The sequence below is a fragment of the Methylobacter sp. genome (genome assembly GCF_030680395.1).
Lineage (GTDB): Bacteria > Pseudomonadota > Gammaproteobacteria > Methylococcales > Methylomonadaceae > Methylobacter_A.
In genome coordinates this window covers 57,672-173,014 of sequence record NZ_JAUXVR010000009.1, presented here as the reverse complement: position 1 = coordinate 173,014, position 115,343 = coordinate 57,672, and the positions used below count along the sequence as shown (strand labels likewise).

The following is a 115,343-nucleotide window of genomic DNA, read 5'->3' as shown; positions in this document are numbered from 1 at the left end:
GGATGCAGATGTACACAATACCCGTAGCGTCGGCAGCTGCTCCGCTACCGGGCCGAATACTCGTACGAGATGTGGCTCGCTAAGCAATACCCGGGTATCCGAATCACGCAGGATGAATGCCAGCTTATCGTGCTTGGTTTGGACATTGACGACGACAAAAACTCCACCGGCCAACAACACGCCATAGATTGACGAAGCGCATTGCCAAGTGTTGTCCATGAAAATCGCCACACGGTCACCACGACGTATCCCGCTCGCGCGCAAAGCATGGGCTAGTCGACAGGCGTAATCAGCCACCTCGCTGTAGCTCATTCTCACATCATCGACGATCAAGGCTGTATGATCAGGATAGTGCGCGACTGTAGTGAGTAATGTATCTTGTAAGAGTCGGGATGTAACGATCGTCATTTTTCAGGCAGCAACCGCTTGGGCTTGTTTACGCTGAATAAAATCAGCCAGCTTATCTACGGAATCAAGATTGGCCGGAAGCATTTCGCTGTCGTTTATTTTGATCCCAAAGGTTTCTTCGATGAAAAGTATGATCTCCATAACGCCGGTAGAATCTATAATGCCTCCGTCAAGAAAGGAATCGCTATCCTGTAAAACTGATTCATCTTCGGTGAAGAGGAGATTTTCCATAATGTATTGCCGAATAATTTTTTTCATATTCATGGCTATAGCCTATTGTGAGGTTAAAGAAGGGTAAGATGCACCCGTTTCGCGAGCAGTTTGAGAAAATTGTTCGATAAAAAAATAATGGCATAATTGAGTGGAAAGAACGCCAACTAACGCCATATTGTCTTTGTAGGCAATCGAATTACCCCGTCTCGCCTTTTTCAGCAAAAAACCGACTTTTTGAGCGTCGAAATAACCGTAGCGCTTGAGCTTTTCTTCACTTAGCAAATCATCCACATAGGCTGGAGGATGAGCAGAGAAGAAGCCAGGTATGTCCGGAGCACGATACGGCTGTTTGTGACGCTCAAGAATCTGTCGGGGTAACTGGTCTTTCATGGCTCGCTTAAATAGATATTTCTCGTTGAGCGCACGCATCTTCAGTCGTGGATTCATGCGATTGGCAAACTCAATGACACGATGGTCCAAAAAGGGGAAACGCCCCTCCACTGAATTGGCCATCAGCATACGGTCTCCCTGAGAACATAATAAATAATCGCCCATCAGCGTTTTAGCTTCCAGATATTGTGCGCGGTTGAACGAATGCCAGTGGTTGAACGCTGCCGGTAATTGCTCGGTTAGCCGGTCGACAGCATTTTCGCTCAACCTGGCGTTAAGTTCCTGCGAGAAAAAAATCTTGCATTGGGACGTGGTGAACCATCGTGTAAGATGACTGAACCCCGGCTGATCAGGCTTGTCCAAACCGATGCTGTAGTAATTGTGCAAGTAAGTTTTAGCCTGGGCGCCGGAGGTTTCCAGGTAGGGATACAGGGCTTTAAGCAGTAGAGGCCGCCATTCGGACTGAGGGTGGCGAGCCCAGAACTGGCGGATCTTGGCTTCCTTGAATAGGTCATAGCCGCCCAATACTTCATCGGCACCTTCGCCGGTGAGAACTACCTTGTAACCCGAAGCGCGCACCAAGCCGGACAGCTCCCGCATAGGCGTGGGGGCAGTGCGGAGAATAGCTGTTTCGGCGTGAAAAATAGTGGCGGGAAAGTTTTCGGCAATATCGCGGTTTTGGCAGAATATTCGGTTGTTTTCAACGCCAAGATGTTCGATCATCTGCTTTTGGAAAACCGATTCGTCAAGCGACTGTTCTTCGAAGCCAATAGAGAAAGTTCTGAGCGGTGCGTTTGAGTGGCGACGGATCAGGGCGACCAGTGCGGAGGAATCGAGTCCCCCTGAGAGATAGGCGCCGACCGGTACATCGGCGCGTAAACGAATGGACGTTGCATCGGCTAAGATAGCGTACAACTGCTCGGCCAGATCGCTGTCCGAACCTTGGTGATAGTCGCCTTGTTCGGGAAAGTGCCAGTCCCAATAAATTGACTCGCGCAAACGGCCGTTTTCCAACACCAGCATGTGTCCGGGCGATACTTCGAAGATGTCTTCAAACAGGGTATTAGGGCTGCGTGCCGCCCAGAAAGTGAATATTTGGTCCAGTGCGGTCGGGGATATACGCGGCGCTTCCGATAACTGAGGTAATAAGGCCTTGATTTCTGAGGCGAACAGCAGTCGATCGCCTTGGCTTGTATAGAAAAGCGGTAAAATACCGACTCGATCGCGCACTAACAGTAAGCGTTGGCGGCTGTCATCCCAAAGAGCGATGGCAAATTGGCCGTTCAGGTGTTGCGCAAAATCGTCGCCATACTGCTCGTAGGCATGAACGATGACCTCGGTATCGCTGTGGGTATGAAAGCGATGTCCCTCTTTGAGCAAGGTCTTGCGTAACTCGACGTAATTGAATATCTCGCCGTTGAATGTGACCCATACCGTTTTATCTTCATTGTGCATTGGCTGAGCGCCTCCGGCAAGGTCGATGATGCTGAGGCGAGTGTGGCCCAATCCAACGCGCTGGCCGGGATCAAGGTAGACACCGCCACCATCCGGGCCTCGGTGGTACAGGGGGGGCAGCATGCTGCGGACATCCTGCTCACTAACTTTGGTCTGTACCGAGAGAGCTGCGATACCATTAATTCCACACATGTAAATTCCTTAGTATCTTGTTATGTCTAAATATTACCCTTTGAGTATCATGTTGAAACCAATCACCTTAAAATCATTCTAATGAGAAAAAATGAGAAAAAACATAGGTGCAAATACTAGGCGTTGTGAGATTTAACAAGAAATTAATTTCATCGTAGTAAGTCTATACCTGCGTTAAATACAGCAGGCATCAGGACAAATCCCCTTAAGAGTGATGATGAAAGTAGGCTTTGAGCAGGCCTAAATCTGTTACAATATTTATCTAATAAGGTGTGCAAATACGATAACGGCAAGCATCATAGAGGTGTTGCCTATGCGGGTTTAGGTCAGGGGCAGAAGCTTGCACGGAGCGTCTCTATTTATACTTAGTATATTGGCAATGTTTGGCACAATGCATTAACACTATCATAACAAGTTGAAATATAAGTGGATTTAAAACATATAAGAAATTTTTCCATTATCGCGCATATCGATCATGGTAAATCGACGCTTGCGGATCGTTTTATTCAAATCTGCGGCGGTTTAAGCGCCAGGGAAATGTCCGCGCAAGTACTTGATTCGATGGATATTGAGAAAGAACGCGGCATCACTATTAAAGCCCAGAGCGTCACGCTGGATTTTAAGGCAAAAGATGGCGAGACTTATCAGCTTAATTTCATCGATACCCCTGGGCATGTGGATTTTTCTTATGAGGTTTCCAGGTCTTTAGCGGCTTGCGAAGGCGCGCTGCTGGTTGTCGATGCAGCTCAGGGTGTCGAGGCGCAAAGCGTTGCCAACTGCTATACGGCGATAGAGCAGGGACTGGAAGTGGTGCCGGTGCTGAACAAAATCGATTTGCCTTCTGCCGAGCCTGAGCGGGTGCAGGCTGAAATCGAAGAGGTGATCGGCATTCCTGCCGACGAGGCGCTGATGATCAGCGCTAAAACCGGTTTGGGCGTTGAGGATGTGCTGGAACAACTGGTGCTTAAAGTTCCGCCGCCTGAAGGTAACACTGCAGGTCCGTTACAGGCGTTGATTATCGATTCCTGGTTTGACAGTTATCTGGGCGTGGTGTCGCTGGTCAGGATCATGCATGGCAGCATACGCAGAAAGCAAAAGATCACTATCATGTCCACCGGCAAGTCGTTTATCGCCGAAAAAGTCGGTGTTTTTACTCCCAAACGGCTGGAAAAAGAAATTTTAAATACCGGCGAAGTCGGCTATGTCGTGGCCGGTATCAAAGATATTTTTGGTGCGCCGGTCGGCGATACCATTACCTGGACCGATAATCCGGCTGCTGAACAGCTTACCGGATTCCAGAAGGTGCAGCCGCGCGTTTTTGCCGGGTTGTATCCGGTCAGTTCGGATCATTACGAAGATTTGCGCGAGGCGCTGAACAAGTTGAATCTCAATGATGCTTCGTTGCACTTTGAGCCGGAAACGTCGCAGGCTTTAGGCTTCGGTTTTCGCTGCGGTTTTCTCGGTATGCTACACATGGAGATCGTGCAGGAGCGATTGGAAAGGGAATACGATGTTGACCTGATTACCACAGCACCTACCGTTATCTATGAAGTCATTACCCATAACGATCAGGTTCTGATGATCGATAACCCGGCCAAACTGCCGGATATGGGCACCATCAAGGAAATCAGGGAACCTATTATTCGGGCGAATATTCTGGTTCCCCAAGCTTATCTGGGCGGCGTCATCACATTGTGTATAGAAAAGCGCGGTGTGCAGAAAGACATGCAATATGTCGGCAGACAGGTGTCGCTACATTATGAAATGCCTTTGAGTGAAGTGGTGCTGGATTTCTTCGACCGTTTAAAGTCGGTGAGTCGAGGCTTTGCTTCATTTGACTACGAGTTTTTGCGTTTCCAGCCGGCCGAGTTGGTCAAGCTGGATGTATTGATCAATGCTGAAAAGGTCGATGCCCTGTCTATCATCGTACATCGCGACCTGAGTCATAATCGTGGACGGGACCTGGTTGAAAAGATGAAAGACCTGATTCCGCGGCAAATGTATGAGGTTGCGATCCAGGCAGCCATCGGTTCCAAGGTTATTGCCCGATCCACCGTTAAAGCGATGCGGAAAAATGTAATTGCCAAATGTTACGGCGGCGATATTAGCCGTAAGAAAAAATTGCTGGAAAAACAAAAAGCCGGTAAAAAACGAATGAAGCAGGTCGGTAATATTGAGATTCCTCAAGAAGCGTTCCTGGCAGTTTTGCAGCTAAACAAAGAATGAAGATCAGGCGAACGGCAAAAGGCGAAAAACCAAACTTCAATTACATCGCCCGTAGCCATTTGCCCTTCTCCTTTAGCCTTAAACCTTTTATCTGAAATATATAAACATGGATTACGATTTTTCCTTTTTTCTTGTCGTCGCTACGCTGGTTACCGGTGTAATTTGGGGCGGATATTTGCTGGTGCTCAAATCAAGAGGGGAGGTTTTCGATGAAGAAAACGAACCTTGGCTGGTAGAGTATGCGCGTTCTTTTTTTCCGGTTGTGCTGATTGTGTTATTGCTGCGTTCATTCATAGCCGAGCCTTTTCGCATACCTTCCGCATCCATGATGCCGACTTTGCTGATAGGCGATTTTATTCTGGTCAATAAATTTGCCTACGGAATACGGTTGCCGGTTATCAATAAAAAAGTCATTGAGTTGGATGACCCCATGCGCGGGGATATTGTCGTTTTTCGTTATCCTAAAGACCCGACTGTTGATTATATCAAGCGAGTGGTTGGTTTGCCGGGCGACCGAGTCGCTTATTATGATAAAAAGCTGCATATTAATGGCGTTCCTGTCAATCAAGTTTCTTTGGGGCGCTATCAGGGCGTAGGTCAAGGCGAGGATATGACCGGGAATGAGCATTTGTTAGAAGATTTGACAGGCGTTGAGCACAGTATTCTGATCAGAAATGGCGCGGCTTCTGCCGAAGGCGTTTATGTGGTGCCGAAAGGGAGCTATTTTGTGATGGGCGATAACCGTGATAACAGTAACGATAGTCGTTACTGGGGTACGGTTCCTGAAGAAAATCTGGTTGGAAAAGCTTTTTTTATCTGGATGAGTTGGGATTGGCAAAATGAAGGTGTAGGCCTTGATCGTATTGGCACCGTGTTGAAATAAACTGACTATACTTATTTCTTTTAATAAATCATCTGGAGAAAAAAATGAATTTATCGCCTAACCGTCAGCGAGGTTTAACCTTGATTTCGCTTGTTTTTATTCTGGGGCTCATCGGGTTTTTTGTCTTGTTGACACTTAAGATAGTTCCGATTTATCTGGATCACGGCAAAGTAAAGAGTGCGTTGGAAGCGTTAAAAGCAACCCCTGATCTTGCAACAAAAGGCGAATTTGAAATCAGGGACAGCTTAAACAAGCGCTTTAATATCAATTATGTTTACGATGTCAAACAAGATGATATTAAAGTTGTCAAACATGGCAATTATGTGAAAGTGGACATTGAATATGAGACTGTCGTGAAACTGGTCGGTAACCTGAGTGCATTAGCCGAGTTCCATGATACTATCGAGGCTGGTCAGGAGTGATAAAAAAGCCTGAAGAGTTGTGTAAAAAGTTGGGTTTGACGTTTAATAATCCTCAGCTTTTTACCACGGCTTTAACGCATCGAAGCGCAAGTTCGAACAACAATGAACGCTTGGAGTTTTTGGGTGATTCAATTTTGGGCTTTGTTATCGCCCAGAAGTTATATGAGTTATTCCCCGGTGCCTGTGAAGGCGTTTTAAGTCGGTTAAGAGCGAGCTTGGTCAACCAGGGTTCGCTGGCGGAGCTTGCCAGAAAACATCAGATCGGCGATTATTTGTTACTGGGTTCGGGGGAGTTGAAGAGCGGCGGCTTTCGTCGTGATTCTATTCTGTCTGATGCAGTGGAAGCTATTATAGGTGGGTTATATAACGATCAAGGCATGGATGCTTGTCAGCAGTGGATCTTGCAGCTGTTTGCGGAAAAACTGAAAAGTTTGTCTCTGGATAATTGGCAGAAAGATCCTAAAACTCAATTACAGGAGTTAATGCAATCCAAGAAAATGGAGTTGCCGGATTACACGTTAATAACCATGTCCGGGCTTGCGCATGAACAGACTTTCAAAGTTAAGTGTACGACATCATTAATCGCGGAGTCTTGCACCGGTACCGGAAATTCCAGAAAAAAAGCCGAGCAGTCGGCGGCAGAGCTTATGCTCGAATTATTAAATAAGGACACTAAATGAATTGTGGTTTCGTCGCCCTGATCGGGCGCCCCAATGTCGGCAAATCAACATTGATGAATCATTTGTTGAAGCAGAAGATCAGCATTACCTCACGTAAGCCGCAAACAACCCGGCATCGAATTCTCGGCATTAACACCACTGACGCGGGACAGGCCATTTATATGGATACACCGGGTATGCATAACAGTGAAAAGCGTGCCTTGAATCGCTATTTAAACCGGACTGCAGAAACGACCTTGCTGGGCGTCGATGTGATAGTCTGGTTGATTGATGGTTTGTCCTGGCATGAGTATGACGAGGTGATCTTCAAAAAACTTGAACAGGCGGGTTTACCGGTTATTCTTGCTGTTAACAAAGTTGATAAGGTAGCGGACAAGGAAGCCATTTTGACTTTCTTTAACGACGCCCAGCATCGTTTTCCGTTCAAGCATTTGGTGCCCATTTCCGCGCTAAAAAGGACGAATCTGGATCAGCTGGAAAGTTTGATCATGGCGCTGTTGCCTGAACGGGATTTGATTTATCCCGAGGACCAGGTGACCGACCGATCCGAGCGGTTTTTAGCCGCTGAAATTGTCAGGGAAAAGCTGACCAGACGGTTAGGCGATGAGTTGCCTTATGCGCTTACAGTAGAGATTGAGCGTTACGAAGAAAAACCCGGTATCACCAAAATATATGCCATTATCTGGGTGGAACGATTGACTCAAAAGAACATTGTGATCGGCAAGGACGGCGATATGCTGAAAAAAGTCGGTACCGACGCCCGTCTGGATATAGAAAAGCTGCTCGGACAGAAAGTTTATTTACAGCTTTGGGTTAAAGTTAAAAAAGGCTGGTCGGATAGTGAACGAGCCTTGCAAAGCTTAGGTTTTAATGACTGAATCCGCAGTTTATCTGCAACCCGCCTTTATCCTGCAGCATCGCAAATATCGGGAAACCAGTCTGATTGTTGATGTGTTGACCCGAGATTTCGGTCGAATTTCCCTGTTGGCCAAAGGTGTAAGAAAAACCAAGTCAAAAACAGCAGGAATGCTGCAACCCTTTATCCCGTTACTCATTTCCTATTTTGGCAAGGCAGAGTTAAAAATGCTGACCGATGTTGAAATGATTCAGCCTATTAGCGAAATAAAAGGGCTTGCGCTTTATTGCGGTTTCTATATTAATGAGCTGGTTGTTTGTTTTTTGCACCAATACGACCCTCATCCTGAAGTGTTTGGCTATTACGGGGAATGTTTATCTTGTCTCTCGGATGGATCTGCCGTGGAAGCTGCATTGCGACAATTCGAGCTTAACCTGATGGAATGTACAGGTTATGGCTTACAGTTGGAATATGATGATAATCAAAGGCCTGTTGAGCCTTTAAAAAAATATGACTTCAATGTAGGTCAGGGTCTAGTTGAAGCGGTGGATGGGCAATTTTCAGGTCAAACTTTATTGGCACTAAGTTCCAGGAAGTTGACCGATCCGCAAGTTTTAAGCGAAGCAAAAATACTGATGAGGACGGTTATTGACGCTTATTTGCAGGGCAGGCAACTTAAAAGTCGAGCAGTAATTAATAAAATCATGAAACACGCCAGCGCCGAACGGGACTTACAGTCCCGATCGTAATGTTTTACCTATCCCCAATCACGATAATCTCTAACGGAGTGGACGAGGCTACAAACTCCTCCATAGTGAAAAATGAATAAAACACATATTTTATTAGGCGTGAATATCGATCACGTCGCGACCTTGAGGCAGGCCAGAGGCACACTTTACCCTGAGCCGGTTCAGGCCGCATTAGTTGCTGAACAGGCCGGCGCTGACGGCATTACTGCGCATTTACGCGAAGATCGTCGCCATATTCAGGATAGAGACATCTTTTTATTAAAAGAGATGCTTCATACCCGGCTGAATATGGAAATGGCAGTAACTGATGAGATGGTCGGTATAGCTGTGGAAGTACAGCCTTATGCCTGCTGTTTAGTGCCGGAGAAACGGGAAGAATTGACCACCGAGGGTGGTCTGGATGTTGTCGGCAACTTGCATCGCTTGCAATGGGCTTGTGATAAATTGGCGAGCGCGGGAGTGGAGGTTTCGCTGTTTATCGACCCTGATGAAATACAGATCGATGCGGCGATAAAAGCCGGTGCGTCGGTAGTTGAATTACATACCGGGTGTTACGCTGAAGCAGGCAATCCGCAACAGCAAGCCGAAGAGTTGGCGCGCATCAGGAAGGCCGCTGTTTATGCCCACAGTGCCGGACTGCAAGTTAATGCCGGGCATGGTCTGAATTTTTATAATGTTGAAGCCATATGTGCGTTACCGCAAATAGTCGAGCTTAATATCGGCCATTCGATTATCGCGCAGGCTGTATTTTCAGGCCTGGCCCAGACAGTCAAGGACTTGAAGCAGATCATGCGTACCAACAGTAGGCGCTTTTAGGCGATGCAAGATTACAGCAGAGCGTTTGAAGATCGATTGATCTGAGGCGAACACGTGGCGCTGGAGTTTTATCAGTTAACCTTGACAGGCGATCGAGAGATCAATCAGGACTTTATTGCGCATATCGTTAATGATAGTTATGCGTTGTTTGTCGTTGCCGATGACTTGGGCGGCCATCATGCCGGAGAGAAAGCCTCCCGTTTTTTCTGTCAGGGCTTGCTCAGGTTTGCAGATACTTACGGTAAACAGGTGCAGCGGAGTCCAGTCGATACTTTTTTGATTTGGATGGCGGCGGCTATTAACGAAATGAAAAGGCTATTTGCTTTCGATAAATCAGGTAATGATGCGCATACTACCTGCGCAATTCTTTACATGGATGAGCAGCGAGTATTGACCGCTCATTGCGGTGATTCGCGGATATACAGGATGAACCCCCAGCAGATTTTGTGGCGAACTCGGGACCATTCAATCCCGCAACAATTAGTGAATGAAGGAAAAATTACCGAACAGGAGATGGCACTGCATCCGGAGCAAAATCAGTTAACACGCAGCATCAATATCTTGAAAGCGCAGGAGGTGGAGATTAATCTGTATCCGGCCATGAAAAAAGGCGAGACTTTTATGCTTTGCAGTGACGGTTTCTGGGAATATGTAAAGCAACCGGAATTTTTACAATTGGCTCAGTCCGCCAGCGGCAAGGATGAGCTTGGCAAATTGGCGCAATTAGCGATATTTCGCGCTCACGGGAAAAGTGACAATGTTACCGCTCAGTGGATAAGAAGGCGTTAAATAATTCAGATTAATGCGGCGTTGCAAAGCCGTGTTTTTGCATACGGTAAAGCAAGGTATCGCGGGAAATGCCTAGTAGTTTTGCGGACTTGCTGCGGTTGCCTTTGGTGCGGTTCAGGGCCTGATGTATTAAATTGGCCTCTAGCGTATCCAATTGCAGACCGTTTTCAGGTAGCGTGAAATCCGTTGTCGCAGGCGTATTGCCGGTATACTTGGTTGTGAATTCAGATGGAAGATTTTCCGGTTCGATGACTCTACCGGCCAATAAAATGCTGAGTCTTTCGCATAGATTACGTAATTCGCGAATATTGCCCGGCCATGGGTAGGCTTTCAGTGTTTTTAACGCCTGCTTGCTGAATTTGGGCGCGGTCAGTGTATGTGCATTTTCAAATAAGGCCAGGAAATGCTTGATCAGCGATTCAATATCTTCTGTGCGTTGCGCCAACGGCGGTAGTTCTAAAGGCACAACATTCAAACGAAAATACAAATCCGATCTGAATTGGCTGGTTTCGATTTGCTTGTGTAGGTCGGCGTTAGTTGCAGAAATAACGCGCACATCGACTTTGTAAGGCTTGACTTCACCGACGGCAAGGCATTCGCCGGATTCAAGAAAGCGTAATAATTTTGCCTGAATCGACAGTGGTAAGGAATTGATCTCATCAAGAAACAGGGTGCCGCCGTCAGCGGCCTGTAAAAGCCCTTGCTTATCGGCTGAGGCTCCCGTAAACGAGCCTTTTTTATGGCCGAACAATTCCGATTCGATCAGGCTTTCAGGTAATGCTGCGCAATTCAAGGTAATAAAGGCCTTATTGGCACGAGCACTGGCTTGCTGAATGGCAGTAGCGAGTACTTCCTTGCCGGTGCCTGTTTCACCCTTAAGCAATACAGTGACATCGGTAGCGGCAACAATTCTGGCGCTACGAATTAAGGAATCCAATGCAGGAGATTGACCGATGATCGCGTTAAAATGATCCATAGATACCTCTTAATGTAGTGCCATATGTGTTGTAATCGCCATGGGATTAAGCCAGGGCAGGGCCGCCAACAGAGCAAGTGCGATCATGAACAGGCCGATAGCCTGTTTGAAGCGTTGCATTCTGGATAACCTTGTTAGAATGCCGGTCATTATACCGACTCCCATGACCGCAGGTAAAGTTCCCAATCCGAAAAACAGCATGGTCAGTGCGCTTTGGCTGATGTTACCTGCGGTTGCTGCAAGCGCCAAAGCCGAATAGACCAAGCCGCACGGCAACCATCCCCAAACCATGCCGAATAGATAAGCTTGGCTGCGGTTTTTTACCGGGATCAATTTACGGCCAAAAGGCTCTATTTTTTTCCAGAAACGCAGGCCGATTTTTTCAATATAGGCAAAGCGGGGGAACCAACCGGCTATATAGAGCCCCGCACCCGTCATGATGGCTGCGGACAGTAATTGCAGCAGTCTATGTCCGCTGATTTCATCCATGGGGAGGGTGATTAATGCTTCAATAACGCCCGCTAATGCGCCGGCTATTGTGTAACTGGTAATGCGACCAATGTTGTAATTAAACACAAAGGGAAACAGCCGGTTTTTTTGGTTCCGTATTTCCGGACTGAGGCTTAAGGTCAAGGTTCCGATAATGGAACCGCACATGCCGATACAGTGCATGCTGCTGAATAATCCCATCGTTAAGGCGACCAGATATGAGGTAGTAAAGGCGAGATCAAATTCCATAGTCGCAAGGCATTATTATAAAAAAGAGTAGGGCGAACGGATGGTCGTCCTTTTTTGATTGGAATCTATTGAAATTGTGAAAGAATTTGTCCCTGAATTTTCTCAGCCATCGCTTTACGGTTTTCAGCGTCACGTATAGGTCTGCCGACAACGATATAATCAGCGCCATTTTGAAAAGCCATTTCCACACTGACAACCCGTTTTTGATCGTCCTCTTCGCGGTTGTCAACAGGCCGGATGCCCGGCGTGATGACGAGCAGTTTATGATCGAGCTCTTCTCTCAGCATGGCGACTTCGAGCCCGGATGAAACAATGCCGTCGCAGCCGATTTGCAAAGCACGCTTGGCGCGGGATAAAACCAACTCGCGTACATCGCAGGCAAAGCCTAAATCATCAAGGTCGCCGCGATCCAAACTGGTTAATGCGGTTACGGCCAGTACTTTAAGATCACCTTTTTCCTTGGCGGCGGCTTCCATAATCGCATCGTTGCCGTGAATGGTGGCAAGATCAACCCCTTTACTGCTCAATGCCTTAATGGCCCGGCCCACAGTAGCGGGAACATCAAAAAACTTCAGGTCGACAAAGATTTTTTTATTTTGCTGTTTTAACCATTCAATAAAACCGAAATAATCGCCGGACATAAACAATTCCATGCCGACTTTGTAAAATATTACCGAATCGCCTAGTTCTTCCACTAAAGCCTGGGCTTCTGGGATGCTGGGGACATCAAGCGCCATAATTAAGCGTTCGCGGACGGGGATGGGCTTGGTTGAGATAAATGATTGAGACATATTTAAAGGTAGAAGTTAAAAATAAAAGATTCTGTAGGATGGGCTGAGGTACGAAGCCCATCATTGTTCGCGATTGAGAGAATGCGGCTTATTCAGTCACCAAGCCTTGTTGATGCCAAGCCTGTATTCCGCCGTTCATTAAGTAAACCTTGGAAAACCCAGCCGCCTTTAATATCAGCTGGGCTTGTGCGGAGCGCAGGCCGGCTTGGCATTGTGTGATGACCGGACGGTTTTTATAAGCTTCAAGTTCCGGTAGCCGTTCATTTAATTGGCTCAACGGAATATGAATGGCACCGTGGATATGGTGTTCATTCCAGTCGCCATTTTCACGCACATCGACAATCACTGCTTTGTTCGTGACGCGCATTGTTGCAGCATCTTTAGGCGAGATAACATCGGTTTCCGCAACGGCAAAAGGGCTGGCGATCAATAAAAAAACACCGAGTCGGCAATACTTTGAAAGTAGACGCACTTAAACGCTCCCAATAATAAGACGATATATATTACCGGAACTTGTTTTAACGGTGAATGTTAAAATTCACTATTGTCACAATAGTCCGGGATTATGAACTCAACATTAATACAAATGACCTTGATAATAGTGTGCGGAGCAGGATGGCGCATTGCAAAACCGGCGGGCTTGTCAGCTGAGCAAACGCGGCGGGTACTGACCACGGTAGTCTATTATTTGCTGCTGCCGGCCATGGTTCTGGAGGTCTTATGGTCTGCTGATATAGGTTTGCATTCGTTTCAGTATGCCTTGCTGGGGATGGGTAGTATCGTTTTTGCGATGCTTTGCCTCTGGACGGTTGGCGCATTGTTCAACTTTGAAGGCCGACGCATGGGAGCTATGATACTGGCGGCAGCATTTCCCAACGTGACGTATCTGGGCTTGCCTGTTTTAGAGCAAACTTTTGGTAATTGGGCCAGATCGGTGGCCATACAGATGGATTTGTTTGCTGCCACGCCGTTATTGTTTACCGCCGGTGTTATAGTGGCGCGGCACTATGGAGAAGATAGCGCGGAAAAGTCCAGATCATTGTGGTTATTTTTTAATGTGCCGCCATTCTGGGCGGCGGCGATTGCCGTTATGCTAAACGTTAACGGCTTCGCTGCCCCTGATTGGCTTTTTGGCGTATTGCAAAGATTATCCGCCGCAGTCGTACCGCTGATGCTGTTTTCTCTGGGGCTGGCCTTAAGTTGGAAGGCGGTAACTGTTCGTAATATCCCTTATGTTATCCTCGTTATAATCATTAAAATGGCGTTGATGCCGTTGTTTGCAATGGTTATGGTCGGGTTTTTGCCTATAAACGGCGAATACAGGGCGGCGGCAGTGCTTGATCTGGCCATGCCGTGCATGGTGCTGGGCCTTGTTTTTTGTGACCGCTACCGGCTGGATAGTTCGTTGTACGCGATGGCGGTCACGGTAACAACGGCAGTAAGCCTGATTACATTGCCGTTCTGGCATAACGTGCTGATGAACTAAAATCTTTATCCTACAACTTATTAAAGCTACCCTTTAACCGAAGAATTTTCCAACATGAATCCAACGCTAGAAATCTTTTCGCAAGGCGAAGAAGTCGTTACCGGACAAACCGTCGATACCAATGCGGCTTGGCTGTCGGAGCAAGTCGTAACCATGGGTTTTACCGTAACGCGGCATACCGCCGTGGGCGACAAGCTTGATGATTTGGCAACCTTGTTGCGGGAAATTTCAGTGCGTGCAGATTGCTGTATTTGCACTGGCGGACTGGGACCTACCAGCGATGATTTGACCGCCGAGGCTGTCGTGAAAGCGTTCGGTCTGTCGCTGGAATTCGACGCCGTTGCTTTTGAGCAGATCAAGCGGTTCTTTACGCTCAGAAACCGGGACATGCCCGAGGCAAACCGCAAACAGGCGCTGTTTCCGAAGGGTGCTGAACGTATTGATAATGACTGGGGCACTGCGCCGGGCTTTTCACTGCAAGCCGGGCGTTGCTGGTTTGCCTTCGTACCCGGCGTACCTTTTGAAATGCGGCATTTGTTTTTGGAAACCATCCGGCCGACGCTGGCAAGCCGGTTTTTATTGCGACCCGGAAAGTTAATCACTATCAAAACGCTAGGTGTAGGCGAATCGGCCATTCAGGAGCGTATCGGTACGATTGAAATCCCGGCTCAAGTACAGCTTGGTTTTCGTGCAAGCCCGGACGATGTACAAACCAAATTGCTGTTTCCGCATGATTATCCTGAAACAGCCATGACCGGGTTGGTGTCTAAAGTTGCAGGAGAGCTTGGCGATCATGTTTTTGCCATTGACGGTTTCGGGTCGGCAAGTGGCGATCTGGTGTCTGTGATTGATCAACTGATGACTGTCGGCAGGCATACTCTGGCCGTAGTCGAAACAGCCAGCCAAGGCTTGTTGGCGGCCAAGTGCATAGGCTTTCAATGGTTGCTGGAAACGCGCTATGAACAATCTCTGGAAAGGTTAGGCCAAAAACTCGCGGTTACGGTTAAGGCCAATGATTTGATCGCAACTGCACAGGCCATCGCCAGCGAAATACAAAAGACCGGTACCGCCGATTTTGTGCTGGTTCAGCTCTATGCCGGAGACAATAAAACATTTCACGATAAAGACCAGTCCATTATTCTATATAATACGCTGCTGACTGGAGATGGATTTCATCAAACCACCCATTCAGTGGCAGGTCCTATCAAGCGCAAGCAAAATCAGGCGGCGTTACTGGCACTGGATTTATTACGACGCTATTTACAACATAAAGAACTTTAAAATGCCCTTATTACGATTGACCAACGTTTCCATCGCTTTTGGAACTCACGCTTTATTGAAAAACTCCGACTTTCAGCTGGATGCCGGGGAACGGGTAGGCTTGTTAGGCCGTAACGGCGAGGGTAAATCAACCTTGATGAAGATCATTGCCGGGAATATTCAGGCCGATCACGGCGACATCTGGCGGCAACCGGAATTAAAACTGGCATGGCTGGAGCAAACGCCTGATTTGCCTGATGATGCGACCATCTATGATGCCGTTGCCGGTGGTTTGGGCGAGCTGGGCGAGTGGATTACCCGTTATCATGCGATGACGCTAACCATGGACTACGATGATGACAAGGCCTTGAATGAGCTGGGCGATTTGCAGCACAAACTCGAAGCCCACAACGGCTGGCATTTTCAGCAACGGGTTGAAAGCACCTTAAGCAAGTTGGATTTGCCCGGCGAATTAAAGATCAGCGGCTTGTCAGGCGGTTGGAAACGGCGCGTAGCTTTGGCCAGAGCCTTGGTGATAGAGCCGGAAGTGTTACTGCTCGATGAGCCGACCAATCATCTGGATTTTGAAAGTATTACCTGGCTGGAAGATCAGCTGCTGAATTTTCAGGGTGCAGTGTTGTTTGTGACCCACGACCGGTCGTTTCTGCAAAAACTGGCAACCCGGATTATCGATCTGGATCGTGGTAATCTGGTGTCCTGGCAGGGCAGTTATGATGATTACCTGACCCGCAAAGCCGCAGCCCTTGAGGACGAAGCCAATCAAAACGCCGAGTTTGACAAGAAGCTGGCCGATGAAGAAGTCTGGATCAGGCAGGGCGTAAAAGCCAGGCGTACCCGCAATGAAGGCCGGGTCAGGGCGCTGGAGAAATTGCGTAATGAACGTTCCCAGCGCCGCAACACCCAGGGCACCAGCAAGATGTCTCTGGAGAGAGGCGACGCCTCCGGTAAAAAAGTAGTCGAAGTTAACGATATTAGCTTTGGTTATGAGGACAGGCCGATTGTTAAGCATTTTTCCACGTTGATTCAGCGCGGCGACAAAATCGGCCTGATTGGCCCTAACGGCGCCGGCAAATCGACCTTGTTAAAATTGCTGTTAAAGCAGTTGGAGCCAAACAGCGGCACGGTTGAACAGGGTACCAAGCTTGAAATAGCCTACTTCGACCAGTTACGCGACCAGCTCGATCCGAACATGACCGTTGCCGAGACCGTCGCCGACGGTAATGATTTTGTCGAAATCGCCGGTAATCAACGGCATGTGATGTCGTATCTGGGTGACTTCCTGTTTGCTCCGGCCAGAGCGCGTTCTCCGGTAAAGAGTTTATCGGGCGGCGAGAAAAACCGCTTGTTGCTGGCGAGGTTGTTTACCAAGCCTTCCAATCTGATCATCATGGATGAGCCGACCAATGACCTGGATTTGGAAACATTGGAACTGCTGGAAGAAAAATTGGTCGACTTCGACGGCACCTTGTTGCTGGTGAGTCATGACCGGGCTTTTCTGGACAATGTGGTAACCAGCGTCTTTGTGCTTGACGGTTCGGGTGAAGTCGATGAGTTTGTCGGCGGCTATACCGACTGGATGAACCATGTCAAGCAGGCGAAACAGGCCGAAAATGTCAAGGTAACCAAGCAGGAAAAACCGGCGACTCAGCCTCCCGCGCGTACCGGAACGAAAAAAAAACTAAGCTTTAAAGAGCAGCAGGAACTGGATAAGTTGCCGGAACTGATCGGTGAGCTGGAAGCCAGGCAAGCGGAATTAAATCAGCAAATCAGTGCGCCTGAGTTCTACAAAAAAGATCAAGCTGTCGTTGCCAAGACCCTGGATGAGCTGAAACGGATCGATGAAAAAGTGGAACAAGTTTACAAACGGTGGGATGAGTTGGAAGCGTTGACCGAAGAGAGTAGTGGTTAACAACATAGACGCTTTCGGTGACTGTTTCGTGCGTTGCTCTGCCTCCCTGTTCGTGGAGTCGTAAGCGAACGGGCATTGCGCTTTAACGCAATATCGATTATTCTAAGCGGCTTCCTGTGATCTAGGGAAGCCGAATATAGGAGAGATGGCCGAGTGGTCGAAGGCGCACGCCTGGAAAGTGTGTATACGGCAACGTATCGAGGGTTCGAACCCCTCTCTCTCCGCCATTTAAATAATTGATTTTAAAGCAAAAAATAAAAAATCAAAAAACAATTTGGCGAAAATTGGCGGTTGAAAGACGTCGCTAATCGCCTTATCAGTTCAAATATCACCATTTCAATTATTTATTTCTACTCGCTATATACTTAACAACTCCGGCACGTCAGCTATACCCACCATTTCGAAATTTATTTCACTGCAAAATTTTTTCGCAAAAACCGCGCGTATAAAGATGAATGATTTTGGGCGGGTATTCGGCTGTTGGTGAGTAAATATTTAACATTAAGATAGCAAGCATATGCGCACAGTTACTGTTCCGGTAACAAGCTTTTACTATAAAGCGGTTAATCGGCTTTTAGGCTTCTAAAGTATTCCGGTATGTTTATCATCCTGACTATGGATGTATATCAAGGCTGATTTTAGATTTGGTTGAGGCAGATGATGTAACGGGGGTGAATTTCGACGGAAGTCGCAGTAATAACTCGGTAGGGCTAAAGCGAAGTGTGCAGTAAAAGAAGCTTAAAAGACTTTCAAGGCCGTTAAGCCTTGAAAGTCTTCAAGTTGCATGATTAAGCAGTCAAGGTAGGTCATTCGCATGACAATTGTCCGGCTTTACCTCTTTTACGGTTCAGGTTAATGTTGCTGGCAATAGCTGAAGTGGCGAATAGTGCGGATGAGATGATGAATTCACCGGAAATAAAGCCCAATAGGCCTGTTATAAATACCGTTCCGGTTAAAATGTCTTTGTAAAAATCGTTCATGAGTAAATCCTCGTATAAAGTTGAAAGTTTTTTAAATTACGACTTAACTATAGTTAAGGACGCTATTGTTGACAATAGCACCGAGAGTAGATGGATTGTTTCCTTATTTGATGCATTAAATTCACAAACCATTCATATAAGTAATGTAAAAGGTTAAAATTTAAAGTGAGAGTTGTCATTCGGCGTTGAATACGTTTATCAGTTAATCGTGTCAATCTTTAATTAAGGATAATCGTCCGGATTGTTTTTAATATTGCTCATAAACTTGGCTTTTTTAAGTTATATGCCATTGGCGCCAAGGCATCGGGAAACTGAAAGAGCAGGCTTGACATTACCAGAGGGTGTCTATAGAATGCGCTCAGCTTGAAATAGTTTTACCGTTATGCTTATCTTTACGAAGTTCTTCATGTAATTGTTCGTCCTGTTATCATTAAGTAATTCTCTAATTTCCCAGCTCCATCAGCCTTTAATAAGGCTTCAATTACTACAAATAGGATTACACTAAATGACTACAGGTACAGTTAAATGGTTTAACGCTGAAAAAGGCTTTGGTTTTATTCAGCAAGAAAATGGCCCGGATGTTTTTGTTCACTTTCGTAACATTAACAGCTCAGGCTTTAAATCTCTTGATGAAGGGCAGAAAGTACAGTTTACTGTCACTCAAGGACAAAAAGGTCCGCAAGCAGAAGAAGTAACACTCATCTAATTGCGTACAAAAAAACCGTAGCTCTTTCGGGAGCTACGGTTTTTTTATGCCTGTCAGTAAGCGAATCAGACAACTTTTGCCGTTATATTTTAAAAGAGGTTATTGATGACGCTCTCGCCAGAACACGTTATCCCGCCACTGAATGGTTCGGGTACTAATGAACAAGCAGGGTATAGAAAACCTCAAGAGAATAGCGCAAGGTATTCTCGATCCTGAAAAAAACCTGGCTGACTTGAGTCCGCGTATTAGTGATTTAAGAGTTTTTCTTGAAAAACGCACGATTTTGAAGCTGGAGTCGGAGGTAAATTTGGGCGAGGGACAATCCTGCTCGATAGCGGCAAGGCGTTTTCGCCCTTGGTGGGCGGCCCTTTGTGCTCCTCGCGAAGTATTCCGTAGCGCCGCTTTTATTAAAGGTGCTGGCAGCAGTGCAGGATGCGTCGCCCGACGATCGTCCGGTACGAGTCCAGTAGCCGGTTGTGGCTCTTTTGCCCCTTGTGGCGGTATTTTCAGCGCAGCAGGTGGTGTTTATGCTGATCGATATTCACCCGGAATCCTTGCGTTGCGCGCAACGTTTACCAGGAAAGCCGGTTTTCGCTGCCGTTCAAACCAGCTTATTCGAGCCTGCAGGACTGTGGGCACCATTCAAGATTAATCAGCATATTCTCGGTAACTGTTCTCCGCTCAGTAAATCCAGAACCCGGCTGATGCCCATTGCCGTTTGCAGGGTAACCGTGCCTCTCGGGTGTGTCGCTTTAACTTTGCCGATTTGACAGGCCTGTTTGCCCAATGGATGTCGGTGTAGTGCACTCAGGGTTTGTGCGGTTTGCGCTTCGGGTACAAACAGCGCAAAACAACCCTCGTTGGCGATGTACAGCGGATCAAAGCCTAAAATTTCACAGGCGCTGCTGACATCCTGATGTATCGGCAATGCCGTTTCGTTGATTTCGATAGCATGGTGCGAAGTGGCGGCCAGTTCTATCAGGCCACTGGCCAAGCCGCCGCGCGTTAAATCGCGCATGCAGTGGATTTCAATGCCGTTTTGAAGCAAATCCAGAACCAGGCCGGACAGGTCGGCGCAGTCGCTGGCTATGCTGCTGTCAAAGTTCATGCCTTCGCGCTCAAGCATGATCGCAATGCCGTGCCGCGCTATATCGCTGTTAATGATAATGCTGTCGCCGACTTGAATGTTGGCGGGTGAAACATTGACGTTTGCGTCGATGATTCCGATGCCCGCGGTATTGATATAAACGCCGTCGCCGCTACCATGATCGACCACTTTGGTGTCGCCGGTCACTATCGACACTCCGGCCTGTTGCGCAGTGTGCTGCATGGATTCGACGATGCGTTGCAGGTCTTTAATTGCGAAACCTTCTTCAATAATCAGTGCGCAACTCAGATATAACGGTAAGGCGCCGCTCATGGCCAAATCGTTCAGCGTCCCGCATACCGCCATCTTGCCGATGTCGCCGCCGGAAAAAAACAGCGGCTTGACCACATAGGAATCGGTGGTGAAGGCCAACTTGGAGCCGTTGATGTTTAACACAGCGCTGTCGTGTTTCTGGTTTAGCAGGGGGTTGCTAAATACCGGTTGGATAATCCTGTCCAGCAATTGCTGCATCAGGCGGCCGCCGCCGCCATGAGCCATGACGATTTGCTCGTATTGCAAGGGCAGGGGACAGTTCAGTTTTAAATCAGACATGTTGATGGCGACGGTAGCGGTAATAAGCGGCGCACGCACCTTCGGAGGAAACCATGGTGGCGCCCAGCGGGTGTTCGGGGGTGCAAGTCGTGCCGAATTCAGCGCATTGCGCGGGTTTGATCAAGCCTTGTAACACTTCCCCGCTACGGCAGGCGGCAGGCTCCTGCGTGTTAATGGCGGTGACTGCAAAGCGCTGCTCGGCATTCCAGTCGTTGTATTCGGCATTGAGTGCCAGACCGCTGGCGGCGATTTCGCCCAAGCCGCGCCAGCTTTGATTGACGATATCAAATACTTGGCTTATCAGCTGTTGCGCGGGCTGATTGCCTTGCTCCTTAACCACGCGGCTGTATTCGTTTTCAACCTGGTAACGCTTTTCTTCCAGTTGTTTGATGCACAGATACAGCCCGTGCAGAATATCGACCGGTTCAAAACCTGTGATAACGATAGGGATTTTATGTTGTGCGGATAGCGGCAGATATTCGTGGTAACCCATAATCGAGCAGACATGGCCTGCGCCCAAAAAACCCTGTACCTGAGTGCCGGGCGAATCGAGCAGCGCCTGTATCACTGGCGGCACGCGGACGTGGCAAATCAGCAGCGAAAAGTTGTTCAGCTTTTGTTGTTTGGCCTGATAAGCGGCTAAGGCCGTGGTCGGGGCGGTGGTTTCAAAGCCTACCCCGAAAAAGACCACCTGTTTGTCGGGATGGGTCTTGGCGAGACTCAGCGCATCCAGCGGCGAATAAACGATACGGATATCGGCGCCTTGTGCTTTCAGGCTGAGTAAATCATGATGCGAACCGGGGACGCGCAGCATGTCACCAAAAGAACAGAAAATCACCTCAGGTTGCGCGGCAATCGCCAGCGCCTTATCGATATAAGCTAGCGGCGTAACGCAAACCGGACAGCCGGGGCCGTGGATCAGGTTGATTTCATCAGGCAGCAACTGATCAATGCCATATTTAATAATGCTATGGGTCTGGCCTCCGCAGACTTCCATGATGTTCCATGGCTGTGTGGTGATGGATTTTATCGCGGCGATTATTTTCTTTGCGGTTGCCGGATCGCGAAATTCGTCCAGATAATTCATGTACGACTCTCCTGTTCAGCGCCTCGTGGTGCTCTGTTGGTTGTTCCGGGCAAATTTGTCATAACGTAGACTCGAAATCCGCTAAATCCTGGAACGCTTGCAGGCTGGCCTTAGCTTCTGTTTCATCCAGAATGGAGAGGGCGAAACCTGCATGAACGATGACATAATCGTTGATTTTGGCTTCAGGCACGTAGGCCAGGCTGATGTCTTTGCTGATGCCGGAAAAGTTAACGCGCCCGGTACGCGCCAGAGAATCGCTGTGGTCAGACAAGCTGATAATTTGTCCGGGTATGGCCAGGCACATAAGTTATCCTATATATTTTGCGGCATACAACTGACCAAGAGCCAGTCCGCCGTCGTTTGGGGGAATCTTTTCATTGCAGTATACCTCAAAGCCCGAGCTCTTTAGTCTCTTGGCTGCGTTTGTCGTGAGATAAGCATTTTGAAAGCAGCCGCCGCTCAGGATAACTGTTTTTTGCCCGGCTCGCCGGGCTATGGCCAATATGATTTCGGCCAAGGTGTTGTGAAACTTGCAGGCGATTAATTCAACCGGGTTGTGCGGTATATCGTCCAAGAGCTGTTTCAGAGTAATTTTCCAGTCGATAACGATGACTGTTTCGTGCTTGAGGTGGAAGTCATAATGTTGGCCGGATGCGCTTGATGCCGCGCTCATTTCCAGTGCCATTGCCGCTTGGCCTTCATAGTGATTGATATGGCATAGTCCCAGCAAGCTGGCGACCGCATCAAATAGGCGCCCGACGCTGGTGGTGCGTGGACAGTTGAGTTGGCGGGTTAAGGCCGATTGTAATAATTTTAATTCCTGCGCGGAAAAGGGCAGGTCTTTGCGATCAAAGACGCTGTCGGCAATTGCTCCATGCATTGCTCTCGATCGCTGTTCCAGACGTGATTCTACTTCGGCAGCCGCTCCCTGCGATGCTCTACCTCCTGCATCCATGCAATCGTCGGCAACGATTTCGTAAAGCAGGCCTAGTGCCGCGCGCCTGGGTTCCTGTATGGCTTTATGTCCGCCGGGCAATGAAAACGGGGCAAAGTGGGCGTAGCGCTCAAAGCCTTGCCGGTTAATAAGCAAAAACTCGCCGCCCCACAGTGTGTTGTCGGTGCCCAGTCCCGAGCCATCCCAGGAAATGCCTAATGCAGGCGGTTCTAGGCCGTGTTCGGCCATGCAGGATAGGGTATGAGCATAGTGATGTTGTACAGGCCCGGTTTGCGTGCCTGAATTGGCTGCAAACCGGCTGCTGACATAGCCGCTATGCAGGTCGTGCATGATGCGTGTCGGGGCGGTTTGATAAAAATCCTGTAAGTCTGTTAGGGTAGATTGGAACTGTTGCTGAGTTGCTTCTGAATCAAGATCCCCCAGATGCTGGCTCAGAATGATATGCGGCCCATGACTGATAGCGATAGTGTTTTTTAACTGACCGCCTACGGCCAGTGTGTCGGGTATTGCTGTTTTTAAGGTAATGGGTAGGGGGGTGTAGCCTCTGGCTCTGCGCAATACGGTGATTTTGCCGTTGATGAACCGGACGACAGAATCATCGAGCGGACGGAGGATGGGTCGGTTATGGGTTAGGAAATAATCGGCAATGCCGGCAAGTCTTGTTAATGCCTGGCGCTCGGTGATGCATATGGGTTCATTCTGGCGGTTGCCGCTGGTTGCGACCAGCATGTAGAGCGGTTTCGCGACGATGTCTTTATTAAGTAAAAGGTGGTGCAGCGGCGAATAAGGCAGCATGATGCCGAGCAGGTTGCTGCCGGGTGCAACCGCAGATGCGGGGGCGAATTTATTGGCCTCGGGGTTAATCAATTCTTCGCCACTATCACGGTGGTTTAACAGCACAATGGGTGCGGCCGCAGAACTCAGTGCTTGTTGTTCAAGTGCGCCGATCATGCAAAGCTGTTGCGCAGTCGCCAGATTGGCGACCATCAGTGCAAAGGGCTTTTGCGGGCGATGCTTGCGCAGTCTAAGGCGTTCGACAGCTTGCTGATTTGTGGCATCGGCCAATAATTGATAGCCGCCTATACCTTTAACGGCAACAATTTTTCCGGCGCGTAACTGACCGATTGCGGCACGCAGTGCGTCGTGTTTTTCGGCTAACAGGTTTCCCGATTCATCAAGCAAGCTTAAGCCGGGGCCGCAGTTTGGGCAGGCGATAGTTTGGGCGTGAAACCGCCGGTTATCTATAGCTTGGTAGTCCTGTCCGCAGTCGCGGCAGATAGTGAATGCCGCCATGCCGGTTCGGCTGCGATCATAAGGTTGCCGGGTCATAATGCTGTAGCGTGGTCCGCAATGGCAACAGCTGGTAAACGGGTAGTGATAATAACGGCTGGTAGGATCGGAAATATCACTGATACAATCAGGGCAGGTGGCTATGTCGGGCAGAACAAAGGCGGATTGTGTGCCGTCAGCCGTGCTGGCTTTAATCCGGAAATCATCAAAGTCGGCTTGAGGCAATTGGATTATGGTTAGTGAGTCGATTTTTGCAAAAGGCGGCAGTTGATTATTCAGGCCGTCAATAAAGTCTTGCTGGTGTTCGGGCAGGCCTTCAATGTCGATAGTTACGCCGCTGTTGGTGTTGGCAATCCAGCCTTTTTGTTGGTGTTGCCGGGCAAGGCGAACAATAAACGGGCGAAAGCCAAGTCCCTGAACGAAACCTTTGATAGTGATTTTTAAGTGCTCTTTGTTAATATTGAAGCCTTTTGTCAAGGGGATAAAGAGTGTTTTTAACTGTCACTAAAACAGTAGACAGTATATAATCTCATGGTTTTATTCAATCATTTACTAAATTCATACCGGAAAAAAACATGCTGGGTAAGTTGGTTAGATTTGTTATAGGGAGCCGTAATGACAGGCTGATAAAGAAGAAAAGATCATTGGTCAAAAAGATCAATGCTCTGGCTTCTGATTACGAGAAATTATCTGATGATGCGTTAAAAGCAAAAACGCAGGAATTTCGTGATCGTCTGGCGCAAGGTGAAAAACTGGACAATCTGCTTCCAGAAGCGTTTGCAACAGTCAGGGAAGCATCGACGCGAGTCTTCGGTATGCGTCATTTTGATGTGCAATTGATCGGCGGCATGATCCTTCATGACGGCAAAATTGCCGAAATGAAAACCGGTGAAGGTAAGACCCTGATGGCAACTCTGGCGGCCTATTTGAACGCCTTGCCAAGGCGCGGCGTGCATGTCGTTACGGTTAATGACTATCTGGCCAAGCGCGACTCCGAATGGATGGGCAGGCTTTACGGTTTCTTGGGTTTGTCGACCGGCGTGATTATCAGTCAGATGGACAGTGAAGCACGGCGCGAAGCTTATGCGTCAGACATTACTTACGGCACCAATAACGAATTCGGGTTTGATTATCTACGCGACAATATGGCTTTTAGCCTGGAGCAGAAAGTCCAGAGGGATTTAAGTTTTGCTATTGTTGATGAGGTTGATTCGATTCTTATCGATGAGGCGAGAACGCCGCTGATTATTTCCGGACCTACCGAAGAAAGCACCGAAATATATATCAAAGTCAATAAGATCATCCCTTTCCTGACCAAACAGGAAAAAGAAGGCGAACCGGGTGACTATTCAGTCGATGAAAAAGTACGCCAGTTGTATCTGACCGAAGAAGGCCACGAACGGGTTGAGCGTTTAATGGTCGAACATGGCTTGATGGCGGAAGGAAGCAGCTTGTATGACGCGACCAATATTCGCTTGATGCATTATCTGACCGCTTCATTGCGGGGTCATGTTTTATTCAAAAAAGATGTCGATTATATCGTTGCCAATAATGAAGTGATTATCGTCGATGAATTTACCGGCCGGGTTATGCCGGGACGGCGCTGGTCTGAAGGATTGCATCAGGCGATTGAAGCGAAAGAGAATGTCGCCATTCAAAATGAAAACCAGACGCTGGCCTCGATTACTTTCCAGAACTATTTCCGCTTATATGAAAAACTGTCCGGTATGACCGGTACTGCGGATACCGAAGCATTCGAACTGAACAAGATTTACGGCCTTGAGGTTGTGGTTATTCCTACGCATCGCAACATGATCCGCAAGGATTTTGGCGACGTAGTCTTCCTGACCACCGACGAGAAATACATCGCCGTTGCCGATGATATTAAAGAGTGCGTTAGCCGAGGACAACCGGTATTGGTGGGAACCACATCGATTGAAAACTCCGAGCGGCTGTCCGCATTATTGCAAAAGCAGGGCATTAAACACGAAGTGCTTAACGCCAAGCAACACGAACGCGAAGCCCATATCATTGAACAGGCCGGTATGCCGGGAGCGGTGACTATCGCGACCAACATGGCGGGACGGGGTACCGATATTGTGCTCGGCGGTAATCTGGACGCGGAACTGGCGGCATTAGGCGAAGATGCCGGTGAGGCCGATAAGGATCAAGTGCGTGGCGCTTGGTTGGACAGACACGAGCAGGTTATCGCCACCGGCGGTTTGCATGTCATTGGTTCGGAACGTCATGAATCGCGTCGTATCGACAATCAGTTAAGAGGCCGGTCGGGTCGTCAGGGCGATCCCGGTTCAACCCGTTTCTATCTGTCGCTGCAAGATGATTTAATGCGTATTTTTGCGTCGGATCGCGTTGCGAGTTTAATGCAGAAATTAGGTATGGGTAATGGTGAAGCCATTGAACATCCTTGGGTAACCCGCTCTATTGAAAGCGCTCAGCGCAAGGTTGAAGGCCGCAATTTCGATGTGCGTAAAGAAATCCTTGCTTATGACGATGTTGCCAATGATCAACGTAAAGTTGTCTATGCGCAGCGTAATGAGTTGATGGCGGCAGAGGAAATATCCGACATTATTACCGCGATACGTGAAGATGTAGTTAATAATGTAATTACCCAGTATATTCCGCCAAAAACTATGGTTGAACAGTGGGACACCAAGGGGCTGGAAGAGCATTTGCATCAGGAATTTAACGTTGAAATTCCGGTGCGTAAAATGCTGGCTGAAGATCACTCGTTGCAGGAAGAATCATTGCGTAAACGCATTATCGGAATTCTGGAACAAAACCATAAAGACAAAGAACAACAAATGTCTAGGGAAGTGTTGCGGCATTTTGAAAAATCAGTGATGCTGCAAGTACTCGACAACAGCTGGAAAGAACATCTGGCGGCGATGGATTACTTGCGTCAGGGCATACATTTTAGAGGTTATGCGCAAAAAGACCCCAAACAGGAATACAAGCGCGAAGCATTTGAAATGTTTACCAGTCTGCTTGAGCATATCAAGTATGAAGTGATAGGGATTCTGTTTAAAGTTCAGGTCAGACAGGAAGAAGACGTTCACGCTATTGATGAGCAAATGCAAGCGCCCAAGGAAATGCATTTTGAGCATGCACAGGCACCGGCTTTGGACGCTTATGAAGAGTCGTTACTTGCGCCAGAACAGGAAGAAGTTGCTACTGTAGAACAGCCATTTATCAGAGATGGCAATAAAGTGGGCCGCAATGATCCATGCCCTTGCGGTTCAGGCAAGAAGTTTAAGCAGTGTCACGGTCAATTAAGCTGATTTGATGGATAGGAGCGGGTTTAGAACCCGCTCCGTGCACCCTTTAAAACAGATTTTCAGTAGGGTTCTCATCAGACTGATCGGAACCTGTCGCCGAGTTTCCTGATGTGAATCTGGTTGGCACATGTTCAGCTTGAAAAAACTCCCATATCCCGTTTTTATTTGCGGCTGCTGTTAACAAGCCGGTCTCAGGACTTATAAACGCTTTAACTATTCCCTCCGGTATTTCAAGAGGAATTTCCGGGATATCTTTTAGGGCTACCCGCATAAATTCTATCCACATCGGTAATGCGGCTACGCCGCCCGTTTCAGAATTTCCAAGTGGCGAAAAGTCATCAAATCCGACCCATGCGGTAGCCACATTTGATTGCGTATAGCCATTAAACCAGGCGTCGCGCTGCTCATTTGTGGTGCCTGTTTTTCCGGCAAGGTCTTGTCTGTTCAGTACTTTTGCGTCTGTTGCCGTGCCGTGTTGAATGACATCTCTTAATAACGAATTCATCAGAAAACAAATTTGCGGCGTAATAATTCTGGGAGCGTAGTTACGGTTTAATTCCTGGCTACTATCGCAGGTAGGACAGGCAATTTTAGGTTTGGCCTGATAAATAATTTCGCCCTCGTTGGATTCAATGCGTTCGATGAAATAGGGTTTAATCAGGAAGCCGCCGTTAGCAAATGTGGCGTAAACCCGTGTCATTTGCAGTGGGGTCGCATCGCCGCTGCCCAGTGCCAGGGAAAGGGTTTTAGGTATTTGTTCTTCATTAAAGCCAAAGCGTAATGCCGTTGCGACGGCTTTTTCAACGCCCATTTCTTTCAATAAGCGAATGGAGATAATGTTTCTTGAGTGGGTTATAGCCGATCTGATGCTGGTTGGGCCGTAGAATTTCTTGCTGTAATTCTCCGGTCGCCACTCGTTTTCCTGACCCGGGTTGTCGATGACGATGGGTGCATCGTTAATAAGGCTTGCGGGGGTGTAACCTTGTTCAAGGGCGGTGGTGTAAATAATAGGTTTAAAGCCTGACCCCGGCTGTCTTTTTGATTGGGTCGCGCGATTGTATTTGTTACGGAAAAAATCGAAACCGCCGGTTAACGCCAAAATGGCGCCGTTGGCAGGATTTAACGAAACAAATGCTCCTTCTGCTTCAGGTACTTGTGTTAAAGCCCAGGTATTATTCGACAATTGACGAACACGGATAATATCGCCGGTTTTTAGTAGAGTTCCGATAGAGTTGCCGGCCCATTTAATATTCACCCAAGGTATTTCAATGAGAGTGCTGTCTTGAAGGCTGGCCGTTGCGAGATTGTTTTTTACGCGTAGAACGGTGGCTGGCAAAGTATCGCCGATGACCGGGAGGTCTTTGAAATCACCGGCTTTGTTAATGCGTGAGCGCCGATATCCATGGCGCTCGTCATAGGCATGCAAGGTGTTAGTAAGCGCCTGATTTGCCGTTGTTTGCAGCGTCCCGTTTATTGTTGTATAGACCTTGAACCCGGAAGTGTAAGCTTGGTCGCCATAGAGTTCGAAGATTTTTTGTCGCACCATTTCGGCTAAATAAAGCGCTGAAATTTCAGGTGTGACAGACTGTATTTTTGCGGTAGAGGGTTGCCGGGATGCGTCCTCATATTCTTGCTGAGTAATATGGTTAAGCTCAAGCATGCGGTGCAAAACATAATTGCGCCTTTCGACTGCCCGTGTCTCGTTAGTAATGGGATTGTATATAGACGGTGCTTTAGGCAAGCCGGCAATCATGGCGTGTTCGGCCAGGCTCAGCTCGGATAAGGATTTTCCGTAATAGACCTGAGCCGCTGCGGCAATGCCATAGGCTCTGTGCCCCATGAAAATCTGATTTAAATAAAGTTCCAATATTTTGTTTTTCGGATACTCGTGCTCTATTTTTAACGCCAGCATGATTTCCTTTAACTTACGGGTGTAAGTTTTTTCACTGTTAAGCAGGAAGTTGCGGGTAACTTGCATGGTGATGGTACTGCCGCCCTGCTTTTTCTTTCCGGTTAAGGCGAGTTGCAGAGCTGCTCGAAGCAGGCCTTTAAAGTCTACGCCGGGGTGTTCATAAAAACTATCATCTTCTGCGGCAATGAAGGCATTAATGAGTTGCTGGGGGACTTCTTCTATATTGATCGGTGTGCGTTTCTTCTCGCCGAATTGAGCAATCAGCAGGTTATCTTTGCTGTAAATACTTAAAGGCGTCTGGTATTGAACATTATGCAGGGTCTTAACATCAGGCAAATCGGCTAAAAGCTTGTTGTATACAAAATAACCGAAAATTGCTGAGCTCAACGTTATGATCATAAAAAAAATAGCAAACCATTTTAGAATTTGTCCGCTTAATGTTTTTTTAGTCACAAGTGATCCTGGGAAGCAGTGCGATAGAGATAAAACCTAAGTTTTAAGAATATCAAAGATACGTTTTTGTTAAATGCCGGCTGAACTATTCTCGCTGGAGATAAAAAACAACTGGTTGAGCAAATAAATTGAACATTTTAAGCATCAAAATAAAAAAGGCTACTATACTTTCGCGAGTAAATAAGTTTTGTGATCGTTAGTTATAGCTGGCGGCTGCATGGAAGCTGAAGCTATGACCCCAAGGATGGGTAAGTGGAGCAGTGCAGGGAGCGGTTGCCGACGACTGCATGGACAGGAAATGATCCCGTCATTTCTCTGCATTCCCCACATCCCTGTGGGTTATGCAGGAGGTAGAGCAACGCAGGGAGCGGTTGCCGAGAGATCGGCACTGCAATTGATCGATCACATTATTCATCAAGTTTTTCAAGGGTTAGTTCATGAGTTGGTTTAGTCAGAAACAGAGCGCAGTTCTTGGTATTGATATCAGTACAGCAGCTATAAAGTTACTCGAATTGAGTAAGGTTGGCGCTCGTTACCGGGTTGAGAGTTATGCTGTATCACCTTTGCCGCAAGACGCTGTTATTGATAAAAACATAGCCAACATTGAAGTGATAGCTGATGCCATAAAAATCGCTTTAAAGCAATCCGGGTCAAAGTTAAAGCAAGCATCTGTCGCTGTTGCAGGATCTTCAGTGATGACCAAGGTTATACCAATGTCCGCTTCATTAACCGATGATGAAATGGAAGAACAGATTATGATTGAAGCGGACCAGTATGTGCCTTATTCGCTTGATGAGGTTAACTTCGATTTTGAAGTCCAGGGCGAAAATGAAAACAACCCTGAAATGGTCAATGTGCTGCTCGCGGCATCGAGAAAAGAAATTATTGATGATCGAGTGGAAGTGTTGGCAAAGGCGGGCTTAAAAGCCAAAATTGTCGATGTTGAAGCCTTTGCAATGGAAAATGCTTTTACCTTGTTGATTGATCAATTGCCGGATGCCGTAGGGGCTCAAACGGTTGCTATTGTGGATATCGGGGCAACCATGACCGCCTTAAATGTCTTATATAATTGCCGTACCGTGTACACAAGAGAGCAGGGCTTTGGCGGTAAGCAATTAACCGAAGAGATTCAGCGTCGCTACGGATTAACTTATGAAGAGGCCGGCTTGGCAAAAAAGCTGGGCGGACTTCCGGACAATTATACCGTTGATGTGCTTGATCCGTTTAAACGGGCAATGGTTCAGCAAATCCAGCGGTCGATACAGTTTTTTGTTTCATCAAGCGCGAATAGGCGCATCGATAGTCTTATTCTGGCGGGTGGTTGTGCATCAATACCCGGCATCGACAAATTGGTTCAGCAAGCCGTAGGGGTGCCTACTGTTATAGCAAATCCTTTTATCAATATGGCTTTATCCAATAGAGTAAAACCTCAGTCATTGAGCAATGATGCTTCTGCAATGATGATTGCATGCGGATTGGCATTGAGGAGTTTTGACTAATGGCAAAAATCAATTTACTCCCTTGGCGTGAAGAACTGCGGGCGCAGAAAAAGCAGGATTTTATAAATGCTATTGGCGTAGCTGTTTTAGTTACAGCAATTATTTTCGTCGGGGTTCATATGTATATTGACGGACTTAAGGCGTATCAAGAACAAAGAAACAAAATAATACAGGACGAAATAGCGTTACTGGATATAAAAATTGCCAAAATAAAAACTATTGAAGAACAAAAAAGTAAGTTGCTGATCAAAATAGACTTGATTCAGAAGCTACAGGAAAGTCGTCCGGAGATTGTGCATTTGTTTGATGAGCTTCCCAACGTTACACCGGATGGAGTTTTTCTCACGAAATTCGCGCAGGTGGGCACAGAACTTAATTTTCAGGGCAAGTCGCAATCAAATGCGCGCGTTTCTGCCTTTATGAGAGCCATTGAAGCCTCAGATTGGTTGAAAGTCCCAACACTTGATGTGATTCAGACCGCGAGCAAAGTTAGTCCTGAGCAGTTAAGTGATTTTACGCTGCATGCCAAGCAGGGTAATCAAAATGTGCAAGCTGCGGCTGGAGGGAAATGATGAATCTTTCAGAAATTAATTGGGACCCTAATGAGGCGGGAACTTGGCCGTTGCCCATCAAAGCGGCAACAATTGCAATAATATGCGCCTTGGTTTTCGGTGCAGGGATTTACTATGACACACTTGACCAGTTAGCCGTGCTTGATGCTTCTGAGAAAAAAGAGCTGGAATTAAAACAGTCATTTGAAGCGAAACAAAAGAAATCAATCAATCTTCAGGATTATCAGGATCAATTGGCGCAAATTGAAACGGAACTGGAGGATATGATTCGGCAAATGCCTACGCAAGAAGAGGTTGCAAGCCTGTTGATTGATATTTCCCAGACAGGATTGGCCAGCGGTCTGGAGTTCAGGTTATTCAAACCGGGCGCTCCTGTTCGTAAGGACTTCTACTCAGAGTTGCCAATCAGTATTGAGGTTATTGGGAAATACGAAGAGTTGGGTTTGTTTGTGAGCGGTTTAGCCTCGTTACCCCGAATTGTTACCGTACATGATGTAAACATTATTCCCGAAAGTAAGGAAGGGGAAATGAAAATGAATGCGACTGTAAAGACCTATAATGAAGGTGGTGGAGAAGAGGCTGCCGTAGCCAAAAAGAAAAGAGGTCAAAAGTAATGGAATACAATAAGTTACCGCCGCTTCGGCAACTATTTATGAGTCATCTAAAGCGCCCGCTTTTAGTGCTTTTGCCACATCGCTACGCTGCCACTCTCTCATCCTTGGGGTTGTCTGCCCCCTTGCATTCATATAATCGTAAAGCGCGTAATTTAGCGCCAAGCGGTACGCGAGTAAGTTTACAGATAAGCTGCTTGGTTTTTATGACGTTGCTGGCAGGTTGCGGCAATGATGATTTTTCAGATTTAAATCGCTATCTCTCAGAAGTTAAGGCCAGGCCTAAGGAGCCGATTAAGCCCCTGCCTGAAATCAAGGTGATTGAGCCCTTTATGTTTAAACCGGAAGGTCTGCGTGACCCATTTAAACCGCTGGAACAACCCGAACAGGCCGAAGGTGTTGATGTTTCAACGGGTAGCGGTATAAAGCCGGATACCACTCGACGCAAGGAAGAGTTGGAAGCATTTCCTTTGGATGGCCTAAGAATGGTAGGAACTATAGACATGAAGTCGAGTCTGTGGGGATTGGTAAAAGCGAGCGACGGCACAATTTATCGCGTCAGGGTTGGGAACTATATGGGTAAAAATTACGGAAAAATTATACGGATAGTCAGCGATAAAATTGAATTGATGGAAATAGTCCCTGATAAACCGGGAACATGGCGTGAACAACCCGCTTCAATAGCATTGACAGAGTGATTCTGAGGATAAAAAATGAATAATAAACAAGGCGATGCTATGTTAAATACCCACAGGGCACAAAATAAAACGTGGCGACCGTTATCGGCGCACATTGGCTTAGGTCTATTCTTACTTATCTTTCAAATTGCATCTGTTAGAGCGGGAGAGTTAGCGCTATCGGGCATAGACTTCGCGACACAGTCAGGCGACAAGCTGCAAATTGAAATGGTAATGACGGGGCCCGCCGTTACTCCCCAAATATTTAAGACGGATAATCCCGCACGGATTGCTTTGGACTTTCCCGGTATAAAAAGCGCGTTGGCAAAAAAGATGTACCCGATAAATCAGGGATCAGCGAGCAGTGTTTATGTGGTAGAGGCTGCGGGCAGGGTCCGTGTCGTTGTTAACCTGATTGAGTCAATACCGTTTGAGACCAAGGTGGTTGGCAATAAGATACTGCTGACTTTGACTCCTGCAAAGGCTGTGATGCCCGCTACAAAGCCTGTCGTTACAAAGTCTCCCATCCCTGTTCCAACAAAGGCAACTAATTCGGTGGTTGCTGCGTTAATACCTGCGCAAGATATTAGCGGCTTTGATTTCAAGCGCGGCGATAAAGGTGAAGGACGCATACTGATTTCCCTGGCTAATCCGAACACCATTGTTAATTCCAAGAAACAAAACGGGAAAGTTATCATAAGCTTTTTAAATACCCGATTACCTGAAAGTCTGGCTAAACGGCTGGATGTTTCCGAGTTTGCAACGCCTGTTAAGTTTATTGATACGGTCTCGTCTGACCGGCAGACCACAATTACTGTGGCCATGCAAAATGAACTTTATGATTATTCCGTGTTTCAAGCGGACGGATTGTTGACTGTTGAGTTTCGTCCTTTAAGTAATGAAGAGAAAGATGCGCTGGACAGATCGCGTACCAAATATACTGGCGACAGATTGTCTTTAAATTTTCAGGAAATTGAAATACGTAGTGTTATTGCTATTCTGGCCGAGTTTACCGGACAGAATGTAGTGGCCGGTGATGATGTGACAGGCACGATTACTCTAAAGCTGGATGATGTGCCTTGGGACGAAGCATTAGATTTTATTATGATGACCAAGGATTTGGGTAAGTATGAGACCGGTAATGTCACGTTAATTTCACCCTTGGACAAAATCAAGGACTATAAAAAGAAACAACAGGAAACGGAAAAAGTCGTCGAACAATTAGATCCGTTGGTAACTGAATATATTAAAATCAATTACGCCAAAGCCGAGAACTTTAGAAATTTGTTGAATGGCGAAGATACCGGTGCTTTTGGCGCTTGTGGAGTGCCCGGTGCAGCTGGTGCTGCCTCATCCGGCGGTTCATCGGCTTCATCCGGCAGTTCATCGTCGGCTTCGGCTGCTGGAGGTTCTTCAACTGCCGGGCAATCAAGTCAAGGGGGAAAAGACTCAGAGGTCAATAATGACAAGTTCGGTTTGCTTTCGCCCCGTGGATCGGCGGTTGTCGATGCCAGAACCAATACTTTGATTGTGCGAGAAACGACAAAACGCTTGGACGAGGTAAAAAAACTGATACGTAAGCTCGATGTCCCTGTGCGGCAGGTAATGATTGAAGCGCGTGTTGTTATTGCCGATGATAGTTTTACTGAAAATTTAGGTGTCAAGTTTGGCGCAGCAAAGGCGGCTAGTCTCGGAAGCGGCAAAAGTTTTGCTGTAGGAGGGCTAGGAACCAAAGGTAACGGTAACCTTCAACCTAATGCCGACGGAACAATAGGCACTTTAAGTGATTCGCTGGTTGATTTGGGTGTGGCAGGGTTGACTGCGACTCCTCCAGGCGCCTTGGGTATGACTCTCGCTAGAGGCGCCGATTATGTGTTGAATCTTGAACTTCAGGCATTACAAATTGAAGGGAAAGGTGAAATAGTATCCAACCCCAGAGTAATGACCATGGATCGCTGCACGGCAGTTATGATGCAAGGTGTGCAGATTCCGGTTACGACGCCCTCGACGGCAAATTCACCGGCAACAACTACTTATATCGATGCGGTTCTTAAATTAAATGCAACGCCCCAGATTACTCCCAGCGGATCGGTTATTATGAATCTGTTGATTACGAAGGACAATGCGAACAATACCAGCAATCCGGTATCGGGCAATCCCGGGATCGATAAAAGAGAGATTAAAACATCGGTACTCGTTGAGGATGGCGAGACGGTAGTTTTAGGCGGAGTTTATGAAGGTGCTGAATCATATGGCAAGAATAAAATCCCATTTTTCGCCGATTTACCGGGTATCGGGTTTTTATTTACAAATTCAACAGCCAATAAAACGAAGAAAGAATTGCTGATTTTTGTTACTCCAAAAATCATGAAAGATAATGTAGCCAGCGATTGATTGCTTCTACTTAGAGCAAAAAGGGGGCATAATGCCCCCTTTTTTAATGATTTAACCCGCAAAATAAGGCAGGTCATGACGCGATCAGAGAATATATATTTAGTTGGCCTCATGGGTGCAGGAAAAACTACGATAGGACGGCAGTTAGCTAGAGCGCTTAAATTGCCTTTTTATGACAGTGACAAAGCCATTGAGGAAAGAACCGGCGTAGATATTCCGACCATATTCGAGTTCGAGGGGGAGGAAGGATTCCGGGATAGGGAGCAGAAAATGATTCAGCAATTGACGCAAATGGAGGGTATCGTACTGGCTACCGGTGGCGGTGCGATTTTGCGAGAGGAGAATCGCAGGTTATTGAAAGAAAATGGCTTTATTGTCTACCTGCAATGTTCGGTAGAAAGGATTTTAGAACGGACACGCAGAGATACACAACGCCCGTTGCTGAAAACAGATAACCCCAGAGACCGGATAGAAAGCTTGTTCGCACAGCGTGAGCCGCTGTATTTGTCTTGCGCTGACTTTAAAATTGATACAGGCGTCATGCAAAGCAAAGAGGTCGTTAGCCATATTTTAGAAGAATACAACTCGGTTAATCGTTAATAAACAAAATCTCGGCACACCGTTACGCTGCTTCTGCATTGCTCATAATCCACATGGATGTGGTGAATGCAGATTTGCAGGAGCAAATAGCTGCCCATGCAGTCGTTGTAGGTCGGGTTAGCGTAGCTTAACCCGACACATCGAAGCGGCAAATGTCGGGTCACACTATCGCTAACCCGATCTACAAGCGTTAATAAATATGAAAAAATTACTGGTTGAATTAGGTGACCGTAGTTACCCAATCTATATAGGCTCTGATTTATTGAGCCAGTCCGAGCTATTCATAAAGCATATAAAGTCCAAGCAGGTTGTTGTGGTTACCAATGAAACCATTGCTCCCCTGTATCTAAATGCGGTTTTAAAGAATTTACAGGACTATATTGTCGAAACAGTGATACTGCCCGACGGCGAACAGTTCAAGACTTTAGATTTTGTAACTCAAATTTTTGATAAGCTGCTGGCCAGCAAGTTTAGCCGTAATGCCACCTTGATTGCTTTGGGCGGTGGTGTTATTGGTGACATGGGCGGTTTTGCTGCCGCCTGTTATCAGCGAGGCATTCCTTTCCTGCAAATACCCACAACATTGCTGGCGCAGGTTGATTCTTCGGTGGGAGGCAAAACCGGCGTTAATCATCCGCTGGGCAAAAACATGATTGGCGCTTTTTATCAGCCGCAATGTGTTATCGCCGATGCCGATGTTTTGGATACGCTGGATGACCGTCAATTATCTGCAGGCTTGGCCGAAGTGATCAAATACGGCCTGATCAGGGATGCCGAATTCTTTGAATGGCTGGAAAACAATGTCGACGTGTTATTGGCCAGAGATAAACAGGCATTGGCTTATGCCATTGAACAGTCATGCATTAATAAAGCTGAAATTGTCGCCGAAGACGAAACCGAAACCGGAGTCAGGGCGACGTTAAATTTAGGCCATACTTTTGGGCATGCGATAGAAACCGGCGCCGGTTACGGTAAATATCTCCATGGTGAGGCGGTAGCTATCGGCACCTGTCAGGCCGCCGATCTTTCCAGAAGAAAAGGCTGGCTGAATGAAGACGATGTCGCACGAATTATTGCACTATTTAAAAAAGTAAAGCTGCCCGTAGTTCCGCCGGAACAAATCGATTCAGACCGGTTTCTGGAATTAATGGCGGTAGATAAAAAAAATGTAGACGGTCAGATCAGACTGATTCTGTTACAAAAAATCGGCACGGCAACATTGCCTGTAGACGTAGACCAAGACCTATTGGAGATGACACTTAAAACCTATGGTAGAAGATGATACTTTTACTTATCATGTGAAACAGCAGCCGGCTGATCAGATAAATAAGGCTGCTCAATCCTTGATAACAAAGGAACGAACACAGAAGCTTGATTTATTGGTTCATCTGCTTTCAAACCTGACTCAGGCCCTTGTTGTCTGCGGCCCGGAAGGTATCGGCAAAACCACATTGCTTAAAATTTTGCAGGAGCGCAAGACTGAGTCATGGCGGTATTGCCTTATACAGGGTAATGCCGACGTAAGTTTTGAGGCGGTTCAGGAGCAGTTGGTTAAGGCTCAGCCAGGCAGGTCTGTTCAGTCGTTATCAACAGCATCAGGCCAATATAAACAAGTCGTATTAATTATTGATAATGCGGGTGAATTGGTCCCCGGCCTGATCGCGGCAATCATTCAATATGCAGCGGCAAATCCCGTTTTAAGAGTGATTTTCGCTTTAACGCATGATGAATTGCAGGTGAAACGAGGCTCGGATAGAGCGATTGATGATTGCCATATCGTTGAAATTCCTCCCTTATCAGAAAAGCAGTGCGGTGATTTTTTACAGCACTTGTCAACCTTACCTTACGCAAACTTGTCGTTTAGAGCAATCGACGACAACATGATAGCGCATATCTACCGGGAGACGCACGGGGTTCCGGGGAGGATTATCGCCGAGATATCCGGTTTATCCTCCAGCGCCAAGCAAGGCGGAAAATTGAAATGGATACTTGTCCTTGCCGTTGCAGCTGCAATCGTCATAGCCTTAGGCGTTCAGTGGCTGTTATCGTCGGCAATCGCTCCCGGCACTGCTCTACCTCCTGATCTGACCTCCATGGATGGAGGAAACGCAGCAAGACTGCCGGGAGCAGTCGCGGCCATGCAGTCGTCACAAGATAATGATAAAAAAGAAATAGCGCCTGCTGCAGCCGAACAGAAAACAGACAATACCGAAGTTGTTCCTCCACGGCCTGAGTCTCAGACAATGCTCGCGCTGCCGCCCGTTCAGCCGGTTATCCAACAGCAATCAGTGCCGGCAAATGAAGCGAAAGACGCATTAAAGCCTTCAGTCGAAGTCAATGTAAACAGGAATAATCAACAGCCTGTTACCCCTGCGGTACAACCCGAGACAGCAAGCATGGCTGTTGATAAGCCGTTAACGAGTGATACGCCTCGTTCCTCGGCAATCGCATCTGTATCGCCTAAAACGCCTGCTTTAGAAGCTCTACCTCCTGATCCGACCTCCAGGGATGGAGAAAATGCGGCAAGACTGCCGGGAGCCGTCGCGGCCATGCCATCGTCGGCGCGTTCTTTGCCGCTTGGGACCGAGCAAGAAAAATCAAAGCAGTTGGAGTTAAGTAAGGCGCTAAGTAAAACGATTGATCCTGTCGAACCGCCTATCGCTCAGAATTCGGAAATTAAAGCCCAATCCGAGCCGGTGAAGGCAGTTGAGGGCAAGAAGCAATCTGATGTCGCTCAGCAGAAAATGGCTGACCGGCTTTGGGCCTCGCGAGAAAAATTAAAACAAACGGAATTGAAGAAAACGGTTAATAGCATGGAGCCGTTTAAGCCCAATCAGCTGGAAACAATCCAGATACCGCAAAAGCCCGTAGAAGTTGCTGGAATCCCTGAACAGCGAGTCATGGAAACTGCGGCACCTCAGCAAGTGGAGCCTGGTCGCATCGGTTCTCTACCGATTGCGACACTTCCGCCATTTCCGGCAGTCGGTCGCACTGGTTCCCTACCCGTTGCGACACTTCCGCCATCCCTGGCAGTCGAAGCGCCATCGGCACCGACAGTAAATAATTTCACGTTGCAGCTTATGGTGTTATCAAAGCAATCGTCTGCCGACGACATGTTCACAAAATATCCGGCGTTGGCGCCGGATATTAGAGTCATTAGAACGATAGCCAAAGGCAAAGAAAAATTTATTTTAGAGTATGGCTCATATTCCGATACCGAATCAGCCAATAAAGCCAAGCAGTCCTTACCTTTTGAATTCCACAGAGCCTTGGTAAGAAAAATAGCTCGATAAAACATAGGTAACAGCGACCGATTGATCACTCATACGATAAAACACCCTAATTTTAAACCCGACGAATTAAATCCATGACCGCATTAAAAAACGATACCTTTATTAGAGCGCTGTTAAAACAACCTGTGGACTACACACCGATTTGGATGATGCGCCAAGCGGGGCGTTATTTGCCGGAATACCGAAAAGTCAGGGAGCAGGCCGGCAGTTTTTTAGATCTATGTACCAATCCTGAGCTGGCCTGTGAAGTCACCTTACAGCCGTTACGGCGCTTTGATTTTGATGCGGCCATTCTGTTTTCGGATATATTGACCATTCCCGATGCCATGGGTTTGGGGCTTTATTTTACCGAAGGCGAGGGGCCTAAATTTACCAATCCGGTAAGAACAGTGGCAGATGTGAATAAGTTGCCGATTCCCGACCCGGAAACCGATTTGCGTTACGTGGTTGATGCGGTTCGGTTGATAAGAAAAAACCTGCAAGGCAGCGTACCGTTAATCGGCTTTTCCGGCAGTCCCTGGACGTTGGCAACCTATATGGTTGAGGGCGGCAGTAGCAAAAGCTTTCAAAAAGTTAAAGGCATGATGTACGAGCAGCCCAAGTTGATGCATGTCATGCTGGATAAACTGGCGCAATCAGTCGCCGTTTATTTGAATGCCCAGATTGAAGCGGGCGCTCAGGCGGTCATGCTGTTCGATACTTGGGGCGGCATGCTAACGACCGAAGATTATGTCGAATTTTCTTTATACTACGCCAAGCAAGTCAGAGCGTTACTTAAAACAAATATAGATGGGCAGCAGATCCCCACTATCCTGTTCACCAAAGGCGGTGGGCTTTGGCTGGAAGCCATGGCCGATTCCGGCTATGATGCCTTGGGTCTGGATTGGCAGACCGATATGCAACAGGCTCGCGCCAGAGTGGGGCATCAGGTCGCCTTGCAGGGCAATATGGATCCGGTTGCGCTGTATGCCAGTCCTGAAGTCATCACCGAAAAAGTAAAAACCATTTTACATAAATACGGTTCGGGGTCAGGCCATGTGTTCAACCTGGGGCACGGTATTTTGCCCGATATGAATCCCGATCATGTTAAAGCGATGGTTGATGCCGTACACGAGCACAGCCGGGTTTATCATCAGGCCTAAGCATTTAATCTAATCAATAAAGAGGTTACGACTATGAGAATATCGAAAACTTTTTTGGCAATCAGTTTGCTCGTTGCCAATATGGGCGCTAGTGCCGAGAGCAAGCCTATTGATATCGTGGTTCATAGGAGCCCGACTTGTACCTGTTGCGGCAAGTGGCTGGAGCATTTGAAAGAAAATAATTTCAATGTAGAAGATGTCGTCACCAATGACGTGCAGTCTATAAAGGATAAATACGGCGTTACCAGAGAAATGGCTTCCTGCCACACGGCGATCGTCGATGGCTACGTTGTTGAAGGCCATGTGCCGGCAAATGACATTATGACGCTATTGAAAACCAAGCCTAAAGTTGCCGGAATTGCTGTTCCCGGCATGGTTAACGGTAGTCCGGGAATGGAAATGGGAGATAAAAAAGACCCTTATAAAGTGATGAGTTTCGATCGCGAAAACCACACTAAGGTATTCAACAGCTACGAAGGCACGCAATGATTCATGCCGGGCTATCCATGCCCGCCTCCCTCCGGCAGATTTGTCTGGCTGGCGACGTAGGGGGGACAAAAACTATCCTGGCACTGTTTGAGACCGAAGGCGATGATGTTAAGTGCTTAAAAAAAGAGCAATTTTCCAGTACCAACTATCAAACGTTTACCGAGTTATTAGCAGCATTTTTAACTGACGCAGATTGCACGCAGATAGCAGCTGTTTGCATCGGAGTAGCCGGCGTTATTGCCGATGGCCGTTGCGAAACAACCAACTTACCGTGGGTACTCAGCAGTAAAGAAATTGGCGGGCGGGTCAATACTCAAAATGTTTGGTTGTTGAATGACCTGGAAGCAACTGCGTGGGGCTTGTTGGACTTGCCGGCGCGCAATTTTGTCGAATTGAATCCCGATGCACAACCGCAGCAAGGTAACATTGCCGTGATTGCCGCCGGAACCGGCTTGGGTGAGGCAATCATCGCATGGGATGGCGCCGCATACCATATTATTGCCAGTGAAGGCGGACATGCCGATTTTGCACCGACGAATGAACGGGAAATAGCATTGCTCAGGTACTTGCTGGAAAAATACCCGGAGCACATCAGCTGTGAGCGGCTCATATCCGGTGAAGGCCTGGTCAATATTTATCAATTTCTTAAACACATTAACTACGCACAAACCAACCCGGAAACCGAACAGCAAATGACAGGACGAGACCCGGCCGCAGTCATAGGCGAAGCAGGCGTTGCAGGAAGCGATGCATTATGCGTTGAAGCGTTAAAGTTGTTTTGCAGGTTATATGGCGCGGAATCAGGAAACCTGGCGTTAAAGTGCCTGCCTTATGGCGGTGTTTATCTGGCCGGAGGCATAGGGGCAAAAATCCTGCCAGTGCTGCAACAAGGTGAATTTATGCGCGGCTTTTTGGCAAAGGGACGTTGCCGGGCCGTGTTGCAGAAAATATCGGTTAAAGTATGCACCAACCCGGAGGTCGCCTTATTAGGCGCGTTAAGTTACGCTAAAAAAACGGCCAAGTTAGAGCTGTGAAAAGTGGTTGCCGTAAAGAAACAAAAGATCAGGGTAACTATCAGTTATAACCAAGTTTTAAATGGTCTTACAGTGATACTCTAAGGTACGATAGGCACCAAAGCCGATGTAGCTCAGTTGGTAGAGCAACTGATTCGTAATCAGTAGGTCACGAGTTCGACTCTCGTCATTGGCTCCATTAAATCAATAACTTATTATCATTGCCGGGTCTTTTTTTATGCGAAAAACTGTATTTTCTGCAATTTTTCTGCAATCACTAAAAACCACCCGCAACACTTGCCAACAATTCAGGCACAAAAAAAGCCGATACCCTGTTAAGAATACCGGCCTAATTGTTACTTTATAACATCGTGTCGCTGAAACCGGCGGTATCTAAATCAATCTACTTTAGATAAAAACCTCGCCGTAACATCGCCATTTTGCAGAGCTATACCCTACCCGTAACCTCACCGCCAGGCCATGCCGTAATAATGCCGTTTGGACACCTTTGAGCGTGGTATTTATTCACCATTATTTAACCTGCCTGTTTTGGGTTGACGCTGTTCTGTTGAGTGCGTTGGAGCTGGTAGTGGTATGCCGGACTTAATCCAGTCTCTACATTGAATCATTTGTTTGAACTGCTCACCGAAGCCCTGCACCTTGTCCGGGTGTGTACGCTGGAGCAGGCGCTTAACCTCAATGGATAACGCGGTCACTTCATCAGGCATCAAGCCCATATCCATTACAGCGCCAAAAAAGTTAATGCCATGCTTCGCCTTATCAACCTTTCGATGTAATGCGTTGCAGGTCGTCGCTATGAAATTATATTCAACCTCGCTTGATAACTGATACCGGATAACCCAGCAAGGTAAGCCGCCGCCATAAGGCTCATCTTTAAAGCGAGTCCCTACGATTACACCATCGCGCCATAAGTCTCTAAGCGTTCGGTGTACCTGCTGCTTGTTGGGTGCGCTCTTTAATGCTTCGTAGCCTTGCCATCCATATGCTATGGCTTGCCTCAACATATCACCAATTTCTGTTGCCGAATAAGGCGGCTCGTCACCGTTGCCTTGAGATATTGCCAGCAAGGTTAATTTTCTGTTGGTTGTCATTTTCACGATTGAGCCTTTATTCTAATTGTATACTAGCGCCGGTATACAGGAATATAACGGCGTTTAATTAATCTGCTTTGGGGTTTCTGGACACATTGGACGCATAAACGGCGTTTTTCTAAAGTTTTCCTATAATTTTTTTCCGTGGGACTTTTAGAAAATAGGGTTAAATGCGTCCAATGTGTCCAATCCAATTAAAAGTTTGCTGTTCCGTAGTGTGAATTAATGACTGCTAAACCGCCCCGACTCCTTACGCCCCGTGGCTTTATGGCGGGAAATCCGCGTTCCTCAAGCCTCCGACCTAATACCACGCTACTACTCGGCCTTAACCCGTTATCTATGCACCAGTTTTTATAATTGGCGTAAATGTCGCTAGAGGATGCTTCGTTCATTGGTGATATGTCACAACATTCGGACAACCAGTTACCGATTAAATCCTGTTCCTCTTGGTAATTTCCGGTAGCCTGTTGTATTGTGAGGGGGGTATCTTTTAAGCCGCGCTTTTGCCAATCAATGCAGCCCTCGACCATCCATGCCAGAATATGTGGAGCTTCGGCCTTGAGCTTATCCGATAACGCCGCGTCTCGTTCTTCCGGTTTGAATGTGCGCCTAAATGGTATCAACCGAACCCGCCGCCAGATTCCGTGGTCGTTGCCTTTGATAATCGGCTTATGATTACCCAGCATCATCAGTTTAAATTGTGGTGTGAATTGCACAGGAGCCGTGTACAGCTTCCGCACTGTCATGGTGTCGCCTGATACCAAGCTTTTGATTAATGATTCAGCCAGCGCCGCCCCGTCCTCAGTTTCTGCGCTCATTGCCATACGTGCGCCGATGAGTTCGGCAATGTCGGGCGTTGCGCTTCCCGCTGCCCTCTTTGATTCCGTCAGAGTTTCCGAAGCAATAGCTCGGGCATAGTCGCATAGGATATGCCGCAAAATATCGCCTAATACGCTTTTGCCGTTAGCGCCCAATCCGAAGCAAAATATAAATATCTGTTCAGCCGTTGAGCCGGTCAGCATGTACCCACACCACCGTTTAACCCAATCTATAAGCTCCGCATCATCCCCGAAGATTTGCGCTAAAAACTGCATCCAGCGTACCGCCTTGGATGACTCGCCCAGCCGGTCAACACTTAATGACTTGGTGATTAAATCGGATTGCAGAGCCGGTCTTGCTTTGCCTGTTCTCAGGTCAAGAATCTGTTTGGCATTGTCAAATCCAATCTTGAGCGGGTCAACATCCACCAATGATAAAGGTAAGCGTACTAGCTCAAAGTCTTGCAGCAATGACACGGTAGCCAATACGGTTCTTTCTTTTTGGCTTGTCCTTGACCATTTAGCAAAGTATTCTGCATCAGCCAAGTGTAAGCCACCCTCGTTATAAATTTGTTGCGGTAACAGTGAGGCCAGACCGCGTACCGCTGCCCCGTCAACATCCCAAATCCACGCGCCACCGCGCCAATGCAACCACGCCTTAGCATCGTGTACATAATGAATATTGCCGCCGTGAGCATCCATTAACCGGTACGCATTCCCTAATTCTGACAATGGGCGCGTGTTGTCTGTTCCGTCCCTTGAGTCAGTGCCAGATAACGCCGGGGTATCGAATGCAACTTGTAATGATGTGCCGCTGGTTTTCGCGCCTCCTATAAAATGCCCTCGCACTGCATCCAGCCCTTCGGATTGTTCCAAGTCGTTAAAATCACTGCCACCAGCCGGAAAAACCACCGTACCCGCTACCGCTTGCGCTGCTTCGGTGGCCTTAGCTCGTCCGGGATTGCCGTCGGTCTTGGTATCATCATCACCGGCAATAATCAGAGTCGCTTTTGTGTAACGTTTCCGTAACGTTTCAGCAACGTTTCGTAAGTTACCAGCCGAAAAGCAAATACAAACCGCGTGACCTGTCGCCCTGCTCAAACTGTCACCAGTGGCGAAGCCCTCACACAATAGCAATGTAGCCCCGTTCTCAGGCTTCCCAAGCCACACATGACCGCCGCGCGTTTTCCCGCCTTTAACAAATCGCTTTTGACCGTCTGGGGCAATGCGTTGTAAAGATTGAATTTGCCCAGTCAGGCCATAGACCGGAATTAATAAGTTTCCTTGAACATCAACCCGCGCCATGTTCGGCCTTATGCCTTTACGCCTTAAATAATGATGTGATTCAGGAGTCAGCGCCGACGCTTCCCATTCTGTTTGTGCAGTCGCTGCGGCCTGTCCATAAGCGGCTTCTTTCTCAGCAATAGACGCTTTCTTGGCCTCGATACAATCCCGCCTAAATTTAGCCTGTTCCGCTTCGTTGAATGGTTTATCTCTCGCTTCCTGCCAGACGTGCTGCTCACCAGTCCGATTGCATCCAAACGTCGCGCCTTTACCATCAGCGAACTTAAAAACCCATCCGGCCTTGTCGCTCGACTTCCCGTTGGTGGAAAATCTCACGGTTTGACCGGCTGGGATGAAGTCGGGAGGCTCAAACCCCGCCGCCATCATTGCAGCCGATAGATTCATTATTTAGCCGCCTTCGATTCTAAATCATCGACAGCTTGGCAAAACGCCTTAATCCTCGTCATCAGTTCCGTCGTAAATTCTGCAAACAGTTCGTAGCGAGTGAATGGAGCGTTGCGCGGGACAATATCTTTTGTAGGTGCTACCTCGTCATGGTCAACAATAGTCCAGCCCTTTTTCCGTAGTTCGTCTATAAATGAACTGAGTCGATAGCTCCGTGATGCAAAGTAAAAATCCATGTGCGTCAACATCAGCCCCGATAAAACCCTACGAAGTGACCTAGCTTGCAGACTATTTACTCTTGGGAATTTCACATTGATTGAATCTAATAGCGGCCTTGAGTCGTCATAATCCGCTCTAGTGATGTGCCGCCCGTCATCCCTAATCACTTTTGAGATAATCATTTAGGCCGCCTTGTTTTGTGACTCAATCCAAGCAAAGAACTTGGTTTCATCAATCAAAACTTTGCGGCCAATGCGAACAATCGCGCCGGACTTAGCAAGGCCGTTTTGATGCTCATTGAAAATTAAGCTGCGGATTCCGCCTGTAGTGAAGGCGGGTTGTTTTGCGGTGAACTGATTTACTGTTGATAATGTAGGCATTTAACACCCCCAATGGGTTTATTTTGTGTTCCTGTGTTTGCAGGATTTCCAAAGCTTTTCGGCTCTGTTGGGGGTAGTTTCTGATTATTGCCGTCTCTGAAACGGTGGCGGGTATGAAGTGGCTTAGTTTGGCTTGAAAGGGTTAGATTTGGCTGTGTATTTACCCCATCTTCTACCAAAAGAACGCTTATTAAATTCTTTGGCGACTCCCGGCATCGTCAAAGATTGATTTCCCATGGACTCTATACCGTAACCAATTGGCGTGTTTGTACACAATTCCGCCCATGCTTGGGCTTTAGTCGGCATTGCATTTTTGTTAGCATAAAAAGCCTTTGTCATAACATCAATAACTTCAAACCAATCATCTACACCGCTAGGTATATGAAGCAACCCTGAAAATGAAAATTCGTTGCTATTGGCTTTAATGCTCTTTGCACTTGCCGGTTTTATGGCTACTCCATCAACCGCACCAGCATTGCCCACGGCTTCGGCTTGCTGTTCTGCTTTCAGCTTGTCTTGCCAGAAATCTTCCCATCTTGCCGGTGAACCAATAAATGTCCTTTGTCCTGCTTCGATTATTTTTTTGCCGATATTACCTAGCCATATTGATTTAGTGAAGAATTCAACATCATTAGGAAAGTGTGAGCGCACCTGTTCAGTGCTTATCTGTGGGCATGGCTTGAAGCCTTGTAAAATATAAATAGCATCAACCCATGTCCAGGCCGCCAGCTTGTTGTAAGCCTGTCTTTGTTCGGCTGTGAGTGGTTCAAGTGCTTGTATATCACCGCTCCAGGTAACGATTTGCTGTTTTTGGTGGATGTCTAAAAAATCATTAACCGGCTTTGGTAAAAACCAGCCATTCAGCCGCGCCAGCTTAAAAAAACTAAGCGGGTTAATGTTTTTAAATTCCTGCGAACCGTTGTTAAGCTCTCCTATTGCTTGTAACTCTCTGCTTATTAAAATCCAATGCTCGGCTTTGTCGCGTAATTCGATATATTTTGTTTCGTCATAATCTTGATTAATGCCGGGGTTATCCGGGTTTTCCTCCATTGATAACAACAAAGCATCATCAAGGGTTATATGCTCTCGGTTTAGCCAATCAGTCCAGTTAATGTCAGCCATCACAAGCCACCGAAAATCTTTTCATTCATCGAAGCAACAATACCGCCTGCGTGGTCGTCGCTCATGTGGCTGTACCTCATCACCATAGCTAAAGTTTTATGCCCCAGAATTTTGGCTATTTCCGGCAAGCTTGCGCCGTTCATAAGCAAATATGACGCACAGCAATGGCGTAAGTCATGCCAATGAAAGTCCGTTATCTCAGCCAGTTTTACTGCGTTTTCAAAAGGTCGCCTTAAATCGATAGGATTTAACGGGGTTTTTTTGCCAGGGAACAATAATGAGGTATCAAGCCGCCGAACCTTGGCATGCTCGCGTAACAGCTCTAAACCATGCCCAGACAATGGGACTCGCCGCTTCTCTCCGTTCTTTGTTTTATTGAGTAGTAGAAAACCTGTTTTGATGTCTACATCTTTCCATGTCAATTCCATTAATTCGGCCTGCCTCATGCCGGTGGACATTGCCAAAATGACGCACAAATAAAGCAATTTGTTACTGGATTCTTGGCAGGTTTTTAAAAATCGTTGCCGTTCGTCATCATCCAAAAACCGAACGCGGTCATTTGATACCTTGGGCTTTTTTACGCGCTTTACGGGGTTGTCTTGCGTCCATTCCCATTCAGATATGCAATGGCTAAACATCGCACTTAAGGCCGCCAGGAATCGCGCAACAGTCGCAGGACTGCGAACTTTACCGCGCTGTCCCATTTCAGTATTTAGCTTATCCCTGCACTGGACTATTAAAGGTGTAGTGATGCTGGCTAATGGTATATTGCCTAACTCAGCCTTGAACCAATTGAGCTGTGTTGTTTGGTCGGCCTGTAATGCTGGCTTTTCTGGTAGAACCTCGCTTATATAGCGCTCTATTGCGTCACCAAGGGTTTTCTTTAAGGCGGCTCGGGGAATAAGCTGTTTGCCGTCCCTGATTTCTGATTCTGTTTTCGCTATCCATTTCTTGGCATCGGTTAGCCGTCTAAATGTTTTGGTTCGGGATTCGCAACCTTTAATCCTGATAATGACGGTATAGCGCTTGCTTCCATCTTTTATGGTTCGTTCGGTAATGTTTGCCATGATTGCCCCTATGGGATAACAACCGGCTTTTTGATATGATGTATTCAGCCATTGCTTAACCCAGAATTAAGTTATTGGTAAGGCCTTGTTTGGTGTTGGTAGCACCTGCGAGGCCGCTTTGTTTCTAGGGTTATGATTATAATTGCTCTGCATTTTTACTGCAATTAACTATAAATAATTGCAGTAAATGGCAATAATCAGCAATAATTAAAATTACTCAAGTTATTGATTTTATTATTATAGTTTGCTGTGGTTTGTTACTGAATATAGTAAAACTTCGCATTCGTAATCAGTAGGTCGCGAGTTCGATTCTCGCCATTGGCTCCATAAAATCAATATGTTGTATGGTTTAAATTTAATTGTACTTTGCATGTAGACGCAGTGCAGATAGTAAAAAAGTCACTTTTTTGAGATGCGTATGTGTTTCCTGCGATTACTATAAAATCCCAGCAGATTGAAAAAACTCGTTCGCGACCTCTAAACAAGCCCCTACGATTGATAGGGTACAATATTTTTAGATGTAGATAACGTAGCTGCATTCATAACAAGTACCCATTCAAAATTAATCCGGTATTTTTTCCAGCATTGGTGCGCATAATCTTTTAAAAAACAGTAAGCTAAGTATGACTAACACCTAAATATTTATGAATGAATACTTATAAAAGATTTCAGTATTTAACATGCCCACCATAACTATCAATGGCTCACTTTAATTGGCCATTACACTACCAGCAGGGTGCTATAAAGGCGCTCATAATAAACCTCTGCGGCAAGATTTCTTAACGTCCAGAGGAATATCAGCAATCGTTTTTGAATGAGAAGAGTCGGCATTTTGCCAACGGTGAGCAATTTCCCAGAGTGATAAACGATCTGAAAGATCGATATCGGGATGTACGACATGCTTGAAATCGACGAACATCGTGGAATTGTTCGGGTGGAGCCGCTGGCGAACATGGGCCAGATTTCGCGCAGCCTGATATCCCGGGGTTGGACGCTGCCGGTGGTGCCGGAACTGGATAGTTTGACGGTAGGCGGTTTGATCATGGGATTCGGCGTGGAAACCAGCAGCCATAAATACGGGCTGTTCCAGCACATTTGCGAAGCCTTCGAGATCGTGACGGCGGAAGGCAAACTGCTGAAATGCACTCCTTCGGAAAATCCCGATCTCTTTTACCAGATTCCGTGGAGCCACGGTACCCTAGGCTTTCTGGTGGCTGCCGAATTGAAAATTATTCCGGTCAAAAAGTATGTCCGGCTTCACTACCGGCCTGTCTATACCCTTGATAGTATGGTCAGCGTTTTCGAGCATACTTCTCGCGATACCAAAAACAACGATTTCGTCGAAGGACTGGTTTACGGCTGCGATCGGGCGGTCATCATGGTCGGCAATTTCGTCGATGCCGTAGGCCCGGGATCTTTGAACGCCATCGGGCGATGGTACAAGCCGTGGTTTTACAAACATGTCCAAACCTACCTGGAGCGAAGAGAGCCGGGCGTCGAATATGTGCCGGTGCGGGATTATTATCACAGACATACCCGGGGTTATTTCTGGGCCATGGAGGAAATCATTCCGTTCGGAAACCATCCGATATTCAGGGCATTGCTGGGCTGGGCCGTGCCTCCCCGGATCGAATTATTGAAATACACGGAAACGCAAACCACCCAACGGCTCAGGGAAAAATTTCATGTGATTCAGGACATGCTCATGCCGATCCGGCATCTGAAACAGTCTATTGAGTATTTCGACGCGCATTTCCGGTTATATCCGTTATGGCTTTCGCCGATGGCGATCAAGGATAACGGCGGACAGCGGGGCTTTGTACATCCTTTCAGGACTGAGGACGGCTTAGTGGACGAAATGTACGTGGATATCGGCGCCTATGGCACGCCGGGCAAGAAAGGCTTCGATAATGCCGTCGCCCTGCCGTTGCTGGGAAAATTCGTCATCGAACACCAGGGCTACCAAGCCTTGTATGCAAGAACTTTCATGAGCAGGGAAGGTTTCAGGATGATGTTCGATCATGCCGGCTATGACCTGTTGCGGGAGCGGTTGCCGTATTGCCGGCAAGCTTTCGATGAGGTGTACGACAAGGTTTCCTCGAAAGGAAGGGGTTCGCCAGTCGAGATGAGAAGGATGGAAAAGGCGGGGTGAGAATTGCCACTCTATTCATTGAAATCTTTCGCCATCGACAGGTTTTTTTCGTGCGCTACCTGGCGTGTAAAGAGGAAATTTCTCATGATTCATTGAATATAAATTTAATGGGGTTTATTGTTGAGTTCAAATGCTAATGCTTTCCGAGGAAATTGGAACTCATGGCGTCAGCGTTCCTTAATGCACAAATACATCAAGATCGAGCGAGCTATGACTGCAACTAATACCCAAAAAAACGTTTCGTCAGGCAAAGAGCCGCCTAAAATGCCCGGCGCATTGCCCCTTTTAGGGCACATGCTCGAATTTGGCAAAAATCCTTTCGACTACATGATGAGACTCAGGAATAAACTGGGAGAAATCGGCGAATTTCGCATGTTTCATCAAAAAATGGTGTTGATGACCGGCCCTGAAGCGAATGAAGCTTTTTTTCGCGCGCCCGACGCTCAGCTGGATCAAAGCCAGGCGTATAAAATCATGACGCCTATTTTTGGCAAGGGCGTGGTTTTTGACGCGCCGCCGCATAAGAAAGACCAGCAGCTTAAGATGCTGATGCCGGTATTGCGCGACAAGCCGATGCGCGGCTATGCCCAAGTGATCGTCCGGGAAGTCGAACAAATGATTGCCTGCTGGGGCGATAGCGGCGAAATTGATTTACTTGAGTTTATGAAAGAACTCACCATTTATACCTCCAGCCACTGCCTGCTTGGCGATGAGTTCCGTTACGAACTGAATGAAGAGTTTGCGAAGATCTATCATGATCTTGAAAAAGGCGTAAATCCACTGGCCTTTGTGTTTCCCTATTTGCCGTTACCCGTATTTCGCCGCCGTGATAAAGCGCGCGCAAGACTTCAGGAACTAGTCACCGGCATCATTGCCAAAAGAGCGCAGAAGCCGGAAAAAAGCGAAGATGCGTTTCAATTACTCATTGATGCCCGCTATGACGACGGCAGTCGCTTATCCGCTCATGAAATAACGGGCATGCTAATAGGCACCATCTTCGCAGGGCATCATACAACAGCAGGGACAGCTGCCTGGACCTTGCTGGAATTGGCGCGCCGGCCTGAACAGTTGGCGCAGGTATTGAATGACCTGGATGCACACTTCGGCGCCGATGGCGAGGTCACTTTTCAATCTTTACGGGAAATTCCGGCACTGGAAAATGTCATTAAGGAGGTGCTGCGCCTGCATCCGCCGTTGATATTTTTAATTCGCAAAGTGATGCAAGACTTTCAGTTTAAAGATTACACGGTAAAAGCCGGAAAATACGTTTGTGCCTCGCCACGCGTGTCGCATCGCATTGCGGATGTTTTCCCGGACCCGGAAAAGTTCGATCCCGACCGTTACTCGGAAACCCGCCAGGAAGATGCCACGCCTTTCAGCTGGATTGCCTTCGGCGGCGGTAAACACAAGTGCAGCGGCAACGCTTTTGCGATGCTGCAACTCAAAGCCATTTTCAGCATTCTGCTGCGCCGCTATACCTTCGAACTGATCGACGACAAGGACACTTATCAGGACGACTTCACCCAGATGGTTGTGCAACCGCTATCACCTTGCCGTGTCCGATACAAAAAACGCTCGCTCGTTAAAGAAGCTTCCGCTGATTCAGCGGCAGCTATCGTTCTGGAAACAGTACAAGCAGGCCCGCGTTTTCAAATAACAATCGACAGGGAGCTTTGCCAGGGCCATGCAACCTGCATGACTGAAGCGCCTGAACTTTTTCAGGTAGACGATGCAGGGAATGTCACCGTCTTGCAAGAGAACCCGCCGCGGGAATTGCTGAAAAAAGCGCAACAAGCCGAAAAATACTGTCCGGCCAAGGCAATTAAAATTAAATCCGACTAACACACTAGAGAGGCAAAGAATGACTGCATATCCCAGAGCAGAACTTGAAGAAATGGTTGAACGTTGGTTGCAGGCGAATCGTGACGCTGAAAAAGAAGGTAACTGGCCCAAATATTTGGGCGCGATGTATACCGACGACGCAGAATATCGCTGGAATATCGGGCCTAATGAAGAGTTTGTCGCGCGCAGCCGTAAACAGATAGAAGAATGGGCTTTAGGTGTGCAAATGGAAGGCTTTGAAGAATGGCGCTATCCGTACCACCGCATATTAATCGATGAAAAACAGGGCGAAGTGATTGGCCTCTGGCGACAGGTGTCGCCTGCGCTACGGGAAGACGGCACGCATTATGAAGTCGCAGGCATAGGCGGCTCCTGGTTTCGCTATGGCGGCAATTACAAATGGGAATGGCAACGGGATTTTTTTGATTTAGGCAATGTGAAAGCCTTGTTTTTCGAATTAGCCGCTGACGGTAAGCTTGATTCGGCCGTGAAAAGAAAAATAGGTAAATTGGCCAAAGGGCAATTGCTGCCGGGCCATGAGCGTTTACGCAAACCACCCGGTTTATTGAAGAAAATGAAAGGCTTCATAGTAATGTTACGTATTGTTCTGTGTAATAAATAAATTAGAATTATCATTGCCATCCATTCGAATATGGCATTTGGCGCTTAACCAAGATAATAGTCAACACACAGGAACCTATGCTGAATATAAAATCTGGTTGGAAAAACTGGCAACTACTCACTGATAACGGACGGCAAGTCTGGGCGTTCAAGCCCGGCTCAAGCAATATCGATGCGCATTTGCAAAACGTCGATAATATTACAGAGCAAGACATTGCGCAGTTTGCTAAAGATTTTCAGTTTGATAAATCCGGCAATCCCAACTCCGGCGACAAGGTTTTCAGAAATGCAGCCACTGACACGAAGTTCCAGAAATTTACCGGACAAATACCGCAGTTAGAGAGTCCCTATGAGCAAAAAGTCATCGATGCGCTCATCAAGGGAATGAACTACTACTCTTATTTGCAAAGTGAAGACGGTCATTGGCCGGGTGATTACGGCGGCCCGCTATTTCTTTTGCCCGGCCTGCTTATCGCCTCTTATATTTCAGACACACCGTTTCCCAAAGCGCACCGGGAAATGATGAAGCTTTATTTATTCAATCATCAAAATAAAGATGCCGGTTGGGGCATGCATATCGAGGGCGAATCGACGATGTTCGGCACCGTCATGCAATACGTGTCATTGCGCCTTCTTGGCGTCGATAAAAATCATCGGCAATTGGTCCAGGCCAGGACGTGGATCAAAAACAATGGCGGTGCGACCGGCATTCCCTCCTGGGGAAAGTTTTATCTGGCGGTGCTGAATTGTTACGACTGGCAAGGCTTTAACAGCCTGTTTCCTGAAATGTGGTTGTTCCCCCGGTGGCTGCCGGTCCATCCCTGGCGTTACTGGTGTCATACCCGCATGGTCTACTTGCCGATGGCCTATTGCTATGCGCAACGGATTAAAGCGCCCGAAAATGAACTGATTCTGGCCTTAAGAGAGGAAATTTATAACGAGGATTTCGCCTCCATTGACTGGCCGAAACAACGCAATGCCGTGTGCGAAAAAGACTGTTACACGACGCCGTCTCCGGTGCTGAAGTGGATGAACTTTTTCACCAATAGCTATGAAAAGTTCAAATCCACCTGGTTAAGAAAGAAGTCCACGGACTATATTTTAAAATACCTCAATGCCGAAGATGAGCAAACCAACTACATCAATATAGGCCCCGTCAATCAAGCCATTAATTCCATTTGCATCTGGCATGCTTACGGCAAAGATTCCGAGCAATTTAAAAAGCATGCGGCGCGCTGGTTTGATTATTTATGGGTGGCCGAAGATGGCATGAAAATGAACGGCTACAATGGCTCGCAGCTTTGGGATACCGCTTTTGCAACCCGCGCTATGCTGGAAAGCGACCTGGGCAAGCTGTTTCCTGCGACGATTGCAAAAAGCTATCGGTTTATCGAGCTGTCGCAAATCAAGGCCGAACACCCGACGCATGCCGAGTTCTTCCGTCATCCGATGATCGGCAGTTGGCCTTTTTCAACGGCAGAAAATGGCTGGCCGGTTGCCGATTGCACAGCCGAAGGCCTAAGCGCCACTTTCGCCGTTCATCATTCCGGGCTGGTTAAACCGGCGATTGACGATCAGCGCATCAAACAGGCCGTAGAGACACTCCTTTCTTATCAAAATAGCGATGGCGGCTGGGCAACGTATGAACTGACACGTGCACCAAAATGGCTGGAAAAGCTCAACCCATCCGAAGTCTTTGCCGACATTATGATCGATTGCTCCTGGACGGAATGTACTGCGGCTTGCGTTATTTCATTAATGGAAGTTCAGGAAACTTATCCGGCCTATAAAAATAGCGAAATACGCAAAGCCATCAGTGCGGGAATCGATTTTATCCTTAAGCAACAAAAATCGGATGGCTCCTGGTACGGCGGCTGGGCGGTCTGTTTCACCTATGCAACCTGGTTTGGCGTGGAAGCGCTCAGTAAGGCCAAAGGTAAAGGCTACTATAACGCCACCCTCTTAACGGCCAGCCTTAGCAAGGCCTGTACCTTTTTAGTCGGCAAGCAAAAAGCGGATGGCGGTTGGGGAGAGACGTTCAAATCCTGTTCGACGTTGACTTACACCGAGGCTGATTCGTCTCAAGTCATTAATACGGCCTGGGCGTTGCTGGCACTGATGGCCGCTGATTTTGGCGATAAGACGGTTACCGAAACGGGTATCAACGTATTGCTGAACAGACAGACCGACATTGGCGATTGGCCTCAGGAAAGTATTTCCGGCGTTTTTAATTACAACTGCATGATAACTTACGCCAATTATAGGAATATCTTTCCTATCTGGGCGTTGAATCGACACTTTAAAATGGACGTTCAGGCATGATAAAACAATCACCGCAGTTTAAAGTATGTGCATCAGGTAGCTCGGCGGAGTCCGGGTTCGACATTTGCATTATTGGTGCAGGAATGGCGGGTGCAAGCATCGCCGCTTATCTTGCCCCCAAAGGCATTAGGATCGCGTTAGTCGATCATTCCTTTGAGGAAAAAAAGCGCATTGTCGGTGAATTGTTGCAACCTGGAGCGGTGTTGTCGCTTAAGCAGATGGGGCTTGGGCATTTACTGGATGGTTTTGATGCGCAGCCGGTTGAAGGCTACGCAATCCTGCAAGGCGGCGAGAGAATCACCATTCCTTATCCTAACCATTGTAAAGGAATGGGTTTGCACAATGGCCGGTTTTTGCAGCAAATCAGGGCTTCTGCGCTGCAAAATAAATCGGTTACGCAAATTCATGGCAAAGCATTGCAGCTTCAGGAAAACGAACGGAACGAGATTACCGGCATCAGTTACCGGGACTCGCTCACATCCAAGATCAAGACCATACATGCGCCTCTGACCATTACCAGCGACGGCTTCTTTTCAAACTTTAGAGAGCATCTCAGCAATAATGAAAAAACCGTAACGTCTTACTTTATCGGCTTGATTTTAAAAGATTGTGAAACACCTTTTCCAAAACATGGTCATGTGTTTTTATCAGGGCCGACGCCGTTCATTTGTTATCCGATTTCCAGTTATGAAGTCAGGATTTTAATTGATTTTCCGAGTGAACAGCTTCCTAGAAAACAGTTGATACAAACCCATTTGGATGTCAATGTGACGCCTTATATTCCCGATTGTATGCTTAACAGCTATCAACAAGCCTTGCAGGAAGGCGGATTTAAGGTCATGCCCAACCATTACATGGCGGCAAAACCCATCATCCGTAAAGGCGCCGTGTTGCTGGGAGATGCTTTGAATATGCGCCATCCCTTAACGGGCGGCGGATTGACAGCGGTATTTTCGGACATCCAAATATTGAGTGCGCATTTACTGGCCATGCCTGATTTCAATAATACCGATTTGATTCACGAAAAAATCGAAGCCTATTACCGGGAAAGACAAAAAGCCAATGCCAATCTAAATATTCTTGCTAACGCACTCTATGGTGTCATGTCTAACGATTTACTTAAAACGGCGGTGTCCAAATATCTGCAACGCGGCGGTACTAATGCGCAAGAGTCGATCGCCATGTTGGCCGGCCTGAACAGGAACCATTACACATTGATGAAACAATTCTGTTTTTTGACAGCATTCGGCGCCGGCAATTTAGTGCGTCATAACATTGCAAATTTACCCAAGGCCATAAAACTTCTTTCGGATGCAGTTGCCATTATTAAGCCATTGTTAAAAAACGAAGTTCCGTTGGCAGTGCTTTTTTATTATTATCTCGGAAAAATAAAATATTTTGCTTTTTCCGGTTATGGCACAAATATTCAACGGCCTTAAGTCGTGCTGTTTACGGACAAGGTTATCCTGCTAAAGCCATAAACTGCTTGTTGCCTGATAAAGGTTTAGAAAATGAACTTACAAACAGATGGTCAAAGAAGTTGCAAAGAACAGAATGAAGCAGAGCCTATGATATTTTGCCAAACCGATTTTAAAACAAGCCCTACGGCATCTGAATTCCCCGGCTTGAGCTGTCGCCTCTCTCGTTGGTGGCGCTATCTCGGGCTGACGCAATGAGCGCTGGAATCACGCTCGTTACAGGCGCCACCGGACACCTTGGCGCTAATCTGGTTCGCCGCCTGCTCAAAGAGGGCGAGCAAGTGCGAGTGATGATGCGAGCCGAGCGCGACAACGGAGCATTGGACGGTCTCGACGTGGAGCGTGTGTTTGCCGACCTGCGCAACAGCGAAGAAGTGTCCACCGCCGTGCGCGGCTGCGCCCGCGTTTATCATTGCGCCGCTCTGGTTTCGACCATCGAAGGTAATGCGGCCCATAAGCGCGAAATATTCGATACCAACGTCCGCGGTACCATCCATATCCTCCAGGCGGCCGAGCGCCACAGCGTCGACAAGATTGTTGTGTCGGGATCGCTGAGCGCCACCGGCTACGAGCCGGATCGTTCCAGCCACGAGGACATGCCGTTCTATCCCTTCGAACGCCATCTGCCTTACGGTTTTACCAAGCATCTTACCGAGCATGAGTGCCTCAAGGCGTACGCCAACGGCCTGAATGTGGTCGTCGCCACCTCCTGCGCGATCATCGGGCCGCATGATTACGTGCCTTCGCGCATGGGCCGCGTACTGATCGATTACGCTCACGGCGCTCTGCGCGCTTACATTCCCGGAGGCTTCGAGTTCGTATCCGGCCGCGATATCGCCGAAGGCCATATATTAGCCATGCGGCATGGGCGTTCCGGGCAGAAGTACATCTTCAGCACCGCCTATGCCAGCGTGGATGATCTGCTGGCGCTGTTTAAGGAAACTACCGGCCGTCCGTTGCCGAGGCTGCGGCTGCCGCCATACCTGATGTCCATGCTGGCCGAAGTGGCCGACAAGACCTGGTATCGGGCATTCCCCAATCTGCCCAGACGCTTCACGCCGGGCGCAGTGCGCTTGCTTCAGATGCGGCGCAGGGCTGACCACGACAAGGCGAAACAGGAATTGGGCTACCAGCCCACCCAATTGTCCCAGGCAGTACAGGAAGCCTATGACGATTTCGTACGCAGAGGTTTGATCACCCTTGCTAAGTAAAAAATCGATCCTTCCTTAACCACGAACCGGAGTCCCGAAGATGAACAGCGTGCAGATGAAATCCCCACCTCCTTCCTTTGCGGAAGCTAAAAATTCCCGGCAAAAGGCCCGCGCCGCTGGAATGGACCCTGACCGCTGGTATGTAGTGGAATACGATAGCGCAGTAAAAAAAGGCCAGGTGAAAGAGGTAATTTTCTGGAATACCTCCATTGCCCTTTATCGCGGCGAAGACGGCGAACTCGCGGCCATGCGCAACCTCTGCGTACATCGCCAGCTAAAGCTGACCCATGGCGCGGTGGACAAGTGCACTTTGCGTTGCGCCTATCATGGCTGGGCCTACAATAGGGAAGGCTGGCTGGAGGACTACTCCCATGACAGCTTTGGCAACCCGCTGATCAAGAAGCAATTGCGGACTTATCCCGTACAAGTCCGCTATGGCCTGATCTGGTTGTTCCCAGGCGATCCGGAACTTGCCTTCGAGCATAAAATACCGGAAATACCCGAACTCACCGGCGATAACACCTGGGCCAGCTTTGCCGTGGATTACACGTGGCGCACGCATCATTCCATGGTGATCGACAATATCTGCGATTTCTCCCATGCCTTCCTGCACCGTAAATACAAGCCTTTCATCGATGCCAAACTGACCCACCACGAGGCCGATGACGACAGGGTTTACCTGACTTATGATGCTTATATGGCCGGCGGCCGGATTTCCGGAATTTTCGTTGACCGCAACCGGGTCAATACCCGCTCCATCGAGTTGTGCTACGAGTATCCCTACCAATGGACCAACACCGGCGACAGCATCAAGAATTGGTCGTTTATGCTGCCGATCAACGAGCAGACCACGCGGGTGTTCTTCCTGTTTTATTTCGATGCCCTGAAGATTCCGCTGATTGCCATGAAAACCCCGAAGTGGCTGACCCAATTGGTGTTGAATATTGCCAAGCCCTTGGTGTTCAAGCCCATACTCGACGAAGACGGCATTGCTCTGGAAGCGGAACAGTTAAGCTACGAAACCTACTGGGATGCGCCGCCCATCGAACTCAATCCCGTGGTGCCGATGTTCCAGCGCTTGACTGCACGAAAATGGGAGGGCTATTTGGAGCGCGCCAAAAACACTCAAGCAGCTTACGCGAATTGATGAACGGAATCTCCCGCCAATGAAGATCACCCAGCGCATTGCCAAGCTCGCCGAATACGCCGCCCGAAACCCTTGGTGGATCTTGGGGATGGCGTTGGCGCTGTCGATTCTGGCCGGATGGGCAACGGCGCAGCTCCCGGTCCATACTTCGCGGCAGGCGCTGCTTCCACAGAATACGGCGGTGGCGAAGCGCTTCAACGATTTCTTGAAAAATTTCGGTGCTGCTTCGGATCTGATGGTGGTTCTGGAGGGCGCTCCGCGCAGCGAACTGGAGTCCTTTGCCAACGAACTAGCCGCCAAACTTCAGACAGAACCCGAGATCGACCAGGCGACCGCCCGTCTCGACATGACGTTTTTTCTGGACCACGCCTACCTGCTGATGCCGGTCGAGAGTCTGGACAAGCTTGCCGCGATGGCGGACCAGCCAATTCCGGCGGGCGGCGGGATGGAAGAAAACCTGCGTAAAGCGCTGAATTGGAGCAAAGACCACCCGCCTCTGGGCGGGGCGGATACCGACTTGCAAACCGCCGAAGCAAGCCTGAATCTGGCGGCGTTTTTCCTGGAAGAGTGGCAGCGCTGGCTGTCCGCAGAAACAGCGCCAGCCGGATTGGACTGGAACCGGCTGCTGGCCAAAAACGGGGCAGGGGGCATGTCCGACGGTTACTTTGCTTCGCGCGACGGGCAAATGCTGTTTTTATTCGTCCACCCGAAAAATCCTTCCGGGGATTTCAAGAATCTCGGCCCTTTCATCGACAAGGTCAAGCAGGTGTCGAAGGACCTGGCCGGACAAGCCAACGCCGCCGGCCGTACGCCGCCCACTGTGGGCCTGACCGGATTACCGGCCATCGAGTACGAGGAGTACGTCAATATCCGCAAGGATATCATCTTCGTGGTATTTACTTCCGCCGCGCTGATCGTCGCATTGATTTTATTGGTGGTCCGTAGCGTGCGCTGGGCCGTGCTGATTTTTATCCCGATGGGGCTCGGAGTGCTGTGGAGTTTGGGGCTGGCCTTGGTCACCGTCGGCCACCTGACCCTGATCACCGCCGCCTTCATCGCCATCCTGTTCGGTCTGGGAGCGGACTACGGCATTTTCACCTCCTCGCGCATCGCCGATGAGCGCCGTGCAGGCAAGCCCTTGATCGAAGCCATAGGGGCCGGCATCGGCTCATCTTTTATAGCGGTATTGACGGCGGGCGGCGCCTCGCTGCTGATTTTCGGCGCCTTGACCACGGTGGATTTTCCGGGCTTTGCCGAACTGGGCGTAGTGGCGGCCAAAGGCGTGCTGATGATCCTGATCAGCACCTGGATGGTCCAACCCGCGCTGTACGCCTTGCTGCCGCCCAAGCTGAGAGATATCCCCTCGCTAAGCACGTCGCCGGTTCCGGCGCGAATATGGAAACACACCGGCGCGTTTCCCAAGCCCGTTGCGGTAGTGCTGGTCCTCCTGGCTTTGGGTAGTGCTGTCATTGGCGGAGTAAAAGGCATGACCATCCCGTTCGACTACGATGTGCTGGCCATGTTGCCCAAAGATTCCCAGGCCGCCTATTACCAACGTCGCATGGTGGCGGAAAGCGACTACCAATCCGAAGTCATCATTTTTACCGCCAAGGACATGGCCGACGCCCGGCGAATCACCGATGAGGCGGGCAAACTCAAGACGGTTGCCAAGGTGCAGTCGCTGACCAACTTATTTCCTGCGGATGCCGACGAACGTCTCCGCAAGGCCGTAAATATTAGCGAGTCGTTCGCCCGGACTGACTACGCCAGACAGGTCGCCGAACTCGACCGGGAAGGTTTGTCGGTAAAATCGTTCGAGTTATTGCAGGCAGTGCTGGAAAACAGCGCCGCTATTATCGACGAAGCCCAGGAACAGGCATTTTCCGCCGGACATGCCAACCTGGTCGAAAGTTTGGAAAAAGTGCGCGAACAACTTTTATCGATCTCGGACAAACTCGCCGCAGATGGCGATCAGGGCCGGATTCGTAGCGAGAGCTTCTTGCGAGCCTTGCTGTCCGGAGCGAATAGCGGGCTTAAAGTCATCGACGCCTGGCGGCAGGCCCAGCCCCTCACCCCTGAGCAGTTGCCAATGGCCCTGCGCGACCGCTTCTTTGCCGCTGACGGCAGCATCGCCGTCTACGCCTTTCCGGCAAAAACCGTGTACGATCCCGACAATCTCGATGCATTGATAAAAGACGTGTATAGCGTCTCGCCGGAAGCGACCGGCTTTCCGACCACGCACCAGGCGCTTTCCAAGACTGTGGTGGAAAGTTTCACCCGTGGCACGCAATTGTCCCTGGTGTTGTGCCTGCTCTGGATTATGGCGGCGACGCGCAGCGTGCGCGGCTTCGCGCTGGCGACGTTACCTTTGCTGATCGGCGGCGGCTGGATGCTGGGGCTGATGGCCCTAGGCGATATTCGCTATAATTACGCCAACATCGTCGCATTGCCCCTCGTGATTGCGCTGGCGGTGGATTACGGCGTGTGGTTCAGCTATCGCTGGGGCGAATTGAAAGGTCACACCCCCCTGCAAGTCAGCCTGGCCGCCGGCAAAGTGATCGGACTGGCCGCTGGCACCGAATTGGCCGGCCTGGGCGCCATTACCTTGGCCAACTACCGGGGCGTGTCTTCCCTGGGCGTGAGCATCACCATCGGGCTGTTGTGCTGCCTGACCGCAACCCTCGTCGTGGCCCCGGCCATCGGACAACTGATTGATTCCAAGAGAAAACCATGATGCGAAAATTTTATCTTATTATTGCCGGCCTGTTGATTTCCCTTGCCGTAAGGGCAGCCCCCAATCCCGAAATAATCGTGGTGTGCTACCCCGGCGGCTCCGTTAATGCCAAGGACGCCAGCGAAGCGATGAACTCCATGCTGCGGGTGGTGGAACGCGTCGGCCAGTGGCAGGCGAACAGCTTCAACAGTCTGTTTACTACCAAATCGGACGAATGCAGGAAACAGATGGCCGGCAAAAAGCCCAAGTTCGCGATCAACTCCCTGGGCCTCTATTTGGAATTGCGCAACCAGCACAACCTGGTACCGCTGGTTCAGCCCAGGATCAAAGGCCGTACCAGCGAGCGTTACCGGGTCATGGTCCGGAAGGGCAAGTACAAGAGCCTGGACGAGCTGAAAGGCAAGACCTTGGGCGGTACGGCATTGGAAGAGCCATTATTTATCGGCAGGATCGTTTTTGCCGGAAAATACGACCCTGCCGGTTTCTTTGTCCTAAAACCATCCAATCAGGCCATTCGCGCGCTGCGCTCTTTGGATAAAGGGGAGCTGGACGCCGTTATTTTGAACGAGCAACAATTCGCCGGACTCGGCTCGCTTCATTTGGGGACGCCTCTTGAAGCCGTCTTTACGTCCGAGGAAATCCCGCTGATGGGAGTGGTGGCCAACAGCGCTACCACAACTGCGGAAGAACGCGCCCGATTCAGCAAGGCGCTGGAGGGGATGTGTGCCGATGCCGAAGGCAAAAAGCTATGCGATGTGTTCGGAGTGGAATCTTTCGCCAGTGTGGACACGGCCGTGTTCGAGCCTATGGTCAAACTGTGGATTGAGGGGGAATAAGACTTTGAACAGCGCACGATTTCTTCCTGTCGTTTCGATGCTGGCCTTTCTGTCGGGCTGTGCCAGCCTCCAGCACGACCAAGTTCAGTCGGACCTGCTTTTCGAGTGTCCCAAGCAGACGGCTGACATGCTGGTTGCCGGACAAAATCAGCTAGGCCCCTTAAGTGATACCCATACCCTGGCTTGCGCACTGAATGTCTTGCGCGACACTCAGGATCCGGCCGTACGCCGTACCGCGTTGGGCAGCCGGATCTGTTTGCATCTGGCCGAACGCGAAGCCAGCCAGGAAAAACGCGAAAAACTGGCCGCCGAAGGCGTTCGCTTTGCTGAAACCGCCTTGGCGCAGGGCGGCAACGGGGCGGTGCATTATTATTTGGCGGCGAATCTTGGCCTGGCGGTGCGCGAACACATCACCCTGGCCGTGGAGAACCTTGGCCGGCTGGAAAGCGAGATGAAACAAGCGCTGGCCTTGAGTCCCGACATTGACGACGGCGGGCCGCTGCGCCTTTTGGGGGCGCTGTATCTCAAAGCCCCAGCCTGGCCCAATGGCATAGGCGATATCGACAAGGCGCTGGAACTGCTGGAAAAGGCCGTCAAGGAACATCCCGGGCATCCGCTCAACCACCTGTTTTATGCCCAGGCACTTTGGGAGGAGGGCGAGGAGGATGCTCTAGCCCAGGTAAAATCGGAATTCGCGCGGGGTGAGCGGCTATTGGACGAGGGCAATTGGGGCTACAACAAAGCGTCCTGGAAAAAGGAATTCGACAAGTTTCGGCAGGAGTTCGAAGAAGCCGGCTCGGTGTCCCATTCTCCATTGGCATCGGGTCTTAGATAAACACGTTATCGACCTCAAGCGGGCCAGTGGCTTAAAACTCCCCGTTATTTAAAGGCATTGACCCGAGACACGGCAAAGGCGCGCAAAAGACTTGAGCTGTGAAACAGCGGTGGCTTACCACCTATCACTTTGCTTAAATAGCACGTCATACCGGCATGGACTGCCGGTATCCACGACTGCAAGGATGCAGGAGGTAGAGCAACGCATGGAGCAGTTGCCGAGGACACATGGATGTGATCAGGGTCTTGCCATCCCTGGCTTCTGGATTCCGGCAATCCCTGCCGGAACGACGTATTGGACATTCTCGTTAAACTGATAAGTGTTAAGACAGCGGTGGAAATTTGCCGGTTTCCCACAAAAAAACGTTAACATTGACCGGCAGTCTTCGTTATCTTGTTGTTATCAAACTACCTGCCAACGTATTTAACTGAAAAAACCGACGCCGAGAGCGGTAAGTTTTACACGCTTAGTTCACGCGAGGCGATCCAGTTCAGCATGGCCTCCGCCTAAAATCATGCCTATCTTCATCTAATCTTAATCAAACCAACAGGTTTGCTCTCATCTTGTTTATGTAATCTTTACCCTGTCGTAACGAATTGTGCATAGCGTTGTGTCGCGATGACTTTTGAGATGAGCGATTTTGACCGTTCATCATTGAATACAGACAGAATAAGGATTTAGCGAATATGTCACTCGCTTGAATGAGTAATAGCGTGGATTACGCTCCATCTGGAATTTCACGCCGTAGTCAATTGCCCTCAGTTTCAACTCTAGTCATTCATAAAGGCGGCAACCAAAACCATTTCTAAACTATGTGTCCTAACGAACAGAGCATCGCAAGATAAACGGCAATAATGGCTTTTTGAATGGCATACCCTGCAATTGTTATGTGCGTCAAAATTCACCCAAAGCCTTTGTTATCTTATTGTTAAGTACTCATTCATAAATAACCCGGCAAAATAGTGTCGAGCTTATGCAAGCGAACTCCGGTAATGACAGCTGACCAGCAGAAGACATGCGGGTGTAGGTATTGTTTATAGCCACAGCAGGAAACACCGGGATAATTTTGCATGAGTACTTATTAAAGACATCCTGACGTATTTAACTGGCAAAACCGACGCCGAGAGCGGTAAATTTTCGGATGCTTTTTTGCAATCAACGCCCCAAACATAAATTTTAAAATTTTATTTAACGATTGAAATATGCCCTTTTTTTGGAGAGAAACATGAGAAAAAATAATTTATCAACAATGTTGGTGCTTTCTGCATTAGTCACTGGGTGCGCATCTATGAGCGGCTGGCGTCCTATTCTCGATCCTCGCATGGACCAACATCCAGAGTCCGCTCAGCGCGACATGGTAGAGTGCAAGACACTGGCAGATCAAGCATCGGATATCACGAAAGAAATCGGTATGGGCGCAGGTGTTGGTGCTATTACGGGTGCGGCAGGTGGCGCGGCTGTTGGCGCTATAGCGGGTAGTGCTGCAACAGGTGCCGCGGGTGGGGCTATTTTGGCCATTCCCGCTGGATTGTGGAAAGGTTATGAAGCCAACGAGAACTTTAAACGATCATTCAAAACATGTATGCGTCAGCGCGGCCATACACTGGTCAACTAAAGGTAACCTTGAAAAACCGCCATTTTTGGCGAAGTAGTCGTTCCTGAAAAATCCTGGCACGCTACGATGAAATAGAGCGCATACCCGTCGCCGATTACGTTAAACGCGACAAACCCTCGGCTTCATGGTTGATTCCAGTGGGCTGTAACAAAAGTTAAATCAGTCGTACGGGATTGGCTTCAGATGAGTTTGTCGCCCCTTTACAGTTGTGAGATAGGGGGAACCTATGAAACAGGCAATGATGCCAGAAACGTTGGGTATTTTTAGCCCGCAGGCAACGGTATATTTATTGTAAGCGAAGGTCAGGGGATCGGCTATAACCACTGGGAGCACCTTTGCTTTCTGTTTAGCCGTCTCTTTGTCATGGGCTTTTTTAACGTGTTCGCTTTCAGAGCGTGCTTCTTTTTTAAGTGGTTGTTTTCCGGACTGAGTAGCGCTTTCATTGTAACCTTGAGGTTTTTGGTTGAGGAGTTGATGTGTCCACATTCCGGAATAGCCGCCTAAAATAACAATGCCAATAATACGGATGGCAGACAAAAGATATTTTGTCGCTTGACTAACTCCAGAATTGACAAGTAAAGGGCTTTTAGCATTTTTTTGCATTTGAATATTTATAATAGCTGTTTAAAGTGGAGTCAGATCTAACGATAAAAAAGGTAGCAATTACATGTATTTTTCATGTTTGGTAAAATAGCAATAATAGCCGGTCTTAACCTGTGGCTTTCAGTTAAAACCTGTATTGATGACTGAAAAATTTGCATCTATTAAATATGTTGATGGTATCGCTATTGAAAAACAAAGTCAGCCCGCAAAACAAGTTCTGCTCAGAATGTGATACTGTTTTAGTCTGTGGCCCTCTTCAAGCTGGCGAGTCGTGCTGGTGCCTGGCTTATCCCGCTATAATGCCCGCTGATTTTCAACAGGATTGTCTGTGTGCAGATTGCCTTAGCAAAGCTATGCAAGAAAAGATTACTGGATTTATTAACACATCGAATCGCCAGGAACTACTTACTGTTGCACGTCAATACCGTAGCAATGATAAATTGATTCAAGGCATAGACTATTTAATTGAAAATGATAAATATGTTTTTACCCGGTGGTATCACTTAAAACGGGGTTCATGCTGTGGAAATAGCTGTAAAAACTGCCCTTATTGAGCAGGTAAAATTACAATTCACAGTCATGCCGTTAGGCTCTTGCCGGTAAATTCACAGTACTTTTTGACACCTTCATCGCTAACAACCTCTATGAAGCCATTTATTATCATCAAAGCAGGGTCTACTTTTCCAACAATTCGACAAAGGTTAGGTGATTTCGAGGATTGGATAATTCATGAAATTGGATCGACTGACGTAGCGATAACAGTAGTCAATGCCATGGACGGCGAAGCCTTACCGTCTGTTGATGCCATATCGGGCGTTATCATAACGGGCTCTCCTGCGATGGTAACGGATAAGGATGGCTGGATGCAGGTGCTGACAGCCTGGATACCGCAAGTATTGGAACGCAATATCCCGCTGCTGGGTATTTGTTTTGGTCATCAGCTGCTGGCGGAGGCGATGGGTGGATATTCGGATTATCATCCTAAAGGTCGAGAGATGGGTACTGTCTCTATTCAATTGACCCCTGAAGGCAAGCAGGACAAGTTGTTAGGCACTTTGCCCGATGATTTTCCTGCTCACACCACGCATGTCCAAACGGTTATTAAGTTACCGGCGGATGCGCTAAGACTTGCAGAAAACTCGTTTGAAATTCATCATGCGTTTCGTCTGGGTGACAATGCTTGGGGCGTGCAATTTCATCCTGAGTTTTCAGCAGACATTATGAGTGCTTATGTTAGCGAGCAAACCGCCACATTGCTTAAGGAAGGGCATAATGTCGCAGAATTAACAGCGGCAATTGGTAACACCGATGCGGCTAATACGCTACTCAAGCGATTTATGACGATTGTGCAGGAAACAAGCCTGAGCTGAAATTCCAATGGTGCATTAGGTGCGCTCTGCGTGAATGGAGCTGTACAGTTCTCGCGTTGCTGTTCGGGGGCCTATCAATTTTAAATACACGAGGTACAGTGATGAATCCCGATGCCATCAAAGCACTTTTGATTTACAGTCTCGCCTTCAACTACGTGATCCTCATCATCTGGTTTGGCGTATTCAGTCTTGCCCACGACTCAATGTACCGGCTCCACAGCCGATGGTTCAGCCTTTCGGTTGAAACTTTTGACGCGATTCACTATGCCAGTATGGCGCTCTACAAGATTGGCATCATGTTGCTGAATATCGCGCCTCTCGTTGCACTCTGGCTTGTATAGCTGAGCTGGTTTAGCTCGTGACTGCATTTTCAGCATCATCTTTATTCCCATATGATTTTAAAATTTAGCAGCGGATACCGGATTGACATGATGTATGAACCGAGTCAGGAAATGTCCTGTTTATGGATCTGTGTTTCGATGTGCGGTATGTCTTTCAAAATGCCTTCGGTCCATTACCCTCTTAAAGTGAAATGGATTTTAATTGGCTAGAAAAACAGGCCGTGCTGTTGGATGCCTAATTACAATCGTTGGTTAAAGAGCGACCCATGGACGAAAAAATCAGGTCGAAACTTCAAGATCGGTTTGTGAAACGGTCGTCAGAAGAAACAGTTCAGAGGGGCTTGGTCAACTTTATGAATGCGGCAATTGATGATTTCGCTTTAGAAAGTCCAAGCAGGGTTCCAGCAACTAAAATTACCCAAGCGATGATTGCCATCGTGATTCGGCTGTTCAGTAACGGGTATAGCGCCGCAAGTAAAGCGGTGTGAAACAATCGTATTGAACAGAATGATTAAGAAATCTTGCTATAGCCATTATTGCGGATGAGGGAGAGTGGCGGTGGCGGCGTTTCGGTTGCGGTCAACATGTAATGCTGTGAAGCAAGAAAACTTCCAAGGCCTTTAAACCCTGGAAGTCTTCAAGTCACTGGGTTAATCGGTTTAATTAAGTGAATCAATCCCATGAAAGTTGATCCGTTTTGCTTCTTTTACCATTCGTTTTAACATTACTGGCAATGGCCGCTGACGCAAACAGTGCTGATGAGATAATAAATTCGCCTGAAATAAAGCCCAGCAAACCGATAACAAATACCGTGCCTATTATAATATCTTTGTAGAAGTCGTTCATGAGTCAATCCTCGTATAAGTTGAAGGGTAGTTCATACTGCAACTTAACTATAGTAAAAATATCTATTGTTGACAATGACACCAGTATTTCATGGATTGTTTCCTATTTCGAGTACAATTCATTCATAAACCGTTCATGGAAGTCAACTACACCAGCAATTGACTTCACCGTCTGAAAGCGCCTTTGCTTGTAAAAAAGCGTCCAAAATTTACCGCTCCCGGCGTCGGTTTTTTCAGTTAAATACGTTGGCAGGTAGTTTGATAACAACAAGATAACGAAGACTGCCGGTAAATGTTAACGTTTTTTTGTGGAAAACCGGCAAATTTCTATGCTTTTTACCCGCTATTTGGATACGTTTTTCATCGTGATTTGATTACAGACGTCTGTTATGTATGCTACCAAACAGTGATTACCGAATAATTCTGTTATTGTGATTAGAAAGTAATTTGTTTAGAGCTTTTTAGTCATGTTTTACCGTATAGGAAATTTATAATTATTTAGGAGAAAAGTTATGGCTATCAAAAAAAACATATACGGCCTAAATATGTTGATTATTTTAGCGCTCGCATCGATCTTCGTCGTTTCAATGCTGCAAACAGCAAACGCCAATGTTTGGCCTTCAGCAGGTTCCATGGAATTGATTAATTCTTCCTGTTCCGCCGGCTCCGGGCAATACCAGGAACTCAGCCAATTAAAGAAAGAAATTACCGCTGCCGACACACTCAGCCATGCGCGTAAAATGGCGCTTGCCCCCACTGACGAAGCCATTCAAGCCCTCAAAAATGCTCGAAGTATAGTGCCATTCAGCGATGATTTGCGTTCCGCCGAAACACGTCTTAGTGATGCCCGCTCACGTATACTCGTGGCATCTTCCCAAGCACAAGTAGCCGATGAATTTTCCGGCATGATGTTAGCGGGGCTTGATGACGATAGTGCAGCGCGGGTAAGCGCCGGTAATGTGGGTTGCAATTACTCTACAGGTGAGGTTATTGCAATCGTGGTCGGTTTGATTCTGGGGATTATCCCTGGCCTGATTTTACTGGTAGTACTTTGTTGACCCGCTTTGGACAAGAGCCATCTATGATGCGCTTTGTTGGCGGCTGGTTATGCTGCACGTTATCTTGTTTTTAAAATACAAATTTGTCTGATTGCTCAGGGTCAAAAGCGGAAGTTTACATTTCGTCTGTTCAAATGCGCACAGGCACATATAAAGGTTAAGCTTTAGAATCTCGGATTGAATTTTATCGCTTCTTCACGATGCTCCGGTGCCAGGTGAGCATAGCGCATAGTCATTAACAGACTGTCATGTCTAAAAAATAGCGTTGAATTTTCCATATTAAACGCCGGCTTTGCCAGCCGGTTAAGCAGCCGCTGTTATTAAAACAATAAGATAGCAATAATTACCGATAAATATTGACGTTCTTTATGGGCAAGTTTTCAGCGCTTTTTGACAGGCCTGATGCTAGAATTGTTGTTTTAACAAGTTTAATTTTTTAGGAAGAATATGAGCAAAATTACCATCGAACACAATCCAAGTGAAGAACGATTAAAAGAGCTGGGTGTTGCCAACTGGGAAATATGGGAAAAAGAAATTTCAAAATTCCCAATAGATTTTGATGAAACTGAATGCGCCTATGTGCTGGATGGCGAGATTTTGGTAACTCCAGCCGGTGGCGAGCCGGTACGAATTCTGCCCGGTGATCTGGTGTCTTTCCACGCAGGGTTGGACAGTCAATGGGAAGTGGTCAAGCCATTGCGCAAGCATTACAGTTATGATTATCCCAAGGGCATTTAGCCGATGAATGCACTTCGTGATAGCAGCTATAGTGTTTGATGGGACAGTCGTCTGGAATAAAAAAACCATAAGTTGAATTTAACCTGACAGGTACTTCTCATAAACCGGTAGCTGTCAGGTTAAGTCTGAGCTGATTTATTTTATCGAAGCATCTTTATTTTTACACAAAGCCTGCTTAGCTTTTCGACCTTCAGGCAGTTGCGCCCGTGGTGCTAATCGGTGGCAACCAATGCATATAGACTTCCATCCTCCCTATATAGCGTATAGCATCATTAACAAAGCCGTACTTAAAACCCGCCCGGAGTGGTTTTTTTATGGCCTGAATTTCGTCTGGAGTCTTAGAATAGCGAGAACTCTTTGCCGTTATCTGCGGTCATTGTTAATGTCTTATCCGGATTATTCTGATCTTCATCTAATTTTAATGAAATCCGCTGGTTTCCTCTCATCTTGCTTCTGTAGTCTTTACCCAAACATTGCGGCCCAGAAAAATGCCGGTCGCGATTGCGATAATTTGTGCCAAATGCAAAATAATTTTGAATTTTAAAAACAGTATGACATCCATAACGTTACTTCATAAGGCTCCAGCTTTTCAGTTCGGAGCAATACAGACCTCAAAAAATCATAGATAAATCTGACTGCCTATAAGACAATGGTTTTAACCATTATTAGTGACTAATCAATGCGCGGACCAAAACCAGATATCCGGCAAATTGATAAGTGCAGATGACTCTGCACGAGATTTTAAGGCGATGGGGGGCAGATGTTGAACTGCCGAAAAATATCAACTTTAGATCGATACTTATTAATAAACAGAGCGAGTTAAGCATGGATATCGGTATTTACAAGTTAACTCAAGCTGATATTGATAATGCTGCAGAGTTTATAAGTTACTTGGTTGATGAGTACGGCAATTTTGCAGTGGGAGATTATGTCGTTAAGGACTGTGATCTTGAGCGGAATAGCAAAAAACATTTCTTTGTCGGTAAAGGCGTTATTACTGGCTGGCTTGACGACCTTAAATCAGAATTAAATGAAAAACAACATAGAGCGTGGTTCATAGAAGGTACTGCTGATGAAGGACTCTGGGATGAAGAAATTAGATTGCTCAAACAAGACATTAAAAGGTATGAGCTTGCTTTAAAAAAAATGGCAAAGCATCAATCTGAAAAGAAAGCTTTGAAGTACTGGGATGTAAAAGGGCTTAATATTTTTCAGTGTTTGCGTTAGTCAATTAATTACAAACAATATTAATGATCCTTTATAAGCTTTTGCCGGCATATGAGGGAGATCTTTATAGCGGTTATTCTTCAATCCTAATCCTTCCCTTGAGTGTGTTTGAGCGGTCAAGATATTCCGTTTACTGAATATTTTATCGCAAAACTTACACGTTAAAGCCTTAGGCAGGCAGAAGCTGATTATCTGTATAGCTGTTGGAGACCTTTTTAGCGGTTATCCGTCACCCTAATCTTTCCAGTTAGTATGTCCGAACTGTCAAAACATTCCGTTTACTTAATAAATGAGGTTCTATTGCAAAGTTTATCCGTTAAAACTCTAGCCAGGAATAAACTGAATAGCTGGGGCCGATTCTTGTTATGGATGCAGTTACTGTTATTTATATACTCGCCATCTGCCTGGTCAGTAGCCGATGCAGGTGATTTGTTACAACCGTTTGTGAGTGAGTCGCTAACTTATGACAATAACCTGTTTAGGCTTTCAGAAGATAGGCCTCCGGGAGCCCAGATGAAAACGGGTGATTTTATCAACAAAGCTTCGATTGGCGGCCGTATACACAAGGCTTTAAGTCGTCAGATATTTGATCTGGATCTGCAGGTGGATGACAACCGCTACGCGGCCAACAATCAGCTTGATAATGTGTCTACAAAAGACAGTGCCGTTTGGCTATGGCAGGTCGACCACGACTGGTCCGGCAGACTGGGGGCGGAATACAGCAGGTCGCTGGCAGGTTTTGAAAATACACAGTTTTTTTCGCTCGATCTTTTGGATAGGCCTGCATATTATTTTGATATTCGCTATCAATTGAACTCGAACATACGCTTTGATGCGGGTTGGCGAAAGTCAGATACAAGCCATAGTGCCGCTGCGCGGCAAAATCAAAATATCGAGTCCCAGACTAGTCATGGCGGTGTTACATTTTTAACATCAAAAGGCAATTCCCTGGGCGTTGAATATGCGCATACTGATGCACGGTTTCCCCTCAGACAGTTGAGTTTTGGTGAGGGAGCTGTGGATATTGCCTATCAGGAGAATTTAGCCAGAGCTTTATTTAAATATGATTACTCGCCCAAGCTTCATTTTGAAGGTCAGGCCGGGTATTTAATGCGAAGCCATCCGAATTTGCCCCAGACAGATTATCAGGGAGAAATCTGGCGTATTGGTATGAACTGGATGCCTACGGCTAAAACAGTAGTCGCTGTTTCAACGTGGCACGAGTTAGCGGCTTTTACTGAGCTGGCTTCAAATTATTATATCTCTGAAGGGGTGAGTTTTACACCCAGCTGGAATATTACTAACAAAATCGTACTGTCAGGACAAGCGCGCATGGAAACCCAGAATCACTCCGGAGTGCGCAAAGACGAACTGTTTTCGTCGCAAGTCAACGTTAGCTACACACCGGTTCATTGTGCAGAACTTAATCTGGCTTACCAGTTTTATCAACGTGATAGTAATCGCCAATCTTATTCTTATGCCGGTGATAGCATTACTGCAACTGTTAGACTTAAATTTTGAGCGCGTCATAGACTGCCTGGTTCTGAAATTATTCTTATCTTCATCTAATTTTAATGAAATACACAGGTTTCCCCTCATCTTGCTTCTGTATTCTTTACCTGAAGTCAGGCAACCTGCGCGAAATGTCAGTAGCAATGACTTTGGGAATGAATGGTTTTTTGCCGTTCATTATTGAGTACACAAACTAAGTATATTAACGGCTATACCGCTCGTTAATTTTTTATAAGTCCTCATACAGTTCGCTTTGCTTTGCCAATTGAAATTCTTAATGTGCCAAACCTGAACACGACGACAAAACGACCTGCTGTGGTTGATTGGGTTTTGAGAAATTTATTGTGTCCTGCTTGGAAGCGGATTTTATTTGTTAGATTGAAATACAAGATTAATCGTGAACTTACCAGCTATAAAGCTGCGCTCGCTCTAGCAATAGTGCAGTAGTTTGGGTATTAGATAATAAGCTTTTAATCCGTAAGCTGCGGATGGCTAATAAAAGAAGCCGGATTAAGTATTAAAAAATACGCCTTTTGAAAATATGATTTTTTGTTAATTACGATAAGTGGAAATTTGATTATGAAAATATTGCCGTTACTGGCTTTTTTGGGAACGATGTTTGTTAGTACAGGGGCTTCAGCAAATGCACTGTATTTAAACCAACCCCTCAGCTCATTCAACGCAACTGTAGGTACAAGTGCGTTCGAGGATTATTGGACTTTTAATTTGGGAGGAGTTAACAATATTAGCGGTCAAATAAATAATCAAAACTATACGCTTTCTGTACCTTCTGGTTCTTTTGTGATCCAAGACATCCAGAATTTATCCCTTAAGTTGTATTCCACAATGCTGGGATCGTCGACGTTCAACCCACTGAATTATAGATCTGTTTCAGGAGATTTGAATCCGGCGGCAACGGCAGTGACTTTTAATTCCTTGGCTTCCGGCAGTTACGCTTTAAAAGTTACCGGTATTGGGGACGGTCTAGTAGGCGGTCGTTATTCCGGTTCTTTAGCGGTTGCTCCAGTGCCGGAATCCGAAACATGGATTTTGTTGGTGATTGGAATCGTCCTGCTAGGCTTGCAACTGCGTCGTAAAAACATAAGTCAAAACCCTATGTTTATTTCTGCCTGATTAACAATCTGCTTATCGGTTTTCAAGGTTCTTAATCCGCACATTTTTAAAAAAATAGCACTTACCGATACGCCGCCATGTTCGACTACGTGGCATATGCTGAGGCCGTCTCATACGATTATGGTGCGGAAACCTCAAATACAACTGAATTCTAAAAGAAATTACATTAGTAAAATGTATGGACGCAAAAACAGATATGACAAGATTGGCTTCTAAATCCGGCATCCAAAGCGGAAGCTTGATAGCGTTGGGCAGGCCAGTGCTGTTTATTATAAAGAACCTGCTGTATCCCATTAGCATCGTTAGCCTGTTAGCTGGCAGCTTTATGTATTGGCAAAGGCCATTGTCAGGCGTTTTTTTGTTGATGATGGTCGTGGTTTTTTTTGCCTCCATCCATTTTATGGATGGAGTCTGTATTTATCGGGTAGAGAATCGGTTTCCCTGGCTACGCAGTTTCCTGGATATTTTACTGCGCTGGTTGCTAATGTTGATGGTTCTCTGGTTCATTTTTGAACTATCCGGTTTCGGTTACTTGGTTTTCGAACCGGGAATTCAAGTCTGGGGTGTTGTCACGCCTTTTGCGCTCTTTTTAATACAAATTACTGTGCTTTTATTGCTGGGTTTCTTTTTAAAACATAAATCCGGAAAACGTAAGGCGGTAATTGTCGGGCTGGATGTCCTGGGCTTGCAACTGGTTAAAAACAGTCGAATGGATAGATTTTCCGACCTTGATTTTTTGGGTTTTTTTGAAAACAGAAGCCTTGACAGGGTTTTTGTACCGGATGGTGAAAAAATTTTGGGTACTATTAAAATGCTGCCTGAATTTGTCCGTCGGAACGGGGTGCATGTGGTGTTCATTACGTTGCCAATGGCTAATCAGCCGCGAATCATAGAATTATTGGATGCCATGCGCGACTCTACCGCATCAATTTATTTCGTACCCGATTTGTTTATTGCCGATCTGATTCAGGCACGTTTCGATCAAGTCTGCAATGTGCCTGTCGTTGCTGTGTGTGAAACTCCGTTTTATGGTTTGCGGAGTCTCCAGAAACGGTTGAGTGACATTGTTATTGCTTTGTTGTTGATGATTCCCCTTATTCCGGTGTTTATTTTAATTGCTATAGGTATCAAGCTGAGTTCTCCAGGTGCGGTGCTATTCAAACAGCGACGTTATGGCTTGAATGGCGAAGAAATCTGGGTTTATAAATTTCGCTCTATGACTGTTTCTGAAAATAGCGGTGTTATTGAACAAGCCAAACGTAATGATGCGCGAATTACTCGTTTTGGCGGTTTTTTACGCAGAACCTCACTGGATGAGCTGCCCCAATTCATTAATGTCTTGCAGGGACGAATGAGCATCGTTGGCCCTAGACCCCATGCCGTTTCTCACAACGAACTTTATCGGCAACTCATAAAAGGTTACATGATTCGCCACAAAGTAAAACCCGGTATCACCGGTTGGGCGCAAATCAACGGTTTTCGGGGCGAAACCGATAGTCTGGATAAGATGGCCGCGCGGATTGAATATGATCTCGACTACTTACGGAACTGGTCTTTTGGGCTGGATTTGCAAATTATATTGCGGACCGTAGGGGTCTTGCTGGGTGACAAAAATGCATATTAACTCGACAAAGGGGACCAAAGAATTAATGAGTGGAATTTATTTTGAACGTGTTGATAAAAGAGTTGTTGCCAGAAATCTGGCTAACAGTGTTTTAGCGTTATCTATGTTGGCCGCGGCTGGCTGTGGTAAGGACTTAACCGAAAAACAGTCTACTCAAGTGGCTGCCAAGGTCAATGATTCTGAAATCACCATACACCAAGTCAATGAAGTGATAAAAGCTTCAGGCGTCAGTGGTTCGGCAGACGGTGCCTCGCGTAAAGCACTGGACAGTTTGATCGGTCAGGAATTGTTAGTTCAAAAAGCCCTTTCAAACCAACTGGATCGCGATCCGGATACGATGATGACGCTAGAGAATGCCCAGCGGGAAATACTCTCACAATCTTATGTACAGCGCCACGTGCTGAATCCTGCCCCGGTTAGCGCTCAAGCCAAGCAGGAGTATTATCAGCAACATCCGGATCTTTTTGCCAAACGACGCATTTATCAATTCCAACTTTTTAATCTGGAAACGCCAAAACTTGATCCTGCTCTTAATGTGTCACTAGGTCAGGCTTCAACAGTTGAACACGTCAGAGAGTTGCTTAAACAATATCAAATCAAGTTTCTGGAAGAAACGGTGACCAAGTCTGCTGAACAGTTGCCTTTGGAAATGCTAAGTACTTTTGCCAATGCTAAAGTCGGCGATATCCTCATTGTGCCTCAAACGCAGTCAAAACAATTGTTGATGCAGGTGATCAATTTCGCTGAGCATCCGATTAGTCTGGAGCAGGCGCAAGTTCAGATTGAAAAGTTTCTTGTCAATACACGTAACAAACAAATACTGGACGAGCACCTTAAACAGCTACATGCGGCGGCGACCATTGTGTATCAGGGAGATTTTGCCGAACAGGATAAAACCATTGCGTCCGCACAAGCAGAACAGCAAGCCGCGCCTCCTTCCGACACCAAACCAGAACGCGATAAACAAAAAATTCTGGAACAAGGTTTGTCCCAAATTAAATAAGAGTCCTTCTATGATGAATATGAGATTTTTGCTTACAGTAATCGTATTGTTTCGGCTTAGCGTGTTCGAAATGGCTTGGTCGGATGAAATTAATAAAGATTACCGCTTGGGTTCCGGGGATGTTATTAAAATCAGTGTTTATGAATACCCCGATTTAACAACGGAGATACGCGTCAGTGAGACGGGCAATATAAGTTTTCCATTGCTCGGCGAGGTAAGTCTTGGCGGAAAAACAGTCGCCGAAGCGGAACGATTGATTACCCGGCGACTGAACGATGGTGATTTTATTAAAGCGCCCCAAGTCACCCTCGTGGTCACCCAGTTTGTAAGCCAGAAAGTCAATGTATTGGGCCTGGTTAATAAACCCGGTATTTATCCGCTTGAAGTATCCGGTCATGTCATCGATTTGCTGGCTCAGGCGGGTGGTATTACCGAAGTGCCTCCAGCGGCTGATTTCGCTACGTTATTGCATAGTAACGGCAGCAAGGTAACTATAGATTTGAACGCATTGCTGGCAGGAGATCGCACACAAAATTACGCCGTTACCAATGGCGATGTCATCGTTGTGCCGCGTGCGCCTATGTTTTATATCTACGGTGAAGTACAACGGCCCGGTTCTTATAAATTGGCAAAAAACATGTCCATTGCCCAGGCAATTTCGGCAGGAGGCGGCTTAACACCCAAAGGCGCGGAAAGCTGGCCGGCGCCTATTGTTAAACGCCGCGATGCAGAAGGTAAAGAACAGGAGATAGATGTGGAAGACTTTAGCTTATTACAGGCGGATGATGTGTTGTACGTAAAAGAAAGTTGGTTGTAAGTCATGAGATTTAACCAATTACTATTGATTCTTAGAGCGCACAAAAATATTTTATTGTTGACTGTGGCTATAACTCTTTTGATTGCCTTGACGGTCAGCCTGTTTTTACCGAAACGCTATATTGCAACCGTGTCTGTGGTTACCGATAGTAAAAATGCCGATCCATTAACCGGCCTTACACTATCTTCACAGGTAATATCACAATTAATACCCGGTTATATGGCGACACAGGTTGATATTATTTCCAGTCATGCTGTCGCCTTGCGGGTGGTTGATCAGTTACACCTGACCGATATTGCTCAGGTTAAGGAGCAATATATAGAAGCCACAAATGAGGAAGGTACCATTCGGGATTGGCTGGCCGACGCTTTACTAAAAAGCCTGGATGTTAAACCTTCAAGAGAAAGCAGCATAATCCACATAAATTACACCAGTGAGGAACCGCAATTTGCCGCTACATTGGCTAATGCTTTTGGCGATGCTTACATTCAAACCGTGCTGGACCTTAAAGTTGAGCCGGCAAAACGCCAGAATGAATGGTTTGAAGGACAGACTCTGAACTTGAGAAAAGATGTCCAGGCGGCGCAGGAAAAACTCTCCACAGCGCAACGTGAACATGGCATTGTTGCAGCTGATAGTCAAAGGCTGGATTTAGAGAGTGCCCGGCTGGCGGAGATTTCCAGTCAACTGGTTGTTGTTCAGGCGCAAGTTTACGATAGCCAAACCCGGTTAAGGCAAATGGCTCAGGCGACCGTAAAAAAACATTTGCAGGAGCTGCCTGATCTTTTAGGCAACACATTGCTGCAAAGCATGAAGTCGGATGTTGTAAAAGCGGGGGCTAAATTAGCCGAACTTAGCGAGCGCTATGGAAAAAAACATCCTCAATATCAAAGCGCTGCCGCGGAACTGGCTTCATTGCGCACAAAAATGGAAGTAGAGATCAATAATGCCATCGGATCGGTAAGGCAAGCGGCAGAAATTGACCAACACAGAGCACAAGAACTGCAAAAAGCGATGGAAAATCAAAAACAACGCATTTTTAATTTAAAACAACAAAGAGACGTGCTTGATGTGCTTACCAAAGAAGTCGAGAACGCACAAAATGCTTATGATGCGGCTTCGCAACGTGCAGGCCAGGTGCATTTAGAAAGCCAGATCGATCAAAGTAATATCGCGGTCCTTAATCCGGCCGTTCCCCCGTTAAAACCAGCCAGTCCAAAAACCCGGCTAAATTTGCTGTTGTCGCTCTTTCTAGGCACTTTTCTGGGTACAGGTTTTGCGCTGCTCGCGGAACTGTTTGATCGGCGTTTGCGTACAACGGAAGATATTTCTGAAGGACTAGGCTTGGTTGTATTGGGAGAAATACCCGTCATGAGTAACCCTTAAACAGGGCTAGCCTTGTTCCTACTAAAAGCCAGATGAATTTTGGAAAATTTAATATGAATAGCGTAGTTGAAAATATCCTGGACAGACCTTTCATGCCGCCGGTTGATACCAAAATCGGCAAATTGCTGGTTGCGTCAGGTAAGTTGACGGAACAAAGCATTGAACAAATTTCACAAGTGCAGCGCGAATATCATTTGCGTTTCGGCGAAGCAGCTCTTCGCCTTGGCTTGCTTAAAGAAGATGATATTTTACGCGCGCTTGCCCGTCAGTTCGATTACTCTTGCTTGCAGGTTGATAACGAGAGCGGTTTAAGTTCGGAGCTGTTTGCCGCTTATCAGCCAAATAGCAGTCAGTGCGAAGCTTTGCGCGCCCTGCGTAGCCAACTTATGCTGCGCTGGTTTGGCGGACATAGAAAAGCGCTGGCTTTAATAAGCACCCAGCATGAAGATGGAAGCAGCCAGCTTGCTGCCAACTTGGCCATTGAAATTTCGCAGTTGGGTGAGCGAACCTTGCTGATAGATGCCAACTTACGTAACCCTAACCAACACCAGCTATTCGGATTGGACAATCAACTGGGATTATCCAGTGTACTGGCAGGCCGCATTCATTATTCCGATGCCATCACACCTGTTAAACCCTTTGCCAATCTCTCAATTCTCTGTGCCGGGGCTTTACCGCCTAATCCCCAAGAGCTTCTCAGTCGCACAAGTTTTAGCCAGATGCTGGAAGCCGTCGGGCAAAAATACGACAGCATTATTTGTGATACTCCGCCCGCATTGGACAATGCCGATGCACAAATTGTTGCAGCACGGGCCGGCTGTTGCGTTCTGGTTGTTCGTCGTGACCAAACCCGGATGGCCGATGCATTACGGGTTAAAAGCCAGCTTTTCACCACCGGAGCAGAACTGCTCGGCGTGGTAATGAACTAAGCGGAAACTATCGGTGATGACCTCTGTATCAGAATGGTGTCGAGATTGCGGCATTAAAATGGCTTGGCCGGTGCTGTTAGGTTTGGCGGTTTTATATGTGCCGACTTTTTACGACCTGGCCTGCGGCCTCTGGAACAAAGAAGAGCAGGGGCATGGACCTTTTATATTGGCGGTAACGGTTTACTTGTTTTGGCAAAAGCGTCGTTTATTCATCGCATCGACTAACACCAGTAATTTATGGTCAGGCAGTCTGGTATTGCTATCAGGACTGTTGTTTTACGCAGTGGGTCGTTCCCAGGAAATCTTGATATTTGAAATCGGTTCTATCATTTTTGTGGTGGGGGGCAGCCTACTTATTACCGTAGGAATTGATGCGGTTAAGCAGGTATTATTTCCTCTGTTATTTGTCGTCTTTATGATTCCCCTGCCTGGATTTCTGGTTGATGAAATCACTGGACCATTAAAGCAGATAATATCCTTGATAGCGGAACAGATCCTTTATTGGGCTGGATACCCCATTGCCCGGGTCGGTGTATCTTTGCTGATCGGTAAGTATCAGCTTTTGGTTGCCGATGCCTGCTCAGGATTACACACGCTATTTTCATTATCAGCCGTAGGCTTGCTCTATCAGCACCTGAGCGCCTACAAAAACTGGAAACACCGCCTGTTTTTGTTTTTGAGCATTATACCGGTCGCCTTCTTTGCCAACGTGGTGCGGGTTATTTTACTGGTCCTGATAACTTACCATTTAGGCGATGAAGCGGGGCAAGGGGTTCTGCATAACGCGGCTGGAATTATTATGTTTACAGTGGCAATGCTGGTGTTTTTTAGCCTGGACAGCTTGCTGAGAAAAATATTTCCAGAGCCGGTTTTTGTGCCGCCAAGCCTGACAACCAAGATTTAAGCCTGGCGCAAAGATCACCATGGAAATCAGACACTCTCAATTGCCGGTCACAAGCACTCGACCGTTCCAGCTTAGAGCTTTAACTATGTTGATGTTGATGCTGTTGACGGCGTACGTTGCTGTGCTCTTAAAGCCGGTGCAAAAAATAGCGGAACAACAAACGCAAATTAACCTGGAAACTATGTTTCCCAAGCAATTTGGCCATTGGCGAGAGGACGACAGCTTGATATATCCGTTAGTGAATCCCGTCAGGCAGTCCTTGATAAATAAACTTTATAGTCAGACCCTGTCGCGGGCTTATATCGACGATGAAGGCAGGCGAATCATGCTGTCGATTGCTTATGGAAATGATCAAAGCGACATGATGCAGGTCCACAAGCCCGAAGTCTGTTACAGCGCTCAAGGGTTTCAGATACTAAAGAACGTGGCCGGTATTTTTAATACGGGTTTTGGAACTGTTCCGGTCAAACGGATGTTGGCAATTCAAGGCGCTAGAGTCGAGCCAGTCACCTATTGGATAACAATAGGGGACACAATGACTATCAACAGTCGTCAATGGAAACTGGCACAATTGAAATACGGCCTGACCGGGAAAGTCCCCGATGGCATGGTTTTCCGGGTTTCCAGTCTGGGCGATGAGGCTGTGGCTTATCCGGCGCAGGAAGATTTCATCAAGGCGCTTTTGAAGGCGCTATCCCCTGAAAATCGGAAACGCCTGATTGGCAGTACTTTTTATAACAGCAATGAAGCCTATGAATGAAATGGTAATGCAGATGCAGCATAACATTCTCCCCGTATCCTGGAGCGCTGGTTGTCGGCCGGTTAATGCTCAGAGAAAGGTCGGCGGGGTCTGGTTTTGAAAAAGCGCGTTGCAATTTCAATTGTGGATCAAGGCTTGGTTTCAGCATTCAACTTTGCATTGAACTTGGTTCTTATCAAAGCATGGAGTCCACAGGAATACGGCAAGTTCGGGATTATCCTGTCGGTGGGATTTTTACTGGTCGGCATTCAGAATGCCATGGTGAATACGCCCGCCTCTGTAATGCTGCCTACCGTAACATCCGGAGTAAGAAAAAAGCAGCTTCGGACATTATTTTCAGTCGTCAATATTTTGATTTGCATTGTCGCGTTTTTGAGCAGTTTTTTGTTCGCCATATTCCCGGAGTTAGACTGGGGCATGCCAACAATTACTGCAATTGGATTTTATTTGGCTACCAGTTTATTTCGGGAATATCTTCGAAATCGGGCCATAGTGGTTGGCAGGCTCAAATCGGTATTAATCGATGATGGATTTTTTGCGATTATGGCTGCTGCCGAGTTTGTTTATGCGTATCTGTATCTTGAACCTCATGCGTTTTCTCTTTCATTTTGTTTGAATGCACTGGCTTTAGCAAACCTGATGGTTATGCTGCCTTCTTTCATAGGCGAAATACGCAGTATCCTGCAAAGTCCGTGGCAAACATGTAAGGAACTGTATCCCGGAGTATGGAAAGAAGCTTCCTGGAGCTTGATAGGCGTTGCAACAACGGAGGCTCAGAACCGAGGCTATGTTTTTGTCGTTGGAGCAATCTTTGGCACAGCAGCCGTTGGGAATATCCAGGCGGGACGCGTTTTTTTCGGGCCGCTTAATCTGGTTGCTTCCGCGTGGAGTCGTGTTGCCAGGCCGCATCTTTCCGTATTGGCAGAAGAAAGCAATTCGGGTCAGTTTTTCCGTTTACTGGGCATATCTGTACTCAGCTTCATCGTATTGAATATTGCTTTCTCGACCGCGCTATGGTTCGCATGGCCTTTTCTGAATCAGCACTTTTTTGGCGATAAATATTCCGGTGTGGTCTTAACGGTCATGCTGTGGGCGCTTGCTACGCTGCTTTTTCAAATACGCTCCGTCTGCGGGGTGGGAGTGCAGGCCTGCCGGAAGTTCAAACAGCTTGCGCTAACGACAATCATAGGGGCTGTCGCTTCAATGGGGGTGCTCCTGGGTGTGTGTTTGGCTGGCGTGCCGGAGTGGGCCGTAACATCAGTCATTGCCGGTGAAGCCGTTGCGGCGGCCGGTATATTTTATATCTTGGCGCGAACCAGGTTCACGAACGTAAGCAAGGATTCTCATGACAAATAAATTGAACAACGGGAATCTCCTGGAAGACAGCCTAAAAAATATTCCTAGTGCGATTGTGTCATGGATTGCTCCGCTGGCGTTTGCCTATGCGTTGATTATCGCGCCGTTGCTGATGTTCTCCGCGACAGCGGAGACTGAGTTTGGCTCGGGCATTAATCAGACTGTATCTGAGGGAACCGCGAGCAATAAGATCGTGTGGCTTGTGCTGACAGGAATGGTTGGTTACTTTTGGGCGAACACAGGTAACAAGGAGCTGAGAAGAGCGCGCTTGCATATCTTCTTGCTGTTTGCGTATCTGCTGCTGGAGATAGTTAGCGCTTTTTGGAGCGATGTGCCGGCAATCAGTCTGCGACGCTCAATGCAACAGGCATTATTGTTATTTTGTGTGGTTGCCCCCTTTATCATGGTTGTTGACCGGCAACAGATACTCGACAAAGTATGCTGGATTTTTGCCGCTGTGATCATAATCAACGTGCTCATACTGCCGTTATTGGGTGTCCCGGACTTTGGCTATCGTGGCATCTATTCCCAGAAGAATGGTTTGGGCCAGATTGTTACAACGGGCTTCTTTTTTATCGTCTATGCATCTGCCCGGCATCAAGGCCGTTTGCGCTGGATATTTGCCGCTCTGGCGCTACTGGCAGTTGGTTTGTGCGTTGTGAGCCATTCTAAAACCTCTATAGGTTTGATGATTGTCACCCCTCTGCTTGCGGGATTGATCGTCAGCCTATCCAGGATACAAGACTCGCTGGCGCGCACTATTGCAGTCGTCATGTGTTTAACCTTTGCTGTAGCGGTTGTAGCGGCCTCATTGCTCATTCCATTCGGCATCAGCGACATATCGGAACTCATTTTTCACGATACCACATTCACCGGACGCACCAAGATCTGGGCATTTGCCGGCTATTACATTAATCAGGCGCCATTTGTCGGCTACGGTTTCGGCTCTTTCTGGGGCGTCGGAGACGCAGCGCGAGCATTAGGCCAGGGTTTTATTGCCGGTCTGTTACAAGCCCATAACGGTTACGTTGACGTTGTATTGGAGATGGGCTATGTCGGCCTTTTATTAGTAGCGGTCCTGACTATCGGTTTGTTCCTGAGCATCCTGCGCTTGGCGCGGCATGACGGGCTTACAGGTCTGCTGCTATTGACCTGTTTGTTGTTTGTATTGCTGAACAACACGATGGAATCGAGTCTGTTCCGCAGCTACGTCCCACTCTGGATGGTGTTTTTGTTATGTTGCGGCATAACTTGGCGTGAGCCTGCCGTTGAGCAGGCAAAGTCTTAATTTAGGTTACTACCTGATATTGTTAATGAAAACCAGGAGAAGAAATTGAAAAAAATAGTGCTTGCAGCGTTAATCTCTGCCATGCCGTTAGCGGGTTTACGGCGGTGGTTTTATCGCGTCTTGATGGGATACGAAATTCCGGCTTCATCCAAAACAGGCTTTCTTACTGTCATAGCGGTATCGAGTTTCCGATTGGGAGAGCAGGTTAATATCGGAATGCTTAATTTGTTCAAAGGGCCGATTGATGTGCGAATCGGCGATAGCGCCAGGATTGGAAAATGCAACCGCTTTACCTGCTCTTGGCATATTACCCAGGATCGGTTCAAGGGACGTCATTACACGCCTCGTTTGACGCTGGGCGCTCGTTCTTTAGTGCTGGACGAGCATTTCTTCGACGTTTATGGCGAGATTTCTATCGGTGAAGGCAGCTGGATTGCCGGTCATGGCAGTCAGTTTTGGACCCATGGCTTGAGCGTTGAAGATAGAGATATCCGCATTGGCGATAATAACTACATCGGCTCTGCGGTGCGCTTTTCTCCGGGTACATCCATAGGGAACAATAATATTGTTGCGCTCGGATCGGTCGTCCTTTCTAAACTTGTGTGCGATAGCAGTCTCATTTCCGGATTTCCCGCGAAACCTTTCCGGTCCATTGAGGAAGATTTGAAAAAGGGCAAGTATCGGTTCAGCTTTGATGATTGGAAAGATTGATTTATGGATGACCAATTGAGTATTGGAAAACCGCGTGCGCTGAGTGTGACGGTCTGCATCGCCAGCATAGGGCGGCCGTCGCTATTGATTGCGCTGCGTTCCATTGCCGCTTGTCGCGTACCGGTGGATACGACAATCGATGTTGTCATTGCCGATGACAGCGCAAATGGCGCTGTCGGCCTAATGCTGGCCGGGGAAACCGGTTGGCCGTTTGCTATTCGGGTCGTTATTTCCGCGGCCGGCAATATCTCTGTTGCACGTAATGCGTGTCTTAATGCGGCAAATGGCGATTATCTGGCTTTCATTGACGACGACGAGTGGGCCGATGCCGATTGGCTGGTCAATTTCATTAAGCAGGCCGAAGATTCTGGGGCCGATGCTATTTTTGGGCCCATTGATGCAATGTTTCCTGACACGGCTCCCAACTGGGTCTGTAAGGCAGCGCCCTTTGTAAAGAGAGTGGGCTTGCACGGTAGTCAAGTCAATACGGGTTCAACATGCAATGCGATAGTCCGTCGGGAAAGTATTGAACGGCTTGGCTTACGATTTCGGGAAGAGTTTGGCCGGTCGGGTGGAGAGGATACGGATTTTTTTGCAAGGCTTCATGCTTCCGGTGCGGTATTGCTGGCATCTGAAAACGCCAAGCTGTATGAAGCCGTTCCGCCGGAACGCTTGCGTATCGGTCATTTATATAGGCGATACATGCGAGGCGGCCAGACCTACGCCAGCATTATCATTGCGCGGACCTCTTTTTCCTCGCGCATTCAAACTTACCTGATGGCCTTGATCAAGATACCGGTTTTTCTGGCATTTACGGCGGTTTGCTTGCCATTTCGTAAAGATCTGGCGCTTAAATGCGCATTCAAGTTTTGGCTGAATACTGGAAAATTTCGTCATGCCCTTGGCTTGCAAATGTTCAGGCTGTATTAGTTTTTACACTCAGTCACAGGATTTTGACTTGCGCATATTGGGACAGCAGTGCGATCGCAATATTAAAGAGATGTTATGAATAAAAATACCCTGCTAGTGAATGATAAACAAACCGGGCCCGATTCGTTTGCGGTTAAAAGCCGCGGAGTCTTGAATTTAGAGGTTGCCGTGATGATGCGTGAGGAAGTTTTAGCCCGGCTTGAGTCCAGGCTCAAACAGAGAGTTCCGGTGCTTGAGGAACAAACCAGCACGGATTCGCTTTCGGTTGAAAGCCGTGGCGTCTTGAATTTAGATACTGCGGTGATTACGTGCGGAGAAGTTTTAGCTCAGCTTGAATCAATACTCAAGCAGAGGATTCCGATGATTGAGGATCAACCCAGCCCTGATTCGCGCCGTGGCGTCTTGGATTTAGATGCTGCCGTAATTACGTGTGGGGAAGTTTTAACCCGGCTTGAGTCCAAGCTCAAACAGAGAGTTCCGGTGCTTGAGGAACAAACCAGTCCTGATTCGCTTTCGGTTGAAAGCCGTGAAGTCATCGATTTAGATGCTGCCGTGATCATGTGTGGGGAAGTTTTAGCTCAGCTTGAGTCAATACTCAAGCAGAGGATTCCGGTGCTTGAGGAACAAACCAGCCCTGATTCGCTTTCGGTTGAAGGCTGTGAAATCTTTGGATTAAATGTTAGCGCGATGACGCGCGAGGAAGCTTTAGCCCTGCTTGAGTCCAGACTCAAGCAGAAGATTCCGGTGCGATTGGCTTTTTTGAATGCCAATCTTGCAAATGTTGCCTATGAAGATACCCGGCTTCGAAACATGCTCAACCGGTTTTTACTGCTTAACGATGGATCGGGCATCAACTTGGCCAGCAAACTGCTTTATCGGCAAGCGTTTCCAGACAACCTTAACGGTACCGATTTCACTCCCTATTTTCTCGATCATTGCCACACGCCTTTACGTATTTTTCTACTGGGCGCTAACGCAGATGTGGCTAGCCGTTGTGCAGATGTTTTCGCTAAGCGTTGGCTTCATCACACTATAGTCGGCTATCAACACGGATTTTTTTCCAAAGCGGAAGAAAGGCAGGTTATAGACAGGATAAGGGCAGCTAAGCCTACTCTTGTTCTTGTTGCAATGGGCAATGGCTTGCAGGAACGCTGGATCGAACGATTGGTGCCGGAAGTTACATTGTCTGCATGGGGGGTTGGAGCGCTCTTTGATTTCCTTTGTAGCGAAGTTCACCGGGCACCGGTTTGGATGCGCCGGCTGGGTATTGAATGGGTATACAGGTTGTTGCGGGAACCTGGAAGAATGTGGCGGAGATACGTGTTGGGTAATCCAAAATTTATTGTACGTGTGTTGCGAGAGGTTGGATTAAGGGTTGTCGGATGATAGTCACAAAAAATGACGTCATACCGTACTGGATAAATATTGAAAATGAGGATTTATGATTAATGTCGCTGTAATTATCATCACTTATCGTCGCCCGCAGGGCTTGATTCGAGTTCTGGAAGGTTTGGATCGACAGCAATGCCACGATCAGGCACGCAGTTTCCGAGTGACGGCCATCGTTGTCGATAATGACAAGGAATGTTCGGCTAAAGCCAGTATAGGACGGTTCCAATCAGGCAGTACGTTGGACGTTCATTATATCTCCGAGCCGGCGCAAGGCATTCCCATTGCACGCAATACCGGCATTGCTGCGGTGCCGGATGACGCCGAGTTCTTTTGCTTCATCGATGATGATGAGTGGCCGGGCGATACCTGGATTGACGAATTGCTGAAAACGCAACGCGCGACGGGTGCAGATTGTGTGCTTGGCGCGGTCATTCCTGTCTACCCGGAAGCTGCGCCGCAGTGGTTAGTTAAAAGTCGAGTCTTTGATAGCTGGCAATTTGCCGACCAAGCGCAGTTGAGAGAGGCGGCTACGAATAATGTATTGATTTCGCGTGCATTTATTCGCAAGACACGGCATTGTTTTGACGAGCGTATGCGAATGACGGGAGGTTCCGACTTTATGTTTTTCCGTAAGGCTGTTGCTTTGGGCATGCGTATCGTATGGTCGGCCGGTGCGCCTGTGTACGAAGAGGTTCCTATGAGCCGTTTGAAAATGAGGTGGATTGTTCAGCGTCAGTATCGGTTAGGAAATACTTTTTCAGTGACTGAGCTGCTCGACGGAACACCGCTGAGCTTGGCTAAACTGGTTGCGGTGAAAGGCTTTATGCGGATAGGCTTTGGGGTTGCTATGTTGCCGGGGTTACTTTTTTCATCCTATTACGGGATGCGCGCGATGACTCATATCCTTCGTGGTGCCGGTACTGTTGCCGGTGCCTTCGGTCATGCGCATCAGGAGTATTCGCCGGTAAATGTAGCGCTGGATCGTTCAGAACAGCCTTCGAAATAATAGGCACGAGGGGGTAGCGACCTTGTCAGTTACTTCTGAATGAGCTGTTAAATCAGGTCTGGGAGTTGCCCGATGAATAGATGACATCTAAAAAATAGTATGCCTTACCTTAATTAAATATAACGAATTTATTCGGGAGTTAGTGACATGTTCAAAGTGATCATATTTATTCTAATCCAGGCTTATTGGCTCTGTTCTACAGCAGCCATGGCTGCGGAATGCGCATTGCCGGAGCGTGGTATCAATCTGGCAGGCGCCGAGTTTGGCCCCGGCCGGATTCCAGGCAAAGTAAACTACGATTACAGATTTCCCACGGCGGCCAAGATTCAGTATTACGACGAAGCCAGGTTTAACGCGATTCGTTTGCCTTTCATTTGGGAGCGGCTCCAGCCTGTGCTGTACGGCGCACTGGACCCAGCCTATCTGGCCCTGATCATCAAGTTTCTGGACGATGCATCCTTGCAGAATCAGCATGTGCTGCTGGATTTACATAACTATGGCCGTTACCGTGGAAATATTGTCGGTACAGAGGCTGTTCCAGCGAAGGCATTTCGCGACGTGTGGAAACGGCTGGCGCAGGCAGTGGGCAATCACCGTGCATTACTTGCCTATGGACTGATGAATGAGCCTCACGATACCGGGGGGCGTTGGCACCAGGTGGCTCAAGCCGGTGTCGATGGCGTCAGGATGATCGACCCCTCCCATTATATTTATGTGGCAGGTGATGGCTGGAGTAATGCTCACCGCTGGCCTAGCGTTAATCCCACCCCTTTTGTTACCGATCCCAGCGGGCTGGTGGTATACGAAGCCCATGTCTATTTTGATGCTGATTACTCCGGCCGTTATTTGACCTCTCTTGATGATACCGTTAATTTGCCGCTGCTGGTAGAAAAGCGTTTGCAACCTTTTATCGATTGGCTCGCAAAATATGGGCAGCGTGGTGTGATCGGCGAGTGGGGCGTACCTGGGAATGATCCAAGGTGGCTGCTGGCGCTGGATAAATTTTTGGATGTGGCTGACCAGAATTGTTTGGGTTGGTTTTATTGGGCCGGCGGAATGTGGTGGTCAGATGCCTATGTGCTGTCGCTAGAGCCGATTAATGGTGTTGACCGGCCCCAGATGCAACAAATTCGCCAAAGATTGCAGTGAAAAAATTGAATGATTCTAGTCTGTTACTACTGTTTCATTAAATATTTTTAGGGCCGTTATGAGTAATATTTTAATTCAACACGAAATGAATAAACCGCTGGGAGGTGTCAATAAAGCAGCTCCACATTATGCGTCACTGGACCTATTGAGGGGCGTTGCGGCAATTTGCGTCCTTCTTTATCACACGGACTTTCTTTTTGATGCCAGAGGAGTCATTCTGCCAAAAGCCTATTTATGCGTGGATTTTTTCTTTGCTCTTAGTGGCTTTGTGATTGCGGCTAATTATTCATTAGAGGCCAGACCTAAAATATTATTCAGGCAGTTTTTAATCGCCCGGTTAGCGCGCTTATGGCCCCTGTTAGCGGCCTCAGTATCCATTGGTTTTTTTGTGATGGGGGCAAAGCTGTATCAAGACTTTCACTATCTTGATACGCTTCCTCTCATTGGATCGGTGGCTTTTAACGCTTTAATGCTGCCCAGTTTTTTTCAGCCTTATTCGATTGACAGGCTCTATATTTTTAATGGTGCGGCTTGGTCAATATTTTTTGAGTTGATGATTAATATTGTTTATTTTGTTTTTTTTCGTAGATTGCTAAATAAATATTTGCTTATTGTACTGTTGGTTTCGTGGTGCGCTTTGTTTTGGAGTGCATTTTCAAACCACGGTCTGGACGTTGGCTGGTCGAGCCAAAACTTTATTTACGGTTTTGCACGGGTGTTTTACTCCTTTATTCTCGGATTAGTGATTTTTAGCGGCAGAGTATTCGAGCGATTTAGGGTTTCAGCCTTTTGGCTGGTTTCGATGGCGATTTTGTTTGTTTTTACGCTGCAATTCGACTTGGGATGGATTTACGACCTCGTCATTATCACGCTTGTTTTTCCAGTGATTCTTATCGTTAGCGTTAACTCTAACGTTGTCGGCAAGACTAAAGCAATCGCTCAATTTATCGGCGATATATCTTACTCTGTCTATCTTTTGCAAACGCCATCTATTGTTTTATTCTCCGGTTTGTCCGTGGTTTTTTGGGGCGCAAAGATTGGCGTATTTACTCCGACTGCAGGGTATGTTTTTTTAATGTTATTTATTCCGTGCTGCTATTTTTGCTGGCGATTTTTTGAAATGCCATCCCAATGGGCTATCAAGGCGGTTTTTATCAACGCAAGGAAATAAGATATGTTTCGAAACAAGGCAATGGCTCATGATCCTGACTTGGACCATAGGGCGCAATCGCTCCAGGTTTCAGAATATCCAAAAATTAGAGTCAATCCTGAGGTATGCCCACGAATTTTCCAAGTTCGTCGTTCCGGCAGGGACAGATATTTGCTCCTGCAATATCTGCATTCCCCACATCCCTGTGGGTTATGCCGGAACCCAGTGCCATGCCTGTCCTGAGCGTAGTCGAAGGGGACGGTAACTTTGTGACTTGTCAGGCGCTTAATGAACGCGGGTTGTATTTTAAAGCTTCATATCCATGTGACTGGATACTGGCATCCCTGCCGGCATGACGACTTTCCGGCTATGTTGCAGATATTGATGCCGCAAAATATCAAACAGTTTGTTGTTTTATAAGGTTATTTTCTGAGGTATGCCTCAGGAGTCAATCTAAAATCTTTTCTCAATCAATTAAAATTTAAGGACGTAGTAATGAAAGTAACGGTATTTGGTTCCGGCTATGTAGGCTTGGTCACAGGCGTTTGTTTAGCCGAGGCTGGGAATGATGTGGTTTGCATCGATGTCGATCAAGAAAAAATCGACAACTTAAAAAAAGGCATTATCCCAATTTATGAGCCTGGTTTAGAAGCGTTGGTCATAGAAAATCAGCAAGCCGGCCGGATAAGATTCACCACCGATATACAAGAAGCAGTCAGTCACGGCGTTTTTCAGTTTATCGCTGTGGGAACTCCTCCGGATGAAGATGGTGCGGCAGACTTACAATATGTTTTAGCTGTCGCTAAATCGATTGCTGAAAATATGACCGAATATCGTATTGTCATTGATAAGTCGACGGTACCTGTCGGCACTGCCGATAAAGTGAAGGAGGTCATGCTTCAAGTCCAGAAAGAGTGTGGTGTTAATGTTGATTTTGATGTGGTCTCAAATCCTGAGTTTCTAAAAGAAGGTGCTGCGATTACTGACTTTATGAAGCCTGACAGAATTATTGTGGGAACGGATAATCCAAGAACGGCAGAATTATTAAAAGCGCTTTATGCGCCATTTAATCGTAATCACGATAGAGTCATCGTCATGGATATTCGTTCAGCCGAACTCACTAAGTATGCGGCTAATGCAATGCTGGCAACCAAAATTAGTTTTATGAATGAACTTGCCAATCTAGCCGAATTGTTAGGCGCAGATATCGAACATGTCAGAACCGGCATAGGCTCTGATTCACGCATAGGTTATTCATTTATCTATCCAGGCTGTGGTTACGGTGGTTCTTGTTTTCCTAAAGACGTTAAAGCTCTGGAGCGTACTGCAAAACAGGTTGGCTATAAGGCGGAATTACTTAATGCAGTCGAAAATGTTAATGACCGCCAAAAACAGGTCATTATTAATAAAGTGCTGCAACATTATAACGGCGATGTTAAAGAAAAAGTTTTTGCACTTTGGGGGCTGGCATTTAAGCCTAAAACGGATGATATGAGGGAAGCGCCAAGTCGCATCATATTGGAAGCATTAATTAATGCAGGCGCAAGCGTTCAAGCCTTTGATCCGGAAGCTATGGATGAAGCAAAACGAATTTACGGCAACAAGTCCGGTTTGAGTTTGGTCAAAACAGCTGATGAGGCATTACAAGGCGCAGATGCATTAATAGTTGTAACAGAATGGAAAAACTTTTGGAGTCCTGATTTTGACCATATAAAAAATACCTTGAAAGACAGAGTAATCTTTGACGGCAGAAACCTATATCAGCCCGAACTGCTTAAAAGACAAGGTATTACTTATTATGGGATTGGCAGAGGGAATAATGAAATGGTTTTAAAACCGGACACTTCTAATTAAAGTGGACCCCATTGTCCAGACAAAAAATACTGAAAAAACAGCTTGAAACCAAGGCGGTTCAGTGTTTCAAGAGAAAAAATTTGATGTTACTGAATCTAACAAAGTCGGGACGACTGATACTTAGGTCTGGACGCTTCAAGGTTGGGGGCTTGCGAGATTTGACGAGGTTACAAACATGCAGAAAATACAGTTTGATGATCTAATACAAAAATAAAGATGGTCTTTATAAGTGAGGCTACAGCGTTTGTCGTTGGGTTTTAAAAGTTATCTGTATTACGTTATTCAAATTCGAGGGCATCATGACATCAGTGACAAATGATAAAAACAATCTGTTTTCGCCGATATTGTTGGGGGAACTGGCGTTAGCCAACCGGATCATTATGGCGCCTTTGACGCGCAACAGGGCGGGCGAGGGTAATGTGCCTCAGGACATGAATATTGAATATTACCGGCAACGAGCCGGGGCCGGATTGATTATTAGCGAAGGCAGCCAAATATCGGCTAGCGGCATTGGCTACCCTGGAACTCCGGGCATTCATTCCGAAGCGCAGGTTGCAGGCTGGAAGCGTGTCACCGATGCTGTTCATCAGGAAGGCGGCCGGATTTTTATCCAGCTCTGGCATACCGGCAGAATCTCCCATTCATCGCTGCAACCCGATCATATTTTGCCGGTTGCGCCCTCTGCGCTGAAAGCCGCCGGTCAGGTTATGACCTATCAGGGTTTGCAGGATTTTGAAACGCCGCATGCGCTAACCCTCGACGAGTTGCCGGGTATTGTTGCCGAGTACGCCGCTGCGGCACAAAATGCCAAAGCAGCCGGTTTCGATGGCGTGGAGATTCATGCCGCCAACGGTTATTTATTGGATCAGTTTTTAAGAGACGGTAGCAACCGTCGGGAAGACGATTACGGCGGCGACATTGCCAACCGGATGCGTTTATTGGTTGAAGTTGTTGAGACAACTATCGCTGTCTGGGGAGCCCATCGCGTCGGTGTGCGAGTGTCGCCGGAAAACAGCTTTAATGATATTGAAGACAGTCAGCCGCAACAGACTTTTAATGCTGTCGCCAAAAGATTATCCGACTATCCGTTGGCCTATCTGCATGTTCTGGAAGGCGACATGATGACCGGTGAGCGGCAGCTGGATTATGTGGCATTAAGAAACTGTTTTGCAGGTCTTTATATGGCTAATAACGGTTACGATTTGGAACGCGGCGACAAGGCCATTGAACAGAACCATGCAGACATGGTGGCGTTTGGTAAATTATTTATCGCTAACCCGGATTTACCTGAGCGGTTCGCAAAAAACCTGTCGCTGAATACGCCCGATCAGGCGACTTTTTATGGCGGCGATGAAAAGGGTTATACCGATTATCCGAAGTATGCGGGTGCATGAGGGCGTAAATTAAAAGAACACCACGAAGGCACGAAGAACACGAAGTCTTGCATTGCTTCTCCTTCGTGTCTTCGTGGTGAAAAAATTATTTCCGTGCGGCGATTAATTCCATATAGCCGTCTTTATAGCTTGGATATTGAAACCGATAACCCAACGCTTTTAAGCGAGTATTGCTACAGCGCTTATTCATTCCGGCATCCGCATCGACTGCTTTAACAGTCGGCGGCTGGCAATGCAGGCGATCTGCCAGCCAGGTCATTACTTCCCAGGTCGGTGCCGGATCATCATCGCTGGCCAGATAGCATTGAGCCAAGTTATTTCCCGTCAAGCGCTGTTCCAGTAAAAAAGATAAAACACCGACGCAATCCTGCTGATGTATCCGGTTGGTAAAATAAGCTGGGGTTTGCTGTATGGCCGGAGCTTGCATCGCCAGTCTTAACAGGTATTCTCGCTTCGGCCCGTAAATGCCGGAAAAGCGCACCACGATATTAGCAGGGTTCAAATCCATCAATGTTTGTTCGGCCTGTCTGATCAACCGGCTGGTGATATTGTCCGGCTCTGCGACTGAATCTTCATCGACCCATTCGCCTTGCGACTGCCTGTAAACGCTGGTGGACGAGATCATTAGCCAATGTGTTTCGGGCAGCTTGGCGAGCAGGTTATTTAAGCCGGTTTCATAAACAGCGCGATAGCTTTGTTCATTGCGCCCGTCAGGCGAAACAATAAAAAACGCCTGCGTAAAATCGGTGTCCAAATCTGCCAGGTCGGCGGATGAGCTTATATCGGCAGCGATATATTCGATAGAGCAGGACGCGGATAAAGGCGGTTTGCGTTTTAGCCCGGTGACATCATGACCTTGGGCCGATAAAACCCCGGCAAGTTCCGAACCTATCGCGCCGCAGCCGACAATTAAAATTTTTGCCATGCTTATAATTGATTGATGAGTTGCAGTTCTTGCGGATAAGGCGACATGTAATAGGACTCTTCGATGTACGGATCGGGCGTTTTACGGAAATGATGTTTAAGCAGGGTTAAAGGCACTATCAACGGAACGTAGCCATTACGATAACGTTCAATCACTTCGCAAAGTTCGGCTTTATCGTCAGCGCTTAGCGTCTTTTTTAAGTAGCCTTGAATATGTTGCAAGACATTGACATGGTTCTTGCGGGTAGCGACCTTTTTAAGGGTCGTCATCAGCTGCAAAATGTATTGTTCCGCAACGTCGGCAAGATTGGTTTTGGTGAGTCCTGCCAATAGTTGCCCCAGGTCGCGATAATCTTCATGACTCATGATGATGAGTTTATGACGCGCATGAAAATTAGTCAGGCTGTTTGGCGTTAATCCCTCTGCCAGCATTAATTTCCAGCGGTAGAGCACATAAACGCGCTGGATAAAATTCTCGCGCAGTCCGGCGTCGCCCAGTCGGCCTTCTTCCTCTACCGGTAACAGCGGGTTATTGCGCATCATCACTTCGGCATAAATGCCGACGCCATCTTTGTGCGGTTGAGCGCCAGCATAAACCTTCACTCTCTCCATGCCGCAACTGGGCGAATCCTTTTTTAAAATATAACCGCATAAGTCGGCGTGCAGCTCTTTTTGATGTTCAGCATGGCTGCGTAATCGCTCGGTTACATCCATTTCAGGGTCTTTAATACCCACACAGCGTATTGTATTGTCAATTTTTACCAGGTGAATGGTTGGCCGAGGCGTACCCAGGCCTATTTCTACTTCCGGGCAGAAGGGATGGAACTCAAAGTATTCAGTCAGGGTGCCTGTGATATAAGAATCGCGCTTGTGTCCTCCATCAAAACGGACATTTTGACCCAATAAACAACCGCTGATGCCGATAGGAATTTTTTTCATGGATTTGATGAGTGTTGAATGAGTGAGGGATGGAGTCTATTCCATTATCGCGTTGGTAGTACAGGAGTCTATCGGCTTTGACGGATTTTTCAATCGATTTTTGGTCTTCCGCTTTAGCAGGGGCAGGCAGAAGACTTAACCTTAAATTCAAAAAAATAAGAGGCTTCGACGATGTAAGGTATTGATCCGGTATCGGTTTTTTCTGCTAGGTAATGGCACTTATTGCTCGAAGAAATTGAACTCTCTATTCTACAGCAGGGGTGCCTACCTAAGTACGGTTGCTCTTTCTCCAAAGGGATTCCTGCAAGGATGTAGATAGCGCGGCACCCCCCAAGGATGGAGGGCGCTTTACGGAGAAGGTAGGGCCCCATGGGATAGCGGGAGGTAGAATCGCTATCCGGAATAGTGATCGATAGTAATGCGGGAGCAGTCGTTTGCGTTCCTCGTGGTTTTATTGATCAATCTACTTACTTTTTGAGCTATGGACTTCGTGCTATTCGTCCTGCGTATCGTGATTATCCCCTAACATGAATCCGCAGATTATCGTATTTGTACCTCCAACGAAATTTACTCAAGCCGATGAGCTAAGGAGTGGGCATGGAATATCAAATATCCGAATTATTGATTAATATCTGGGGCACTGTTTTGATATTGGTGTTGTTGAGGTATAAAAGCTGATCATGATGCGTAGTCGTGCCATCCGGTCTTGGTGTAGCGTTTACAATGATGCTATGGAACCTAAATAAACCCCGGTGCTCAATCCCGTTCTTTCCGGCGTTTGGTCTGCTTGTTTTAGGGTGGGTGGCGCGGGTGAGCAGCCGCTACGTTCTCCGTCAAAATGTCGGGGTTTACGCTGTATACAGAGGAGGTTGCACTTAAATCGTAAAGACAAGTAAATGTGTTGCTATCCCGGTTCCGGCAGGCAGTCATCAGAAATGTCCGATGTCACAAATCTTTTTAAGGGTTACACTGATGAAGTTTAAAACCATTTTTTATATTATCGTTATGACGCTAAGCACCGCAACTCAGGCATCAGAAAAGCAATTACCCCCTTGTCCAAGCAGCCCGAACTGTGTTTCAAGCCAGGCTACAGACCCCGAGCATGTTATTGCGCCGTTTAAAATCACCGGTAATGTTGACGAGGCTTGGGCAGCGCTAAAAACAGCCCTGATCAGTCAAAGTCGCACGGTGATCACCGACGAAGCCGGCGGCACGCTTCATGCCCAGGCAACCAGTCTGGTGTTTCGCTTTGTCGATGATATAGACGCGATACTGGATACAAAAGCCGGGTTAATTCATATCCGTTCCGCCTCGCGTACCGGTTACGGCGATTTCGGGGTTAATCGCAAACGGGTAGAAAGGCTCCGTTCGCAACTGCAACAGGCGCATGTTATAGAGTGAAAGTTTAAGGGTTAACATCCTCGTTCAATATCTTTTCCGCTGTTTTTAAAAAAGGCCTCGATGACCGCTTACTCGACTTCATTGTTCATATTCCGTCGTGACCTGCGTCTTGAAGACAATACCGCCTTGCTTGAAGCCTTGCGACTTTCATGGCAGGTGATTCCCTGCTTTATTTTCGATCCCCGGCAGATTGAGCCGCATCCTTACCAAAGCAAACCGGGCTTGCAGTTTATGTTGCAGTCCATTCAAGATCTTCAGCGGCAGTTGCAGTCGGTAGGCGGCAAACTGGCGCTTTATCATGCACTGCCGGAGCAGGTCGTAAAGCAGCTGGTCCAACAGCAACAGGTACAAGCCGTGTTTATCAATCGCGATTACACGCCTTTCAGTCGGCGGCGTGATGATGAGCTGGCAACTGTTTGCGAACAGCTGGGTATTGCACTGCATAAGCTCCCCGATAGCCTGCTTAATGAACCGGAGCAGGCTGTAAAAATTGATAAAACGCCTTATAAAGTATTTACGGCGTTTTATAACAATGCCAAACAGTTTCCGGTTGCCTTGCCGGAAGCTTTGGTTAGGCATAATTTTTTAGCGGCCGCTTCTGAATTTACCATCGATCAGCTCAATGTATCGCTCACGGAACCCGCAATCAAAGGCGGGCGTGATCAGTCGCTGACGATACTGGATAGGCTTGGCGATTACGCCGATTATCAAAACACCCGCGATTTTCCGGCGCTGGATGCGACCAGCAAACTTTCCGCACATTTAAAGTTCGGTACCTGTTCGGTTCGGGAAGTATTTTATGCCATTACCGAACGGCTCGGCAGCGAACATCCGCTGATTCGGCAACTGTATTGGCGCGACTTTTTCACCCATATCGCTTATCACTTTCCGCAGGTTTTCGGACAGGCTTTTTTGGAAAGGTTTAACGGCCTGCATTGGGATAACAATCCCGATTATTTTCAAGCCTGGTGCGATGGAAAAACCGGCTTTCCGATAGTGGATGCAGGGATGCGAGAACTCAACGCCACCGGTTACATGCATAACCGGGTGCGCATGATCACCGCCTCATTTCTGGTCAAAGACCTGCATATCGACTGGCGCTGGGGCGAGCGTTATTTTGCCCGGCATCTGGTCGATTACGATCCCTGCGTCAATAACGGCAACTGGCAATGGGCGGCCTCGACCGGTTGCGATGCACAACCGTATTTCAGGATTTTTAATCCCTGGCTCCAGCAACTTAAATTCGATCAGGACTGCCGGTACATTTATCGCTGGCTGCCCGAACTGCAAGCCTTTCCGCCTAAAACCATTCATCAATGGGCTAAAAAGCACAGTGCCTGCAGTTATCCCGCGCCGATTATCGATCATGGCCTCGAGAGCAAACTAACCAAGGCCCGGTTTAAGGAAGCGACCGTTGTAGGGCGGATTGATCCGGCGCAGAGGCGAATTATGAATTCGCCTCTGTAAATCGGCTTATTTATGCGATAACGCCTCATTTAACGCCGCAGCAAGATCCTCGTACTGAAACTTGAAACCCTGCGTCAGCAGCCGTTCCGGGATCACGCGCTGACTGCCCAAGACCAGCTCTGACATTTCGCCGAGCAGACTTTTTAACACGCAAGCCGGAACCGGCAGCAGAGCGGGGCGATTCAGGCATTGCGCCAGTATCCGGGTGAATTCGGCATTGGTGACAGGATTCGGGGCGGTCGCGTTATAAGCGCCCTGCATCGTTGAATCGGCCATCATCGTCTGTGCAATATTGATCCAGTCCCGACGGTGAACCCAGGACATCCATTGCTTCCCGTCGCCCAGGCGCCCGCCCAATCCCAAGCGAAACGGCAGCAACATCCGTTGCAAAAAACCGCCGCCGTCGGCAATGACCAAGCCGGTTCTGATCAGGCAAACCCTGACGCCGAATTGTTCGGTCTGTTTTGCGGCAGCTTCCCAATCGGCGCAAAGCTGTGCCGAGAAATCTTCATAGGGAGTCGATTGCTCGGTTAACACCGTGTCCCCCTGGTCGCCGTAATAGCCGATAGCGGAACCGCTGATTAACAGCTCGGGTTTAACGCTCATGCGATCGATGCAGGTTATCAAGTGCTCAGTCAGGTCGATACGACTGCTCCGGATCAGCTGTTTGCGAGCCTCGCTCCAGCGCGCGTCGACAATCGGCGCACCGGCAAGATTGATGATGACCTGATAACTGTCTTCCGCTTTAAGTTGCGCAAGGCTGCCCAGCGCATTAACGCCCGGACCGCATATTTCGGCTATCTTATTGGGACTGCGGCTTAACACCGTAACGGCATGGCCTTGATCGACCAAGCTCTTAACCAATGCACTGCCAATAAATCCGGTACCGCCGGTAATAAGTATGTTCATAATCGTGTCCTCATAACCATTAAGATTGATTTGGAAAACTTTTATTAACTGATGTTGCGCAATAGTTAGTAATGCCCAACAGCATTATCCGATAGTGACAGTAAAACGGGTGATAGGCCAATTAAAATTGCGGGGGTTTTTGGAATTGATGCTCCTGATCGCGCAGTTAATTCATCACGAAAGCACGATTCCATCGATCGCGAATGTTGGGTTTCGTTGGTCAGTCCATTCAGATAACTATAGGTAATACTTATTGTTTGATAGAAAGTTTACGGAACATGATAGATTTTCGTAAAATCGATATAAAAAAAGGGGTGGGCTAACCCACCCCGAATGAGCGCACCTCAAACTTGTCTAACAGGTTTGTTGATATGAGTTATTGTTGGTTTATTATCAACTTTATCTGCTTTAAATTAGCCGGTTTTGCTGGCCAATTCATTATCAGCTTGTGGCGGGCATGGTTTGTTACCGGGCATCCAGTTATCGATTAGTTCCTTTTCATTAGGTAGCTGTTCTTTTGTAGGACATGTTGATGATTACCAGCCTTAAAGGCTGCGATTCTCAGCTGTTGTCCGTAACGCTTAACGCCCCCCTGCAGCCAAAAAATCCAGCAAAATATCATTAATACCCGGCCACTGCGCATGGGGTTTATCGCCTTCGCAATACCACGTTTTTACACCGTTAGCACAACCGGAATAAGCCATGCAGCCATTGGCAATCTTTTCCGGTATAGGTTCGCATTGATTGCACGTCGCCCACCAGCCGGAAGACTGCTGACCGTACTTCGGAAACAAGCGATCGTTGACGCTGTGCATGATCATCACAGGAAGCGGAGCCGGGCATTTGTGATCACGCAAATCCTGAGAATCGATTCCTGCTGCGCTAGGTGCAATCGCTTTGGGAATATGCTTGGTGCCGGACATAAACGCCAAGGCCATCGCAGCAGTACCGCCGTCGGAATGGCCGGTAAGAAAAATGCGTTCTTTATCAACACACCATTGCTTAGCAATCAAGCCGGGAATAGTGCCGAGTTCGATGGTAGAGGTAGGCGATAAATCAGGATGATCGGCATAAGCGACGATAAATCCGGCGGTCGTCGCTTTCAGCGTAAGCGCTGTCGTTTTCTCGGTTTTTGCCCGGTTGGAACCTGCCGGAGACAACACCACCAGCAACGGATGGGCGATAGTGGCATCATAATTTAATGGCGTGCGTATATTGTACTTAATGCCTTCAAGCGTCGCTTCGCCATTGACGACGCCAGCTTCTCCTTCGAGCGTACCGGCGGCACATTGTTGATTGGTGTTTTTTACATCATAAAAGGCGCTGCCTATTTGAGAATACTCGTCATTATCTTCGCTAAAAAAAACTATTAGCGTTATAACAATAGGCAGCAAAAACAGTAATTTAAAAATGTTATTTCGGAAAGTTGAAGGCGTTTTCAGTTTGTTCAGATAGTCTTTAAACATCGGATGGCCTCGGTGGATGTTTGCCAGCGGCGCGTTTCATTAAGTAAGCAACTGCCGCGATAAGTGTCACAATGAATAGCGATTTTATCGGCAAAAAGTCTGAAGCTTCTCGCCCAAGACCTATCGAAAGCGGAATGTGGCTATCGATGCTTTTGTCTTTATGCACTATCGCAACATGAGCCAGATAATTACCTGCGCCGAATTTACTGAAATCAACCACGCCATTCACTGTGCCCGATTTTATCTTTGTTGGTTCCAGATAGAAAACCCGGGTTCCTTCCGGTTCTTTGGTGATTTCAAATTCGACGGTTAAATTACGCAGGCTTTTGCCTTCATAATCGAATACCAGATTAGTGGAGCCCAGATGCGGAATTGTCTGACAATACTCTTTGTCATTGCTCAATGCCGGTGTATAGGCGGTAAAGTGTACCCGCTCATGACCCACCAGAATATTGCAGGCATCGACTTCATTATTCGCCCCGCGATGGGCATAGACAGCCGACGGCAAAGCGACGGCCAATAATCCAAATAAACCTAAAGCACGGCAACTGCCGGCTAAGGTGCGGGTTAACAGGGTGTTTTTTTTCATGTTTAAAACCTCTCGTTTATTTTAGCGAAAACAGAATCGTCAACTAAAGCGGATCATGCAATCGTTAACCTGATTAGCAAGAAACCCAAGCCAGTAACCTTATGGCGACATGGATATGATGCATGGCTCAGTAATTGTTCCGGACGCGCTTCTTGCTCTGATGGGATAGCTTAGCGGATGAAATGACGGACTTTTTGCCGCTGTAAATATCGATTCATTAACACTTCAAACGACCAATCCGGTTTTATTTAAGATTACTGCTTTCATAGCTTTCTGATATCGTTTTATAAAATTAAGCGCAATCCTATGTTGAAACATAAAGGTTTGTATAATACCGACTTTCTATGGAACAATAGCTTTTCTCTATATCAGGGGGCATCTCTCATGGAAATGCAGCAAATTCGTTATTTTTTGGCAGTCTGTGATCAAGGAACAATCACACACGCGGCGCAACTCACTTATGTCTCGCAACCGTCTTTGACACAGGCCATAAAAAAGCTGGAAGATGAAATGGGCGGGGAATTATTTACGCGCACTCGCTCCGGTTGCCAGCTAACGCCGTTAGGTCGCATGGTTGAATCCAATCTGCGCAAGATTTATAGAGACCTTCAGGCAACCAAAGCGGAAGCGATTCGTTTTACCCGGTTAAATACCATTCCCTTGCGCATCGGCCTGATGACGACGATAGGCGCGCAACGCCTAAGTTCTTGTCTGGCGTGGTATCAGCAAGAATACCCGAATATCGAATTGGAATTAATCGTCGATAGCGAAGCGAGTTTATTGCAGCAACTGGATTCAGGCTTGCTGGATCTCGTGATCAGCGCTCCGGCACAATTGCCGGGTCCACCGTATCAATCGATCTTGCTTTACGAAGAACGTTATGTGGTCGCATTCAGCACTACCCATCGTTTTAATCAATTGAAAAAAGTCGATCTGAAAGATATACAGTCAGAGCCTTATCTGGACCGGCTAAACTGTGAGTTAAGAGAAGATCTGAAATGTATTTGTCAAAATCAGGAAATCAATCTTTACGCCGCTTACCGGAGTAACAGCGAGGAATGGATTTTGCAGATGGTTAAGGCCGGTATCGGCGTTGCATTAATGCCTGAATATACCTTGCCCAAACAGGCAAGCGACATCAGTTACCGCTATTTAGGCGAGCCTGGAATCAGCCGTCAGGTTTACGCGATTCATACGCACCAGGCACCGGCAAAGTTCGAATTGCAGGCATTGATAGTCAATTTGAGCAATACATAATAAGCAGCGGTTAATTCGTCCAGGCAGGGTAGGGGTTGGGTTGAGACTGTTTCAACCCAACTTTACTGCTTGGCTAACGGTTTATCAAAATCTTCACCTATCCCATAAATGGCATTTTAATTGCTCATCATAAAAGGTCGAGTCACCACCATTCAGCTGATGTGTGTACTTAACATTTTCCAAATAATAGTGAGGTATTGATATGTTCGAAGTTACTCTGTTGCTCCTGATCTTGCTTTTAATTGCAGCATGTGCTTTTTTGCCATTGGGTTGCAGCACGCTGTTCTCTCCAAAAGCGCCCCAACAATCCGATGCCGTCAGTGATTCCTGCTCGAATTCAGAACTGACAGTCCCTGAGGGATCGACTCTCAAGCAGAGTTTTCTCACGCATCTGCAAAGCGAAATCGAATCCGCCCTGTTTCCGCGTCCTACCGATTCTATCCTGCAGCGCCATTACGATGCATTGGTCAACGCCGAACTGGAGAACCGTCTGGCGGCAATGCCGGATTCATAACAATGACCCGGTTAAATCGCTAATAATGTGCAGGCTTGCATTCGGTTTTATGTCAGCTTTTCGGCAACAGCCTGATTTTTTTGTTGGATTTGTTGCATAACATACATTAGTTGATTTTTTCTCGTCTTCCTTGTTAATTATTTTTATCATAAATTAACAAGGTTTCTTAACCAACGCTGCTCCCGCTATGCGGAGCAGCGTTGGCAGGGGAACAGCGCCATAGGCTGGGTTGCGCTACCCGCTCGGTAACTGCCCTGCATTATTCTCGATTGCTGTTCCAGATGCGGTTCTACCTCCTCCATCCATTGGGCGTAATCCAACTCACATTCTGATTTCGAGTATTTTCTTATCGTTTCTTTTCAAAAAGTCAAAGTATCAAGCCACAGCCAGCCGGTAATAAAGCTCTGCATTTTCAGTCAATTTAGCCACCACTCCCGCATCGAGATGGCCGCTGGCAACGCGCGACTGTAAATCGTTGAGAATATAGTCAAGGCTCATGGTATGGCGATAGGGCCGTTCTTGCGCTAAGGCCTGGAAAATATCGGCAACGGTAATGATGCGGCATTCCAGGTCCAGTTCTTTGGTGCCGTTTTTAAAAGGGTAACCATCGCCGATCAAAGTCTCATGGTGGAATCCGGCCCATAGCGGAATCTTCGAGTCGTCAAACACCCGTTGCAGGATGCGGAAGGTGTCGTAGCTATGGCGGTGCATGGTGGCCCGTTCCTCCGGCGTCAGGCTGCTCGGTTTGTCGATGATGTCTTCCGATACCCGCAATTTGCCGATGTCGTGCAACAGTCCGGCGATTTCAACCTGCTCCAGTTCGTAACCTTTAATGCCGAAATCCATAGCCAGTTGCCGGGCGATATGCGCCACCCGTTGCGAGTGCTCATCGGTGTACGGGGATTTGGCGTCCACCACGCGCGAAAACAGCCGCGCCAGCTCTTTGATCGCAGCAATATCGAGCAGGGTCGTTGGCATATGGCTACCGATGCTGCGTAAATCTTCATCCAGATATTCGGGTTCCATCGCCAGCCAAAAGGCCTCGACATCGGCGATTTCGGCAAAGGCATCCACCAGTTCCGGCGCAAACAAGATGCCGGACAGCGTTTTGATTTGCGCGATAATCGCCGGATACTCGGTCAGTATATGGCCGGTGCTCAGGAAAGGCGTTTGCAGCATATCGATGCGATCCGCCAGATACAGCAGATTGGCGCGCAAGCAAAGGCGATGATCGACAGGCGACGCCAGCAGGTCTTCCCAGCGGGTGTGATGGTAGCGAATCTCGGCGGACAAATACGCCAACGGCGGACAGGCAGACAAATAATCGGAACCGCGGATGCAGTGATCTTCCGCACCGTCCCATTCCAGTGTTTCCGTGAGTTGGTGGTGCTCATGAACTCTGGAAACCCCGCAATCATGCAGCATACCGGCGTAAAGAATGGACAGGCAGTCAACTTCCGGCCAGTTCAGGTGCCGGGCAATCGCCCTGGCCATGATCGCCACGCGCTTGCCGTGCCTGACTTCGTCAACGCCGACTAAATCCAGCGCGCAACTCAATGCGGTAATGGCGTTATGTATATCGATATGTTGGAGTTTCATGGCACACGGTGCTCCGTTTGATGACGAATCTGTTCAATGGAAATGTTTCCGATTTTGACAGGCGAGCCGAGAATTGTCTTTAAAAATTTGGGTAGAGAGAAGGGGGGGGGCGGCTTGTGGCACCGATAAAGATCAAGTGGTTGGCTGCGATTATGGACAATTCGAACGTTGATCAAACTGCCAGGCAATGACCGCAGCCTCCGCTTTGCGGGCTACTCGTGACGCAACGCTTCGATCGGATCCATGCGCGCCGCCTTACGAGCCGGGACATAGCCGAACACGATACCGACCGTCGCCGAAAACATAAATGCGATGGCAATAACCGGTAGATTAAACACCAACGGCACCTGCAAAACAGCGGCCAATATACTGGAAGAAACCAGCGCCAGCACAATGCCGATTAACCCGCCGGACGACGACAGCACCACCGCTTCCACCAGAAACTGTAGCAATATCTCGTTTTCCAGCGCGCCGATGGCAAGGCGGATGCCGATTTCGCGAGTGCGTTCGGTAACCGACACCAGCATGATGTTCATGATGCCGATACCGCCGACCAGCAGACTCACCGCCGCTACAGCTCCAAGTAATCCCGTCATCATTTGTGTGGTGCCTGACAGCATGGCGGCGATCTCTTTCATATCCATCACATTAAAATTATCGTCTTCGTCCGCCGACGAATGTCGGCGGATTCGTAGCAGCCGCTGCAGCTCCTGTTTAACCGCATCCGTCGATATGTCGTCCTTGGCCGATACCTGGATCAGGCTGACGTCGTCATTACCGGCAATCCGGCGCTGAAAAGTGCGCAACGGCACAATGACGATGTCGTCCTGGTCGCTGCCCATAGTGGACTGGCCTTTGGGTTTGAGTAATCCGACGATTTCGCACGACAGTTTCCGTAGGCGCATTTTTGCGCCGAGCGGGCTTTGTCCTGCGAACAACTTGACGCGCACGGTTTCGCCGATAACACAGACGGCAGCGCCAGAACGCGCTTCGCTGCCGGTAAAAATACGGCCTTCCGCTAACTGACGGTTATTGACCGTGAAATACTGTTCGGTGCTGCCAGTCACGGTCGTGCCCCAGTTTTCATTGGCGAAAATAGCCGTGGAGGCGAACGATGCTTGCGGCGCCACTGCGGCCAGTGCAGGCACCTCGCGGGCCAACGCTTCGGCATCGGCCAATTTGAAGGCCGGGGCCGTAGAACTTTGCCCCGGTCCCATGCGCTTGCCGACGCTAACCATCAACAGATTACTGCCCAGATTGGCGATTTGTTGCGTCACCTGCCGGGTTGCCCCGCTGCCAAGGGTAACCAGCACAATCACCGCGGCAACGCCGATAATAATGCCCAGCATGGTCAGCACCGAACGCATGATGTTGCGCCGCATTTCCCTCAATGCCAATCGTAAGGCAACGCCTAACATAAGCTGTCTCCGGGTTGGTTTTGATCGCTTTCGATCAGGCCGTCGCGAAAATGCACGGTACGCTTGGCGTAAGCCGCCATGTCGGCTTCATGAGTAACCATGACGATGGTAATCCCCCTATCGCGATTAAATGTCGTCAACAATTCCATGATTTCCTCACTGCGTTTCGAGTCGAGATTACCGGTCGGTTCGTCGGCCAGCAGCAACAAAGGTTGAGTGACGATAGCGCGAGCAATGGCGACCCGTTGCTGTTGCCCGCCGGATAATTCGCCGGGCGTGTGGTGCTCCCAACCTTTCAGACCGACTGTATCGAGCGCCTGATAGGCGGCGGCGCGGCGGACATCGCTGTCGATACCGCGATAAATCAACGGCAATTCCACGTTCTCCAACGCCGAGGTGCGGTTAAGCAGATTGAAGCCCTGAAAGATGAAACCCAGATAATGACGGCGTAACAAAGTGCGCTGATTGCGCGACAGCAGGCCGACATCGACATTCTGAAAACAATATCGCCCAGCAGTCGGTTGATCCATACAGCCTAAAATATTCATGCAGGTACTCTTGCCCGAGCCACTCGGTCCCATCACGGCCACAAATTCGCCTGGTTCAATCCGAAAACTTACGCCACGCAAGGCCGGCATAGCTGCTTCGCCGGTGCCATAGACTTTAGTGACTTGTTGCAGCTCCAACAGCGGCTGCGGATTCTCATTGGCAGACGTAGCGATCATGGTTTACTGACCTGTCCGGTAACCAGTTCGGTACCGGCTGTAACAGCGCCGTCGACAATTTCGGTGACAATGCCGTTAGTCGCACCTTTGGTAATGCTGATAGACGCGAGTTCGTCGTTACGTAGAGTCCAAACCTGTTGGGTTTTGCTGTTTGCGGCCTCCGCTTGACGCGATTCTTGACGCGGCGGATGCGGCAGCAGCGAATCCAGGAAACTGCCTTTAGCCTTTTGTTTGCCCGGCGTTACCGGCGGCGTAAAGCGCAATACGCTGTTGGCGACCAACAAAACGTCGGTTTTTTTATCGACGGTAATTACGGCCGTGGCAGTCATACCCGGCCGCAAAGACAGCGCGGAATTATCGACCCGCAGCACGGTTTTATAGGTTACCACCCCGTCTACCGTTTCCGAACCGAAACGCACTTGGGTAATCTCGGCCGGAAAGCTGCGGTCGGCGTAGGCATCGACGGTAAACAACGCTTTCTGACCCGGCTGCACCAAACCGACATCCGCCTCATCGACATCGACCTGTAATTCCATTTGCGTTAAATCTTCGGCCAGCGTAAACAGCACCGGCGCCTGAAACTGCGAGGCGACAGTCTGTCCCGGTTCCACCGAGCGCTTCAACACCACGCCGTTGATCGGCGAGCGCACCACCGCTTTGGTAATGTCGGTGCGATTGACATTCAGCGCCGCTTGCGCCTGATCTACCGCTGCCTTGGCGGCGGCTTCATCGGCGCGTGCCCGCGCCAGCGTCGCCCTGGCGGTGTCGAGGTCGTATAGGGACGGCACTTTGCCGCCGCTCAATTGCTGGACATGCAGCTGTCGCGCCATTTTCACTTCCGCCTCCAGCAAGCTGGCATGAGTCTGCTGGACTTTGGCGCGGGACGACTCCAGTGCGGCTTGCGATTGCAAGGCCTGCGCCTCAAGCCGGGTAGTATCCAGACGCGCCAGCACCTGGCCGACCGTGACGCTATCGTTATAATCCGCTTCTACCGACTTGATGGTTCCGGATACCTCTATGCCGACTTCGACTTCCTTGAGCGGCGCCAAAGTGCCGGTGGCGCTGACGGTAACCTCCAGATCACCGCGCGTTACAGCTTGCGTGACATAACTGGCTTGTTGGTCATTGCCGCTATTGAATGCGAAGACGACGACCAGGATCGTGATGCCGAGCGCAACGGCAAGCCACCGCCATTTTTTGAGCGGCTGTTTGCCGGATTGAGCCCGAGCACTTCGGCGATAGGTTGTGTTGCCTGGCTGTTTGGATCATTCATGATCGGTTTGCTCAGAGTTGTTGTTGGCGTGCCAGCCACCGCCGAGCGCCTTGTAAAGTCGAACAATATCGGCGGCGACTTCAGACTCGCTGGTGGCTAATTGGGTTTGCGCGCTCAGTAGCGAGCGCTGCGAATCCAGAACTCGCTGAAAATCGAGTAAGCCGGAAATGTACTGCGCGTCGGCCAGAGCCAATGCACTGATGCCTGCCTCCACAGCCGCGTTCAGTGCATCGCGGCGCTTACGTTCTTCGGAATAAGCCGTCAGCGCATTTTCGACATCGCGGAGCGCAGTCAGTAGAGTCGACTGATACAAACCCAGCGCCTGTTCCTGAAGGGCGTTTTGAATGTTGATGTTACTGCGGATGCGTCCTGCGTCGAGTAAGGTCCAGGCGGCATTTGCGGCGACTTGAAAGGCCTTGGCCCCGGCGGTATAGAGATTGGCGTAAGCCAGAGATTCCAGGCCGATAGAGCCTGATAGCGTGAAATCGGGATAGCGCGCCGCCTCGGCAACGCCGATTTGAGCGGTTTGCGAGGCCAGTTTACGCTCGGCACGCCGCACATCAGGACGTCGGCGCAACAGGTCTGCCGGGATGCCAACGCCGATCCCGGCAGAGGCGGCGGGAATCCGGGCGGATGCGGCCAGCAACCGCTTCAGGGTGTCGGGTTGTTGTCCCAGCAACAGCGCCAGTCGGTGCTTGGCCTGTTCCAGCGTACTTCGCAAACTGGGGATACCGGCGCGGGTATTTTCCATTGTCAATTTGGCCTGATCGACATCCAGCTGCGTGGTCAGTCCGGCTTGATACCGCCAGCGGGTAATGTCGTAGGTTTCATTCTGTGCGGCCAAGTTGTCTTCGGTAATTTTAAGGCGGGTTTGGTAGCTGCGCACATCGACATAGTTAAGCGCCACTTCCGCGCACAAACTGACTAAAACGTCGCGCAAATCTTCCTGTGCCGCCTGCATGGTCGCCTCGGCCGCTTCGATGGCGCGCCGCTTTTTGCCGAAAATATCGATTTCCCAACTGGCATCCAGGCTATTACTGTACAGCTCGCTGGTGGTGCCAAAGCGGCAGCCTCGCTGCTGCCGCTTTGGCGGGCCGATGCTGTTAACGACGATGTCGGCAACAAATTGGCCTTGGCCAACTGACGACGAGCGCGCGCCTCACGCAATCTGGCCTCAGCCTGATATAAATCCCGATTACCCGCTTGAGCTTTCCCCATCAGTTCCGTCAGAACAGGATCGTTGAAAACGGTCCACCAACGGCTGATGTCGGCCATTTTTGCTGCCGGGCTGCCGATTTCGGTAGTGCTCCAGTTTGCCGGTAATTGGGTTTGCGGCTGCCGGTAATCGGGGCCCACCATAAAACATCCCGATATTAGCGGCGCAAGCAACCACAGCGTATTTTTCTTTGTCGCTCTCATCGGTAGGCTATTTCATTTTCAGGTTTGACGACTTCTTCAGCCAGTGATTGGGCTTCCCCGAAATCCACGATTGGGCAACGGCGTCGGACTTGCCGATGCCGTCTAAAAATGCGCCGGATACGCTGAATACGGCGGCGATATGTTTAAAATCCTGTTCGCTGTCCTGCCGACCGCCATGCGGCGACCTGCCCGTCATGCCTCCCGGAGGAGGGCCACCGGCCGGGCCGCCCCCGCCTTGAAAAGAACCGCCAAAGCGCGGCATGGCGTCGCCGGGGCCGGTTTTTCCGCTGGATTCCTGAGGTGAGCCCGGCTCTTGCCGATGTTTCAAGTTAGATCCTGCCAATAGATGATGATTGCCTTTATTTAATAGCAGCAAATATTTATTGCCAAGCGGTGCGTATTCCCAGATTGCCGTGCGCACATAAGGAGAACTGATCCCGTAAGGATCGTCGTCCTCGCTGCCGGTCACCACCAGCAAGGGAATGGAAATATTTTTGTAACGGGTCGCGACCTGACCGAGCGCCATATCGACGGATGGACTGAATAAAATTGCGGCAAGCGGCTTGAAGTCTTGCGCTTGGGACAGATCGGCCCCGGATTTCTCGCCAATCATCGCGGCCGCTGTTTGCGCGCCGAGGTCGTAACCGGCAATGATCAATCGCGACAAATCCGCGGCCGCAAACAAGCCTTTGCCTGACTTTGACCTCAGCTTGAGTTGAGCGTGAGCCCAGAGCAGGTGGTTGATGCGTTTGTTCAGGGATTCCTGAGAAAAATACTCATGTCCCAGATAGTGCAGCTCGCTGTTTCTGAGGGCTTTCGACGGCATGGATTTGTTGTCGCCAGGCGGGCCCTGCTCGTCTTCGGGAGGTCCGGCCGGTCCTGCATCGTCGCCCATTCCCTGCATTGGCCCCAGTTCTTTGAGCGCTTCGCCGATTTCAAGCGGCTGCATGCTGAAAACCGCGTAACCGGCTTTAGCCCAGGTTTCGCGCCAGAGTCGGCCGCCATCGGCATGCTCGCCCAAGCCCGGCAGGTAAATAATCAGCGGATAAACGCCCGGAGCGGTCGGTGCAAGCATTGAAATTTCCACGGCTTGACCATCATGCCGCCAAGTTTCGCGGATCGAATCGATCGCGTAGCTGTGCGCGGGAGAGTAGCCGCCCTCGGCAATAAACTGTCCGACCTTTTCAGCCTGCTCTTCCGATGTTGGCGGGGACGGGCGGAAAAAACAACCGGTCAGGAAAACTGCACAGGCGATCATTGCCGGAAAATAAGCCGTAGTTTTGTTCATGGCGATTTGAGGGAGTGGTGGCTTGATATGAAGGATTCAGTATGCCGGAATTACGGGTAAATCAATGTTAGCAAAATGTAAAATTGGGTAAATGCGGCGACAGTAAGAATAACCACGAAGACACGAAGAACACGAAGTTTTCAATGAATTAATTAAGTGTTTTTCTTCGTGTCTTCGTGGTGAAGAAGGCATACCTCGTTCCCATGCGCTACGCCGCGAGTTACGACCAACGTTTTGCGAATGCGGGACGCAGCGCGTCCAGCACTGCATGCCCACGCCGCGCGTGGGAACGAGAAAATTCCGCGGGGTCCCAAGCTCCAGCTTGGGAACCCAGGTGACGAAGCTCTAGCTTCGCGAAACGGGAAGCTGGAGCTTCCCACACCGAATTCCCAAGCTGGAGCAACCAGCGTCCACTAAAATTACTCTCGTTCCAACGCGCTGTGTCACTGCTATTAAGTTAAGGGTTGTAGGAGCGGGCCGCGCCCGCGACATTTGGGCAGCGATTGCAGAAATGTAGCTTCCTCATCGCGGGCATGGCCCGCTCCTACGGCGTCATTGTGCTTAACTTAATGGCAGTGGCGCGCTGTGTGGGAATGAGGAATAGACGGTGTTACGCAGATACTTGTGTATAACGACGAGAACTGGAGCTTGGGAACCGGAAAACAGGGTTTTCGGTCTTGAGAATTGCGCCCAGCCAATAACCGGGCGCACAATGCAGCGCTATGGATTAATCTTCGAAATGAGCCATTTTGCTTTGCAATTTCTCTTGTTGCTCCTTGGTTAACAGTTTGAAAATGGCATTGTCCAGTCTGGCTTTCTGTAATGCCGTTTCTTTGTGAATGGCGTCCGCCTGGTCAAGCAGCGCCTGGATTTTGTCATCACTGTAGTCGTTGGAAAAGCTTAGCTGATGAATCTCCTTGCCAATGCTTATTGCATTTTTCAGCTTGGCATCGAGTTCGGCGCGATGGGCTTTGACCAGCGCTTTGATTTCACTTTGTTGTGTTTCGCCCAGATCGAGTTGATGTAAAAAGCCCGGCAAGTGCGCTTCATCATGCCCGGATCGATGATGTTTGGATGGCGGCATGCCTCCGAAAGGAGGTTCGCCGGGCATTTGCGGGTTAGCTAAGGCTATCGCCGGTAATAAGGGCAGAATCAACAGCAGTTTGCGCATAAAAAAATCTCCGTGTATTTAATAAAAGAGGCGACGGAACAGGGTTGATTCCGTCGTGTTCAGTATCACTCCAATGCAGGTAAAGCGCTGTTATTGAAATGTAAATTCAGGTAAATCCAGTGGGCGGAGTGTGGCGGTTGTCACGGTGTGAAGTTATGATGCCGTTAACAAAATAATTAAGGTGGCGAGCGTGACGAAAATTTTAATCATCGACGATGATGTGGAACTGGCAGGGCTGTTCAAGGATTATCTGGAACAGGATGGCTTCGCGGTCGAAGTGACCCATCAGGGCGAGCCGGGGCGGCGGCTGGCTTTGTCGGGCGACTACCAGCTGGTGATTCTCGACATTATGTTACCGGATATAAAAGGCACCGAGGTCTTAATGCGCATCCGTATGGAAAGCCGTATTCCGGTGCTGATGTTTACAGCCAGAGGCGATGATGTCGACCGGATTATCGGATTGGAATCAGGAGCGGACGATTATGTGCCCAAGCCCTGCACGCCAAGGGAGCTGGCGGCGCGTATCCGCGCGATTTTACGCCGGACCCAGCCTGTAAGCGATGCCATCGGCAACGGGCCGATTGTTGCCGGCCCTTTGAGAATTTGGGGCGAAAAACGCAAGGCGTCATGGTTCGATCAGGATATGGATCTGACCAGTACCGAGTTTAATTTGCTGGAAACGCTGGCGATGAATGTCGGCCGTATCGTCACCAAAAACGAATTGTCGGAAAAAGCGCTCGGACGGCCTTTGGCGCGTTTCGATAGAAGTATCGATGTGCATATGAGCAGCATTCGCCAGAAACTGGGCTGTCAAAGCGACGGGCGCTCTTATATTCAGACAGTGCGCGGTCAGGGTTACCAATTGGTGAAGGAGTAAGGGCATGGGGCGTTTGTTCTGGAAGTTTTTCCTTACCTTCTGGCTGGCTTTGCTGGTGGCCGGTATCGGTGTCGGCACGGCGGTCTGGTTAAGGCATAACGCGTGGCAGGGAACTGAAACGGTCAAGCATACGATTGATGTCAGGCACGCGGCATCGTTTGTCGCTGTCGCGGATAATGCTATCCGGCATGGCGGAGTTGCTGGGTTGCGCAACTTTCTTGAGGCCATGCGTGATGCTCCTTTTCCGCCGGTTTATGCGGTTGACGATCAAGACCGGGAACTTCTACAGCGTAGCGTCGCGCCCGAGGTTTTGCAGCAGGCGCGGACACTATTCTTGCAGGCCGCCTATCCTGAGGCGATTCGTAGGGTGTCGACAGAGGATGGACATCGTTATTTGCTGTTTGTGCCGCTGCCGGAACACGGTTTTGCCGATCGTCCGCCGCGCATGCCGGGTGAAGAAGCGGATGCCGGTTTTGCTCCGCCGCCTCCTGAGGGTTATTTTTCGCGTCCTCCCCGGTCGCCGCGCGAGCCGCCATCGCCGCTGTTGCCGATTCTGGCCGGTACTTTTGCCAGTCTGATATTCAGTGCGGCGCTGGCCTGGTATTTTGCCAAGCCGATTCGCAGTTTGCGCAACGCTTTTACCGCGCTAGCGCAAGGCGATCTGGATACCCGGGTCGGTTCATCAATGGGAAAGCGTCGCGATGAATTATCCGATCTGGGGCAAAACTTCGATCACATGGCCGGACAGATTCATAATTTGGTGCATGCCCAGCAACGCTTGCTGCACGATGTCTCCCATGAATTGCGTTCGCCGCTGGCGCGGATACAGGCCGCTATCGGTCTGGCCCAGCAACAACCGGAAAAGATTATGGCGATGATGGAACGTATTGAACGGGAATCGCAACGCATCAGCGACCTGGTCGGCGAATTATTGGTGCTGTCCCGTTTGGAAGCCGGTGTTTCCGGCAGCGAAAGCCATGATTTCGACATCGGCGGTTTGCTGGACGATATTGTCGAAAATGCCCGTTTTGAAGCCGAGCAGTATGGGGTTGTTATTCGCTATGACGGCATTGAAGAAACGGTGGTCAAAGGCCGTAGCGAATTGCTGCATCGCGCGATTGAAAACGTATTGCGTAATGCGTTGCAGCATTGCAAAAAAGGCGGTGAGGTGGCGGTTATAGTTCGTTTCGATACCGGTAAACGCCGCTTACAGGTGGCGGTCTATGACCAGGGGCCGGGCGTTGCCGAGAGCGATTTGTCGGCGATTTTCGAACCGTTTTTCCGTAGCGGCGATCGAGGCAAAGCCGACAGTATAGGTCTGGGATTAGCCATCGCCTATCGTGCGATAGAGGCCCATGCCGGGCGCATACAAGCTAGCAATCGCCCGCAAGGCGGGTTGCGTATTGAAATAAATATTCCTTTTACCGAGTAAATGTTTCAGCGCGACGATGTCGGGCAGAGGGGAGCGATACTTTGTAAGTCACATAAAAACACCACGAAGAGCACGAAGAAAAATATAAAACTTCGTGCTCTTCGTGTCTTCGTGGTGAAAATTACCTAACGGCAGAGCTTGAATTAAGCGGAGGTCGAAAAGCCGCTGCTTTCCGCTGTCTGATCGAAGCCGTAAGATTTCAGCAATTGCACCATCTGTTTCATGAACTGCGCATCGGCGTTTGAGGCAGAAGACGTTGATGACGTATCGGTACTGCTGCCGGTGCCGGACGCGTTTTTCGAATCCTCAAAAGTCCTCGCTTCGCTACCGCTCACCTTGCCGTCGCCGTTAATGTCGGCAGCATCGAAATTGGCTGCTACATCGCTCATTACCTTGGATCTTTCGCTGCCTGTCGAATTCAGGTCTTTTGACATTGAGGTCAGTTGATCTTTGGTAAAGCCTTGACCGCCTTGGCCGCCCTCTTGCGGCGGCGGGGGCGGCATGCCGCCTGCCAACATTTGCATTAACTGCGCATCGGCGCTTGACGTCGATGACGTATCGGATGAGGCTTGCGATGCCGCATAGGCCTGCGCCTCTTTAGCGCTCACCGTGCCGTCCTCGTTGGCGTCTGCCAGATCGATGTCTTGGCTGGAATTGGAGCTGTCTGACGAACTTGATTTTTGAGCGCCTTGAGCGCCGCCGGGAGGTGGCGGTGGAGGCATGTCGCCCTGCATGCGCATTCTCGGGGATTGTCCATCCAGTTCCGATGCTATTTTTTGTATCGTCGCCGACATTTCCTCTTTGGTAACCTTGCCGTTGCCATCGCTATCCATTTTGGAGAACATGTCATCAGCGGAAGTGGAGCTGCTTGAGCTATCCGATTGCGACATGTTGCCAAGCGCGGTTTGCAAATCGCTTTTTTCAATATAGCCTTTCCCCGCGGTATCCAGTTTCGAAAATAAATCTTCGGCCATTTTCGCTGGATCGGGGCGCTTCATTGCGCCTGACATCATTGCCGAACTGCTGCTGTTTATACTGCTAATACTCATGATTTTATCCTCATCTT

Annotated in this window: 106 protein-coding genes and 2 tRNA genes (1 of these 108 only partly in view); 71 read left to right on the top strand and 37 right to left on the bottom strand. The window is 48.2% G+C overall.

Annotated elements, in window-relative coordinates; translation table 11 throughout:
• The 3 genes in view from Q8L79_RS05780 to asnB are tightly spaced (at most 9 nt apart) and all read right to left on the bottom strand, a layout consistent with a single transcriptional unit that may run on beyond the window.
• Nucleotides 1-408, bottom strand: the 5' portion of a protein-coding gene (locus Q8L79_RS05780; protein WP_305268859.1) for a class I adenylate-forming enzyme family protein. The gene continues 1,167 nt to the left of window position 1, outside the view; 408 of the gene's 1,575 nt are visible here — the first part of the coding sequence; its start codon is at nt 406-408; its stop codon lies beyond the left edge, outside the window.
• Between the two features lie 3 nt (nt 409-411).
• Nucleotides 412-672 carry an acyl carrier protein gene (locus tag Q8L79_RS05775; RefSeq protein ID WP_305268857.1) on the bottom strand — a complete coding sequence of 87 codons (261 nt, stop codon included), beginning with the start codon at nt 670-672 and terminating at the stop codon, nt 412-414.
• Nucleotides 673-681: 9 nt separating this feature from the next.
• Nucleotides 682-2,658, bottom strand: coding sequence for an asparagine synthase (glutamine-hydrolyzing) (asnB, locus tag Q8L79_RS05770; RefSeq protein ID WP_305268854.1), 1,977 nt, complete (start codon nt 2,656-2,658; stop codon nt 682-684).
• Between the two features lie 426 nt (nt 2,659-3,084).
• Between asnB and lepA the strand changes: the two genes are divergently transcribed.
• The 8 genes from lepA (at nt 3,085) to Q8L79_RS05730 (ending at nt 10,079) form a co-directional block, all read left to right on the top strand.
• Nucleotides 3,085-4,884, top strand: coding sequence for a translation elongation factor 4 (lepA, locus tag Q8L79_RS05765; protein WP_305268851.1), 1,800 nt, complete (start codon nt 3,085-3,087; stop codon nt 4,882-4,884).
• A 106-nt stretch (nt 4,885-4,990) separates the two neighbouring features.
• A complete protein-coding gene (gene lepB / locus Q8L79_RS05760; RefSeq protein WP_305268848.1) occupies nt 4,991-5,767 on the top strand; it encodes a signal peptidase I in 777 nt (258 codons plus the stop codon).
• A gap of 44 nt (nt 5,768-5,811) precedes the next feature.
• Nucleotides 5,812-6,189, top strand: a complete 378-nt coding sequence (locus Q8L79_RS05755) for a DUF4845 domain-containing protein (RefSeq protein ID WP_305268846.1) — start codon at nt 5,812-5,814, stop codon at nt 6,187-6,189.
• Nucleotides 6,186-6,869, top strand: coding sequence for a ribonuclease III (gene rnc, locus Q8L79_RS05750; RefSeq protein WP_305268843.1), 684 nt, complete (start codon nt 6,186-6,188; stop codon nt 6,867-6,869). Before Q8L79_RS05755 ends, rnc begins: the two co-directional genes overlap by 4 nt.
• Nucleotides 6,866-7,747: a GTPase Era gene (gene era / locus Q8L79_RS05745; protein WP_305268841.1), complete on the top strand. Its 882-nt coding sequence runs from the start codon at nt 6,866-6,868 to the stop codon at nt 7,745-7,747. Before rnc ends, era begins: the two co-directional genes overlap by 4 nt.
• On the top strand, nt 7,740-8,474 hold the full coding sequence (recO, locus tag Q8L79_RS05740) for a DNA repair protein RecO (protein ID WP_305268838.1): 735 nt from the start codon (nt 7,740-7,742) through the stop codon (nt 8,472-8,474). The genes era and recO overlap by 8 nt, the downstream gene beginning before the upstream one ends.
• Before the next feature lie 72 nt (nt 8,475-8,546).
• A complete protein-coding gene (gene pdxJ / locus Q8L79_RS05735) occupies nt 8,547-9,290 on the top strand; it encodes a pyridoxine 5'-phosphate synthase (protein ID WP_305268835.1) in 744 nt (247 codons plus the stop codon).
• A gap of 54 nt (nt 9,291-9,344) precedes the next feature.
• Nucleotides 9,345-10,079: a PP2C family serine/threonine-protein phosphatase gene (locus tag Q8L79_RS05730; RefSeq protein WP_305268832.1), complete on the top strand. Its 735-nt coding sequence runs from the start codon at nt 9,345-9,347 to the stop codon at nt 10,077-10,079.
• 10 nt (nt 10,080-10,089) lie between these two features.
• Here Q8L79_RS05730 and Q8L79_RS05725 read toward each other — a convergent pair whose 3' ends face one another.
• From Q8L79_RS05725 to Q8L79_RS05710, 4 genes are all read right to left on the bottom strand, one after another.
• Nucleotides 10,090-11,055 (bottom strand): sigma-54-dependent Fis family transcriptional regulator, encoded by a 966-nt coding sequence (locus tag Q8L79_RS05725; RefSeq protein WP_305268830.1) that lies wholly within the window; start codon nt 11,053-11,055, stop codon nt 10,090-10,092.
• Nucleotides 11,056-11,064: 9 nt separating this feature from the next.
• Nucleotides 11,065-11,793, bottom strand: coding sequence for a sulfite exporter TauE/SafE family protein (locus tag Q8L79_RS05720; protein WP_305268828.1), 729 nt, complete (start codon nt 11,791-11,793; stop codon nt 11,065-11,067).
• A gap of 65 nt (nt 11,794-11,858) precedes the next feature.
• Entirely contained in the window at nt 11,859-12,584 is a 726-nt protein-coding gene (gene pyrF / locus Q8L79_RS05715) for an orotidine-5'-phosphate decarboxylase (RefSeq protein ID WP_305268826.1), read from the bottom strand.
• 88 nt (nt 12,585-12,672) lie between these two features.
• On the bottom strand, nt 12,673-13,056 hold the full coding sequence (locus Q8L79_RS05710) for a rhodanese-like domain-containing protein (protein WP_305268824.1): 384 nt from the start codon (nt 13,054-13,056) through the stop codon (nt 12,673-12,675).
• A gap of 93 nt (nt 13,057-13,149) precedes the next feature.
• On the opposite strand from Q8L79_RS05710, the gene Q8L79_RS05705 reads away from it, so the two are divergent.
• The 4 genes from Q8L79_RS05705 to Q8L79_RS05690 all read left to right on the top strand — a co-directional run bounded on the left by Q8L79_RS05705 (nt 13,150) and on the right by Q8L79_RS05690 (nt 17,487).
• Nucleotides 13,150-14,070: an AEC family transporter gene (locus tag Q8L79_RS05705; protein ID WP_305268822.1), complete on the top strand. Its 921-nt coding sequence runs from the start codon at nt 13,150-13,152 to the stop codon at nt 14,068-14,070.
• 54 nt (nt 14,071-14,124) lie between these two features.
• Complete coding sequence (locus Q8L79_RS05700) at nt 14,125-15,351, top strand: competence/damage-inducible protein A (protein ID WP_305268820.1); 1,227 nt, start codon at nt 14,125-14,127, stop codon at nt 15,349-15,351.
• Between the two features lies 1 nt (nt 15,352).
• Entirely contained in the window at nt 15,353-17,260 is a 1,908-nt protein-coding gene (locus tag Q8L79_RS05695; protein WP_305268818.1) for an ATP-binding cassette domain-containing protein, read from the top strand.
• Nucleotides 17,261-17,399: 139 nt separating this feature from the next.
• Nucleotides 17,400-17,487, top strand: a tRNA-Ser gene (locus Q8L79_RS05690).
• Between the two features lie 579 nt (nt 17,488-18,066).
• On the opposite strand, the gene Q8L79_RS05685 is transcribed toward Q8L79_RS05690, so the two are convergent.
• Entirely contained in the window at nt 18,067-18,240 is a 174-nt protein-coding gene (locus Q8L79_RS05685) for a hypothetical protein (protein ID WP_305268817.1), read from the bottom strand.
• Between the two features lie 505 nt (nt 18,241-18,745).
• On the opposite strand from Q8L79_RS05685, the gene Q8L79_RS05680 reads away from it, so the two are divergent.
• Both Q8L79_RS05680 and Q8L79_RS05675 read left to right on the top strand, forming a co-directional pair.
• Nucleotides 18,746-18,946 (top strand): cold-shock protein, encoded by a 201-nt coding sequence (locus Q8L79_RS05680; protein ID WP_305268814.1) that lies wholly within the window; start codon nt 18,746-18,748, stop codon nt 18,944-18,946.
• Nucleotides 18,947-19,103: 157 nt separating this feature from the next.
• Nucleotides 19,104-19,598 carry a hypothetical protein gene (locus Q8L79_RS05675; RefSeq protein ID WP_305268810.1) on the top strand — a complete coding sequence of 165 codons (495 nt, stop codon included), beginning with the start codon at nt 19,104-19,106 and terminating at the stop codon, nt 19,596-19,598.
• On the opposite strand, the gene hypE is transcribed toward Q8L79_RS05675, so the two are convergent.
• Genes hypE through hypF form a run of 4 tightly spaced genes read right to left on the bottom strand, consistent with a single transcriptional unit; the run spans nt 19,599 to nt 24,454 of the window.
• Complete coding sequence (gene hypE / locus Q8L79_RS05670) at nt 19,599-20,645, bottom strand: hydrogenase expression/formation protein HypE (RefSeq protein WP_305268806.1); 1,047 nt, start codon at nt 20,643-20,645, stop codon at nt 19,599-19,601.
• Nucleotides 20,638-21,732 carry a hydrogenase formation protein HypD gene (hypD, locus tag Q8L79_RS05665; protein ID WP_305268803.1) on the bottom strand — a complete coding sequence of 365 codons (1,095 nt, stop codon included), beginning with the start codon at nt 21,730-21,732 and terminating at the stop codon, nt 20,638-20,640. The genes hypE and hypD overlap by 8 nt, the downstream gene beginning before the upstream one ends.
• Before the next feature lie 58 nt (nt 21,733-21,790).
• Complete coding sequence (locus Q8L79_RS05660; RefSeq protein WP_305268801.1) at nt 21,791-22,036, bottom strand: HypC/HybG/HupF family hydrogenase formation chaperone; 246 nt, start codon at nt 22,034-22,036, stop codon at nt 21,791-21,793.
• 3 nt (nt 22,037-22,039) lie between these two features.
• A complete protein-coding gene (gene hypF, locus Q8L79_RS05655; RefSeq protein ID WP_305268798.1) occupies nt 22,040-24,454 on the bottom strand; it encodes a carbamoyltransferase HypF in 2,415 nt (804 codons plus the stop codon).
• A gap of 98 nt (nt 24,455-24,552) precedes the next feature.
• Between hypF and secA the strand changes: the two genes are divergently transcribed.
• Complete coding sequence (gene secA / locus Q8L79_RS05650) at nt 24,553-27,276, top strand: preprotein translocase subunit SecA (protein WP_305268795.1); 2,724 nt, start codon at nt 24,553-24,555, stop codon at nt 27,274-27,276.
• 43 nt (nt 27,277-27,319) lie between these two features.
• On the opposite strand, the gene Q8L79_RS05645 is transcribed toward secA, so the two are convergent.
• Nucleotides 27,320-29,638: a penicillin-binding protein 1A gene (locus Q8L79_RS05645; RefSeq protein ID WP_305268792.1), complete on the bottom strand. Its 2,319-nt coding sequence runs from the start codon at nt 29,636-29,638 to the stop codon at nt 27,320-27,322.
• A 217-nt stretch (nt 29,639-29,855) separates the two neighbouring features.
• Between Q8L79_RS05645 and Q8L79_RS05640 the strand changes: the two genes are divergently transcribed.
• The 13 genes from Q8L79_RS05640 to Q8L79_RS05580 all read left to right on the top strand — a co-directional run bounded on the left by Q8L79_RS05640 (nt 29,856) and on the right by Q8L79_RS05580 (nt 42,127).
• Entirely contained in the window at nt 29,856-30,089 is a 234-nt protein-coding gene (locus Q8L79_RS05640; RefSeq protein ID WP_305268789.1) for a hypothetical protein, read from the top strand.
• The gene (locus Q8L79_RS05635; protein ID WP_305268786.1) at nt 30,076-31,137 is read left to right on the top strand and encodes a pilus assembly protein PilM; all 1,062 of its coding nucleotides are present in this window, start codon (nt 30,076-30,078) and stop codon (nt 31,135-31,137) included. Before Q8L79_RS05640 ends, Q8L79_RS05635 begins: the two co-directional genes overlap by 14 nt.
• Nucleotides 31,137-31,709, top strand: coding sequence for a PilN domain-containing protein (locus tag Q8L79_RS05630; protein WP_305268784.1), 573 nt, complete (start codon nt 31,137-31,139; stop codon nt 31,707-31,709). Before Q8L79_RS05635 ends, Q8L79_RS05630 begins: the two co-directional genes overlap by 1 nt.
• Nucleotides 31,709-32,323 (top strand): type 4a pilus biogenesis protein PilO, encoded by a 615-nt coding sequence (locus tag Q8L79_RS05625; RefSeq protein WP_305268995.1) that lies wholly within the window; start codon nt 31,709-31,711, stop codon nt 32,321-32,323. Before Q8L79_RS05630 ends, Q8L79_RS05625 begins: the two co-directional genes overlap by 1 nt.
• Nucleotides 32,324-32,526: 203 nt before the next feature.
• Nucleotides 32,527-33,018, top strand: coding sequence for a pilus assembly protein PilP (locus Q8L79_RS05620; RefSeq protein WP_305268992.1), 492 nt, complete (start codon nt 32,527-32,529; stop codon nt 33,016-33,018).
• A 15-nt stretch (nt 33,019-33,033) separates the two neighbouring features.
• Nucleotides 33,034-35,391, top strand: a complete 2,358-nt coding sequence (gene pilQ / locus Q8L79_RS05615; RefSeq protein WP_305268782.1) for a type IV pilus secretin family protein — start codon at nt 33,034-33,036, stop codon at nt 35,389-35,391.
• Nucleotides 35,392-35,466: 75 nt separating this feature from the next.
• A complete protein-coding gene (aroK, locus tag Q8L79_RS05610) occupies nt 35,467-35,991 on the top strand; it encodes a shikimate kinase AroK (protein ID WP_006890249.1) in 525 nt (174 codons plus the stop codon).
• 199 nt (nt 35,992-36,190) lie between these two features.
• The gene (gene aroB / locus Q8L79_RS05605; protein ID WP_305268774.1) at nt 36,191-37,273 is read left to right on the top strand and encodes a 3-dehydroquinate synthase; all 1,083 of its coding nucleotides are present in this window, start codon (nt 36,191-36,193) and stop codon (nt 37,271-37,273) included.
• Between the two features lie 61 nt (nt 37,274-37,334).
• Nucleotides 37,335-39,284, top strand: a complete 1,950-nt coding sequence (locus Q8L79_RS05600) for a hypothetical protein (RefSeq protein WP_305268771.1) — start codon at nt 37,335-37,337, stop codon at nt 39,282-39,284.
• 74 nt (nt 39,285-39,358) lie between these two features.
• Complete coding sequence (gene hemE, locus Q8L79_RS05595; protein WP_305268768.1) at nt 39,359-40,426, top strand: uroporphyrinogen decarboxylase; 1,068 nt, start codon at nt 39,359-39,361, stop codon at nt 40,424-40,426.
• 33 nt (nt 40,427-40,459) lie between these two features.
• Nucleotides 40,460-40,915 carry a DUF411 domain-containing protein gene (locus Q8L79_RS05590; protein WP_305268765.1) on the top strand — a complete coding sequence of 152 codons (456 nt, stop codon included), beginning with the start codon at nt 40,460-40,462 and terminating at the stop codon, nt 40,913-40,915.
• Nucleotides 40,912-41,949: a glucokinase gene (gene glk, locus Q8L79_RS05585; RefSeq protein ID WP_305268761.1), complete on the top strand. Its 1,038-nt coding sequence runs from the start codon at nt 40,912-40,914 to the stop codon at nt 41,947-41,949. Before Q8L79_RS05590 ends, glk begins: the two co-directional genes overlap by 4 nt.
• Before the next feature lie 102 nt (nt 41,950-42,051).
• Nucleotides 42,052-42,127 (top strand) — tRNA-Thr (locus Q8L79_RS05580).
• A gap of 322 nt (nt 42,128-42,449) precedes the next feature.
• On the opposite strand, the gene Q8L79_RS05575 is transcribed toward Q8L79_RS05580, so the two are convergent.
• From Q8L79_RS05575 to Q8L79_RS05550, 6 genes are all read right to left on the bottom strand, one after another.
• Nucleotides 42,450-43,046, bottom strand: a complete 597-nt coding sequence (locus tag Q8L79_RS05575) for a hypothetical protein (RefSeq protein ID WP_305268758.1) — start codon at nt 43,044-43,046, stop codon at nt 42,450-42,452.
• Between the two features lie 188 nt (nt 43,047-43,234).
• The gene (locus Q8L79_RS05570; RefSeq protein WP_305268757.1) at nt 43,235-45,547 is read right to left on the bottom strand and encodes a phage/plasmid primase, P4 family; all 2,313 of its coding nucleotides are present in this window, start codon (nt 45,545-45,547) and stop codon (nt 43,235-43,237) included.
• Nucleotides 45,547-45,948 (bottom strand): hypothetical protein, encoded by a 402-nt coding sequence (locus tag Q8L79_RS05565; RefSeq protein ID WP_305268754.1) that lies wholly within the window; start codon nt 45,946-45,948, stop codon nt 45,547-45,549. The genes Q8L79_RS05570 and Q8L79_RS05565 overlap by 1 nt, the downstream gene beginning before the upstream one ends.
• Nucleotides 45,949-46,146: a hypothetical protein gene (locus tag Q8L79_RS05560; protein ID WP_305268752.1), complete on the bottom strand. Its 198-nt coding sequence runs from the start codon at nt 46,144-46,146 to the stop codon at nt 45,949-45,951.
• Between the two features lie 123 nt (nt 46,147-46,269).
• Entirely contained in the window at nt 46,270-47,268 is a 999-nt protein-coding gene (locus Q8L79_RS05555) for a hypothetical protein (RefSeq protein ID WP_305268750.1), read from the bottom strand.
• A complete protein-coding gene (locus tag Q8L79_RS05550; RefSeq protein WP_305268748.1) occupies nt 47,268-48,335 on the bottom strand; it encodes a site-specific integrase in 1,068 nt (355 codons plus the stop codon). Before Q8L79_RS05550 ends, Q8L79_RS05555 begins: the two co-directional genes overlap by 1 nt.
• 889 nt (nt 48,336-49,224) lie before the next feature.
• Between Q8L79_RS05550 and Q8L79_RS05545 the strand changes: the two genes are divergently transcribed.
• The 10 genes from Q8L79_RS05545 to bstC all read left to right on the top strand — a co-directional run bounded on the left by Q8L79_RS05545 (nt 49,225) and on the right by bstC (nt 63,513).
• Nucleotides 49,225-50,487: an FAD-binding oxidoreductase gene (locus tag Q8L79_RS05545; RefSeq protein WP_305268745.1), complete on the top strand. Its 1,263-nt coding sequence runs from the start codon at nt 49,225-49,227 to the stop codon at nt 50,485-50,487.
• 210 nt (nt 50,488-50,697) lie between these two features.
• Nucleotides 50,698-52,329 (top strand): cytochrome P450, encoded by a 1,632-nt coding sequence (locus tag Q8L79_RS05540; protein WP_305268743.1) that lies wholly within the window; start codon nt 50,698-50,700, stop codon nt 52,327-52,329.
• A gap of 19 nt (nt 52,330-52,348) precedes the next feature.
• On the top strand, nt 52,349-52,951 hold the full coding sequence (locus tag Q8L79_RS05535; protein WP_305268741.1) for a nuclear transport factor 2 family protein: 603 nt from the start codon (nt 52,349-52,351) through the stop codon (nt 52,949-52,951).
• A 77-nt stretch (nt 52,952-53,028) separates the two neighbouring features.
• Nucleotides 53,029-55,272: a terpene cyclase/mutase family protein gene (locus tag Q8L79_RS05530; protein WP_305268739.1), complete on the top strand. Its 2,244-nt coding sequence runs from the start codon at nt 53,029-53,031 to the stop codon at nt 55,270-55,272.
• Nucleotides 55,269-56,711: an FAD-dependent monooxygenase gene (locus Q8L79_RS05525; RefSeq protein WP_305268736.1), complete on the top strand. Its 1,443-nt coding sequence runs from the start codon at nt 55,269-55,271 to the stop codon at nt 56,709-56,711. Before Q8L79_RS05530 ends, Q8L79_RS05525 begins: the two co-directional genes overlap by 4 nt.
• Nucleotides 56,712-56,944: 233 nt before the next feature.
• Nucleotides 56,945-57,961, top strand: coding sequence for an NAD-dependent epimerase/dehydratase family protein (locus Q8L79_RS05520; protein WP_305268733.1), 1,017 nt, complete (start codon nt 56,945-56,947; stop codon nt 57,959-57,961).
• A gap of 55 nt (nt 57,962-58,016) precedes the next feature.
• On the top strand, nt 58,017-59,108 hold the full coding sequence (locus tag Q8L79_RS05515) for a Rieske 2Fe-2S domain-containing protein (protein WP_305268731.1): 1,092 nt from the start codon (nt 58,017-58,019) through the stop codon (nt 59,106-59,108).
• A 19-nt stretch (nt 59,109-59,127) separates the two neighbouring features.
• A complete protein-coding gene (gene bstA, locus Q8L79_RS05510; RefSeq protein WP_305268729.1) occupies nt 59,128-61,842 on the top strand; it encodes a sterol transporter cytoplasmic membrane protein BstA in 2,715 nt (904 codons plus the stop codon).
• On the top strand, nt 61,839-62,678 hold the full coding sequence (bstB, locus tag Q8L79_RS05505) for a sterol transporter periplasmic substrate-binding protein BstB (RefSeq protein WP_305268727.1): 840 nt from the start codon (nt 61,839-61,841) through the stop codon (nt 62,676-62,678). The genes bstA and bstB overlap by 4 nt, the downstream gene beginning before the upstream one ends.
• A 4-nt stretch (nt 62,679-62,682) precedes the next feature.
• Nucleotides 62,683-63,513 (top strand): sterol transporter outer membrane protein BstC, encoded by an 831-nt coding sequence (gene bstC / locus Q8L79_RS05500; RefSeq protein ID WP_305268725.1) that lies wholly within the window; start codon nt 62,683-62,685, stop codon nt 63,511-63,513.
• A 44-nt stretch (nt 63,514-63,557) separates the two neighbouring features.
• On the opposite strand, the gene Q8L79_RS05495 is transcribed toward bstC, so the two are convergent.
• Nucleotides 63,558-63,815, bottom strand: coding sequence for a hypothetical protein (locus tag Q8L79_RS05495; protein WP_305268723.1), 258 nt, complete (start codon nt 63,813-63,815; stop codon nt 63,558-63,560).
• A gap of 923 nt (nt 63,816-64,738) precedes the next feature.
• Between Q8L79_RS05495 and Q8L79_RS05490 the strand changes: the two genes are divergently transcribed.
• Entirely contained in the window at nt 64,739-65,128 is a 390-nt protein-coding gene (locus tag Q8L79_RS05490; RefSeq protein ID WP_305268721.1) for a glycine zipper family protein, read from the top strand.
• Nucleotides 65,129-65,287: 159 nt separating this feature from the next.
• Here Q8L79_RS05490 and Q8L79_RS05485 read toward each other — a convergent pair whose 3' ends face one another.
• Nucleotides 65,288-65,731, bottom strand: a complete 444-nt coding sequence (locus Q8L79_RS05485) for a hypothetical protein (protein ID WP_305268718.1) — start codon at nt 65,729-65,731, stop codon at nt 65,288-65,290.
• A 167-nt stretch (nt 65,732-65,898) separates the two neighbouring features.
• Here Q8L79_RS05485 and Q8L79_RS20110 point away from each other — a divergent pair, with 167 nt between their 5' ends.
• The 4 genes from Q8L79_RS20110 to Q8L79_RS05470 all read left to right on the top strand — a co-directional run bounded on the left by Q8L79_RS20110 (nt 65,899) and on the right by Q8L79_RS05470 (nt 67,930).
• Nucleotides 65,899-66,285: a DUF5522 domain-containing protein gene (locus Q8L79_RS20110; RefSeq protein WP_370869883.1), complete on the top strand. Its 387-nt coding sequence runs from the start codon at nt 65,899-65,901 to the stop codon at nt 66,283-66,285.
• A gap of 90 nt (nt 66,286-66,375) precedes the next feature.
• On the top strand, nt 66,376-67,101 hold the full coding sequence (locus Q8L79_RS05480; RefSeq protein WP_305268713.1) for a glutamine amidotransferase: 726 nt from the start codon (nt 66,376-66,378) through the stop codon (nt 67,099-67,101).
• Between the two features lie 101 nt (nt 67,102-67,202).
• A complete protein-coding gene (locus Q8L79_RS05475; protein ID WP_305268710.1) occupies nt 67,203-67,442 on the top strand; it encodes a DUF6868 family protein in 240 nt (79 codons plus the stop codon).
• 266 nt (nt 67,443-67,708) lie between these two features.
• Entirely contained in the window at nt 67,709-67,930 is a 222-nt protein-coding gene (locus Q8L79_RS05470; RefSeq protein ID WP_305268708.1) for a hypothetical protein, read from the top strand.
• Between the two features lie 184 nt (nt 67,931-68,114).
• Here the strand turns inward: Q8L79_RS05470 and Q8L79_RS05465 are convergent, their stop codons facing one another.
• Nucleotides 68,115-68,288 (bottom strand): hypothetical protein, encoded by a 174-nt coding sequence (locus Q8L79_RS05465; protein WP_305268705.1) that lies wholly within the window; start codon nt 68,286-68,288, stop codon nt 68,115-68,117.
• 511 nt (nt 68,289-68,799) lie between these two features.
• Between Q8L79_RS05465 and Q8L79_RS05460 the strand changes: the two genes are divergently transcribed.
• The 22 genes from Q8L79_RS05460 (at nt 68,800) to Q8L79_RS05355 (ending at nt 93,609) form a co-directional block, all read left to right on the top strand.
• On the top strand, nt 68,800-69,345 hold the full coding sequence (locus tag Q8L79_RS05460) for a hypothetical protein (RefSeq protein WP_305268702.1): 546 nt from the start codon (nt 68,800-68,802) through the stop codon (nt 69,343-69,345).
• A 447-nt stretch (nt 69,346-69,792) separates the two neighbouring features.
• Complete coding sequence (locus tag Q8L79_RS05455; RefSeq protein ID WP_305268699.1) at nt 69,793-70,083, top strand: cupin domain-containing protein; 291 nt, start codon at nt 69,793-69,795, stop codon at nt 70,081-70,083.
• 825 nt (nt 70,084-70,908) lie between these two features.
• Nucleotides 70,909-71,310: a hypothetical protein gene (locus Q8L79_RS05450; RefSeq protein ID WP_305268697.1), complete on the top strand. Its 402-nt coding sequence runs from the start codon at nt 70,909-70,911 to the stop codon at nt 71,308-71,310.
• A 513-nt stretch (nt 71,311-71,823) separates the two neighbouring features.
• On the top strand, nt 71,824-72,831 hold the full coding sequence (locus tag Q8L79_RS05445) for an outer membrane beta-barrel protein (protein ID WP_305268694.1): 1,008 nt from the start codon (nt 71,824-71,826) through the stop codon (nt 72,829-72,831).
• Between the two features lie 570 nt (nt 72,832-73,401).
• Entirely contained in the window at nt 73,402-73,956 is a 555-nt protein-coding gene (locus Q8L79_RS05440; RefSeq protein ID WP_305268691.1) for an FxDxF family PEP-CTERM protein, read from the top strand.
• Nucleotides 73,957-74,134: 178 nt separating this feature from the next.
• Nucleotides 74,135-75,580 carry an undecaprenyl-phosphate glucose phosphotransferase gene (locus tag Q8L79_RS05435; protein ID WP_305268688.1) on the top strand — a complete coding sequence of 482 codons (1,446 nt, stop codon included), beginning with the start codon at nt 74,135-74,137 and terminating at the stop codon, nt 75,578-75,580.
• Nucleotides 75,581-75,605: 25 nt separating this feature from the next.
• Nucleotides 75,606-76,583 carry an EpsD family peptidyl-prolyl cis-trans isomerase gene (locus Q8L79_RS05430; RefSeq protein WP_305268685.1) on the top strand — a complete coding sequence of 326 codons (978 nt, stop codon included), beginning with the start codon at nt 75,606-75,608 and terminating at the stop codon, nt 76,581-76,583.
• A gap of 10 nt (nt 76,584-76,593) precedes the next feature.
• Nucleotides 76,594-77,400: a polysaccharide export protein EpsE gene (epsE, locus tag Q8L79_RS05425; protein WP_305268682.1), complete on the top strand. Its 807-nt coding sequence runs from the start codon at nt 76,594-76,596 to the stop codon at nt 77,398-77,400.
• A gap of 3 nt (nt 77,401-77,403) precedes the next feature.
• Complete coding sequence (gene epsF / locus Q8L79_RS05420; protein ID WP_305268678.1) at nt 77,404-78,786, top strand: chain length determinant protein EpsF; 1,383 nt, start codon at nt 77,404-77,406, stop codon at nt 78,784-78,786.
• A gap of 53 nt (nt 78,787-78,839) precedes the next feature.
• Nucleotides 78,840-79,715, top strand: a complete 876-nt coding sequence (gene epsG / locus Q8L79_RS05415) for a chain length determinant protein tyrosine kinase EpsG (protein WP_305268675.1) — start codon at nt 78,840-78,842, stop codon at nt 79,713-79,715.
• A gap of 16 nt (nt 79,716-79,731) precedes the next feature.
• The gene (gene xrtB, locus Q8L79_RS05410; RefSeq protein ID WP_305268673.1) at nt 79,732-80,619 is read left to right on the top strand and encodes an exosortase B; all 888 of its coding nucleotides are present in this window, start codon (nt 79,732-79,734) and stop codon (nt 80,617-80,619) included.
• 19 nt (nt 80,620-80,638) lie between these two features.
• A complete protein-coding gene (gene epsI, locus Q8L79_RS05405; RefSeq protein WP_305268671.1) occupies nt 80,639-81,379 on the top strand; it encodes an exosortase-associated protein EpsI, B-type in 741 nt (246 codons plus the stop codon).
• Between the two features lie 96 nt (nt 81,380-81,475).
• Nucleotides 81,476-82,735 (top strand): lipopolysaccharide biosynthesis protein, encoded by a 1,260-nt coding sequence (locus Q8L79_RS05400; protein ID WP_305268670.1) that lies wholly within the window; start codon nt 81,476-81,478, stop codon nt 82,733-82,735.
• Nucleotides 82,725-84,023, top strand: a complete 1,299-nt coding sequence (locus Q8L79_RS05395) for an O-antigen ligase (RefSeq protein ID WP_305268667.1) — start codon at nt 82,725-82,727, stop codon at nt 84,021-84,023. The genes Q8L79_RS05400 and Q8L79_RS05395 overlap by 11 nt, the downstream gene beginning before the upstream one ends.
• A 45-nt stretch (nt 84,024-84,068) precedes the next feature.
• Nucleotides 84,069-84,734: a hypothetical protein gene (locus Q8L79_RS05390; RefSeq protein ID WP_305268665.1), complete on the top strand. Its 666-nt coding sequence runs from the start codon at nt 84,069-84,071 to the stop codon at nt 84,732-84,734.
• A gap of 3 nt (nt 84,735-84,737) precedes the next feature.
• Nucleotides 84,738-85,664 carry a glycosyltransferase family 2 protein gene (locus Q8L79_RS05385; RefSeq protein WP_305268663.1) on the top strand — a complete coding sequence of 309 codons (927 nt, stop codon included), beginning with the start codon at nt 84,738-84,740 and terminating at the stop codon, nt 85,662-85,664.
• A 75-nt stretch (nt 85,665-85,739) separates the two neighbouring features.
• Nucleotides 85,740-87,050, top strand: coding sequence for a WecB/TagA/CpsF family glycosyltransferase (locus tag Q8L79_RS05380; RefSeq protein WP_305268659.1), 1,311 nt, complete (start codon nt 85,740-85,742; stop codon nt 87,048-87,050).
• A 55-nt stretch (nt 87,051-87,105) separates the two neighbouring features.
• Nucleotides 87,106-88,062: a glycosyltransferase family 2 protein gene (locus Q8L79_RS05375; RefSeq protein WP_305268656.1), complete on the top strand. Its 957-nt coding sequence runs from the start codon at nt 87,106-87,108 to the stop codon at nt 88,060-88,062.
• 147 nt (nt 88,063-88,209) lie between these two features.
• Nucleotides 88,210-89,211 carry a glycoside hydrolase family 5 protein gene (locus tag Q8L79_RS05370; RefSeq protein WP_305268653.1) on the top strand — a complete coding sequence of 334 codons (1,002 nt, stop codon included), beginning with the start codon at nt 88,210-88,212 and terminating at the stop codon, nt 89,209-89,211.
• A 58-nt stretch (nt 89,212-89,269) separates the two neighbouring features.
• Nucleotides 89,270-90,382, top strand: a complete 1,113-nt coding sequence (locus Q8L79_RS05365; RefSeq protein ID WP_305268650.1) for an acyltransferase — start codon at nt 89,270-89,272, stop codon at nt 90,380-90,382.
• 474 nt (nt 90,383-90,856) lie between these two features.
• Nucleotides 90,857-92,215: a UDP-glucose/GDP-mannose dehydrogenase family protein gene (locus Q8L79_RS05360; RefSeq protein ID WP_305268648.1), complete on the top strand. Its 1,359-nt coding sequence runs from the start codon at nt 90,857-90,859 to the stop codon at nt 92,213-92,215.
• Nucleotides 92,216-92,514: 299 nt separating this feature from the next.
• A complete protein-coding gene (locus tag Q8L79_RS05355; RefSeq protein WP_305268645.1) occupies nt 92,515-93,609 on the top strand; it encodes an alkene reductase in 1,095 nt (364 codons plus the stop codon).
• Between the two features lie 85 nt (nt 93,610-93,694).
• Here the strand turns inward: Q8L79_RS05355 and Q8L79_RS05350 are convergent, their stop codons facing one another.
• On the bottom strand, nt 93,695-94,534 hold the full coding sequence (locus Q8L79_RS05350; protein WP_305268642.1) for a 2-dehydropantoate 2-reductase N-terminal domain-containing protein: 840 nt from the start codon (nt 94,532-94,534) through the stop codon (nt 93,695-93,697).
• A gap of 2 nt (nt 94,535-94,536) precedes the next feature.
• Complete coding sequence (locus Q8L79_RS05345; RefSeq protein WP_305268640.1) at nt 94,537-95,472, bottom strand: DUF523 and DUF1722 domain-containing protein; 936 nt, start codon at nt 95,470-95,472, stop codon at nt 94,537-94,539.
• A 972-nt stretch (nt 95,473-96,444) separates the two neighbouring features.
• On the opposite strand from Q8L79_RS05345, the gene Q8L79_RS05340 reads away from it, so the two are divergent.
• Nucleotides 96,445-96,873, top strand: a complete 429-nt coding sequence (locus tag Q8L79_RS05340) for a DUF1499 domain-containing protein (RefSeq protein WP_305268638.1) — start codon at nt 96,445-96,447, stop codon at nt 96,871-96,873.
• A 60-nt stretch (nt 96,874-96,933) separates the two neighbouring features.
• Entirely contained in the window at nt 96,934-98,340 is a 1,407-nt protein-coding gene (locus Q8L79_RS05335) for a deoxyribodipyrimidine photo-lyase (RefSeq protein WP_305268635.1), read from the top strand.
• A 6-nt stretch (nt 98,341-98,346) separates the two neighbouring features.
• Here the strand turns inward: Q8L79_RS05335 and Q8L79_RS05330 are convergent, their stop codons facing one another.
• The 3 genes from Q8L79_RS05330 to Q8L79_RS05320 all read right to left on the bottom strand — a co-directional run bounded on the left by Q8L79_RS05330 (nt 98,347) and on the right by Q8L79_RS05320 (nt 101,304).
• Complete coding sequence (locus tag Q8L79_RS05330; RefSeq protein ID WP_305268633.1) at nt 98,347-99,249, bottom strand: TIGR01777 family oxidoreductase; 903 nt, start codon at nt 99,247-99,249, stop codon at nt 98,347-98,349.
• A gap of 581 nt (nt 99,250-99,830) precedes the next feature.
• Nucleotides 99,831-100,715, bottom strand: coding sequence for a poly(3-hydroxybutyrate) depolymerase (locus Q8L79_RS05325; RefSeq protein ID WP_305268631.1), 885 nt, complete (start codon nt 100,713-100,715; stop codon nt 99,831-99,833).
• On the bottom strand, nt 100,708-101,304 hold the full coding sequence (locus Q8L79_RS05320; protein WP_305268630.1) for a hypothetical protein: 597 nt from the start codon (nt 101,302-101,304) through the stop codon (nt 100,708-100,710). Before Q8L79_RS05320 ends, Q8L79_RS05325 begins: the two co-directional genes overlap by 8 nt.
• 384 nt (nt 101,305-101,688) lie before the next feature.
• Between Q8L79_RS05320 and Q8L79_RS05315 the strand changes: the two genes are divergently transcribed.
• Together Q8L79_RS05315 and Q8L79_RS05310 are read left to right on the top strand one after the other, a co-directional pair.
• Nucleotides 101,689-102,561, top strand: coding sequence for a LysR family transcriptional regulator (locus tag Q8L79_RS05315; protein ID WP_305268629.1), 873 nt, complete (start codon nt 101,689-101,691; stop codon nt 102,559-102,561).
• Nucleotides 102,562-102,763: 202 nt separating this feature from the next.
• A complete protein-coding gene (locus Q8L79_RS05310) occupies nt 102,764-103,075 on the top strand; it encodes a hypothetical protein (protein ID WP_305268628.1) in 312 nt (103 codons plus the stop codon).
• Between the two features lie 375 nt (nt 103,076-103,450).
• Here the strand turns inward: Q8L79_RS05310 and Q8L79_RS05305 are convergent, their stop codons facing one another.
• The 9 genes from Q8L79_RS05305 to Q8L79_RS05265 all read right to left on the bottom strand — a co-directional run bounded on the left by Q8L79_RS05305 (nt 103,451) and on the right by Q8L79_RS05265 (nt 111,968).
• Nucleotides 103,451-104,674 (bottom strand): HD-GYP domain-containing protein, encoded by a 1,224-nt coding sequence (locus Q8L79_RS05305; RefSeq protein ID WP_305268627.1) that lies wholly within the window; start codon nt 104,672-104,674, stop codon nt 103,451-103,453.
• Between the two features lie 212 nt (nt 104,675-104,886).
• Nucleotides 104,887-106,092: an ABC transporter permease gene (locus Q8L79_RS05300; RefSeq protein WP_305268625.1), complete on the bottom strand. Its 1,206-nt coding sequence runs from the start codon at nt 106,090-106,092 to the stop codon at nt 104,887-104,889.
• Nucleotides 106,086-106,817 (bottom strand): ABC transporter ATP-binding protein, encoded by a 732-nt coding sequence (locus Q8L79_RS05295; protein WP_305268623.1) that lies wholly within the window; start codon nt 106,815-106,817, stop codon nt 106,086-106,088. Before Q8L79_RS05295 ends, Q8L79_RS05300 begins: the two co-directional genes overlap by 7 nt.
• Nucleotides 106,814-107,866, bottom strand: coding sequence for an efflux RND transporter periplasmic adaptor subunit (locus tag Q8L79_RS05290; RefSeq protein ID WP_305268622.1), 1,053 nt, complete (start codon nt 107,864-107,866; stop codon nt 106,814-106,816). Before Q8L79_RS05290 ends, Q8L79_RS05295 begins: the two co-directional genes overlap by 4 nt.
• Before the next feature lie 41 nt (nt 107,867-107,907).
• Entirely contained in the window at nt 107,908-108,090 is a 183-nt protein-coding gene (locus Q8L79_RS05285) for a hypothetical protein (protein ID WP_305268620.1), read from the bottom strand.
• Complete coding sequence (locus Q8L79_RS05280; protein ID WP_305268990.1) at nt 108,083-109,096, bottom strand: efflux transporter outer membrane subunit; 1,014 nt, start codon at nt 109,094-109,096, stop codon at nt 108,083-108,085. Before Q8L79_RS05280 ends, Q8L79_RS05285 begins: the two co-directional genes overlap by 8 nt.
• The gene (locus Q8L79_RS05275; protein ID WP_305268619.1) at nt 109,015-109,449 is read right to left on the bottom strand and encodes a TolC family protein; all 435 of its coding nucleotides are present in this window, start codon (nt 109,447-109,449) and stop codon (nt 109,015-109,017) included. Before Q8L79_RS05275 ends, Q8L79_RS05280 begins: the two co-directional genes overlap by 82 nt.
• A gap of 67 nt (nt 109,450-109,516) precedes the next feature.
• On the bottom strand, nt 109,517-110,797 hold the full coding sequence (locus tag Q8L79_RS05270) for a hypothetical protein (protein WP_305268617.1): 1,281 nt from the start codon (nt 110,795-110,797) through the stop codon (nt 109,517-109,519).
• Nucleotides 110,798-111,524: 727 nt separating this feature from the next.
• Nucleotides 111,525-111,968: a Spy/CpxP family protein refolding chaperone gene (locus Q8L79_RS05265; RefSeq protein ID WP_305268615.1), complete on the bottom strand. Its 444-nt coding sequence runs from the start codon at nt 111,966-111,968 to the stop codon at nt 111,525-111,527.
• 190 nt (nt 111,969-112,158) lie between these two features.
• On the opposite strand from Q8L79_RS05265, the gene Q8L79_RS05260 reads away from it, so the two are divergent.
• Nucleotides 112,159-112,845 carry a response regulator transcription factor gene (locus Q8L79_RS05260; protein ID WP_104428110.1) on the top strand — a complete coding sequence of 229 codons (687 nt, stop codon included), beginning with the start codon at nt 112,159-112,161 and terminating at the stop codon, nt 112,843-112,845.
• 4 nt (nt 112,846-112,849) lie between these two features.
• On the top strand, nt 112,850-114,277 hold the full coding sequence (locus tag Q8L79_RS05255) for an ATP-binding protein (RefSeq protein ID WP_305268609.1): 1,428 nt from the start codon (nt 112,850-112,852) through the stop codon (nt 114,275-114,277).
• 143 nt (nt 114,278-114,420) lie between these two features.
• On the opposite strand, the gene Q8L79_RS05250 is transcribed toward Q8L79_RS05255, so the two are convergent.
• Nucleotides 114,421-115,326: an EF-hand domain-containing protein gene (locus Q8L79_RS05250; protein WP_305268607.1), complete on the bottom strand. Its 906-nt coding sequence runs from the start codon at nt 115,324-115,326 to the stop codon at nt 114,421-114,423.
• Nucleotides 115,327-115,343 lie beyond the last annotated feature (17 nt).

Excerpts from the sequence above, each read along its gene's own strand:
- Q8L79_RS05775 (WP_305268857.1), bottom strand. The coding sequence starts at position 672 with ATGAATATGAAAAAAATTATTCGGCAATACATTATGGAAAATCTCCTC.
- asnB (WP_305268854.1), bottom strand. The coding sequence starts at position 2,658 with ATGTGTGGAATTAATGGTATCGCAGCTCTCTCGGTACAGACCAAAGTT.
- lepB (WP_305268848.1), top strand. The coding sequence starts at position 4,991 with ATGGATTACGATTTTTCCTTTTTTCTTGTCGTCGCTACGCTGGTTACC.
- Q8L79_RS05755 (WP_305268846.1), top strand. The coding sequence starts at position 5,812 with ATGAATTTATCGCCTAACCGTCAGCGAGGTTTAACCTTGATTTCGCTT.
- era (WP_305268841.1), top strand. The coding sequence starts at position 6,866 with ATGAATTGTGGTTTCGTCGCCCTGATCGGGCGCCCCAATGTCGGCAAA.
- recO (WP_305268838.1), top strand. The coding sequence starts at position 7,740 with ATGACTGAATCCGCAGTTTATCTGCAACCCGCCTTTATCCTGCAGCAT.
- pdxJ (WP_305268835.1), top strand. The coding sequence starts at position 8,547 with ATGAATAAAACACATATTTTATTAGGCGTGAATATCGATCACGTCGCG.
- Q8L79_RS05725 (WP_305268830.1), bottom strand. The coding sequence starts at position 11,055 with ATGGATCATTTTAACGCGATCATCGGTCAATCTCCTGCATTGGATTCC.
- Q8L79_RS05720 (WP_305268828.1), bottom strand. The coding sequence starts at position 11,793 with ATGGAATTTGATCTCGCCTTTACTACCTCATATCTGGTCGCCTTAACG.
- pyrF (WP_305268826.1), bottom strand. The coding sequence starts at position 12,584 with ATGTCTCAATCATTTATCTCAACCAAGCCCATCCCCGTCCGCGAACGC.
- Q8L79_RS05705 (WP_305268822.1), top strand. The coding sequence starts at position 13,150 with ATGAACTCAACATTAATACAAATGACCTTGATAATAGTGTGCGGAGCA.
- Q8L79_RS05700 (WP_305268820.1), top strand. The coding sequence starts at position 14,125 with ATGAATCCAACGCTAGAAATCTTTTCGCAAGGCGAAGAAGTCGTTACC.
- Q8L79_RS05695 (WP_305268818.1), top strand. The coding sequence starts at position 15,353 with ATGCCCTTATTACGATTGACCAACGTTTCCATCGCTTTTGGAACTCAC.
- Q8L79_RS05685 (WP_305268817.1), bottom strand. The coding sequence starts at position 18,240 with ATGAACGATTTTTACAAAGACATTTTAACCGGAACGGTATTTATAACA.
- Q8L79_RS05680 (WP_305268814.1), top strand. The coding sequence starts at position 18,746 with ATGACTACAGGTACAGTTAAATGGTTTAACGCTGAAAAAGGCTTTGGT.
- Q8L79_RS05675 (WP_305268810.1), top strand. The coding sequence starts at position 19,104 with ATGAACAAGCAGGGTATAGAAAACCTCAAGAGAATAGCGCAAGGTATT.
- hypE (WP_305268806.1), bottom strand. The coding sequence starts at position 20,645 with ATGTCTGATTTAAAACTGAACTGTCCCCTGCCCTTGCAATACGAGCAA.
- hypD (WP_305268803.1), bottom strand. The coding sequence starts at position 21,732 with ATGAATTATCTGGACGAATTTCGCGATCCGGCAACCGCAAAGAAAATA.
- Q8L79_RS05660 (WP_305268801.1), bottom strand. The coding sequence starts at position 22,036 with ATGTGCCTGGCCATACCCGGACAAATTATCAGCTTGTCTGACCACAGC.
- secA (WP_305268795.1), top strand. The coding sequence starts at position 24,553 with ATGCTGGGTAAGTTGGTTAGATTTGTTATAGGGAGCCGTAATGACAGG.
- Q8L79_RS05640 (WP_305268789.1), top strand. The coding sequence starts at position 29,856 with ATGGAAGCTGAAGCTATGACCCCAAGGATGGGTAAGTGGAGCAGTGCA.
- Q8L79_RS05635 (WP_305268786.1), top strand. The coding sequence starts at position 30,076 with ATGAGTTGGTTTAGTCAGAAACAGAGCGCAGTTCTTGGTATTGATATC.
- Q8L79_RS05630 (WP_305268784.1), top strand. The coding sequence starts at position 31,137 with ATGGCAAAAATCAATTTACTCCCTTGGCGTGAAGAACTGCGGGCGCAG.
- Q8L79_RS05625 (WP_305268995.1), top strand. The coding sequence starts at position 31,709 with ATGAATCTTTCAGAAATTAATTGGGACCCTAATGAGGCGGGAACTTGG.
- Q8L79_RS05620 (WP_305268992.1), top strand. The coding sequence starts at position 32,527 with ATGACGTTGCTGGCAGGTTGCGGCAATGATGATTTTTCAGATTTAAAT.
- pilQ (WP_305268782.1), top strand. The coding sequence starts at position 33,034 with ATGAATAATAAACAAGGCGATGCTATGTTAAATACCCACAGGGCACAA.
- aroK (WP_006890249.1), top strand. The coding sequence starts at position 35,467 with ATGACGCGATCAGAGAATATATATTTAGTTGGCCTCATGGGTGCAGGA.
- aroB (WP_305268774.1), top strand. The coding sequence starts at position 36,191 with ATGAAAAAATTACTGGTTGAATTAGGTGACCGTAGTTACCCAATCTAT.
- hemE (WP_305268768.1), top strand. The coding sequence starts at position 39,359 with ATGACCGCATTAAAAAACGATACCTTTATTAGAGCGCTGTTAAAACAA.
- Q8L79_RS05590 (WP_305268765.1), top strand. The coding sequence starts at position 40,460 with ATGAGAATATCGAAAACTTTTTTGGCAATCAGTTTGCTCGTTGCCAAT.
- glk (WP_305268761.1), top strand. The coding sequence starts at position 40,912 with ATGATTCATGCCGGGCTATCCATGCCCGCCTCCCTCCGGCAGATTTGT.
- Q8L79_RS05570 (WP_305268757.1), bottom strand. The coding sequence starts at position 45,547 with ATGAATCTATCGGCTGCAATGATGGCGGCGGGGTTTGAGCCTCCCGAC.
- Q8L79_RS05565 (WP_305268754.1), bottom strand. The coding sequence starts at position 45,948 with ATGATTATCTCAAAAGTGATTAGGGATGACGGGCGGCACATCACTAGA.
- Q8L79_RS05560 (WP_305268752.1), bottom strand. The coding sequence starts at position 46,146 with ATGCCTACATTATCAACAGTAAATCAGTTCACCGCAAAACAACCCGCC.
- Q8L79_RS05555 (WP_305268750.1), bottom strand. The coding sequence starts at position 47,268 with ATGGCTGACATTAACTGGACTGATTGGCTAAACCGAGAGCATATAACC.
- Q8L79_RS05550 (WP_305268748.1), bottom strand. The coding sequence starts at position 48,335 with ATGGCAAACATTACCGAACGAACCATAAAAGATGGAAGCAAGCGCTAT.
- Q8L79_RS05545 (WP_305268745.1), top strand. The coding sequence starts at position 49,225 with ATGTACGACATGCTTGAAATCGACGAACATCGTGGAATTGTTCGGGTG.
- Q8L79_RS05540 (WP_305268743.1), top strand. The coding sequence starts at position 50,698 with ATGACTGCAACTAATACCCAAAAAAACGTTTCGTCAGGCAAAGAGCCG.
- Q8L79_RS05535 (WP_305268741.1), top strand. The coding sequence starts at position 52,349 with ATGACTGCATATCCCAGAGCAGAACTTGAAGAAATGGTTGAACGTTGG.
- Q8L79_RS05530 (WP_305268739.1), top strand. The coding sequence starts at position 53,029 with ATGCTGAATATAAAATCTGGTTGGAAAAACTGGCAACTACTCACTGAT.
- Q8L79_RS05525 (WP_305268736.1), top strand. The coding sequence starts at position 55,269 with ATGATAAAACAATCACCGCAGTTTAAAGTATGTGCATCAGGTAGCTCG.
- Q8L79_RS05520 (WP_305268733.1), top strand. The coding sequence starts at position 56,945 with ATGAGCGCTGGAATCACGCTCGTTACAGGCGCCACCGGACACCTTGGC.
- Q8L79_RS05515 (WP_305268731.1), top strand. The coding sequence starts at position 58,017 with ATGAAATCCCCACCTCCTTCCTTTGCGGAAGCTAAAAATTCCCGGCAA.
- bstA (WP_305268729.1), top strand. The coding sequence starts at position 59,128 with ATGAAGATCACCCAGCGCATTGCCAAGCTCGCCGAATACGCCGCCCGA.
- bstB (WP_305268727.1), top strand. The coding sequence starts at position 61,839 with ATGATGCGAAAATTTTATCTTATTATTGCCGGCCTGTTGATTTCCCTT.
- Q8L79_RS05495 (WP_305268723.1), bottom strand. The coding sequence starts at position 63,815 with ATGTCCAATACGTCGTTCCGGCAGGGATTGCCGGAATCCAGAAGCCAG.
- Q8L79_RS05490 (WP_305268721.1), top strand. The coding sequence starts at position 64,739 with ATGAGAAAAAATAATTTATCAACAATGTTGGTGCTTTCTGCATTAGTC.
- Q8L79_RS05485 (WP_305268718.1), bottom strand. The coding sequence starts at position 65,731 with ATGCAAAAAAATGCTAAAAGCCCTTTACTTGTCAATTCTGGAGTTAGT.
- Q8L79_RS20110 (WP_370869883.1), top strand. The coding sequence starts at position 65,899 with ATGTTGATGGTATCGCTATTGAAAAACAAAGTCAGCCCGCAAAACAAG.
- Q8L79_RS05480 (WP_305268713.1), top strand. The coding sequence starts at position 66,376 with ATGAAGCCATTTATTATCATCAAAGCAGGGTCTACTTTTCCAACAATT.
- Q8L79_RS05475 (WP_305268710.1), top strand. The coding sequence starts at position 67,203 with ATGAATCCCGATGCCATCAAAGCACTTTTGATTTACAGTCTCGCCTTC.
- Q8L79_RS05470 (WP_305268708.1), top strand. The coding sequence starts at position 67,709 with ATGGACGAAAAAATCAGGTCGAAACTTCAAGATCGGTTTGTGAAACGG.
- Q8L79_RS05465 (WP_305268705.1), bottom strand. The coding sequence starts at position 68,288 with ATGAACGACTTCTACAAAGATATTATAATAGGCACGGTATTTGTTATC.
- Q8L79_RS05460 (WP_305268702.1), top strand. The coding sequence starts at position 68,800 with ATGGCTATCAAAAAAAACATATACGGCCTAAATATGTTGATTATTTTA.
- Q8L79_RS05455 (WP_305268699.1), top strand. The coding sequence starts at position 69,793 with ATGAGCAAAATTACCATCGAACACAATCCAAGTGAAGAACGATTAAAA.
- Q8L79_RS05450 (WP_305268697.1), top strand. The coding sequence starts at position 70,909 with ATGGATATCGGTATTTACAAGTTAACTCAAGCTGATATTGATAATGCT.
- Q8L79_RS05445 (WP_305268694.1), top strand. The coding sequence starts at position 71,824 with ATGAAAACGGGTGATTTTATCAACAAAGCTTCGATTGGCGGCCGTATA.
- Q8L79_RS05440 (WP_305268691.1), top strand. The coding sequence starts at position 73,402 with ATGAAAATATTGCCGTTACTGGCTTTTTTGGGAACGATGTTTGTTAGT.
- Q8L79_RS05435 (WP_305268688.1), top strand. The coding sequence starts at position 74,135 with ATGGACGCAAAAACAGATATGACAAGATTGGCTTCTAAATCCGGCATC.
- Q8L79_RS05430 (WP_305268685.1), top strand. The coding sequence starts at position 75,606 with ATGAGTGGAATTTATTTTGAACGTGTTGATAAAAGAGTTGTTGCCAGA.
- epsE (WP_305268682.1), top strand. The coding sequence starts at position 76,594 with ATGATGAATATGAGATTTTTGCTTACAGTAATCGTATTGTTTCGGCTT.
- epsF (WP_305268678.1), top strand. The coding sequence starts at position 77,404 with ATGAGATTTAACCAATTACTATTGATTCTTAGAGCGCACAAAAATATT.
- epsG (WP_305268675.1), top strand. The coding sequence starts at position 78,840 with ATGAATAGCGTAGTTGAAAATATCCTGGACAGACCTTTCATGCCGCCG.
- xrtB (WP_305268673.1), top strand. The coding sequence starts at position 79,732 with ATGACCTCTGTATCAGAATGGTGTCGAGATTGCGGCATTAAAATGGCT.
- epsI (WP_305268671.1), top strand. The coding sequence starts at position 80,639 with ATGGAAATCAGACACTCTCAATTGCCGGTCACAAGCACTCGACCGTTC.
- Q8L79_RS05395 (WP_305268667.1), top strand. The coding sequence starts at position 82,725 with ATGACAAATAAATTGAACAACGGGAATCTCCTGGAAGACAGCCTAAAA.
- Q8L79_RS05385 (WP_305268663.1), top strand. The coding sequence starts at position 84,738 with ATGGATGACCAATTGAGTATTGGAAAACCGCGTGCGCTGAGTGTGACG.
- Q8L79_RS05380 (WP_305268659.1), top strand. The coding sequence starts at position 85,740 with ATGAATAAAAATACCCTGCTAGTGAATGATAAACAAACCGGGCCCGAT.
- Q8L79_RS05375 (WP_305268656.1), top strand. The coding sequence starts at position 87,106 with ATGATTAATGTCGCTGTAATTATCATCACTTATCGTCGCCCGCAGGGC.
- Q8L79_RS05370 (WP_305268653.1), top strand. The coding sequence starts at position 88,210 with ATGTTCAAAGTGATCATATTTATTCTAATCCAGGCTTATTGGCTCTGT.
- Q8L79_RS05365 (WP_305268650.1), top strand. The coding sequence starts at position 89,270 with ATGAGTAATATTTTAATTCAACACGAAATGAATAAACCGCTGGGAGGT.
- Q8L79_RS05360 (WP_305268648.1), top strand. The coding sequence starts at position 90,857 with ATGAAAGTAACGGTATTTGGTTCCGGCTATGTAGGCTTGGTCACAGGC.
- Q8L79_RS05355 (WP_305268645.1), top strand. The coding sequence starts at position 92,515 with ATGACATCAGTGACAAATGATAAAAACAATCTGTTTTCGCCGATATTG.
- Q8L79_RS05350 (WP_305268642.1), bottom strand. The coding sequence starts at position 94,534 with ATGGCAAAAATTTTAATTGTCGGCTGCGGCGCGATAGGTTCGGAACTT.
- Q8L79_RS05345 (WP_305268640.1), bottom strand. The coding sequence starts at position 95,472 with ATGAAAAAAATTCCTATCGGCATCAGCGGTTGTTTATTGGGTCAAAAT.
- Q8L79_RS05340 (WP_305268638.1), top strand. The coding sequence starts at position 96,445 with ATGAAGTTTAAAACCATTTTTTATATTATCGTTATGACGCTAAGCACC.
- Q8L79_RS05335 (WP_305268635.1), top strand. The coding sequence starts at position 96,934 with ATGACCGCTTACTCGACTTCATTGTTCATATTCCGTCGTGACCTGCGT.
- Q8L79_RS05330 (WP_305268633.1), bottom strand. The coding sequence starts at position 99,249 with ATGAACATACTTATTACCGGCGGTACCGGATTTATTGGCAGTGCATTG.
- Q8L79_RS05325 (WP_305268631.1), bottom strand. The coding sequence starts at position 100,715 with ATGTTTAAAGACTATCTGAACAAACTGAAAACGCCTTCAACTTTCCGA.
- Q8L79_RS05320 (WP_305268630.1), bottom strand. The coding sequence starts at position 101,304 with ATGAAAAAAAACACCCTGTTAACCCGCACCTTAGCCGGCAGTTGCCGT.
- Q8L79_RS05315 (WP_305268629.1), top strand. The coding sequence starts at position 101,689 with ATGGAAATGCAGCAAATTCGTTATTTTTTGGCAGTCTGTGATCAAGGA.
- Q8L79_RS05310 (WP_305268628.1), top strand. The coding sequence starts at position 102,764 with ATGTTCGAAGTTACTCTGTTGCTCCTGATCTTGCTTTTAATTGCAGCA.
- Q8L79_RS05305 (WP_305268627.1), bottom strand. The coding sequence starts at position 104,674 with ATGAAACTCCAACATATCGATATACATAACGCCATTACCGCATTGAGT.
- Q8L79_RS05300 (WP_305268625.1), bottom strand. The coding sequence starts at position 106,092 with ATGTTAGGCGTTGCCTTACGATTGGCATTGAGGGAAATGCGGCGCAAC.
- Q8L79_RS05295 (WP_305268623.1), bottom strand. The coding sequence starts at position 106,817 with ATGATCGCTACGTCTGCCAATGAGAATCCGCAGCCGCTGTTGGAGCTG.
- Q8L79_RS05285 (WP_305268620.1), bottom strand. The coding sequence starts at position 108,090 with ATGAATGATCCAAACAGCCAGGCAACACAACCTATCGCCGAAGTGCTC.
- Q8L79_RS05275 (WP_305268619.1), bottom strand. The coding sequence starts at position 109,449 with ATGGTGGGCCCCGATTACCGGCAGCCGCAAACCCAATTACCGGCAAAC.
- Q8L79_RS05270 (WP_305268617.1), bottom strand. The coding sequence starts at position 110,797 with ATGAACAAAACTACGGCTTATTTTCCGGCAATGATCGCCTGTGCAGTT.
- Q8L79_RS05265 (WP_305268615.1), bottom strand. The coding sequence starts at position 111,968 with ATGCGCAAACTGCTGTTGATTCTGCCCTTATTACCGGCGATAGCCTTA.
- Q8L79_RS05255 (WP_305268609.1), top strand. The coding sequence starts at position 112,850 with ATGGGGCGTTTGTTCTGGAAGTTTTTCCTTACCTTCTGGCTGGCTTTG.
- Q8L79_RS05250 (WP_305268607.1), bottom strand. The coding sequence starts at position 115,326 with ATGAGTATTAGCAGTATAAACAGCAGCAGTTCGGCAATGATGTCAGGC.